77 protein-coding genes and 1 pseudogene (1 of these 78 running past the window's edge) are annotated in these 97,204 nt (G+C 68.2%); 37 read left to right on the top strand and 41 right to left on the bottom strand.

Features of this window, described 5'->3' with window-relative positions:
• Positions 1-252 precede the first annotated feature (252 nt).
• Entirely contained in the window at positions 253-1,842 is a 1,590-nt protein-coding gene (locus ACFUEJ_RS05335) for an amino acid permease (RefSeq protein WP_068970462.1), read from the bottom strand.
• 278 nt (positions 1,843-2,120) lie between these two features.
• On the opposite strand from ACFUEJ_RS05335, the gene ACFUEJ_RS05330 reads away from it, so the two are divergent.
• Complete coding sequence (locus tag ACFUEJ_RS05330; protein WP_137810304.1) at positions 2,121-2,750, top strand: TetR/AcrR family transcriptional regulator; 630 nt, start codon at positions 2,121-2,123, stop codon at positions 2,748-2,750.
• Positions 2,751-2,802: 52 nt separating this feature from the next.
• On the opposite strand, the gene ACFUEJ_RS05325 is transcribed toward ACFUEJ_RS05330, so the two are convergent.
• The 3 genes from ACFUEJ_RS05325 to ACFUEJ_RS05315 form a co-directional block, all read right to left on the bottom strand.
• Entirely contained in the window at positions 2,803-3,837 is a 1,035-nt protein-coding gene (locus ACFUEJ_RS05325; protein WP_137810305.1) for a hypothetical protein, read from the bottom strand.
• An 8-nt stretch (positions 3,838-3,845) separates the two neighbouring features.
• Positions 3,846-22,199, bottom strand: a complete 18,354-nt coding sequence (locus ACFUEJ_RS05320; RefSeq protein WP_388027943.1) for an amino acid adenylation domain-containing protein — start codon at positions 22,197-22,199, stop codon at positions 3,846-3,848.
• A 641-nt stretch (positions 22,200-22,840) separates the two neighbouring features.
• Positions 22,841-23,332: a DUF4188 domain-containing protein gene (locus ACFUEJ_RS05315; RefSeq protein ID WP_137810307.1), complete on the bottom strand. Its 492-nt coding sequence runs from the start codon at positions 23,330-23,332 to the stop codon at positions 22,841-22,843.
• A 51-nt stretch (positions 23,333-23,383) separates the two neighbouring features.
• On the opposite strand from ACFUEJ_RS05315, the gene ACFUEJ_RS05310 reads away from it, so the two are divergent.
• The 3 genes from ACFUEJ_RS05310 (at position 23,384) to ACFUEJ_RS05300 (ending at position 25,503) form a co-directional block, all read left to right on the top strand.
• Positions 23,384-23,980: a TetR/AcrR family transcriptional regulator gene (locus tag ACFUEJ_RS05310; protein WP_388027966.1), complete on the top strand. Its 597-nt coding sequence runs from the start codon at positions 23,384-23,386 to the stop codon at positions 23,978-23,980.
• 35 nt (positions 23,981-24,015) lie between these two features.
• A complete protein-coding gene (locus tag ACFUEJ_RS05305) occupies positions 24,016-24,519 on the top strand; it encodes a MarR family winged helix-turn-helix transcriptional regulator (RefSeq protein WP_165629681.1) in 504 nt (167 codons plus the stop codon).
• 114 nt (positions 24,520-24,633) lie between these two features.
• Positions 24,634-25,503: a DUF559 domain-containing protein gene (locus ACFUEJ_RS05300; RefSeq protein WP_388027938.1), complete on the top strand. Its 870-nt coding sequence runs from the start codon at positions 24,634-24,636 to the stop codon at positions 25,501-25,503.
• Positions 25,504-25,572: 69 nt separating this feature from the next.
• Here ACFUEJ_RS05300 and mmsB read toward each other — a convergent pair whose 3' ends face one another.
• From mmsB to ACFUEJ_RS05285, 3 genes are read right to left on the bottom strand one after another with little or no spacing between them, the layout of a single operon-like run.
• Positions 25,573-26,442, bottom strand: a complete 870-nt coding sequence (mmsB, locus tag ACFUEJ_RS05295) for a 3-hydroxyisobutyrate dehydrogenase (RefSeq protein WP_065629722.1) — start codon at positions 26,440-26,442, stop codon at positions 25,573-25,575.
• A 41-nt stretch (positions 26,443-26,483) separates the two neighbouring features.
• Complete coding sequence (locus ACFUEJ_RS05290; RefSeq protein WP_388027935.1) at positions 26,484-27,659, bottom strand: acyl-CoA dehydrogenase family protein; 1,176 nt, start codon at positions 27,657-27,659, stop codon at positions 26,484-26,486.
• 6 nt (positions 27,660-27,665) lie between these two features.
• The gene (locus ACFUEJ_RS05285; protein WP_171011659.1) at positions 27,666-29,243 is read right to left on the bottom strand and encodes a CoA-acylating methylmalonate-semialdehyde dehydrogenase; all 1,578 of its coding nucleotides are present in this window, start codon (positions 29,241-29,243) and stop codon (positions 27,666-27,668) included.
• A 113-nt stretch (positions 29,244-29,356) separates the two neighbouring features.
• Between ACFUEJ_RS05285 and ACFUEJ_RS05280 the strand changes: the two genes are divergently transcribed.
• Complete coding sequence (locus ACFUEJ_RS05280; protein ID WP_065629724.1) at positions 29,357-29,797, top strand: flavodoxin domain-containing protein; 441 nt, start codon at positions 29,357-29,359, stop codon at positions 29,795-29,797.
• Positions 29,798-29,822: 25 nt separating this feature from the next.
• Here ACFUEJ_RS05280 and ACFUEJ_RS05275 read toward each other — a convergent pair whose 3' ends face one another.
• Positions 29,823-30,716, bottom strand: coding sequence for a DMT family transporter (locus ACFUEJ_RS05275; RefSeq protein WP_065629725.1), 894 nt, complete (start codon positions 30,714-30,716; stop codon positions 29,823-29,825).
• 115 nt (positions 30,717-30,831) lie between these two features.
• Here ACFUEJ_RS05275 and ACFUEJ_RS05270 point away from each other — a divergent pair, with 115 nt between their 5' ends.
• From ACFUEJ_RS05270 to ACFUEJ_RS05255, 4 genes are all read left to right on the top strand, one after another.
• Positions 30,832-31,125 (top strand): hypothetical protein, encoded by a 294-nt coding sequence (locus ACFUEJ_RS05270; RefSeq protein ID WP_065629726.1) that lies wholly within the window; start codon positions 30,832-30,834, stop codon positions 31,123-31,125.
• Positions 31,122-31,616: a histidine phosphatase family protein gene (locus ACFUEJ_RS05265; protein ID WP_065629727.1), complete on the top strand. Its 495-nt coding sequence runs from the start codon at positions 31,122-31,124 to the stop codon at positions 31,614-31,616. Before ACFUEJ_RS05270 ends, ACFUEJ_RS05265 begins: the two co-directional genes overlap by 4 nt.
• 21 nt (positions 31,617-31,637) lie before the next feature.
• Entirely contained in the window at positions 31,638-32,462 is an 825-nt protein-coding gene (gene nadE / locus ACFUEJ_RS05260) for an ammonia-dependent NAD(+) synthetase (RefSeq protein ID WP_165630788.1), read from the top strand.
• 66 nt (positions 32,463-32,528) lie between these two features.
• Entirely contained in the window at positions 32,529-34,550 is a 2,022-nt protein-coding gene (locus ACFUEJ_RS05255; protein ID WP_205334264.1) for an NAD(+) synthase, read from the top strand.
• 320 nt (positions 34,551-34,870) lie between these two features.
• Here the strand turns inward: ACFUEJ_RS05255 and ACFUEJ_RS05250 are convergent, their stop codons facing one another.
• The 3 genes from ACFUEJ_RS05250 to ACFUEJ_RS05240 all read right to left on the bottom strand — a co-directional run bounded on the left by ACFUEJ_RS05250 (position 34,871) and on the right by ACFUEJ_RS05240 (position 39,144).
• The gene (locus tag ACFUEJ_RS05250; protein ID WP_065629730.1) at positions 34,871-36,271 is read right to left on the bottom strand and encodes a wax ester/triacylglycerol synthase family O-acyltransferase; all 1,401 of its coding nucleotides are present in this window, start codon (positions 36,269-36,271) and stop codon (positions 34,871-34,873) included.
• Between the two features lie 132 nt (positions 36,272-36,403).
• Positions 36,404-37,240, bottom strand: coding sequence for a fibronectin type III domain-containing protein (locus ACFUEJ_RS05245; RefSeq protein ID WP_205334265.1), 837 nt, complete (start codon positions 37,238-37,240; stop codon positions 36,404-36,406).
• Positions 37,240-39,144, bottom strand: a complete 1,905-nt coding sequence (locus ACFUEJ_RS05240) for a protein kinase (RefSeq protein ID WP_388027929.1) — start codon at positions 39,142-39,144, stop codon at positions 37,240-37,242. Before ACFUEJ_RS05240 ends, ACFUEJ_RS05245 begins: the two co-directional genes overlap by 1 nt.
• Positions 39,145-39,249: 105 nt before the next feature.
• Between ACFUEJ_RS05240 and ACFUEJ_RS05235 the strand changes: the two genes are divergently transcribed.
• The 7 genes from ACFUEJ_RS05235 (at position 39,250) to ACFUEJ_RS05205 (ending at position 45,880) form a co-directional block, all read left to right on the top strand.
• Positions 39,250-39,801, top strand: coding sequence for a nuclear transport factor 2 family protein (locus ACFUEJ_RS05235; RefSeq protein WP_205334164.1), 552 nt, complete (start codon positions 39,250-39,252; stop codon positions 39,799-39,801).
• Between the two features lie 151 nt (positions 39,802-39,952).
• Entirely contained in the window at positions 39,953-40,114 is a 162-nt protein-coding gene (locus ACFUEJ_RS05230) for a hypothetical protein (protein ID WP_388027926.1), read from the top strand.
• Positions 40,115-40,148: 34 nt separating this feature from the next.
• Positions 40,149-41,141 (top strand): acyl-ACP desaturase, encoded by a 993-nt coding sequence (locus ACFUEJ_RS05225; protein ID WP_058253529.1) that lies wholly within the window; start codon positions 40,149-40,151, stop codon positions 41,139-41,141.
• 59 nt (positions 41,142-41,200) lie between these two features.
• On the top strand, positions 41,201-42,367 hold the full coding sequence (dusB, locus tag ACFUEJ_RS05220) for a tRNA dihydrouridine synthase DusB (RefSeq protein WP_374100860.1): 1,167 nt from the start codon (positions 41,201-41,203) through the stop codon (positions 42,365-42,367).
• Between the two features lie 176 nt (positions 42,368-42,543).
• Positions 42,544-44,796 (top strand): LCP family protein, encoded by a 2,253-nt coding sequence (locus ACFUEJ_RS05215; protein WP_388027924.1) that lies wholly within the window; start codon positions 42,544-42,546, stop codon positions 44,794-44,796.
• A gap of 106 nt (positions 44,797-44,902) precedes the next feature.
• A complete protein-coding gene (phoU, locus tag ACFUEJ_RS05210; RefSeq protein ID WP_058253532.1) occupies positions 44,903-45,565 on the top strand; it encodes a phosphate signaling complex protein PhoU in 663 nt (220 codons plus the stop codon).
• Between the two features lie 165 nt (positions 45,566-45,730).
• Positions 45,731-45,880 (top strand): hypothetical protein, encoded by a 150-nt coding sequence (locus ACFUEJ_RS05205; RefSeq protein WP_165629676.1) that lies wholly within the window; start codon positions 45,731-45,733, stop codon positions 45,878-45,880.
• Between the two features lie 76 nt (positions 45,881-45,956).
• Here the strand turns inward: ACFUEJ_RS05205 and pstB are convergent, their stop codons facing one another.
• From pstB to pstS, 4 genes are all read right to left on the bottom strand, one after another.
• The gene (pstB, locus tag ACFUEJ_RS05200) at positions 45,957-46,733 is read right to left on the bottom strand and encodes a phosphate ABC transporter ATP-binding protein PstB (protein ID WP_004022008.1); all 777 of its coding nucleotides are present in this window, start codon (positions 46,731-46,733) and stop codon (positions 45,957-45,959) included.
• 45 nt (positions 46,734-46,778) lie between these two features.
• On the bottom strand, positions 46,779-47,678 hold the full coding sequence (gene pstA, locus ACFUEJ_RS05195; protein ID WP_058253533.1) for a phosphate ABC transporter permease PstA: 900 nt from the start codon (positions 47,676-47,678) through the stop codon (positions 46,779-46,781).
• A 2-nt stretch (positions 47,679-47,680) separates the two neighbouring features.
• The gene (gene pstC / locus ACFUEJ_RS05190) at positions 47,681-48,709 is read right to left on the bottom strand and encodes a phosphate ABC transporter permease subunit PstC (protein ID WP_137810317.1); all 1,029 of its coding nucleotides are present in this window, start codon (positions 48,707-48,709) and stop codon (positions 47,681-47,683) included.
• Between the two features lie 142 nt (positions 48,710-48,851).
• The gene (pstS, locus tag ACFUEJ_RS05185; RefSeq protein ID WP_311277125.1) at positions 48,852-49,931 is read right to left on the bottom strand and encodes a phosphate ABC transporter substrate-binding protein PstS; all 1,080 of its coding nucleotides are present in this window, start codon (positions 49,929-49,931) and stop codon (positions 48,852-48,854) included.
• A gap of 195 nt (positions 49,932-50,126) precedes the next feature.
• Here pstS and ACFUEJ_RS05180 point away from each other — a divergent pair, with 195 nt between their 5' ends.
• The gene (locus ACFUEJ_RS05180) at positions 50,127-50,708 is read left to right on the top strand and encodes a hypothetical protein (protein WP_388027920.1); all 582 of its coding nucleotides are present in this window, start codon (positions 50,127-50,129) and stop codon (positions 50,706-50,708) included.
• Here ACFUEJ_RS05180 and mshD read toward each other — a convergent pair.
• Positions 50,699-51,628, bottom strand: a complete 930-nt coding sequence (gene mshD / locus ACFUEJ_RS05175; RefSeq protein WP_242697049.1) for a mycothiol synthase — start codon at positions 51,626-51,628, stop codon at positions 50,699-50,701. The two genes, ACFUEJ_RS05180 and mshD, sit on opposite strands and share 10 nt — an antisense overlap.
• Positions 51,609-52,415, bottom strand: a complete 807-nt coding sequence (locus tag ACFUEJ_RS05170) for a response regulator transcription factor (RefSeq protein WP_065629742.1) — start codon at positions 52,413-52,415, stop codon at positions 51,609-51,611. Before ACFUEJ_RS05170 ends, mshD begins: the two co-directional genes overlap by 20 nt.
• A gap of 211 nt (positions 52,416-52,626) precedes the next feature.
• Between ACFUEJ_RS05170 and ACFUEJ_RS05165 the strand changes: the two genes are divergently transcribed.
• From ACFUEJ_RS05165 to ACFUEJ_RS05150, 4 genes are all read left to right on the top strand, one after another.
• Positions 52,627-53,484, top strand: coding sequence for a DUF2993 domain-containing protein (locus ACFUEJ_RS05165; protein WP_226513956.1), 858 nt, complete (start codon positions 52,627-52,629; stop codon positions 53,482-53,484).
• A 388-nt stretch (positions 53,485-53,872) separates the two neighbouring features.
• Entirely contained in the window at positions 53,873-54,712 is an 840-nt protein-coding gene (locus tag ACFUEJ_RS05160; protein ID WP_058253541.1) for a sulfurtransferase, read from the top strand.
• A gap of 5 nt (positions 54,713-54,717) precedes the next feature.
• Positions 54,718-55,023, top strand: a complete 306-nt coding sequence (locus ACFUEJ_RS05155; protein WP_010840619.1) for a DUF1416 domain-containing protein — start codon at positions 54,718-54,720, stop codon at positions 55,021-55,023.
• Positions 55,024-55,336: 313 nt separating this feature from the next.
• Entirely contained in the window at positions 55,337-56,038 is a 702-nt protein-coding gene (locus tag ACFUEJ_RS05150) for an FABP family protein (RefSeq protein WP_058253542.1), read from the top strand.
• Between the two features lie 6 nt (positions 56,039-56,044).
• On the opposite strand, the gene ACFUEJ_RS05145 is transcribed toward ACFUEJ_RS05150, so the two are convergent.
• The 14 genes from ACFUEJ_RS05145 to ACFUEJ_RS05080 form a co-directional block, all read right to left on the bottom strand.
• Complete coding sequence (locus ACFUEJ_RS05145; protein WP_388027917.1) at positions 56,045-57,163, bottom strand: hypothetical protein; 1,119 nt, start codon at positions 57,161-57,163, stop codon at positions 56,045-56,047.
• A 113-nt stretch (positions 57,164-57,276) separates the two neighbouring features.
• Positions 57,277-59,400 (bottom strand): heavy metal translocating P-type ATPase, encoded by a 2,124-nt coding sequence (locus ACFUEJ_RS05140; RefSeq protein WP_388027914.1) that lies wholly within the window; start codon positions 59,398-59,400, stop codon positions 57,277-57,279.
• Between the two features lie 341 nt (positions 59,401-59,741).
• Positions 59,742-60,437, bottom strand: a complete 696-nt coding sequence (locus tag ACFUEJ_RS05135) for a hypothetical protein (RefSeq protein ID WP_223259067.1) — start codon at positions 60,435-60,437, stop codon at positions 59,742-59,744.
• Positions 60,437-61,396: a hypothetical protein gene (locus tag ACFUEJ_RS05130; protein ID WP_388027911.1), complete on the bottom strand. Its 960-nt coding sequence runs from the start codon at positions 61,394-61,396 to the stop codon at positions 60,437-60,439. The genes ACFUEJ_RS05135 and ACFUEJ_RS05130 overlap by 1 nt, the downstream gene beginning before the upstream one ends.
• Positions 61,360-62,793 (bottom strand): MCE family protein, encoded by a 1,434-nt coding sequence (locus tag ACFUEJ_RS05125; RefSeq protein WP_058253545.1) that lies wholly within the window; start codon positions 62,791-62,793, stop codon positions 61,360-61,362. Before ACFUEJ_RS05125 ends, ACFUEJ_RS05130 begins: the two co-directional genes overlap by 37 nt.
• Positions 62,793-64,076 (bottom strand): MCE family protein, encoded by a 1,284-nt coding sequence (locus ACFUEJ_RS05120; RefSeq protein ID WP_058253546.1) that lies wholly within the window; start codon positions 64,074-64,076, stop codon positions 62,793-62,795. The genes ACFUEJ_RS05125 and ACFUEJ_RS05120 overlap by 1 nt, the downstream gene beginning before the upstream one ends.
• Positions 64,073-65,347: an MCE family protein gene (locus ACFUEJ_RS05115; RefSeq protein ID WP_078113626.1), complete on the bottom strand. Its 1,275-nt coding sequence runs from the start codon at positions 65,345-65,347 to the stop codon at positions 64,073-64,075. Before ACFUEJ_RS05115 ends, ACFUEJ_RS05120 begins: the two co-directional genes overlap by 4 nt.
• A 1-nt stretch (position 65,348) precedes the next feature.
• Positions 65,349-66,569: an MCE family protein gene (locus tag ACFUEJ_RS05110; RefSeq protein WP_078113625.1), complete on the bottom strand. Its 1,221-nt coding sequence runs from the start codon at positions 66,567-66,569 to the stop codon at positions 65,349-65,351.
• On the bottom strand, positions 66,566-67,624 hold the full coding sequence (locus ACFUEJ_RS05105) for an MCE family protein (protein WP_078113624.1): 1,059 nt from the start codon (positions 67,622-67,624) through the stop codon (positions 66,566-66,568). Before ACFUEJ_RS05105 ends, ACFUEJ_RS05110 begins: the two co-directional genes overlap by 4 nt.
• Positions 67,617-68,738 (bottom strand): MCE family protein, encoded by a 1,122-nt coding sequence (locus tag ACFUEJ_RS05100; protein WP_078113654.1) that lies wholly within the window; start codon positions 68,736-68,738, stop codon positions 67,617-67,619. Before ACFUEJ_RS05100 ends, ACFUEJ_RS05105 begins: the two co-directional genes overlap by 8 nt.
• Before the next feature lie 57 nt (positions 68,739-68,795).
• On the bottom strand, positions 68,796-69,647 hold the full coding sequence (locus ACFUEJ_RS05095; protein ID WP_004022039.1) for an ABC transporter permease: 852 nt from the start codon (positions 69,645-69,647) through the stop codon (positions 68,796-68,798).
• Positions 69,648-69,650: 3 nt separating this feature from the next.
• Positions 69,651-70,415, bottom strand: a complete 765-nt coding sequence (locus tag ACFUEJ_RS05090) for an ABC transporter permease (protein WP_065629749.1) — start codon at positions 70,413-70,415, stop codon at positions 69,651-69,653.
• 63 nt (positions 70,416-70,478) lie between these two features.
• Entirely contained in the window at positions 70,479-71,369 is an 891-nt protein-coding gene (locus ACFUEJ_RS05085; RefSeq protein WP_388027906.1) for a 3-oxoacyl-ACP reductase, read from the bottom strand.
• Between the two features lie 82 nt (positions 71,370-71,451).
• Complete coding sequence (locus tag ACFUEJ_RS05080) at positions 71,452-71,646, bottom strand: ferredoxin (RefSeq protein WP_065629750.1); 195 nt, start codon at positions 71,644-71,646, stop codon at positions 71,452-71,454.
• A 147-nt stretch (positions 71,647-71,793) separates the two neighbouring features.
• Here ACFUEJ_RS05080 and ACFUEJ_RS05075 point away from each other — a divergent pair, with 147 nt between their 5' ends.
• The 8 genes from ACFUEJ_RS05075 (at position 71,794) to ACFUEJ_RS05040 (ending at position 80,287) form a co-directional block, all read left to right on the top strand.
• On the top strand, positions 71,794-72,996 hold the full coding sequence (locus ACFUEJ_RS05075; RefSeq protein ID WP_058253575.1) for an acyl-CoA dehydrogenase family protein: 1,203 nt from the start codon (positions 71,794-71,796) through the stop codon (positions 72,994-72,996).
• A 168-nt stretch (positions 72,997-73,164) separates the two neighbouring features.
• Positions 73,165-74,289: an acyl-CoA dehydrogenase family protein gene (locus tag ACFUEJ_RS05070; protein WP_388027902.1), complete on the top strand. Its 1,125-nt coding sequence runs from the start codon at positions 73,165-73,167 to the stop codon at positions 74,287-74,289.
• Complete coding sequence (locus ACFUEJ_RS05065; protein ID WP_388027899.1) at positions 74,286-75,818, top strand: AMP-binding protein; 1,533 nt, start codon at positions 74,286-74,288, stop codon at positions 75,816-75,818. The genes ACFUEJ_RS05070 and ACFUEJ_RS05065 overlap by 4 nt, the downstream gene beginning before the upstream one ends.
• A gap of 179 nt (positions 75,819-75,997) precedes the next feature.
• The gene (locus ACFUEJ_RS05060; RefSeq protein WP_058253553.1) at positions 75,998-76,408 is read left to right on the top strand and encodes a hypothetical protein; all 411 of its coding nucleotides are present in this window, start codon (positions 75,998-76,000) and stop codon (positions 76,406-76,408) included.
• A gap of 1 nt (position 76,409) precedes the next feature.
• Positions 76,410-77,792: a hypothetical protein gene (locus ACFUEJ_RS05055; protein ID WP_137810438.1), complete on the top strand. Its 1,383-nt coding sequence runs from the start codon at positions 76,410-76,412 to the stop codon at positions 77,790-77,792.
• A gap of 343 nt (positions 77,793-78,135) precedes the next feature.
• On the top strand, positions 78,136-78,381 hold the full coding sequence (locus tag ACFUEJ_RS05050; RefSeq protein WP_137810439.1) for a hypothetical protein: 246 nt from the start codon (positions 78,136-78,138) through the stop codon (positions 78,379-78,381).
• 120 nt (positions 78,382-78,501) lie between these two features.
• A complete protein-coding gene (locus tag ACFUEJ_RS05045; RefSeq protein ID WP_137810440.1) occupies positions 78,502-79,098 on the top strand; it encodes a hypothetical protein in 597 nt (198 codons plus the stop codon).
• A 436-nt stretch (positions 79,099-79,534) separates the two neighbouring features.
• Positions 79,535-80,287 carry a DUF1275 family protein gene (locus ACFUEJ_RS05040; protein WP_137810441.1) on the top strand — a complete coding sequence of 251 codons (753 nt, stop codon included), beginning with the start codon at positions 79,535-79,537 and terminating at the stop codon, positions 80,285-80,287.
• Between the two features lie 50 nt (positions 80,288-80,337).
• Here the strand turns inward: ACFUEJ_RS05040 and ACFUEJ_RS05035 are convergent, their stop codons facing one another.
• Together ACFUEJ_RS05035 and ACFUEJ_RS05030 are read right to left on the bottom strand one after the other, a co-directional pair.
• Positions 80,338-81,477 (bottom strand): nitronate monooxygenase family protein, encoded by a 1,140-nt coding sequence (locus ACFUEJ_RS05035; RefSeq protein WP_058253558.1) that lies wholly within the window; start codon positions 81,475-81,477, stop codon positions 80,338-80,340.
• Between the two features lie 22 nt (positions 81,478-81,499).
• The gene (locus ACFUEJ_RS05030) at positions 81,500-83,125 is read right to left on the bottom strand and encodes an acyl-CoA synthetase (RefSeq protein ID WP_065629757.1); all 1,626 of its coding nucleotides are present in this window, start codon (positions 83,123-83,125) and stop codon (positions 81,500-81,502) included.
• 101 nt (positions 83,126-83,226) lie between these two features.
• On the opposite strand from ACFUEJ_RS05030, the gene ACFUEJ_RS05025 reads away from it, so the two are divergent.
• The gene (locus tag ACFUEJ_RS05025; RefSeq protein ID WP_388027894.1) at positions 83,227-84,048 is read left to right on the top strand and encodes a crotonase/enoyl-CoA hydratase family protein; all 822 of its coding nucleotides are present in this window, start codon (positions 83,227-83,229) and stop codon (positions 84,046-84,048) included.
• 47 nt (positions 84,049-84,095) lie between these two features.
• On the opposite strand, the gene ACFUEJ_RS05020 is transcribed toward ACFUEJ_RS05025, so the two are convergent.
• Together ACFUEJ_RS05020 and ACFUEJ_RS05015 are read right to left on the bottom strand one after the other, a co-directional pair.
• Positions 84,096-84,725 carry a PAS and ANTAR domain-containing protein gene (locus tag ACFUEJ_RS05020; protein WP_226513967.1) on the bottom strand — a complete coding sequence of 210 codons (630 nt, stop codon included), beginning with the start codon at positions 84,723-84,725 and terminating at the stop codon, positions 84,096-84,098.
• Between the two features lie 235 nt (positions 84,726-84,960).
• On the bottom strand, positions 84,961-85,998 hold the full coding sequence (locus ACFUEJ_RS05015) for an LLM class F420-dependent oxidoreductase (RefSeq protein ID WP_137810444.1): 1,038 nt from the start codon (positions 85,996-85,998) through the stop codon (positions 84,961-84,963).
• Between the two features lie 91 nt (positions 85,999-86,089).
• On the opposite strand from ACFUEJ_RS05015, the gene ACFUEJ_RS05010 reads away from it, so the two are divergent.
• From ACFUEJ_RS05010 to ACFUEJ_RS05000, 3 genes are read left to right on the top strand one after another with little or no spacing between them, the layout of a single operon-like run.
• Complete coding sequence (locus ACFUEJ_RS05010) at positions 86,090-87,121, top strand: OB-fold nucleic acid binding domain-containing protein (protein ID WP_058253577.1); 1,032 nt, start codon at positions 86,090-86,092, stop codon at positions 87,119-87,121.
• Positions 87,121-88,164, top strand: coding sequence for a thiolase domain-containing protein (locus ACFUEJ_RS05005; RefSeq protein ID WP_058253562.1), 1,044 nt, complete (start codon positions 87,121-87,123; stop codon positions 88,162-88,164). Before ACFUEJ_RS05010 ends, ACFUEJ_RS05005 begins: the two co-directional genes overlap by 1 nt.
• A 6-nt stretch (positions 88,165-88,170) precedes the next feature.
• Complete coding sequence (locus tag ACFUEJ_RS05000; RefSeq protein ID WP_058253563.1) at positions 88,171-89,349, top strand: thiolase domain-containing protein; 1,179 nt, start codon at positions 88,171-88,173, stop codon at positions 89,347-89,349.
• 43 nt (positions 89,350-89,392) lie between these two features.
• Here ACFUEJ_RS05000 and ACFUEJ_RS04995 read toward each other — a convergent pair whose 3' ends face one another.
• From ACFUEJ_RS04995 to ACFUEJ_RS04975, 5 genes and pseudogenes are all read right to left on the bottom strand, one after another.
• Positions 89,393-89,941, bottom strand: a complete 549-nt coding sequence (locus ACFUEJ_RS04995; RefSeq protein ID WP_137810446.1) for a carboxymuconolactone decarboxylase family protein — start codon at positions 89,939-89,941, stop codon at positions 89,393-89,395.
• On the bottom strand, positions 89,938-90,552 hold the full coding sequence (locus ACFUEJ_RS04990; protein ID WP_137810447.1) for a hypothetical protein: 615 nt from the start codon (positions 90,550-90,552) through the stop codon (positions 89,938-89,940). The genes ACFUEJ_RS04995 and ACFUEJ_RS04990 overlap by 4 nt, the downstream gene beginning before the upstream one ends.
• Positions 90,549-91,027, bottom strand: a pseudogene (locus tag ACFUEJ_RS04985) (RNA polymerase sigma factor). The gene ACFUEJ_RS04990 and the pseudogene ACFUEJ_RS04985 overlap by 4 nt, the downstream one beginning before the upstream one ends.
• Before the next feature lie 201 nt (positions 91,028-91,228).
• The gene (locus ACFUEJ_RS04980; protein ID WP_065629762.1) at positions 91,229-91,681 is read right to left on the bottom strand and encodes a nuclear transport factor 2 family protein; all 453 of its coding nucleotides are present in this window, start codon (positions 91,679-91,681) and stop codon (positions 91,229-91,231) included.
• On the bottom strand, positions 91,678-92,997 hold the full coding sequence (locus ACFUEJ_RS04975; protein WP_058253568.1) for a cytochrome P450: 1,320 nt from the start codon (positions 92,995-92,997) through the stop codon (positions 91,678-91,680). The genes ACFUEJ_RS04980 and ACFUEJ_RS04975 overlap by 4 nt, the downstream gene beginning before the upstream one ends.
• A 337-nt stretch (positions 92,998-93,334) precedes the next feature.
• Between ACFUEJ_RS04975 and ACFUEJ_RS04970 the strand changes: the two genes are divergently transcribed.
• Positions 93,335-94,498: a steroid 3-ketoacyl-CoA thiolase gene (locus tag ACFUEJ_RS04970; protein WP_078113652.1), complete on the top strand. Its 1,164-nt coding sequence runs from the start codon at positions 93,335-93,337 to the stop codon at positions 94,496-94,498.
• Complete coding sequence (locus ACFUEJ_RS04965) at positions 94,498-94,989, top strand: nitroreductase family deazaflavin-dependent oxidoreductase (RefSeq protein ID WP_058253570.1); 492 nt, start codon at positions 94,498-94,500, stop codon at positions 94,987-94,989. The genes ACFUEJ_RS04970 and ACFUEJ_RS04965 overlap by 1 nt, the downstream gene beginning before the upstream one ends.
• Positions 94,990-95,039: 50 nt before the next feature.
• Here the strand turns inward: ACFUEJ_RS04965 and ACFUEJ_RS04960 are convergent, their stop codons facing one another.
• Positions 95,040-95,705: a TIGR03086 family metal-binding protein gene (locus ACFUEJ_RS04960; RefSeq protein ID WP_068970422.1), complete on the bottom strand. Its 666-nt coding sequence runs from the start codon at positions 95,703-95,705 to the stop codon at positions 95,040-95,042.
• Between the two features lie 94 nt (positions 95,706-95,799).
• Here ACFUEJ_RS04960 and ACFUEJ_RS04955 point away from each other — a divergent pair, with 94 nt between their 5' ends.
• Positions 95,800-96,756, top strand: a complete 957-nt coding sequence (locus ACFUEJ_RS04955; RefSeq protein WP_065629764.1) for a YafY family protein — start codon at positions 95,800-95,802, stop codon at positions 96,754-96,756.
• Positions 96,757-96,833: 77 nt separating this feature from the next.
• Positions 96,834-97,204: the beginning of a DUF5685 family protein gene (locus tag ACFUEJ_RS04950; RefSeq protein ID WP_388027879.1), read on the top strand. The gene runs 748 nt beyond the window's last position; the window shows 371 of its 1,119 coding nt (coding positions 1-371); its start codon is at positions 96,834-96,836; its stop codon lies off the right edge, out of view.

Raw genomic sequence — 97,204 nt, 5'->3', positions numbered from 1 at the left:
CTGAGGAGCGAGCTTGCGAGCGTCTCCCCCTGCTCCCTGAGGAGCGAGCTTGCGAGCGTCTCCCCCTGCTCCCTGAGGAGCGAGCTTGCGAGCGTCTCCCCCTGCTCCCTGAGGAGCGAGCTTGCGAGCGTCACGAAGGGTCTTCGCAACTCGTCTCGCCAGGACCCTTCGTGACGCGCCCTCCGCAAGCTCCGGGCGCTCCTCAGGGAGCAGAGGTTGTGCGGTTCTTTCGGATTAGGGAGCAAGGGGGCATCAGGCGGACGGGGAGGTCGTCACCGGTCGCGGGTGTTCTTTTCCGCGGGGGTAGCAGGCGATGCCGACGAGGACGGTCGCCACGATGCAGATGGGGCCGGCCCAGCGGAGGATCGGCATCTCACCGGACGGGTCGAAGACCTCGGCCCGCGGCCACGCCAGATTGATCACCATCAGGACGCCGTAGAGCACCGCGAGGGCGTTCACCACGATCCCGAATCGGCCCAGGCTGAACAGCTTTCGGCCGCCGGCGTCGACGGCCGGCGTGTCCCGGCCGCCGCGATGCGGCCAGCCCTGGAACCGCCGGTAGAGCATCGGGCCGGTGACGGCCAGGTAGGCGAGGTAGATCAGGATGATGCACACGCTGGCGAGGGTCGCGAAGATCGCCGAGTTGCCGACGTTGACGAGCAGGATGCCGATGCAGAGCACACCGATCAGGATCGACGGCAGGATCGGGGTCCCGGTGCGGCTGTTGACATGTGCCAGTTGCGCCGAGAACGGGAGCCGGCCGTCGCGAGCCATGGAGAACATCAGACGCGAGCAGGCGGTCTGGATGGCGAGGGTGCAGATGAAGATGGCCACCGCCACGTCGGCGAGGAGGACCTTGCCCCAGAAGCTGCCGAGCACGGAATCGAGGACGTACGGCAGACCGCCGGTCGCGAGTTGCTCATCGAGGGTGGGTGCCGCCATCAGGGTGCCGAGCAGCATCAATCCGCCGCCGATGGCCGAGACGGTCAGCGCCATCCGGATAGTGCGCGGTGCGACGCGGCGCGGGTCCCTCGTCTCCTCGGCCAACTCACCCGCCGACCCGAAACCGACCATGACGTACGCGGCCATCAGACCGGAGACGATGAACGCCCAGATGTACCCGGGCTGCTGACCGGGAACGCCGGTGTCGAAGACGACATCGGGACCGCGCTGGGCGTGGGTGAACAGTGCCAGGATCACCGCGACGACACCGACGAGTTCGCAGACGACGCCGATGCTGTTGACCCGGCTCATCCACCGGACGCCGACACAGTTGATGGCGGTCACGACCACGAGCAGAACCGAGCCGAGCAGCACCGCGTTGGCCGCACCGCTCGTGGTGGTGAGGGTCGGGTCGTCGCCGATGATCTGAAAGCCGATCCAGATCGACGGCAGGACGACCTGCAGCGCGATCGCGGCCGCGGCGGCGGTGACGACCTGCGCGATCATCATGAACCAGCCGCCGAACCAGCCGACGACCTCGCCGCCCATCCGGCGGGACCACTGGTAGATCGCGCCCGAGATCGGGTATCGCGCCGCGATTTCGGCGAAGCACAGCGCCACCAGGAACTGGCCGGCGTAGACGATCGGCCAGGTCCAGAAGAAGGCCGGGCCGCCGAAACCGAAACCCAGGCCGAACAACTGAAAGATGGTGGTCAGGATCGAGACGAACGAGAACCCGGCGGCGAAGGACGCGAACTTGCCGAGCGAACGATGGAGTTGCTGGTCGTAGCCGAGTGCCGAGAGGTCGTGAGCGTCGGCATCTCCGGCGCCCGGGCCGGACGATGATCCAGCGGCCGAGGAGGGCGATGCCGCGGGAGCCACTTCGGGGGTGGAGGTCATGCGCGGTCTTCCTTTCCGAGAAGAAGCTCCACGTTGAGCACGGTTGAGGCAGGCACTGTTTCCTGTCACCTGATAGGTAAGCCCTCGCTGATTTCTATCGATTGACAGAATTGTTCCGGTCGTGAAAACTCCCGTTACGTCCGCGTAACGCGCCTGGGATTTCCCCGGTCGGCGGGTCCGCGAACGGCCGAAGCACGCGGCCTGTCGGCTAGGGTCGAGAAATCCGGGTCACAAGATGCCCGGGTTGCGAGATCTGTTGACGCAATTGAGGAGACGACATGCCGTCCGGCTCGAGTACGGCCCCGACGCCGACCGGCCGCGGCCGCCCGCGCCTGGTACAGGCCCGACGCCGCGGGCAGACCGCGCGCGAGGAGATCCTCGACGCCGCTGCCGAATTGTTCACCCGCCACGGGTACACCGGGACGTCGACACGCATGATCGCCGAGGCGGTCGGCATCAGACAGGCGTCGATGTACCACTACTTCGGCACCAAAGACGACATTCTCGCGACCCTGCTGGAGACGACAGTCGTCGCCTCACTCGACCGCGCGCGGGTACTCCTCGACGGGGATGGACCCGCGCTGGCGCGGCTGCTGGAGCTCGCACGCTTCGACGTCGATCAGCTGGCGCAGTCGCGCTGGAACCTCGGTGCCCTGTACCTGCTGCCCGAGGTCGCTGACCAGCGGTTCGTCGAATTCCGTTCGGCGCGCCAGGAATTGGCCGACTCGTATGCCGCCCTGGCGGCCGCGGCACTCGGCGACGCCACCGACAAGCGGACGCTGCTCCCCTTCCGGCTGGTGGAGTCGGTCATCATGATGCGCGCCGACGAACAGCGCGGCGAGCTCGGCGAGCACACGGCTGCCGGTCTCGCCGCCACCGTCGTCGACGCGATCTCGCGAATCCTGTAGCAACAGAGCGCACATGGCCCACGTCGCTACGGGATTCCCGCGAGCGTGACGGCTAGCAGGTTCCGATCACGCCACCCTGCAGCGCCACCTCCATCTTGCGCACGATGGAGCAGTCCGCCGGACCACTCCCGACACTCCGCATGGGTTCGACCTGCTTCACCGCGGGGGTCGGGGCGAGCTGCCGGCCGACCGGCCCGGTGACCTGCGGTACGACCGGCTCCGGGGCGGCATGCCGCGGCTGATGCGGGACGACGACCCGCTCGGCCGACACCTCGGTGGCGTCCGCGCGCAGGTGTCGCGGCTTGTCGACCGGCACCTTCCAGCCCTTGTCATAGCCGTGCGCGGCGCCGATCGCGACACCGGCGGCGACCGCGGGCAGCGCGACGAGGGTGGCGACCACAGCCGTCCCGACCACGGGTCCGACGACGAGTCCCGTGGGCCACAACGGCAACGTGAGTATCAGACCCAAGGGGGCACCCACCACACCGCCGACCGCGAGGGCGAGGGGTGCTGCCACCCCGGCTCCGATGACGCCACCGACCGCGGCATCACCGACCATCTGCTCGGCCACCCGGTCGGCCCGCGCGACCGGTACCCCGTTGCTCTGCAACACATCCGAGATTCCTTGGACGATCTCACCGGCTCCCGCCGAGATCTGCGCGGCCAGTTGCGGAGACACCGCTCGCGGACGGGTCAGGTCCAGGTTTCCGACCCGAACCCGGTCCCCTGCATCGGCGACCGGCACCGCCACCGAACCGAGTGGCCGTAGGTGCCGCGACCCCGGTGTCGGGACGACCGACGTCACGTCCGGCCATGACCCGACCACCACCGGCGCCGCATCCGAGACCAGCGCGGCGTCGATCTGCGCGATGCGGAAAGCGTTGCCGGGCAGCGTTTGTGCTCCCGGCGTCGATGAGGAGGGAACCACCGGGACGGGCAGGGCCACCCCGGGTGAGGCCGCCTGGGCCACGGCCGGGGCCGTCACCGTGAGCGACGCGGCCAACGCGCAGCCGAGCAGGGCACCCGCCGGGCGGCGACCGCGCGGACGTGGGCAACGGTGTGCGCCGGATTTGCCGTTCTTGTCCATGGACGACCTCATCTCTTGTTGGTGAACCGATCATCGTGAGAAAACGCTAACCCCGAAGCGGCTTTCCGCGAGGCACTTTCGCGCGTCAGATGATCGTCGAGGACGGCCGCGATCTGTCTGATCGCCTCGTCCTCGGTCATCCCGAGGTGGTGGGTGTCGATGTCGACATTCGTGATGCTCCCCCGGACGTACCGCCCCCATCCGTTGGCGCCCAACGCATCCGGCCGTCGATCGCGCACGGCGGTGAAGTAGAGCACGTCGGTGTCGACGACCGGCGGGTCCCAGTCGCCGGTGGCCCGGATCAGCAGGTTGTAGGCGTCGGTCAGCCGCTCGATCGTCGCGGCGTCGATGCCGAACCCGGCGCCGAGGCGCTCGGCGATCTGCTCGGCGGCTTGTTCGGCGGTCGCGTCCGCACTGACGTAGTCGATGCCGAGGACCGGACCGAGGTTGCTGATCAGCTCGCCGGGGGTGACGGTGGTGATCGCCGACGAGTCGACACCGTCGGCCTCGGTGTCGAGCATGGCGAGCAGCGCGACCTCGGAACCGGCGGCCCGCATCTCGGCGGCGATCGCGTGCGCGATCACCCCGCCCAGCGACCATCCGAGCAGGTGATACGGGCCCTCGGGCTGGACCGTCCGGATCTCGTCGGCGTACCTGCGTGCGATCTCGTCGATCGTGGTGGGGCCGGGTGTCTCGCCCCCGATCTGTGGCGCCTGCAGGCCGTACACCGGACGGCCGGGCGGCACCTGCCGGCTCAGGGTCTGGTAGCTCCAGGCCAGGCCGGAGGCCGGGTGGATGCAGAACAGCGGCGGCAGTTCGCCTTCCGGCCGGATCGGGAGCAGGACGTCGAAGCCCACCCCGCCCGGCGCCTCGTCTCCCGGTCCGCGCGCGGCGTCGAACCCGTTGCGCATCCCGTCCTCGATCCGCCTTGCCAGGTCGGCCGGGCTCGAATCGGACAGCATCCACCGGACCGGGATCTCGACGTGCAACTCGGTCTCGAGGTCGTTGACGACCTGTACCGACCGCAGCGAATTGCCGCCGAGCGCGTAGAAGTCGTCGTCGGCGCCGACGCGCGGGACACCGAGCACGTGCTCGAAGGTCCGCGCGATCTCGGTCTCCAGCCACGACGACGGTGCGCGGAACGCCGAGGCGTCACGTGTCGGCTGCGGCAGCCTCGCCCGGTCGAGTTTGCCTGACGCGGTGATCGGCAGCGAGTCGATCACCATCACCGCCGTCGGCATCATGTATCCCGGGAGCGCCGCCGACGCGAACGCGGTGACCTCGGCGGTGTTCACCGACCTGCCCCCGCCGTCCCCCACGCCGGCCCCCGCCGGCACCAGGTAGACGGTGAGATAGTCGACCGCGTCGGTCGAGGTGACCGCGGCCGCCGCGCGGGCGATGTCCGGGTGCGCGGCGAAGACCGCCTCGATCTCACCGAGTTCGATGCGCAGCCCGCGGAGCTTGACCTGGAAGTCGCTGCGTCCCAGATACTCGAGCGCACCGCTTCGGCGACGCCGCACCAGATCACCGGTGCGGTACATCCGGGCGCCGGCCGCGAAGGGATCGGCCACGAAGCGATCGGCGGTCAGACCCGGTCGTCCGTGATAGCCCCGCGCCACCTGAGTCCCGGACAGGTAGAGGTCGCCGGTCACCCCCGCGGGCACCGGACGCAGCCGCGAGTCCAGCACGTACGCACGGGCGTTCCACACCGGCACCCCCATCGGCACCGCGCCGTCGGCGGCCGTCCCCACCGTGGAGGAGGTCGCGTGCACCGTGAACTCCGTCGGCCCGTACAGGTTGTACAACTCCACGTCCGGCAACGCACGGCGGGCGGCGTCCACCACGTCGGGCCCGAAGGCCTCACCCGCGACGAGCAGGGCCCGCAACGACAGCGCCGCGCCGGTGGGCAAGGCGTCGGCGAACACCGCCAGCATCGACGGCACGAACGAGGTGATGGTGACCCGATGTGTGGACATGACCTCGGTCAGGTAGCGCGGATCGGTGTGGCCGTCCGGTCGCGCGATCACCAGTCGGGCACCGACGGCCAGTGTCGCGAACAGTTCCCACACCGACACGTCGAAGGTCGCGGGAGTCTTCTGCAGCACCACGTCCGATCGGCTCAGCCCGTACTCGGCGCTGATCCAGCGAAGCTGGTTGACCACCGAACGATGCGACACGGCAACGCCTTTGGGTCGACCCGTGGAGCCGGAGGTGAACAGCACGTACGCGAGGGCGTCCGGGTTCAGCGGCGTGATCCGGTCATCGTCGGTCAGCGGCGAGTCGTCGAACCCGGAGAGATCGACGGAGTCGAGCGCGGACAGCACCAGCACCGGCTCGGCGCACTCGACCATGTAGTCGATCCGCTCGGCCGGATGGTCCGGGTCGATCGGCACGTAACCACCGCCGGCGGCGTGCACCGCGTACATCGCCGTGAGCTGGTCGAGCGAGCGTCGTATACGGAGCGCGACCAGCGAGTCCGGCCCCACCCCCTGTGCGACCATCCAGCGGGCCAGCCGGTTCACCCGACCGGAGAACTCGGCGTAGGTCTGCGAGACCGCCCCGGAGATCACCGCGGTGTCCTCGGCGTACGCGACCGCGGCCGCGGCGAACATCGAGGCGAGGGTCTCGGCGGAGTCCACCTCGTGCGACGTCGCGTTCGGACCCTGGAGGGCGGCAGACCGTTCGGCGTCGTCGAGCAGGTCCACGTCGTGGACAGGGCGGTCGGCGTCGATCGTCATCGCCTCGAGCATCGCCACCAACCGTTCGACGAACCGCTCCACGGTCGACGCGTCGAAGAGGTCGGACGCGAACGTGACACCACCGGTGATGCCGGCCGGCGCCCCGTGCGCGTCGTAGGAGTCGGCGACCGTCACCTGCAGATCGAACAGGGCGAGTCCGGTGTCCGGTTCGACGGCCCGCACCGACAGATCAGGCAGTTCGATGTCGGTGCTCGAGATGTTCTGGAACGCCAGCATCACCTGGAACAGCGGGTTGTGGGCGTCGGAGCGGACCGGGTTGAGTTCGGAGACGAGCCGTTCGAACGGGACGTCGGCGTGACCGAACGCCGCGAGGTCGGTGGTGCGCACGTCATCGATCAACTCGGCGAACGACATCCCGCTCCGCACCCGGGTGCGCAGGACCAGCGTGTTGACGAACATCCCGACCAGATCGTCGAGAGCACGTTCCCCGCGTCCGGCGTACGGGGTCCCGACGGCGACGTCGTCGGTCGCGGCGAGCCGCGCGAGCAGGGCGGCCAGCGCGGCATGGAAGACCATGAACAGCGTCGTGTTGTGGGCACGGGCGACCCGTTGCAACCCGGCGTGCAGATCGGCGTCGATGGTCAGGCCGACGGACTCCCCGACGTAGGACTGGGTGGCCGGGCGCGGCCGATCGGTGGGCAGCTCGAGCAACGGCGGTGTGCCGGCCAACTGCTCGGCCCAGTAGTCGATCTGCGCACGCAGCAACGAGTTCGGGTCCGATTCGGAGCCCAGGACCGCCCGCTGCCAGATCGCGTAGTCGGCGTACTGCACCGGCAACGGCACCCATCCGGGCGCCTCGCCCTGCAGACGCGCGACGTAGGCCGTCATGATGTCCCGCGCGAGGGGCCCCAACGAGGAGCCGTCACCGCCGATGTGATGCAGGATCACGGCGAGCACCCACGCGTCGCCGCCGAGCTCGAAGAGCACGATCCGGGTCGACGCCCCGGCGGTGAGGTCGAACGGTGCCGCGATCAGCTCCGTGATCGCCTGATCGACATCGGATTCCGCGACCTGGACGACCTCCATCGGGACGGAGTCCGCGGGCAGGATCACCTGAGCCGGTTCGCCTTCGACGAAGGGGTAGACGGTGCGCAGGATCTCGTGGCGGGCGACGACATCACCGATCGCCCGGTGGAGGGCGTCGACATCGAGACTTCCGGACAACCGCACCACGACCGGGATGCTGTACGCCGGCGACTCGGGTTCGATCCGGTTGAGGAACCACATGCGTTGCTGCGCATAGGACAGCGGGATCCGCTCCGGGCGTTCGTGTGCCACCAGGTCGACACGCCCGGTGTCCGTGTGCGACTCGGCGCGGGCGGCCAGCCGCGTCACCGTGGACGCCTCGAAGATCACCGACACCGGGATCGTGGTGTCAAGCGCCGCACCGATTCTCGCCACCACCCGCGTTGCGGCGAGACTGTTGCCGCCGAGGTCGAAGAAGTCGTCGTCGGCACCGACCGCGGCATCGACGGACAGGATGTCGGCGAACACCCCCGCGACGATCTCCTCGACCGGCGTGGCCGGGGCTCGGAAACTCCGGGTGGTGACGACCGGCGCGGGAAGGGCACGCCGGTCGAGCTTCCCACTGGGTGTCAGGGGGATGTCGTCGAGGACCACGACCGCCGCCGGGACCATGTACGTCGGCAACACCTCGCCGAGTTCGGCACGAAGTTTCTCACCGACGAGGGCGACGCCCGGCGCGGGCACGACGTAGGACACCAGGCGCATACCGATGCCGGAGTCGTGCCGCGGGACGGTGACGGCGTAGGCCACCCGAGCGAGTTCTGCCAGCGCGGCGTCGATCTCCCCGAGCTCGACCCGGAAGCCGTGGACCTTCACCTGGAAATCGTTGCGTCCGATGAACTCCAGGTCGCCCGAGTGGTTGCGGCGCACGATGTCCCCCGTGCGGTACGCGCGTTCTCCGGCATCGCCGAAGGGGTGGGCGACGAATCGGGCGGCGGACACCCCGGACCTGTTCAGGTAGCCGCGCGCGAGCGCGGGTCCGGACAGATACAGCTCCCCCGCGACCCCGTCCGGCACGGGCTGCAGACGGGAGTCGAGCACGAGCGTCTGCATCCCGGCGAGCGCCGTGCCGATCGTCGACCGTTCGCCCACCCGCAGCGGAGCGGTGGCGGTGGCGACGATGGTGGTCTCGGTGGGGCCGTATAGCACCCGGAATTCCCGAGCAGCGGCCGGATCGGCACCCACCCACCGGCTCACCAGGTCGGTCGGTACCTCGTCGCCCCCCGACATCACGACCCGCAGGTCGTCGAGCCCGTCCGGGTCCACCGAGGCCAGCGCGGCCGGGGTGACGAACGCATGGGAGACCCGGTGATCGCGAAGGAAGTCGGCCAGTTCGCGACCACCCCGCATCCCGGTGGGCGCCACGACGAGGGTGGCCGCGGCGCTCACGGCGAGCAGGATCTCCAGCAGCGACGCGTCGAACGAGGGAGAGGCGAAATGCAGTACCCGCGGGTAGGTTCCGAGCTCACGGTCGACGTGCAGCGTGGCGAGGTAATCGGCGACGCCGGCATGCGTGACGGCGACGCCCTTCGGCACGCCGGTGGAGCCGGAGGTGAAGACCACCCAGGCGGTGTTCGCGGGCCGGACCGGGCACACCCGATCGGTCTGTCGGATCGGCGACGACGACAGTTCGGCGACCTCGGCGGCGGTGGCGGGGTCGTCGAGCACGACCCAGTCGAGCGTCCCGGACAGCGTCGGCCGGGACCCACGTGTCGTGATCCCCAGTGGCGCAGCTGAATCGGACACCATCTGGTCGATCCGCGCGGCCGGGTAATGCGGGTCCACCGGGACATAGGGAGCACCCGATTTCACGACGGCCCACCACGCGACCAGCGATTCCGCCGACCGCTCCACGGCCACCGCCACCGGCCGCTCCGGTGCCGCACCATTGTCGATGAGATACCGCGCCAGCCGATTCGATCGGCGATCGAGCTCACCATAGGACAGCTCGACTTCGCCGCAGATCACCGCCGCACCGTCCGGGTCGGCCACGACGGCGGCCGCGAAGATCTCCGGCAGCAGCACGGGCTCCGCGACCGCACCCGGTCCCACCACCGACACCAGTTCCGCGCGCTCGGCTCCACCGAGCCAGTCGATGTCACCGACGGGTGTTGTCGCGTCGTCGACGATCGCGTCGAGCACACGGTGCAACCGACTGGCGATGCCGGTCACCGTCCCCGGATCGAACAGGTCGCGGGCGAACATCATGGTTCCCGAAAGACCCTGCGGCGTGCCGTCTTCGGTGTAGGACTCGGCGAGGACCACCTGGAGGTCGAACTGGCAGATGCCGGTGTCGGCCTGCGCGCGGGAGACGCGCAGGTCCGGCAGGTCGAGATGGACGTCGGACAGGTTCTGGAAGGCCAGCGCGACCTGGAACAGCGGATGATGCGCGGTGGACCGTTCCGGGTTGAGTTCGGAGACGATCCGCTCGAACGGGACGTCGGAGTGCTCGAAGGCGTCCAGGTCGACCTCGCGCACGCGGCCGAGCAATCCGGCGAACGACTCCGCGGCGTCGAGGTCGGTCCGGAGCGCGAGGGTGTTGACGAACATGCCGACGAGCGGTTCCAGTCCCGGTTCGCCGCGCCCGGCGACCGGGGTGCCGATCACGACGTCGTCGGCGCCGCTCAACCGGCCGAGCACCGCGGCGAGCGCGGCGTGCACGACCATGAACAACGACGCGCCATGTGCCCGCGCGAGGGCGAGGAGTTGCCCGTGCAGGCGGGCGTCGATCGCCACCGGCACCTGCCCGCCCGCGAGGGTCGCCACCGGCGGACGCGGGCGGTCGGTGGGCAGATCGAGGACGTCCGGGGCACCGGCCATGGTCGACCGCCAGAAATCCAGCTGGGCGTGCATCAACGAGGTCGGGTCGTCCGCGCTCCCCAGCATGTTTCGCTGCCACAGCGCGTAATCGGCGTACTGGACCGCGAGCGGTTCCCAGGCCGGTTCCGCGCCGGCGATGCGGGCGGCGTACGACGTCATCACATCGCGGGCGAGCGGCGCCATGGACTGGCCGTCACCGGCGATGTGATGGACCACGAGGACGAGCAGGAAACGTCCGTGGGTCCCCTCCCGGTCGTCGTGTGCGTCGCGGTTGTCCGGGCCATGGGGATCGTCCACGCCGTCCGGGTCGATCGCCACCACGGCCACACGCATCGGCACCGACGCGGTCACGTCGAAGCCGCGGCGTACGAACCCGGAGACGACGTCCTCGACCTCGCTGGCCGATGCTCGCGTCGACTCCAGGAGCACCGGGGCGTGGTCGAGGACGAGTTGCCACGGCTCGCCGTCGGTGTCGGGGTAGATCGTCCGCAGCACCTCGTGCCGTCCGACCACGTCGTCGAGGGCCTGCCCGAGCGCCGCGAGGTCCAGGTGCCCCGTGAGTTCGAGGACCACCGGGATGTTGTAGGCCGGCGACTCCGGCTCCATCCGATTGAGGAACCACATCCGCTGCTGCGCCAGCGACAACGGGATGCGCTCCGGGCGGACGGTTGCCGTCAACGCGGTGCGCCGGTCGTCGCCCAGCGACCCGACCAGCTCCGCCAGTGCCGCGACGCCGGGCGCGTCGAACACCGACCGCAGCGGAACCCGTACTCCCAGCTCCGCACCCAGCCGCGCCGTCACCACCGAGGCGGTCAGCGAGTCGCCACCCAGGGCGAAGAAGTCATCGTCGGCGCCCACGCGCGGCACGCCGAGGACATCCTGGAAGACGTGCGCCACGGCGGACTCGGCCGGGCCGGACGGTGCACGGAACCCACGCGGGGCAATCACCGGTTCGGGCAGGCGACTTCGATCCAGCTTGCCGGTCGGGGTGAGGGGTATCTCGTCCAGTACGACCACCGCGGCCGGGACCATGTATGCGGGCAGCGATCGCTCCAGCGACGCACGTAGTTCGTCACCGGAGAGCGACGCCCCCGCGGTGGCGGTCACGTAGGAGACCAGACAGTGCGGCGTTCCGTTCCCGCCACGCGGGACGGTCACGGCGTAGGCGACGTCGGCGCGCGATCCGAGGCGCGCGTCGATCTCGCCCACCTCTACCCGGGTGCCGCGCACCTTCACCTGGAAGTCGTTGCGTCCCACGTACTCCAGTGCACCGGACCGGGAGACCCGGACGAGGTCGCCCGTCCGGTACATCCGGGTTCCGGGCGCATCGGCGGGGCAGGCCACGAACCGCGCCGCCGTCGTCGCGGGCCGGCCGACATAACCGTCGGCCAGGCCGGGGCCGACGAGGTACAACTCGCCGACGACGCCCTGCGGAACCGGCCGCATCCACGTGTCGAGCACCATCGTGCCCACCGGTCCCACCGCCGTCCCGATCGTGATCGGATCACCCGCCCGCAGCGGCGTGCCGGCGGTGGCCCAGATGGTCGATTCGGTCGGCCCGTACAGGTTGATCATGTTCCGGCCGTCGGCCCACCGTGAGACCAACTCGGGCCCGACCGGTTCACCCGCGGTCGCCAGTACGCGCAGCGTGTCGAGACCGTCGGCCGGCACGGTGGCCAGTGCCGACGGCGTCAGGACGGCATGCGAGACCTGCTCGCGCCGAATCAGATTCGCGAGCGCGGGGCCGCCGTAGACATCGGGTGGCGCCACCACCAGACGTCCTCCGGTCCCGTGGGCCATCAGGAGTTCGAACACGAAGGCGTCGAAGCTCGGTGAGGCCACCTGCAACACATTCGACGACTGGTCGACGCCGAGGACCGCGCGCTGCGCCGCGACCACCTGCGCGAGTCCGCGATGTGAGACGACGACGCCCTTGGGCGTGCCGGTGGAACCGGACGTGTAGATCACGTAGGCGGTGTCCCCGAGCCGGATCGGGCCGCCGGCTTCGTTCGACTGGGGGCCGTCCGTCCGCGGTTCGTCGACGACGAGCCAATCGATGCTGTCGGGCAGTGCGGCCCGGCGCGCGCCGAAGGTGATGCCCAACCCGGCGCCGGCGTCGGCCAGCACGAACTCGATGCGCTCGGCGGGCAGGCTCGGATCCAGCGGCAGGAACGGCACTCCCGCCTTGGCCGCCGCCCAGATCGCGATCGCCGCCTCGACGGACCGCGGCAGTGCGCACGCCACGACGCCGGACTGCGCCCGCTGCGAGATCTGCCGCGCCAGGCGATCGGACTCGGCGTCCAGCTGCCGGTACGACAGCGACCGCTCGCCGCAGGTCACCGCGATCGCATCCGGCGCCTGACCGGCTGCGGCGGTGAGGATGTCGGGCAGGGTGGCCGGTTCCGGCATGTCGTCGATCCGACCGGCATCTGCCTCGAGCCCGATGTGACGAAGTGCGCCGAGGCGCGAACCCGGCTCGTCGGCGATGCGGGCGAGACATTCCACGAAGTGGTCGACGATCTCCCGTGCGCGACTCTCGTCGAACTCGTCCCGATGGAACCGCACGGTGATGCCGAGTCCCGGTTCCCCCTCACCGCCGTCGATCTTCGGCGCCACGACGACGCTCAACGGGTAGGGCGTGGCGTCGAGCCCGGTGACGCTGTCGACGTGCAAGCCCGCCGCGGTGACCAGTTGTTGCAGTGCGTCCTCGCGCAGCGGGAACGACTGGAAGGCCAGTGCGGTGTCGAACAGGTCCGACCGGCCCACCGCGCGGTGGATGGCCGGGAGTCCGACGTAGTGGTGGTCGAGGACCAGCGCGTTCGCGTCCTGCACATGGATCAACAGATCGCGCAACGACATCGACGGTTCGAGACGAACCCGGATCGGTACCGTGCTGAGGAACATCCCCAGCGCCCGGTCGGCGCCCGGCAGCTCCGGTGGCCGTCCGGCGACCGCGGAGCCCAGGACCACATCGGTGTCGCCGGTGAGGGTTCGCAGGACGAGGGCCCACGCCGCGGACAGGGCGGTCCCGACCGTCACGGCGGACTCCGCGGCGGCCGACCGCAGACGCGCATACTCCTGCCCGGGCAGCTCGACGATGACCTCACCGGCGTCGAACACGGTGGTCGCGGCGCCGAGTCGGGTCACGCGGGTGGGTCCGTCGACGTCGGCGTAGGCCTGCGCCCATGCGGCCGTCGAGGCGTCCTGATCCTGTTCGCCGAGCCACGCGAGGTAGTCCCGGTACGAGGCTGCCGGCCGGCATGCGCCGATCTGCCCCGGGTCGCCGTAATAGTGGAGCAGTTCGCCGAGCAGCAGGGGCATCGACCAGCCGTCGAGGATCACGTGATGGTTGGTGACGTGCAGGGCGAAGTGGTCGCTGTCGAGCCGCACGAGGGTGAATCGGATCAGCGAGGGTTCGGTCAGATCGAAACCGGCGGCGGCGTCGTCGGCGGCGACCCGCCGGGCGGCCCCGCGGTCCGCGGCAACGGTGAGATCGACTGTCCGGAAGCGCACCTCGACGCCGTCGACGACGACCTGCCGCGGGCCACGCGACGTCTCGACGAAGGCCGTCCGCAAGACGTCGTGGCGGTCCACGAGCGCCTGCGCGGCGCGGCGCAGCAGACCGGCGTCGACCGGACCGGAGAGGGCGATCGTCGACTGCACGGTGTAGGTGTCCACCGCATCGGGATCGAGGGTCGAGTGGAAGTGGATACCCGACTGCGTCGGCGACAACGGCCAGACGTCCGACAGCCTGGGGTAGTCGTTGCGCAGCCGGTCGAGATCGGCATCGGGAAGATCGACGAGTGGCGAATTCTGCTCGGTGACAGCCTGTTCGACGGCCGAACCGGTGGCAGGGTCGCCGGTCGCGGATGCGGTGGTGGCGATGGCGGCGAGCGCGGCGACGGTCTTCGCCTCGAAGATCGCCCGCGGAGTGAGGGACAGTCCGGCGGCCTTCGCCGCCGCGACCAGTTGCATCGAGACGATGCTGTCACCCCCGAGGGTGAAGAAGTTGTCGTCGGCGGTGACGTCGTCGAGTTCCAGCACCTCGGCGAACAGCGCGGCGATGATGCGCTCGGCCGGTGTCTCCGGCGGGCGGCCGCCCCCGCTCTCGGCACGGAACTCGCACTGCCGCAGCGCCTTCGTGTCGACCTTCCCCGACCGGGTGACCGGCATCGACTCCAGCTCGACGATCGCTGCGGGAACCATGTAATGCGGCAGGGTGTTCGCGAGGTCGTCGTGCAACGCATGCACGTCCATCGGCTCGTCCGGCGTCCCCACGACGTAGGACACGATGACCGGGCGACCCGCCGGTCCGCGCTGGAGCACGGTCGCCGCCTGCGCGACGCCGGCGATCCGCGCGAGATGGGCGTCGATGTCCCCGGTCTCGATGCGCAGGCCGTGGACCTTCACCTGCTGGTCGTTGCGCCCCAGATAGTCCAGCCGCAGGGCGCCGTCCGTGCGAATCCAGCGCACGGCATCGCCGGTGCGGTAGAGGCGTTCGCCGGCGGAGCGTATGGGATGGGCCACGAACCTCGTCGCGGTGACGCCTGCGCGGTCGAAGTAGCCACGCGCCAGGCCGGGACCACCGAGGTAGAGTTCGCCGACCACTCCGACCGGCACCGGCCGCAACCAGGTGTCGAGCACGAACGCCGAGACTCCCCGGATCGGTTCCCCGATCGTCACCGGCTCCCCGGGCCGGAGATCGTCGGCGCCGGTCGCCCAGATCGTGGTCTCGGTGGGTCCGTAGTGGTTCATCAGTCGACGACCCGGCGACCACCGGGTGACGATGTCCGCGCCCGTCGCCTCGCCGACCACCGCGACGATCCGCAGCTCCGGCAGACGCGACGGGTCCATCGTGTTGAGCACCGTCGGCGTGATGATGGCGTGGGACACCCGCTCGGTCCGCAGCAGGTCCTCGAGGTCGGACCCGCCGTAGATCTCCGGCGGCGCGACGGCCAGGCAGGCGCCGGCGCTGTGCGCGACCAACACCTCCGACACGCAGGCGTCGAAGCCGGGGGACGCGACCTGCAGGACCGTCGAATCCGGTTCGACCGCAAAGGATTCCGCGTACTCGACCACCAGGTCGGCGAGGCCGCGATGGGTGACGTGGACGGCCTTCGGCCGGCCGGTGGAGCCGGACGTGAAGATCAGGTAGGCCGCGTTGTCCGGCCGGAGCGGGAGCGGGTCCCCGGTACCGAGCGGGAGCGAGTCGTCGGTACCGAGCGGTGGCGAGTCGTCGGTACCGAGCGGGAGCGAGCCGGGTCCGGTGAGGGTCAGCCACTCGACGCTGTCCGGGAGATTCGGGACGACGGCGTCGACTGTCACCCCGATCGTGGACCGCGCGTCGGCGAGCAGTTCGGCGATGCGGTAGGCCGGATTGCCCGGGTCGACGGCGACAAAGGCCGCTCCGGTCCGGGCGACCGCCCAGATCGCCACGATGAGCGCGGCCGACCGCGGGATCGCCAGGGCCACCGAGGTCTCCGGTCCGGCGCCGCGGGCGGCGAGCTCGTCGGCGAGCCGGTTGCTGCGGCGCACGAGTTCGCGATATGTCATCGTGACGCCGTCGGCGCGCACCGCCGGTGCCTGGGGGTGTCGTCGCGCGGTGTCGGCGAGGATGTCCCGGAGTAGGCGGGGCGACACGGCGGGCGGACCCTCGATCGGACAGAGGGCGGATCGTTCGGTGTCCCAACAGGATGCCAGCGTGGCGACCTTGCGGCCCGGTTCGGCGGCGATCTGGCGCAGCAACAGCACGAACCGCTCGAGCAGTACCTCGGCGGACTCCCGGTCGAGGCGGTCGACGGCGTACTTCACCACCAGTTCGTAGGTGCCGGGCCGATCGGCGGCCGGTTGGTCGGCCCGTCCGGGCCGGGGCGGGGTGACCTGGAGGCTGACCGGGTACGGGGTCGCGTCGTGGGCGGCCAGGCCGTTCCACCGCAGTCCCGCGTCGCCGAGCATGCGGTTGATCTCGTCCGGGTCGACCGGGTACGACTCCAGCACCGTGGCGGTGTCGAACATGTCGGCCACCCCGGTCACCCGCTGGAGTTCGGCGAGGCCGATGTCGCGGTGGCCGAGCATCGCCGCCTGCTCGGACTGCGCTCTCGTGAGCAGGTCGATCACCCGCTCGTCCGGGTCGAGCCGGATCCGCACCGGGAGGGTGTTGATGAACAGCCCGATCATCTGCTCGATGCCCGGGATGGAGGCGGGACGGTCGGACACCGTGTTGCCGAAGACCACGTCGGATCGGCCCGTCATGATCGAGAGCAGCATCGCCCACGCCACCTGGATCGAGGTGTTCGCGGTCACCCCGTGGGCGCGCCCGAGACCCGCGATCGCCTCCGTCGTCGCGATGTCGAGATCGAGCGCGGTCTCGTCGACCTCGGCCGTCGCGTCGCGCTCCGCGGCGCCGGTGAGTCGCGTCGGACTCTCGATGCCGGCGAGGGTCTCCTGCCACGCGCGTGCCGTGGCGTCGTGGTCGCGGGTGTGCAGCCACTGCAGGTAGTCCCGGAACGTCCTGGGTGCGGGAAGCCCGGCAGCGCCGTCGGCGTCATCGTCGGCCAGGTACAACTGCAGCAGTTCGGAGATGACGACGGGCATCGACCACCCGTCGAGGACGATGTGGTGGTTGGTGATCGACAGCAGGAACTCGTCGCCACCCGGGTTCTCGGTGTCGTGCGTCAACCGGATCAGGTGGAAACGGAGCAGCGGCGGCCGAGCCAGGTCGAAGGGGGCCGCCGACCCGGCGATGAGACGACGCAGTGCACGGTCCCGGTCGTCGGCGTCGGCGATCCCGGTGAGGTCGGAGTCCGACCAGTCGACGGTCACGTCGTCGAGCAGGATCTGCCGCGGCCCGGCGCCGGTCTCGACGAATGCGACGCGGAGACTGTCGTGCCGGGCGATCAGCGCCTGCGCCGCCCGACGCATCCGGTCCGGTTCGAGCCGCCCGCCGAGTCGCAGTTCGGCCTGCACCGTGTACCCGTCGACGGCGGCGGCGTCGTAGGTCGCGTGGAACAGCAGTCCGGACTGCAGCGCGGTCAGCGGCCACACGTCGACCATCGACGGATGGGCGGCGGTCCAGTGATCGATGTCGGCCTGGGTGGTCGAGACCAGCGGGAAGTCCGACGGCGTGTGGCCGCCGGCCGTCCCGGACCGGACGTGCTGGGCGAGACCCTTCAGGGCCTGCACCCACAGGCCGGCCAGCTCCTCGACGTCGACCCGGTCGAGCACCAGCGCGGCGTACTCCCAGCCGACGTCGAGTTCGACACCGGCCGAACCCGGTTCGGCGATCGCATTGATGTCGATGACGGCGGGCAACGCCATCCACGGGTGCCCGGTCCCGACCAACGCGTCGAAATCGCGCGCCGGCATCCACGGACCGGTGTGCTCGCCGGTCCCCATCCGGCCCAGGTAGTTGAGGCTGATCTGGGGTTCGGGCCGGTCGCCCAGTTCGTCGCGGCCGGCCGGGTCGAGATATCGGATCATGCCGTAGCCGATCCCGTGGTCGGGGGCCGCCCGCAGCTGTTCCTTGATCTGCTTGATCGCCAGTCCGGCCGACGGACCACCGGTGAGGGCGTCCTCGACGTCGACGCCGTGCAATTCGAGCCGGACCGGGAAGCGAGAGGTGAACCACCCCACCGTCGAGGTGAGGTCCGCGCCGGGTACCGCGGCCTCCTCGCGACCGTGGCCTTCGAGGGCGATCAACTCGCTGCCGTCGACCTGCCCGCGCCGACGTCGCCAGTGTGCGAGCGCCAGGGCCAGCGCGGCCAGCAACGAATCGTTGGCACCGCCGTGGAACCGCGCGGGGATGGTGGTGAGCGCCGCCTCGGTCACATCCGCCGGAATCCGCATCCGGATGCGTCCGGCGGTGGCGACGATGTCTCGATCCGGGTCGAGCGCGCGGCGTCCGAGCAACCGGTCGCCGGGCTCGAGGATCTCCGTCCATCGGTCCAGTTCGGCCGCGGCGCGCACGGGGGCCTGCTCGACGAGGCCGTGGACCCAACGGCGGACCGACGTCGTCGGCAGGCCGAGGCCCGGCACCGCGCCCCTGCGGATCTGGTGCCAGGCGGTGACGAGGTCGGCGAGGAGGATGCGCCAGGAGACCCCGTCGACGGCCAGATGGTGGATGACCAGCCACATCAGGTCGGGCGCGGTGCGGTCGGGGTGCTGCATCCACACGAACCGCACCAGGACGCCGGCGCGTGGGTCGAGTCGATCGGCCGCGGCCTGGAGGTGGCGGTCGATCTCGTCGCCGTCCCGTCGGTCGAGCCACACGTGCTCGAGCGCCTCGTCGGCGTCGACCGCACCGGGTGGGCGGACCACCACGTGGGGTTGGTCGGCGAGATCGTCGACCAGCGTGGCCCGGAGGATGTCGTGCCGGTCGAGCACCGCGCGCAGTGTGCGCACCAGTTCGTCGCGCCCGGCGGCATCCGGGAGCTCGACCAGCGCGGCCTGTCCGAACCGGTCGACGGGACCGCGTTCGAGCATCGCGTGCATGATCGGCGACAGCGGGATGGAGCCGACGGCGCCGCCGGGCAACTCGCGCAGTCCGTCGTCGTCGGAGACATCGGAAGCCATCGCGGCCAGCGCGGCGACGGTCTTGTGCTCGAACACATCCTGGGTCGTGAACGCGAGCCCGCTCGCCTTCGCCCGCGCCACGAGCTGGATGGACAGGATGCTGTCGCCGCCGAGGACGAAGAAGCTGTCGTCGGCACCCACCTCGACCACCCCGAGTACCTCGGAGAAGAGTTGCGCCAGTCGGTATTCCCGGGGAGTCGACGGCGGCCGCCCCGATCGCGCGGATGCGAACACGGGCGCGGGCAGGGCTCGTCGGTCGACCTTGCCGAACGCATTCAGCGGCAGGGCGTCGAGGATCGTGATGACGGACGGGACCAGATGCGGCGGCAGGCACTCGCGTGCGAATCGCTCCAGCTCCGCCGGTTCGACCCGCTGTCCCGTCGCCGGCACCACGTACGACGCCAGGACGGTCGCGCCGGCGAGGTTGAGCGCGGGCACGGTGACGGACTGGTCCACCTGGGCGTGCCCGGTGAGAGCGGCGTCGATCTCACCGGGCTCGATCCGGTACCCACGGATCTTCAGCTGGAAGTCGGTGCGGCCCAACAGCTCCAGCGACGGCGCGGTCCCCGCCCCGACCCAGCGGGCGAGATCGCCGGTCCGGTACATCCGTTCGCCCGGCGCGCCGTGCGGGTGGGCCACGAAACGTGCCGCGGTCTGACCGGGCAGGCGCGCGTAGCCGCGAGCCAGCCCCGGGCCGGCGAGGTACAGCTCGCCTGCGGTTCCCATCGGCACCGGTTGCAGTGCGTGGTCGAGGACCATCACCGACGTACCGCGGATGGGGCCGCCCACGGTGACGTCTGCATCGGGCTCGACCACCGCACTCGCCGCCGTGATCGTCGACTCGGTCGGCCCGTACTCGTTGATCATCGTCGCCGACCGGGTCCACCGTTCGACCACGTGCGGTGCGCATCGGTCGCCGCCGACGACGACGGTCTGCATCCGGGTCAGCGATTCCGGCTCGATGGTCGCCAGCATCGCGGGCGTGAGGGTCAGGTGGGTGACCTCCTCCTCGGCGAGCAACTGGGTGAGCCGCTCGCCGCCGATCACCTCCGGAGGCACAATCACCAGGGCGGATCCGGTTGCGAAGCAGGTCAGCAGCTGTTCCATCGACGCATCGAAGCTCGGGGAGAGCGCGTAGGAGACCCGGGACGCCGGCGCGAGGCCATAGGCGCGGGTGCGATCGGCGATGAGACTCGCCAACCCGGAGTGGGTGACCTGCACGCCCTTCGGCACGCCGGTCGAACCGGACGTGTAGGTCATGTACGCGACGTTCTCGAGCCGGGCCCGCGACGGAGCCGGCGAGTCGTCGAAGCCGCCGCCCGAGGCGCCGTCGGTGTTCCCGTCGGGCGAGAGGTCGCCGAGGTCGATCCGGACAGCCGACGGGGGCACCCGCTCGGCGAACTCGTCGACGGTGATCGCCGCACGGGCACCGCTGTCGGCGAAGATGTGCTCGATGCGCTTTCGCGGGTATTCCGGATCCACCTGCACGATCGCGGCACCGGTCTTCGCCACCGCCCAGACGGCCACGACGGTGCCCAGGGACCGTCGCAGCAGGATGGCAACCGACTCCTCCGGCGCGCAGCCCGCGGCGAGCAGGCGCCGCGCGAGGCGCGACGAGGCGGCGTCGAGTTCGCGATACGTCATCGAACGCCCGGACGCGCACACCGCGGTAGATTCTCCGTGTCGCGCAACCGTTTCGGCGAGAATGTCGGCGAGTATCCGCGGCGGGGCGCAACGCGCGCCCCGCACGGGGAGCAATGTCGCCCGCTCATGCTCGTCGAGCAAGGAGATCTGTCCCACGCGATCGTCGGACGCCCCGCCGAGGAAGGCGTGCAGGAACATCAGGAAGCGACGGTGGTGCCCGGTGAGTTCGTCCGGGGTGTAGATGTTCGGGTTGCCCTGGAAGTCGATGTGCGTGCTGCTCTTTCCCGCGCCCGGGTAGATGTTGACGAACAGATCGGACGTCGGACCCGAGGTCAATACGTGCAGCCGCCCGGTGACCTCACCCAGCACGACCTCGCTGTCGACCATCATGAGGTTCACCGCCGGCCCGAAGGACGCCGACTCGTCTCGGGCCATTCCCATGTCGGCGAAGATGTCCTCCTGCCGGTACCGCTGCCGCCGCAGAGCACTCAGCAACTCCCCCTGCACGGAGGTCACCACGTCGCCGAGCGTGCGGCCGGCGACCGGCACACGGAGCGGCACGACGTTGGCCACCATGCCGCCCGACCGGCGCAGCACGGCGGAGTGGCGACCCGAGACCGGAAGGCTGAGAAGGACTTCGGCACTGCCGGTCATCCGCGCGAGGTACGCGGCGAACGCCGCGACGACCACCGGGGTCACGCCACCTCCCTCCTGCGCGGCCGCATCGAGGAGCGCGGCCGTCTCCGCGGGAATCGGCGCGCTCACGAGGATCGGGTGCAGCGTCGGCTTGCCGTGCCGGCCGGCCAGGGTGACGACCGGCGGGGCGCCGTCGAGATGGTCGCTCCAGTACCTGCGGTCGTTGTCGTGACGAGTCGACCCGGGGTAGGACGCGTCCTGGGCGATGATGTCGGCGATGTCGCTCGCCTTCGACGGCGGCGCGGGATCGCCGCGAACGGCCGCGTTGTACAGCTCGGTGATCCGCCGGACCATCGTCACCGCGGCGAATCCGTCGAGCGCGATGTGGTGCGCCCGCAGGTACCACATGTAGTGCGCGTCCCCGACGCGGTAGACGATGCTCGTCATCAGGTCGTCGGTGAGCAGGTCGAGCGGTCTCGTGTAGTCGAGCAGCATCAGCCGGTGCGCCGTCGCGGTCGGATCGGCCTCGCCGCGCAGATCCACGGTGCTCACCGGGGCGCTCTGGGAAGCGACGTATTGCCGCGGTTCGCCATCGACGACGACCAGGCGCAGGTGCCCCGAGCCGAACTCCCGCCCGGTGATCAGGCAGACCTCCGTCAGCAACTCGGTGTCCAGTTCGCCGTCGATGTCGACGTACTGTGCCACCGAGATCGGCAGGTCACCGGCCACATGCTGGGCGAACCAGATGCCGCGCTGCGCGGCGGACAACGGAAGTGAGTCCACACCGGGATCCGGTCTCGCCGACGTGGCGGCCCCGGTCGTCTCCGTGGGATGGTCATCGGCCGGCATCCGGGTCGACGAGGAGTGCGCGGACGGGGTGACGAGATCCTTGTCTGAGATGGTCACGTGGCCTCCATGCGTTCGTATCGATCGCACTCGTCCGGGTATCAGGACCACCCGGGCACCCCCGCAGACCACGGGATGGACAATTCACAACCCGCGCGAGATCAAGCCAGATAAGCCCCCCTGGAGAGCTGTCGCCCCGTCGACAAATCGGACCATACTCCCGATTAACATTCGCCGACATCCCTTTTCGGCAAAGGTAAAACTTCAGTAAAGGCGAAGTAAAGACCAGCGATAAAACGTCTCAGAATGGTCACGGAGAATTCGATAGTCCATTCGGATGAGTTTTCCGAAAGGCGTGGATTTTCGCCCGTGTCTCTGATTTTCAGATCAACTCATTCGAAAAGCGGATGTGGATTCATTACTCACATGGAGGCTGTCAAATTACAAGAACCAGTTGTTCATTCGGGCGACCGATCAATAGGTCCATCTCGCCCGTCTCACGCAAATCGCCCAGAACAGACGGAGCTTGTTTAGGTGTCATTGCTAACGAATCGTTTATCCATGTTCAGCGTTTGGCGCCGGACCGGACTCATCGGAAATGCGGCGCCGATGTCGACGACTCGGAACCAGATGATCGTCGACGTCATTCGCTGAGACGACACGACTGATGAACGACAAAAAGCGAACGCAGCTGCCCTGGGTCAGCCACGTTGCGGGGCCGGCCGGTTGCGCGTCAACCGAGCCGAGGCGGTTGCGGTCCCCGGCCCCACGGGGTGCCACCCGACCGCCCGGGCCAGGCCCTGCGGGGGCATCCCGCTCGAGATGGTCTCGTGTTCGCCGATGACGTAGGTCTCGTGCCAGATCCCGACCGAGTCGGTGTCGGCGAGCTCGCGATTGAACCACCGCCACATGGACAGATGCGGGGCGTCGGGGTCGGACGCGAACCGTCGGAGATCGTCGGCGCTGCGCCAGTACGACAACACCATCGGCGAACCGCCCAGATAGAGGCGCGCGTCGAGCATGCCCGCATCCGGTCGGCGACGGAGGTGGATCAGCATCCGGGACATCGACGTCAGCACCGGCAACCAGGCGCGTACCCGCCAGGGTCGCGTCAACCGCATCCCGATCAAGAACAGCGTCGTGCCCGGGGGCGGGGCGTCGTTGGTCATGCGGGCGGCTCGGCGAGCGGACATGAGACCTCCAGACCATTTTGTAACGTCGTTACGAAACGATGTTATGAAACGATTGCGGACATGGCAAGACCCCGATCCCACACCGAAGACGTCCGTGTCCGGCTCCTCGACGAGGCGGTTCGCATGGTGGCCGCCGACGGCATCGGTGCGCTGTCGGTGCGGGAGGTCGCTCGCGCTGCCGACACTTCCACCACCGCCGTCTACTCGCTGTTCGGCAACAAGGAGGGCCTGTCCCGCGCGATCCTGGTGCGGGCCTTCGATTCGTTCGCGCGGGCCCAGCGGTCCGCGAGCGTCGCCGCAACCGACCCGGCGACGCTCGCCGGACTGGGGGTCGCCTACGTCGGGTGGGCGCTCGAGAATCCGCGCCTCTACGAGCTGATGTTCATCGACGTGCTCGCCGGGGTCGAGCGCACCGAGGAGACCCGCTCGGCCGCGACCCGTGCGATCACGCCGTTGCGCGAGGGAGTCGAGCGAGCCATCTCCTCGGGCGCACTCCGCGCCGCGGACATCGACACCGTCGTCGCATCGTTGTGGGCCCAGGTGCACGGCATGGCCATGCTCCTGCTGTCGGGCAACTACCCGGACGGTGCCGACCCGGTGGCTGCGGCGACGGCGGTCATCGACGGATGGCGTCCTGCTCGCGCCTGACCGCGGCGGGGCCGGAGGACCACTAGGGTGTCGGTATGGCAGGGCGCAGCATGGATTTCGACCCCATCGCCGAAGCACGGGAGAACTGGACCCAGGCGGGGTGGGGCGAGGTCGCCGACGGCATGGTCGCGGTGACGTCGGTGATGCGCGCCCATCAGATCCTGCTCGCCCGTGTCGAGGCCGCCCTGCGTCCGTTCGATCTCAGCTTCTCCCGCTTCGAACTGCTCCGCCTGCTGGCGTTCTCGCGTCAGGGGTCCTTGCCGATCACCAAGGCCAGTGACCGGCTCCAGGTCCACGTGACCAGCGTGACCCACGCGATCCGTCGCCTCGAGGAGGGCGGGCTCGTCCGCCGCGTCCCGCACCCCACCGATGGACGTACCACGCTCGTCGAGATCACCGAACTCGGCCGCAAGACGGTGGGCGACGCCACGGAGACCCTCAACCGCGAGGTGTTCGGCAACGTCGGCATGTCCGACGACGAGATGACCGGCCTCGTCGGCGCCATCCAGTCACTTCGCAAGCACAACGGGGACTTCTGAAACGGCGCGCGGAATCCGTATGACGTCGTGCCCGGAATCCGGGTTCGACGTCATACGGATTCGCTCAGCTGCTCGGCGTTGGAACCGCGCGGTGATCGTCTGCGTCGAAACCCCATGGACCTCGCCGAACTGACCGCCCGCCGAGACGGCGTGTTCTCCACCCGCGAAGCGCGTGATTGCGGTGCGAGCTCGTCGACGATCCAACGCAAAGTCGCTGCCGGCGAGTGGAAAGCGGTAGCACGCGGGGTGTACCTCGTCGCCGGGCACCACCGCACAGCCCGGGCTCAAGCCCGCATCGAGGTCCTGTCGGTGCACAACATGGCGGTACTCGGCGGACCAGCGGCCGCCTGGTGGCTCGGACTGCACGACACCGAACCCCGAAAACACCTCGTCTACACCCCGACCCGCGGCAGCGCCCGACGCTCGTCCGCGACCGCGGTGGTCAGGTTCCGGCGACTACACGACGACGACATCACCGAGCATCAAGGTCTCCGAACAACGAGCGCCGCGCTGACCGTCCTCGACGCCTCCCTCGACCTCGGGATCAGCATCCTCGATTCAGCACTACTCAGCACCCGCGTCACCCTCGACGCTCTCCGCGCCGCCCACGACCGCTACCCCAACCGGCACGGAGCACCGCGCGTCGCTGCCTATCTGAAACTCCTCGGCGACGGAGCACGATCGGAAGCCGAACGACTCACCACCGAACTGCTGACCGCCGCTGGGATCTCCGGCTGGATGCCGAACATGCCCGCCTACGGCTACGTCATCGATTTCGCCTTTCCCGACAGGAAGGTCGCAGTCGAAATCGACGGCTTCTCCTTCCACCGTGACGCCGCGGCCTTCCAGCGCGACCGCACCAAGCGCAACCTGCTCACCGCCAACGGATGGACTGTCCTCAACTTCACGTGGACCGACCTCGTCGACCGGCCCGCCCAGGTCGCCGCGGACGTCAGGGCCGTGCTCCGACGAGCGGCCGCCTGAAACGCGTATGACGTTGTGCCCGGAAACCGGGCACAACGTCATACGGATCTCGTGAGGTCGGCGAACGACCTAGTGAAGCGACGTGATGATCGCGCTGAAGTCGAGGTCCGCGTGCTGTTCGGCGAAGCCGCGGTAGAGCTGTGCGGCGTGGGTGCCCAACGGCGCACGGGCGCCGGTGCTGGCGACGGCGTCCATCGCAAGACCGAGGTCCTTGTTCATCAGGGCGGTCGCGAAGCCCGGCTTGAAGTCGTTGTTCGCCGGCGAGGTCGGGACCGGCCCGGGAACGGGGCAGTTGGTCTCGACAGCCCAGCAGTTGCCGGTGGCGCCGGTGATCACGTCGTAGAGCGCCTGGTCGTCGAGGCCCAGCTTCTGGGCGAGCACGAAGGCCTCCCCCACCGCGATCTGCTGGACGGCGAGCACCATGTTGTTGCACACCTTGGCGGCCTGGCCGGCACCCGCGGCACCGCAGTGGATGATCTTGCCCGCCATCGGATCCAGGGTCGTGCGCGCTGCGGCGAAGGCCTCGTCCTCGCCGCCGACCATGAACGCCAGGGTGCCGGCGACGGCACCCTTCACCCCACCCGAGACCGGGGCGTCGACCTGTGCGAAGCCGTGCTCGGTGGCGCGCTGGTGGATGTCCCGCGCGTCGTCGACCGAGATCGTCGACGAGTCGATGAACAGGGCTCCGGTCGGAGTTGCCGGCAGGATCTCGTCATACAGCTTCTTCACGATGCCGCCGTTCGGCAGCATCGTCACCACGACCTCGGCGGCGGACACGGCCTCGATGGCGGCCGGGAAGGTCTCGATGCCGTTGTCCTGCGCGGTCTTCACCGCCTCGGGTACCGGATCGAAACCGCGGACGGTGTGACCGGCTTTCACCAGATTGGCGGCCATCGGGCCACCCATGTTGCCGAGGCCGAGGAAGGCGATCGTCGTCATTGTCTCTGCTTCCTACGAAAGTGGTTGTCTAAAGCGAAGTGTCAGCTGTCCCGGTAGCGGGTCGCGATCGAACGGCCGAGCACGACCCGCATGATCTCGTTGGTCCCCTCCAGGATGCGGTGCACACGGAGGTCGCGGACGATTTTCTCGATTCCGTACTCGGTGAGATACCCGTATCCGCCGTGCAGCTGTAGCGCCTGGTCGGCGACCTCGTAGCAGGTGTCGGTGACGAAACGCTTCGCCATCGCGCACTGTTCGACCTTGTCGGGCGCGCCGTCGTCGAGCGCCGTCGCCGCCTGCCACAACATCAGCCGGGACGCCTGCAGCGAGGTGGCCATGTCGGCGAGGGTGAACCGGATGGTCGGCTCGTCGATGAGCGCGTTGCCGAACGCGCGGCGACTCGCGACATAGGCCGCCGCCTTGTCGAAGGCGGCTTGCGCCCCACCGAGCGACGACGCCGCGATGTTGATGCGGCCGCCGTTCAGACCGTTCATCGCGATGCCGAACCCGATGCCCTCGGTGCCACCGAGGAGGTTGCCCGCGGGCACCCGCACCTCGTCGAGGATGACCTGGGCTGTGGGCTGCGCATGCCAGCCCATCTTGTGCTCCTGGGCCCCGAAACTCAGTCCGGGCGAGTCCTTCTCGACCAAGAACGTGGAGATGCCCTTGGGTCCGGCGTCACCGGTGCGCGCCATGATGACGTAGAGGTCCGACGACCCGGCCCCGGAGATGAACTGTTTGACCCCGGTGAGCACGTACTCGTCGCCGGACCGCTCGGCACGCGTGGCGAGCGCCGCCGCGTCGGAGCCGGCACCCGGCTCGGTCAGGCAGTAGCTCGCCACCGTCTCCATCGTGGCCAGGCGCGGCACCCAGGTCGAACGCTGTTCGTCGGTGCCGTACTCGTCGACCATCCACGTGCACATGTTGTGGATGGACAGGAACGACGCGACGGCCGGATCGGCGTACGCCAGTTGCTCGAAGATGCGCACCCCGTCGAGGCGCCGCAGGCCACTGCCGCCGGCGTCCTCCGAACAGTAGATGGCACCCATCCCGAGTTCCGACGCCTCACGCAACTCGTCGACCGGGAAGTGGTTCGTGGCATCCCATTCGAGCGCGAACGGCGCCAGTTTCTTGGCCGCGAAACCCGCCGCGGTCTCGACGATGACACGTTCGTCACCGTCGAGCCGGGCGAGTGCGGCGTCGGCGAAAGTCGTCAACGCCGATCAGTCCATCGTCGGGATGACGAATTCGGCGCCGTCCTTGATGCCCGACGGCCACCGCGTCGTGACCGTCTTGGTCTTGGTGTAGAACTGGATCGACGCCGGGCCGTGCTGGTTGAGGTCGCCGAAGCCCGAGCGCTTCCATCCGCCGAAGGTGTAGTACGCCACCGGAACCGGGATCGGCACGTTCACGCCGACCATGCCGACGTCGACGCGGGCCGTGAAGTCGCGGGCGGCGTCGCCGTCCTGGGTGAAGATCGCGACACCGTTGCCGTACTGGTGGTCCGACGCCAGCGCGAGGGCCTCCTCGTAGTCGCCGGCACGCACGATCGACAGGACCGGTCCGAAGATCTCCTCGGTGTAGATGGTCATGTCCTTGGTGACGTGGTCGAACAGGGTCGGGCCGATGAAGAAGCCCTTCGAGATGTCCTCGTCGCCGAAGGTCTGCTCGTTGTTGGCGCGCTCACGTCCGTCGATGACGACCTCGGCACCTTCCTCGGCACCCTTGTCGATGAACCCGCGGACCCGCTCGAGGGCGGCGGCGGTGACCAGGGGGCCGTAGTCGGCCTTGGGGTCCAGGCTGTGACCGACGCGCAGTGCGTTGACCCGGTCGATCAGCTTGGCGCGCAACCGGTCTGCGGTCTGCTCGCCGACCGGGACCGCGACGCTGATCGCCATGCAGCGCTCACCGGCGCTGCCGTAGCCCGCACCGATCAGCGCGTCGACGACCTGGTCGAGGTTGGCGTCGGGCATGATGATCGCGTGGTTCTTGGCGCCACCGAAGCACTGTGAGCGCTTCCCGTGGGCGGCCGCGGTCGAGTAGATGTACTGCGCGATGTCGGAGCTGCCGACGAAGCCGAGCGCCTTGACGTCCGGGTGGGTCAGCAGCGCGTCGACCGCTTCCTTGTCGCCGTGGACGACCTGGAACACGCCGTCGGGCAGGCCGGCTTCGGTGAACAGCTCGGCGAGACGCACCGGCACGGACGGATCGCGCTCGCTGGGCTTGAGGATGAAGGCGTTGCCGCACGCGAGCGCGGGCCCGGCCTTCCAGAGCGGGATCATCGCCGGGAAGTTGAACGGGGTGATGCCCGCGACGACCCCGAGCGGCTGACGGATGGAGTGCACGTCGATGCCGCCGCCGGCACCCGCGGTGAACTCACCCTTGATGAGGTGCGGGATGCCGATCGCGAACTCGATTACCTCGACGCCGCGCTGGATGTCGCCGAGCGCGTCGGCGTGGGTCTTGCCGTGCTCGAGCGACAGCGTGGTCGCGAGCTCGTCGGCGTTCTTGTTCACCAGGTCGACGAACCGCATGAGGACACGGGCGCGGCGCTGCGGGTTCCAGGCGGCCCACTCCTTCTGCGCGGCCGATGCGGTCGCGATCGCGGCGGCGACCTCGTCGGTGGACGCCAGCGGAACCTGGGACTGCACGGCGCCGGTGCTCGGATTGAAGACGTCGGCGAAGCGACCGCCCTCGGCGGTGACGCGCTTGCCGTTCAGGTAGTGCGGGATCGAGGAGACAGCAGGAGCGGACACGGAGATCACCTTCGACTTCGTTGGGGGTATGGCCGGTATCACCATATAGTAGGACATCCAAGTATTTCTTCCAACCCCTCGCCACCAGCGATTTCGCGCCGACGAGCCGGTTAGGCTACCCTCGCTTAGCGAAAACGCCGACGTCGAGAGGAGTTCACATGTCGGTCGTCATCCTCTACGGAACCGAAACCGGGAACGGTGAGCTCGTCGCCGACGCCATCGCCGACACGCTGGCCTCCGACCACGATCCGTCGATCTACGACATGAGCGAGTACGCGGTCGAGGACCTCGACCCCGAGGACTTCCTCGTCATCGTGTGCTCGACCTACGGCGAAGGCGAGCTGCCGACCGGTGCCGAGCCCTTCGCCGACGAACTCGAGAGCGTGAACCCGGACCTCACCGGTCTCCGCTTCGCGGTCTTCGGTCTCGGGGACTCGATCTACGACACGTTCAACCGCGGCGGCGAGATCGTCGCCGAGATGCTCACCAAGCGCGGCGCGGTCCAGGTCGGCGAGCACGCCCGCCACGACAACTCCTCGCCCATCAAGCCGGCGAAACAGGCCGCCGAGTGGGCCGAGGGAATCTCCCAGGAGATCTGAGCACGCCTGACGTCGACGCGGCCGGTCAACCCGCTGGTCGCGACGTCGCGCCCGCCGCCGGGCCCGCGTCGGCTGCGGCGGACTCCTCCGCCGCCACGGCCTGCTCGTATCCGCGCACGGCCGACAGCTTCGCGAGTTCGCATACGGCGCGCACCATGATCGCGAGCACGATCCCCAGGAACAGCGCGGTCGGTACCGATACCTTCAGGTTCTCACCGAGCAGCAGCACACCGAGCACCATCGCGACGGCCGGCTCGGCGACGGTCATCGACGGGAACGACGTCTGCAGATCACCGGCCCCGAACCCCATCTGCTGGGCGAGGATGGCGCAGACCACCACCAGCACGAAGAGATAGATCTCGGGGTGGACGAAGGTACGCCAGAAGTGGTGCGTGATCTGGTAGATCACGGTCTTCACCAGCAACGCCGACACGCCGAACAGGATGCCGGCGACGAGCCCGTAGAACAGTGCCTTGTAGTGCGGACTCGAGCGGTGGGCGAGGATCACCAGCGCGACCACGACGCCGATGACCGCTCCCACGGTGCCCCACAGCAGGAGAGCATCGGGGCGTCGCATCGACGGTTCGGGACGCGCCACGATCAGGAACGTCACCACGCACGCGACGAGAACCCCGCCCCAGGCCCACTCGATGCGGGCCGGATGTCGGTGATCGGCCCACGCCTCGAGCGGAAGGGCGAACAGCACGGCGAGGACGACGAGGGGTTGCACGAGGAGGATCGAGCCGAGTCCGAGTGCCGAGGCCTGCAAACCGAAGCCGCACAGCGCGATCGCCGCTCCGGCCCACCATCCCGGGGTGATCGCACCGTTGACCCGGGAGGCGCGCTGGCGCAACACGGTACCGGCGGCGATCAACAACGCGGCCAGCACCGCGAGGAGCGCGGGTACCCAGGTGTGCACGATCCCCAGGGTAACGGCGGTGAGCCGCGGTCGCGGTCCCGGCCGGGGTCGCCCCGGGCGACATCGACGGTGTCGTAACACCAACGGCCTGCCCGGACAACGTAGATTCGAACCCATGCGTTATCGGTCAGATCTGGAACGACTGGCCACCCTCGACGCCGCCGCGATCGAGGTGGCCTGCACCGACTGCACCTCGGTGGGTGAGCTCATCGACTGTGCCGTGGACGAGTACCTGGAGTTCGACGTCGCCGCCGACGAGGCCGAGGCCCGCGGTCACGACGAGCACGCGGCCTACCTCCGCCAGGAGGCCGCCGCCTGGCGCGCGACCGTGCGGGTCCTGCGGATGATCGGCGCCGAGTCGGGGTCCGAATCCCACGCCCGGGACCGTGGCCGGCACGGCGCCGCATGAGCCGGACCCGCACGCTGGTCCTGATGCGGCACGGCAAGTCGGGTTATCCGCCCGCGACGCCCGACCACGACCGTCCGCTGGCCGAGCGCGGCGATCGGCAGGCCGCCCTCGCCGGGCGCTGGATGGCCGATGAGGGCCTGCGGATCGACGCGGTGCTGTGCTCGACATCGACGCGAACGCGCCAGACGCTCGCCCGAACCGGCATCGATGCGCCCGTGACCTTCGTCGAGGACATCTACGGCGGCGCGCCCGAGGAGATCCTGGAGGCCCTCCGCGTCCACGCGCCCGCCGACGCGCGGACGGTCCTCGTCGTCGGCCATGAGCCCGGGATGCCGTCGACCGCACTGACGCTCGATCCGCACGGGTACATCGAACGCTTCCCCACCTCGGCTTATGCGGTCGTCGGCATCTCCCACGAGTGGGACCGGATCGGGATGGCCCCGGACCCCGAAGCCCACCTCGTCGGCGTGCGGATCCCACGCGAGGAGTGACCGATGGCGCACACTGGGACCATGCGTGAGATCCAGCGAACCATCATCGACGCCCTCGCCGTGAAGCCCTCGATCGACCCCGGCGAGGAGGTGGAGCGGCGGGTCGGATTCCTCGTCGACTACCTCCGCGCCACCGGCGCCAAGGGTTACGTACTCGGCATCTCCGGCGGCGTCGACTCCAGCCTGGCCGGGAAGCTCGCCCAGCTCGCCGCCGAACGCATCCGGTCCGACGGCGGTGACGCGACCTTCATGGGCGTGCGGCTGCCCTACCGCGTGCAGCACGACGAGGACGACGCGGCCGCGGCCCTCGAGTTCATCGGCGCCGACGAGGTCGTGACCGTCAACGTGGCACCCGGCGTGGATGCCCTCGACGACGAGATCGAACAGGCCACCGGCACCCGGCTCACCGACTTCACCAAGGGCAACGCCAAGGCGCGGCACCGCATGGTCGCGCAGTACGCCCTCGCCGGTGACCGCGGATTGCTGGTGATCGGCTCCGATCATGCGTCCGAGAACGTCACCGGCTTCTTCACCAAACACGGCGACGGTGCGGCCGACGTGCTGCCGCTTTCCGGCCTGAACAAGCGGCAGGGGCGTGCCCTCCTGCGCCACCTGGATGCGCCGCAGCAGCTGTGGGAGAAGGTCCCGACCGCCGACCTGCTGGACGAGAAGGCCGGACAGACCGACGAGGACGAACTCGGCCTGCGCTACGACGACATCGACGACTACCTCGAGGGGCGCGAGATCCCCGAGGACGCGGCGGAGAAGATCGAGGCGGCCTGGCACCGCAACCGGCACAAGCGCACCACCCCCGTCGAGGTCGACGACACGTGGTGGCGGTCCTAGCGCTGCACCCGGCCGGCGCGTTCGGCGGACCCCGCACGACGGCCTGTCCGCGATTAGGGTGTCGGAGTGTCTGTCTACGCAAACGGATTCGCCCGCGTCGCCGGAGCCGTACCTGTCCTGACGCTCGCCGAACCCGCGGTCAACGCCGCGCGCACCGTCGAACTGGCGACGCAGGCCGCTGACGACGGCGCCTGCCTGGTCGTCTTCCCCGAACTCGGGCTGTGCGGGTACAGCGTCGACGACCTCTTCCACCAGGACGCCCTCCTCGACGGTTGCCGCACCGCGCTCGACGACATCGTGACGGCCAGTGCCGGGCTCAAGCCGGTTCTCTGCGTCGGACTACCGATGCGCGTGGGTGACGGCCTGTACAACTGCGCCGCCGTGATCCACGACGGCGCGGTCCTGGGGGTGGTCCCGAAGTCGTACCTGCCGAACTACCGCGAGTTCTACGAGCAGCGCTTCTTCGCCGCGGCGCGCGACGCGGTCCCCACGACCGTGCGGTTCGGCGACGTCGAGGTCCCGTTCGGTGCCGATCTCGTCTTCGAGGCCCGCGATCTGCCGGGTTTCGCACTGTTCGTCGAGATCTGCGAAGACGGCTGGGTGGCGATCCCACCGAGTACGTGGGCGGCTCTCGGCGGCGCGACCGTGCTGGCCAACCTGTCGGGCAGCCCGGTCACCATCGGCAAGGAGAGCTACCGCACCAACCTGTGCACCGGGCATTCCGCGCGGACCATCTCGGCCCACGTGTACGTCGCTGCCGGTTACGGCGAGTCGACCACCGACCTCGCCTGGGACGGCGATGCCCTCATCACCGAGAACGGTTCGCTCCTCGCCCGCAGTGAACAGTTCGCGACGATCGACCAGATCATCACCGCCGACATCGATCTCGACCGCCTGCGGCAGGAACGCATGCGGATGATCAGCCTCCGGGACCAGGTCGGCGATCACTCCGAACGCTTGAAGTCTCTGCGTCGCATCGGTTTCGACTTCGGAGACCTGTCCGACGACGATGTCGTCCGGCGGGTGGTCCCCCGGTTCCCTTATGTCCCAGCGGATTCCGCCGACCGCGACGAACGCTGCGCAGAGGTCCGATCCATCCAGGTCCAGGGCCTGGCCCAACGACTGCGCTCGACGGGTCTGGAGAAGATCGTCATCGGGGTGTCCGGTGGCCTGGACTCGACGCTCGCACTCCTCGTCGCGGTCGACACCTTCGACCGGCTCGGCCTGCCGCGCACCAACATCCTCGGTTACACGATGCCCGGCTTCGCGACCGGCGGCCCGACGCTGCGACGCGCCCACGCGCTGATGAACTCACTCGGGGTGAGCGGCGCGGAGATCGACATTCGGCCGTCCTGCGAGCAGATGCTCGCCGACCTCGACCATCCGTACGCGCGCGGCGAGAAGGTCTACGACGTCACCTTCGAGAACGTGCAGGCCGGTGAGCGGACCTCACACCTGTTCCGGCTCGCGAACGCCAACGGTGCCATCGTGCTCGGGACCGGCGACCTCTCCGAACTCGCGCTCGGATGGTGCACCTACGGCGTCGGCGACCAGATGTCGCACTACAACGTGAACGGGTCGGTGCCGAAAACGCTGATCCAGCATCTGATCCGGTGGATGATCACCAGCGGACACCACACCGCCGAGACCACCGAGACGCTCGTCGAGATCCTCGACGACGTCATCTCCCCCGAACTCGTCCCCGCCGGCGACGACGGCCGGATCCAGAGCACCGAGGACACGGTCGGCCCCTACGAACTGCACGACTTCTTCCTCTATCACCTGACGCGCTTCGGTTATCGCCCGAGCAAGATCGCCTATCTCGCGCGCCAGGCGTGGGGTGACCGCAGCCGTGGCCCGTGGTCGGATCTGCTGACCGAGGACAAGCGCAACGAGTACGACACCGCGACCATCGAGCACTGGCTCGAGGTGTTCCTGAAGCGGTTCATGGGCAACCAGTTCAAGCGCTCGGCGATGCCCAACGGCCCCAAGATCGGATCGGGCGGGTCGCTGTCCCCGCGCGGCGACTGGCGTTCACCCTCGGATGCGTCGGCGCGGGTCTGGCTCGACGAACTCGCCGGGGGCTAGTGCGGCGGGTGGTCGCGCCCTGCGCAAGCTCCGGCCCGCTCCTCAGTACCTGCGGCCGGGCGGCCGTCGTGGACTACGAAGAACCCCCTTGAGGGTCCACATCTCAGCTCCCTGAGGTGCGAGCGAAGCGAGCCACGAAGGGCTCCGCAGCCTGTGTCACTGGGCCCTTCGTGGCTCGTCGCTGGCGCTCCTCGCACCTCAGGGAGCAATGGTTATGTCGTTCTCTCGGGTTAGCGAGCAGGGGGTGGTCGCACCCTCCGCAAGCTCCGGCCGCTCCTCGGAGAACAGAACGTGGCCAGGGGTCATGCGGTTCTCTCGGATCAGTCGCAGGCGGCCAGCAGCTGCTTGATCTCGTCGTCGAAGGCGTTCGCGATGGCCCACGGGTCCGGGGTCTGATCGGTACAGCCGACGATGCCGATGTTGAGGTTGCCGTCGGCGGAGAAGACCGTGATGTTGAGTCCCAGGCCATGCATGATCGGGCCCAGCGGGTAGACGCCGGTCACGCGCGCGCCGAGGAAGTACAGCGGGAAATCCGGGCCGGCGACGTTGGACACCAGGACGTTGAACACCGGCGGATGCGCCGACGCCCAGTTGCGGTCGCCGTAGATCTTCATCGCGGTGGACAGTGTCGTACCGGGAGCGAACTGCGCCCAGGACCGCAGGATGTTCGCGTCGATCTCGGCGTGGTGCTCCTTCGAGGTCCGGCTCAGCTCTGCCTGCTTCCGCAGCCGCGCGACCGGGTCGGGCTCGTCGGAGGATAGCAGGGTGAACATGCCGGTCACCTTGTTGGTGCCCTCGACGACGAGGTCCTTCTCGTCGGCGCCGTGCACCGAGACCGGGACCATCCCCACCAGCGGACGATCGGGGAGCTCGTCGTGGCCGAGCAGGTAGGTGCGCAGCGCCCCGCCGACCATCGCGAGCACGACGTCGTTGAGCTTCACCTCGAAGTGGTCTTTCACCCGCTTCACATCGTCGAGCGAGAGCTGGGTGACGGCGATGCTGCGGTGCGGCGTGATGGGTGCGTTGAACCGAGTCCGCGGGGCACGGAACGGTGCGGGCATCGCCGAATCCTGTTGTGCCCGACGGAACCAGCCGACAGGCACGCTCAACGTGCGGGGGAGCAGCTTGGCCATGGCGAGGGGCCGCTGCACGAAGTAGTTGACCGCGCCGCCGGCGGCCATCGCGACGCGCGACGACGGGCCGGCCGACTCCCCCACTTTCTCGGCGTCGAGATCCGGCGGTTCGGGCGTGAGCGTGCACATCTGGGCGAGCATCTCGGCGCCCGTCACACCGTCGGTCCCGGCGTGGTGCATGCGCAGCATCGCGCAGACCCGGCCGTCGGCGAGACCCTCGATGATCCACAGCTCCCACAACGGCTTGCCGCGGTCGAGCGTCTGCCCGGCCAGATGACCGCACAATTCGGCGACCTCGCCGGCGCCGCCGGGGGCCGGCACGCCGACCCGGTGCACGTGCCGCTCGATGTCGAAGTCGTCGTCCTCGATCCACACCGGGTGGTCGATGTTGAACAACGAGTTGTCGAGTTTCCGCCGGAACGCGGGTATGGCAGCGATGCGTCGTTCCATCTCGGCGCGGAGTTTGTCGAAGCGGTAGCCGCCCGGCATGGTGCTCGGATCGATCTCGAACAGACCGATGACATGCATCAGTTGCGAGCGTGTCTCGAGGTAGAGAAACGATGCGTCCAGTCCGCTCAAGCGCTGCATGGGATTCGCCTTCCCTCGACGTCGGGCACCCGACCCCGTGGGCACCCCACGCCATCATGCCGCACGTGACGACCCCGGCGGGGTCGGTTCCGGCACAGCCGTGACGGCGTCGAGATGCCAGATGATCCCGGCTCAGAGCGGCAGCGAGTCGATCATGTCCAGAATGTCCTGTCCATCCGTTTCGAGGACGACGATCATGGCCAGCTCGCGCGACGCGTCGTCGGTGATCTTGAAGACCCCGCGTCCGTTCTCGTCGATCAATCCCGTCCCGTGCCGCCACCGCACCGGCCGCGACGTCGCCGAGGAGCGCGAGTACTCCGCGTTCAGCGCATCTCGGGATGCGAACCAGAACACCCCGAAGGGGCGGTCGACCGAGCCCGCGGCACATCGGACGACGAACACGGTGCGCACCTGACCCGCTCCGGTCTCCGACGGCCCGACCTCGTCGCGACCGCCGGAGTATCGGCGGATGCACTCGGTGTTCATCCACTGCGCCGCGGTGTCGGGGGCCTGCGGGAGCAGCTCCGGGAACTGCGCCACCAGCGGCGCGAACTCCCCCCAGCTCGCGCCCGTCCGGACCTGCTGCACGGGCCCGGGCTCGGAGTACACACCCCCGCGGATCGCGACGACCCGGTAATCGTGTTCTCCGGCAGGCACACTCACGTCCTCAGCCGAGGTCTCGGGTCCCTGGTGGACGACGTAGCCGCCGCCGCGGAGCAGCTGATAGGCCGACGCCCCGGCGACCGGGTCCCACGACGCGACCACCCGTCCCGGTCGCGCCTGCAGGGTCAGGCCGCCGGGGGTGTCCGGCGCGTCGGGCGCGGTCACCGACCGGACCACGACGAAGCCGCCGACCGCGACCACGGCGGCGACGAGCACGATCAGCCCGATCAGCCACGGGCCCGACTCGAAACGGCGCCGCGAGCTCGGTGTCGTGGTGGGGGACGTCGAGGGTGTCGGTGAAGTCATCAGATCGGCAGCCTTCTCAGGACGTCGCCGGCTGCGGCGGCGGGCTCACCCGGGACGACCACCCACACCACCGACCGGGCGTGGTCGCCGTCGTCGAAGGTGAGGATCGCCTGCCCCTGATCCCGCTGCTTGTCCGACAGGTACAGCGTGCCGGTGTGCCCCTGCGCGGTGGTGTAGTCGACGCCGCGGAGGTCGTGGGCGGTCACCTTCGCCGCCGCGACCGCTTCCTCCGGGGTCTCGTAGGTGTCGACGATCACCTGATACGCCGCCACACCCGGGTCCGACGGCCGCCCGCTGTCGTCGCCGGTCGCGGCGTCGGCGTCGCGGGTACACGACACGGTGCGTTTGCTCGACGAGAACGCGAGATCGCCGTCCTCGCCCCAGCAGCGCATCGCGTCGAAGCCGTTGGTGCTCAACGGCGTGGCCGGGATCAGGTCGTGGTACAGGTCGGCGATGGGCTGCAACTCGCCCCATGTCAGGAAGACATCGACCTGTTCGGAGTTCCGGGAGAAGTCCGACACCCGGCCGCCGTCATGCGCGGCGACCTGATACGTGTACATGCCGGGCACCGGCCGGGGCGCAGTGAACTCGGTGGCGGGCCCGGAATAGATCACGTCCTCGTTCTGGGTGACCACGTAGTCGGTGGCCCCGGCCACGCCGTTCCAGGTCAGTTCGACAGCGGTGGTCGTGACCTCCACGTCCGGGGGATCGGGGGTGTCCAGGGAGGTGGCCGACATGCGTGCGAAACCGATTCCGGCGCCGAGGATCCCGGCGACGAGCACCGCCACGATGGCGATCGCGGCGAGGTGGCGAGGCCGGCGGACGGAAGTGGGTTGCGTCGCATCGTCATCGGATGGCCAAATCTGCGACGGACCCGGTTGCACAGGCGGTGGCGTGTATCCCGTGCTCCCCGCGATGCCGGCGCCGACGTGCCGGAACCCCGGGCTCGGTTCCGGACCGGCCGGCGCGGGCCGGGCGGGGGTCCCGGCCGGGGGCTCGGTCGGGGGCTCGGTCGGGGGCTCGGGCCGGATCGCCGGGCCGATGAGCGTTGCGCGGGAATCGAAGACGTCGGCGAGCGCGGCGGCGAACTCCCCCGCCGTCGGGTGACGACGACCCGGCTCCTTGGCGATCGCCCGCGCGAGCACGGCGTCGACCCCGGCGGGCAGCGCCCGGTTGCGGGCGCTCGCCGACGGGGGTTCGTGATGCATGTGCGCGGTCATCAGTCCGTGCAGCGACGGCGAATCGAACGGCGGTGCACCGGTGAGGAGTTCGTACGCAGTGGCAGCGAGCGAATAGATGTCGCTCCGGCCGTCGACGCGCAACCCCTCGATCTGCTCCGGCGAGGCGTAGCGCATGGTCCCGATGGTGATCCCGGTACCGGTCAGGTGGGTCACCTCGTCGAGGACCTGGGCGATGCCGAAGTCGGTGAGCTTGACGGCCTCCGGGGCGCTGTCGGTGTCGCCGTCCGCGCCCGGCGTGATGAGGATGTTGGCCGGTTTGATGTCCCGGTGCATGACGCCGCGCCGGTGCGCCGCGTCCAGACCCGCCGCCGCCCCGGCGATGATCGTGCACGCGAGACCGGGGTCGAGGGGCGACTCCCGGGCGAGCATCCGGGCCGCGTCGGTACCCGGCACGTACTCCATCGCGATCCACAGCAACTCGTCGAAGACGCCACGGTCGTAGACGGCCACGATGTTGGGATGGTGCAGCGGAGCGACGATGTCGGCTTCGCGTTCGAACCGCGCGCGGAAGACCGGGTCCGTGGCGTGGACCGAGCGGAGCACCTTCAGGGCGTCGGCGCGCGGCAGCCGGGGATGCGCGGCCTGATAGACCTCGCCCATGCCGCCGCGTCCGAGCACGTCGAGGACGCGGTAACCCGCGATCAGGTCCCCTACCTGGTACATGACGTCCTCACCGATCCGTGTGCGGTGGCTGTGCTGGGGACGAATGGTACCGATTGTCGCGAAACGCGGTGGACCACACCGGTGCGGACTCTACGATCGGCGGCGATGGAAACCACCGAGAACCCGACCCCGACGACCGCCGAATTCACCCCGGCAGAGCTCGACGAGGCCTTCGCACAGTTCCAGCGCACGGTCGCCGAGATCGCTGTGAGCCGGGACTGGGATCGCTATGCCGAACTGTTCACCGAAGACGCCGACTACATCGAGCACGCCCTGGGCACCATGCGCGGCCGCGAGGAGATCCGGACCTGGATCTGGCGGACGATGACGTCGTTCCCCGGCAGTCACATGACCGGGTTCCCTTCGCTGTGGCATGTGGTCGACGCGCCGACCGGCCGGGTCATCTGCGAAGTCGACAACCCGATGCGCGATCCGGGCGACTCGACGCACATCACCGCCACCAACATCACCATCCTCACCTACGCCGGCGACGGCCGGTGGAGTCGTGAAGAGGACGTCTACAACCCGATGGAGTTCGGGCGCGCGGCGATGCGCTGGTGTGAGAAGGCACGCGAACTGGGCAACATCGACGAACCGGCCACGGCGTGGATGGAGACGACGGGCGCGATGTTCGCCTCGCGTCCACGTTCCGGTTGAGGGCCCGCCGACCTGCGCGAACATCGGTTCCGGCGTCGCCCGTACCGACGTGACCGACACCACCGGCCGATTGCGTAACGCGGCGCGCGGGGGCGAACGACACCCAGGCGACGGACTTGGGACACCGGTGTGCGTGCCGTACGCTAGAACTTTGACCAGTGGCGACGGTGCGGCGCGGGGGACCCGGCCCGACACACCACGGTTCGGTGGGCGGGGTGCGCACCTCCCCACGACGACGTCGCGAACCACGGTCGTGGCCGCCGGCCACGCACGCGGATCGATCGACACGACGCACGACGACGACACGCAATGACGACACACGCGGACACCGTTCGGAGGACATCTATATGGCACGCGACCTGACGCAACTCGAGCTACTCAAGGAGCTGGCCCCGGTTGCCGAGGACAACGTCAACCGCCACCTCAAGATCGCCAAGGACTGGAACCCGCACGACTACGTGCCGTGGGACGAGGGCCGTAACTTCGCCGCCCTGGGTGGCGTCGACTACGACCCCGAGCAGTCGCAGCTCGACGAGGTCGCCAAGGCCGCGATGATCACGAACCTCCTCACCGAGGACAACCTGCCGTCGTACCACCGTGTCATCGCCGACAACTTCTCGATGGACTCCGCCTGGGGCCACTGGGTCGGTCGCTGGACCGCCGAGGAGAACCGCCACGGCATCGTCATGCGCGACTACCTCGTGGTCACCCGCGGCGTCGATCCCGTCGCCCTCGAAGAGGCGCGGATGATCCACATGACCAATGGTTACGACCCGATGCTGGCCGCCGCCGGACGCGTGGACGAGCTCGAGGAGCACGCCGACGAGCTCGGTCTGCTGCATTCCGTGGCGTACGTGACCTTCCAGGAACTCGCGACCCGCGTCAGCCACCGCAACACCGGCAAGGCGTGCAACGACCCGATCGCCGACAAGATGCTGCAGCGCATCGCGGCCGATGAGAACCTGCACATGATCTTCTACCGCAACATCTGCGGTGCGGGCTTCGACATCTCCCCCGACCAGACGCTGCGCGCCGTCACCGACATCGTGACCAACTTCCAGATGCCCGGCGCCGGTATGCCCAACTTCCGTCGCCACGGCGTGCTCATGGCCAAGCACGGCATCTACGACCTGCGTCAGCACCTCGAAGAGGTCGTCATGCCGGTCCTGCGTAAGTGGAACGTCTTCGAACGCGACGACTTCAGCAGCGAGGGCGAGAAGACCCGCGAGGAGCTCGCCGCCTTCCTCGAGCAGCTCGAGAAAGACACCATCCGCTTCGAGGAGATGCGCGACCGTTCGCTCGCCCGCGAGGCCAAGAAGCGGGAGCAGCAGGCATCCTGAGCACCCTCGTCGACAGCCACCCGGCGCCCTCGACCACCGAGGGCTCGCTTCCCAGCTCCCTGAGGAGCGAGCTTGCGAGCGTCTCGAAGGGACTGCGTATCGGGTCCATCGAACTGGCCAGCCCGGTCGTACTGGCCCCGATGGCGGGTGTCACCAACGTCGCGTTCCGGACGCTGTGCCGCGAACTCGAGCTCGCCCGTACCGGAACCGTCTCCGGGTTGTACGTCTGTGAGATGGTCACGGCCCGCGCGCTCGTGGAGCGGCACCCGGTCACGATGCACATGACGACCTTCGGACCCGACGAGAACCCGCGGTCGATGCAGCTCTACACCGTCGACCCGGAGTACACGTACCAAGCCGCAAAGATGATCGTCGACGAGAATCTCGCCGACCACATCGACATGAACTTCGGCTGCCCGGTCCCCAAGGTGACCCGCAAGGGCGGGGGGTCGGCGATCCCCTACAAGCGCACGCTGTTCCGCAAGATCGTCGCGGCGGCCGTCCGGGCCACCGAGGGCACCGACATCCCGGTGACGGTCAAGTTCCGGATCGGCATCGACGACGATCACCGCACCCATCTCGACGCCGGCCGGATCGCCGCCGAAGAAGGTGCCGCGGCCGTCGCCCTCCACGCGCGCACCGCATCGCAGCGATACTCCGGTGAGGCCGACTGGGACGAGATCGCCCGCCTGAAGGAGCACGTCACCACCGTTCCGGTGCTCGGCAACGGCGACATCTTCGAACCCGCCGATGCGGTCGCGATGATGCGCCGGACCGGCTGCGACGGCGTCGTCGTCGGCCGCGGTTGCCTCGGCCGGCCCTGGCTGTTCGCCGAACTGGCCGCCGAACTCGGCGGTTTCGACGCGCCGGCGCCGCCGAACCTGGGCGAGGTCGCCGAGATCATGGTCCGGCACTGCCAGCTCCTCGTCGATCACCACGGCGAGATGAAGGGTTGCCGCGAGATCCGCAAGCACGTCGCCTGGTACCTCCGCGGTTTCCCGGCCGGCTCGGAGATCCGGCGGCGGATGGCGCTCGTCGGCAGTGTCGACGAACTACGTGAACTGCTCGCCGAGCTGCCGGCCGACGCGCCGTTCCCCTCCGACGGTCACGGCCCGCGCGGCCGGCAGGGTTCGCCGGCGAAGGTCGCGCTGCCGGACGGCTGGCTCGACGACCCCGACGAGGACGTGATCCCCGCAGGCGCCGAGATCATGCACTCCGGCGGTTGAACCGGATTGCGAAAACCGTCACAACCGGTGCCCGGCTGAGACGCTTTCTCAGGTGGGATCAGTACTATTGCGCGGAGGTCCCGGCCGCCGGGGCCTCCATTCTGTGCGCACCGCGCTGGTCGAGCCCCGATCCGCGGTGACTCCGCGACACGACCACGGGGCATGAGGAACGTGCATTGAGTCGTAGGACACCGGGCCCGGACGACCCCGAGGTGGGCGACGCCGGTCGCTCTCGTCGTGGTCGACGCGCCGGACGCTCCCGCGACGACTTCGAGCCCGTCCCCGGTCCGGACGCGCCCGGTTCCACCGACCAGGGCTCCCCTCCCCCGGCGCACCCCAGCCTCCGCGAGCCACGCTCGGCAGATCGCTTCGTCCGGGGACGCACTCGCCTGACGGTCCGCCAGCTCATGGAGCAGATGAACGCGGAGGAGTCGTCGCCGTCGGAGCCCCCCGCCGGCTCCGGCCGGTCCGGCACCCGCCGCGCGACACCGCCGCGTCCGGAGTCGCGGACGTCCGAGCCCCCGTCGTCGACCCGCGGGCGGTCCCGCCGCACCGGACCGCCGTTCGGCGGAAGTGCCACGCCACCGGCGGCCCCGGGCGGGCGGGTCCCCGCAGCTCCGCAGCCGGCGCCCGACGACCGCCCGACGGCCGTCCATCGTTTCGACAACGAGGTCACCCAGAAGATCCCCACCGTCGGCGACGCCGCGCCCGACCTGTCCGATCGCGCCACCGAGCAGCGGGTGATCGAGGAATCCCGCGCCCAGGAGCCGGTCGCCGGCGGCCCGGCCGGACCGCCGGCCCAGCCCCCGCTGGAACGCACACCCGACCTCACCGAACCCCTCGCCCTGCGCTCGGCGCCTCGGCGCCATCCCGGACGCGACGAGGACCGGCAGGGCGCGATGCTGCGCAAGACCGCCGCGACCGGACGCATCCTGGTCGCCATCGCGTGCGTGCTCGCACTGGTGGGCACCGGCTTCGTCTGGGGTTACCTGCAGTCGTGGAACGGCAACTGGCGGAACGTCACCGCCGTCGACCCCGATGACCAGAACATCCGGAACAAGGACGCCCAGTACGGCGACGAGACGTACCTCATCGTCGGTACCGACACCCGCGGTGGCCAGAACTCCAGGGTCGGCGCCGGCACCACCGCCGACGCCGAGGGCGCCCGTTCGGACACCGTCATCCTGGTGAACATCCCGGCCAACCGCAGTCGCGTCGTCGCGGTGTCGTTCCCGCGAGACCTGCAGGTCGACCAGCCGGCCTGCCGCGCCTGGGACAACACGACCGGCGCCTACGGCGCCGAGATGCAACCGGCTTACGACGTGAAACTCAATGGCGTCTACGCCGCGGGCGGCCCGCAGTGTCTCGTGCGCGTGATCACCGCGATGAGCGGTTTGAACATCAACCACTTCATCGGGATGGACTTCGTCGGCTTCGAGAAGGTGGTCCGCGCGATCGGCGGCGTCGAGGTCTGCTCGACGGTGCCGCTCTACGACTACGAGATCGGCCAGATCCTGCGCAAGCCGGGCAAGCAGAAGCTGACCGGCCGCCGTGCGCTGAATTACGTGCGCGCCCGCAACATCAGCACGGAGGGCAACGGCGACTACGGCCGGATCAAACGCCAGCAGCTCTTCATGTCGTCGCTGTTGCGGTCGAGCCTGTCGGGCAATGTGCTGTCGAACCCCAATAAACTCAACGGGATCGTCAACACGTTCATCGAATACAGCTACGTCGACGGCGTCGACACCCAGTCGCTCATCAACCTGGCCGAGTCGATGCAGGGCATCGAGGCCGGCCGCGTCTCGTTCCTGACGATCCCGACGTCGGGTACCTCCACCGACGGCGCCAACAACGAGATCCCGCGCACCAGCGACATCGACGCGATCTTCGACGCCATCATCGACGACCTGCCACTCCCCGGCGAGCAGGCGCGTAAGAAGCCGCCGTCGTCGTCGAAGGCGCCGACGACTCCCGGCGCACCGAGTACCGACTCGAACGCCAGTGCTCCCGGACCCGTGACCGCGACCGCCCAGAACCCCGGCAATGTCGGCGTCCGGGTTCTCAACGGCACGGGCCAGACGGGCCTCGCCACCGAGGTGTCCGAGCAGCTCACGCCGTACGGTTTCGACGTTCGGGGTGTCGCCGATGCCTCGGAGAACCGCGACGACACCGTCGTGCGCTACGGGCCGGGACAGCGCGACGCCGCCGCGACGCTGGCCGAGATGTTCCCGAACGCGAGCATCCAGCTCGACCGCACGGTCAAGTCGGGTGTCGAGCTCATCGTCGGTGCGGATTTCACCGGCTCCCTGGAGTCGGTACCGGCCTCCGGGGCGACCCTGACGGCGAACCAGCTCGCACCTGCGGAGAACACCGGCAATCTGCCCAACGACCTGGCCATCACGAACGCGGGCGACACCACCTGTACGTGATCTCAGGTGTCGGTGCACTCGCAGGTGGACGGATCTGCACCCGACGTTCACTGGACGTTCATCGATCGGAGTCGGCCTGGAGTGATCACGCACGTATCCTTGAACCATGCGTACCGCCTATCAAGAGCAACTCGAGGCGCTTACCTCGGTATTGGGTGAGATGTGCGAGCTCGCCGGCACCGCGATGGCGCGCGCCACGCAGGCACTGCTGCAGGCCGATCTCGCCATCGCCGAAGAGGTCATCGGGGACACCGACCGGATGAGCCGGCTGACGGCTCGCGCGGAGGAACAGTCCTTCGCGCTCCTCGCCCTGCAGGCCCCGGTCGCCGGTGACCTGCGTGGAGTCGTGAGTGGATTCCAGATCGTCGCCGACGCCGATCGGATGGGTGCACTGGCGCTGCACGTCGCCAAGGTCGCCCGGCGCCGGCATCCCGCCAAGGCACTGCCGGAGGAGGTCAACGGCTACTTCGCCGAGATGGGCCGCCTGGCCGTCACCCTGGCCAAGAACGCACATGAGGTCCTCGTGACCAGCGACCCGCAGGCCGCCCTTCGTCTCCAGGAAGACGACGACGCCATGGACGACCTCCACCGCCACCTGTTCACCGTCCTGATGGACCGCGAATGGAAGCACGGCGTCGCCGCCGCGGTGGACGTGACCCTGCTCGGCCGCTACTACGAACGGTTCGCCGACCACGCCGTACTCATCGGGCGCCGCGTGGTGTTCACCGCGACGGGCAAGACCCCGGAGCAGTTCCAGAGCGTGGGGTGATTTCTCTCGCTCGGTGCTGAACATCGAGCGAGGGCCACACCGAAAGAGGCCGAGAATTCAGTTTCCGACACTGAATCTCGGCCTTTTTTCATGTCCGTGAATATTTTGGCCCCAGCGACGTCGAGGAGATTTCACACGCGCCGAGGTCGTCGTTAGGGTGGCGACATGGCCCAGCACTATCCGACCGAGCCCGATTTCAATGCGGTGACCGACGAGGACGCAGAGGCTGCCGCCCACCGCCGCAAGATCCTGGCGTACCTGGGTGTGACCGCGTCGCTGGTCGCCCTGCTGGTGATCCTGCTGCTCAACATGTGACACCCCGACACGACGACCCAGGAACGACGAGGCCCGCTCCCCGGACGGGTGAGCGGGCCTGTTCGCGCGCGGAGGCTCAGCCGAAGCGGCCCGAGATGTAGTCCTCGGTCTCCTTCTTCGTCGGGTTCGAGAACATCGTCTCGGTGTCGTTGATCTCGACGAGCTGTCCCGGCTGGCCGACCGCCTCGAGGTTGAAGAACGCGGTCTGGTCGCTGACGCGGGCGGCCTGCTGCATGTTGTGGGTCACGATGACGATGGTGTACTCCTTCTTGAGTTCACCCATCAGGTCCTCGATGGCCAGCGTAGAGATCGGGTCGAGCGCCGAACACGGCTCGTCCATGAGCAGGACGTCGGGAGAGACCGCGATGGCGCGGGCGATGCACAGACGCTGCTGCTGACCACCCGACAGTCCGCCGCCCGGCTTGTCCAGGCGATCCTTGACCTCTTCCCAGAGGTTGGCGCCGCGCAGGCTCTTCTCGGCGACGTCGTCGAGCTGTGATCGGTTCCGCACACCCTGCAGACGCAGGCCGGCGACGACGTTGTCGCGGATCGACATCGTCGGGAACGGGTTCGGCCGCTGGAACACCATGCCGATGGTCGCGCGCACGCTCACCGGGTCCACGGTCTTGCCGTAGATGTCCTCGCCGTCGAGCAGCACGCTGCCCTTGGCGTAGGCACCCGGGGTGACCTCGTGCATGCGGTTGAGGGTTCGGAGCACGGTCGACTTACCGCAGCCCGACGGGCCGATGAACGCGGTGATGCAGCGCGGCGGCACCTCGAGGGTGACGTCCTTGACCGCGTGGAAGTCGCCGTAATAGATGTTCAGGTCTTTGATGTCGAGGCGCTTTGCCATGTCATTGGTCCGTTCTGGAAAAGATGACCCGAGAAGGGTGGGAGGTCAGGAAGTCTTGGGGGCGAAGATCTTCGACACCGCCTTGGCGCCGAAGTAGACGATGGCAACGAGGATCACCAATGTCAGCGCCGCGCCCCATACCTGATCGAAGGCGCCCGGTCCGTTGTTGTACTGCTGCACCATCATCAGCGGCAGCGACTGCTGGTTGCCGTCGAAGGGATTCCAGTTCATCGCGCGGGTGGCACCGACGAGGATGAGGACCGGCGCCGATTCGCCCATGACCCGGGCGATGGCCAGCATCACGCCGGTGACGATGCCCGACAGGGCCGTCGGCAGGACGATCTTCACGATCGTCTTCCACTTCGGGATACCCAGGGCGTACGACGCCTCGCGAAGGTCCTGCGGGACGATCTTCAACATCTCTTCGGTGGCGCGCACCACGAGCGGGACCATCAGCAACACCAGCGCGATCGCGACCACGAATCCCGAGCGGGGCAATCCGAGGGTGGTGCGCCACACCGCGTAGACGAACAGCGCTGCGACGATCGAGGGCACACCCGAGAGGATGTCGACCATGAACGTGGTGACACGCGCGAGCAGCGATTTCTTCGTCGCGTACTCCACCAGATAGATGGCGACGAAGATGCCGAGCGGGATGGAGATGACCGCCGCGAGGGCGGTCTGCATCAGCGTGCCGACGATCGCGTTGGCGGCGCCGCCGCGTCGCTCGGCCTGGGTCCACCAGTCGATGTCGATGATCGTCTCGATACCCCGCGACACCAGCGTGAAGACCAACCAGAGCAGGGGAACCAGCGCCAGCAGCAGGGCGGCCATGACGGCGACACGGACGGTCCCGTCGGTGAAACGTCGACGCCCGGACATCGGGGTGAAGCCGGAGGGCTTCTTGACCGGATCGGCCGCGGAAGTAGTCGTGGTCACAGACATGGTCACTTCTTTCCGGCGACGACCGCGCGGGCGGCGGCGTTGACGATGAAGGTCAGGACGAACAGGGTCAGGCCGGCCGAGATGTAGGCACCGGTCTTGGCGGGCGAGTCGAATTCGGCCGCGTTGTTGGCGATCTTGGTCGCGAAGGTCTCGCCGCTCTCCATGAGGTTGAAGTTCATGGGACCGGCGGTCGAGATGATGAGCAGCAGCGCCATCGTCTCGCCGAGCGCGCGACCCAGACCGAGCATCGAACCGGAGATGTAGCCGGAGAACCCGAAGGGCAGCACGGCGACCTTGACGACCTCGAACTTGGTGGCGCCCAGGGCGAGCGCGGCTTCACGATGCCCCTTGGGGGTCTGCATGAAGACCTCGCGCGTGACCGCGGTGATGATCGGCAGGATCATGACCGCCAGCACGATGCCTGCGGTCAGCAGCGTGCCGCCGGTGCTCATGTTCGCGATCTGGGTGGGCTCCTGGAAGAACGGCAGGAAGCCGAGATTGCCGACCAGCCACTCGTTCACCGGCACCAGCGCCGGGCCGAGCACGAGAATGCCCCAGAGGCCGTAGACGATGGACGGCACCGCGGCGAGGAGGTCGACGGTGTAGGTGATCGGGCCGACGAAGCGCTTCGGCGCGTACTCGGTGAGGAAGATCGAGATACCCAGCGCCACCGGCATGGCGATCAGCAACGCGATGACCGACACCACGACCGTTGCATAGAACAGCTGGGGGATACCGAAGGCGAGCTGATCTCCGCTGGTGATCCACTGCCCGGTGTAGGTGAAGAAGTTCTCCTCGTTCTGCGCCAGCGACGGAATCGCCTGTGCGAGAAGGAAGAGTGCGATCAGCGCGATGACGATCGAGACCACGAATCCCGAGCCGACGGCCAGGGTGCGGAACACCCGGTCGGCGACGCGGTGATGCGCGGCCGCGTGGAGCGAGGATCCGGGTTGGTCGGGCGATGACCCGGGGGCCTGGAATTCGCCGGTGTCCGGCGGGATCGCGCCACCCTCTTTGCTCAGCGAGGTCATGCGTCCTTCTTGTGATTCGGCTCTGGTCATTGGGGCCACTTCCCGCCGTCTCGTGGACACGCGAAATGTCGTGTCAGTGTGTCAACCACACGCGCGGGGCCGCAACCGAGGCGGCCCCGCGCACGTGATCAGAGGGGATTGATCAGGCGTTTCCGGACCCACCGGACAGCGAGTCGATGGTCCCCTGCAGCTTGGTCTTGAAGGCGTCGGGTACCGGCACGTAGCCGATCTCCTCGAGGCCGGCCTGGCCGTCGTTCAGGACCGCGGTGAACGCGTCCTTCAGCGTCTGGCTGGTGGCCTCGTCCTCGTAGCCCGCCGAGCAGACGATCGAGTACGGGGTGAGCAGCAGCGGGTAGGCGCCCGGAGCCTTCGAAGCGAACAGGGCGTCGGTGTCGACGACGAGGTCCTTGCTGGCCGGATCGGCGAAGGCCAGCGACTCGAGGGCGTTGCCCGCGCTCTCCGCGTTCAGCGTGACCGGGCCGGCGCCGAAGTCGATCTGAGCGACACCGAGGTCGTTCTCGGTGGCGAAGCCCCACTCGACGTAGGTGATCGAACCCGGGGTCTTCTTGACGGTGTCGCCGACGCCGGTCGACTTCGAGGCACCGGAACCGACACCCTTGGGTGCGAATTCCTTGCTGTGCTCGTACGGCCAGTCAGCGGGGGCCGAGTTCTCCAGGAAGCGCTGGAAGTTGTCGGTGGTGCCCGAGCTGTCCGAGCGGTACACCGGGACGATGTCGGTGGTGGGCAGCGACACACCGGGGTTGAGCGCGGCGATCTTGGGATCGTTCCAGGTGGTGATCTTGCCGTTGAAGATCTGCGCGATGACGCTGGGGTTGAGCTTGAGGTCCTCGACACCGTCGAGGTTGTAGGCGACCGCGACGGGCCCGACGACCAGCGGGAGGTGCCAGGGGGCGTTGCCGTTGCAACGTGCGGTGGCGTCGGTGACCTCGTCGTCCTTGAGGGCCGAGTCCGAGCCGGCGAAGTCGACGTCGCCCGCGATGAACTTCTTGATGCCGTCGCCCGAGCCGCTGCCGGTGTAGTCGAGCACGATGTCGCTGTTGTCGGTGAGGACCTGGCTGAAGTGCTCCATGGCCTTCTGCTGCGCGGTCGAGCCCTCGCCGCTGACAGTCTGTTCGCTTCCCCCACCGCCGCACGCCGTGACGAGTGTCAGTGCCGCGATCGCCGACACCGACGCCAGGGCGCCGTTCCGATTGATTTTCACCGCTGGTGTTGCCTTTCCGTTCGCGTTCCCCGCACCGACTGGCGTCGGCTCCGGAGTGTCCGAGTGGAAAGCTATGGGGGCGTGGTGGACTGATCCCCTCCAAAAGATGAACGACAGGTGAACTGGCCAAGGCAGACGGGGTGCGACCTGCCCAGGCGTGATCGTACGTGATCTGCGTAACCCGACATTCGAGACTTGGGCACCTGGCTACAGGACGGATCGTCGGGCTCGCGCGAATCGGCCCGCACACCCGGGGCGGGCTCCTGCCCTCGCCCCACCGGCGAGACCGCCCGGTGGCCTGCCCGACGACCGGCGGCCGCGCGACGCCTCGAGGCCGACGGGCACCATGTCGATCTGGTCATCGTGGTGGACACGTTCGTCCCACCGCGGGTGCTGCATCGCGCCAAGCGCGCCGACCCGTCCCTCACGACGGCCACCACATATGAACCGCTCCCCCGGAAAGAATCGTGGCGCCGACGAATTCGGGTTCCGCTCGCCGGTGTGGTGAGAACCTCGCCGACCGCCGACGCGCAGGCGCTCGAGGAACTCGGTGTCCGGGTGGCGCGGCTGCACCGCCCCCGCCCGTACACCGGTCGCGCGCTCGTGGTGCAGGGCAGCGAGAATCGTGACGACCCGTCGGTGTGGCGGCGGCACATCGTGACCGGGGACGTCGACGTCCTCCGTCTCGAGTGCAATCACCTGTCCGTGGTCCGCGAGCCCCACATCGGCGACGTCGTCGACGCCATCGGCGCCGCACTCGGGCAGCCTCAGCCGTAGGCGACGTCGACGGCGTATCGGGTGAACCCGAGGCGCTCGTAGGTGTGCAGCGCGGCGACGTTGTCACCCTCCACGTAGAGGTTGATCTCCGAGACGCCCTCGCGCGCAAGATGATGCAGGCCGGCGAGCGTCAACAACCGACCCAGTCCGCGACCCTGCGCCGCAGGATCGACGCCGACGATGTACACCTCGCCGAGGTCCGCGTCGTGCCGCTTCGTCCAGTGGAACCCGAGGAGCTTGCCATCTCCCCCGCCCGATCCGTCGCCGGCACGGTCGAAGGCGAGGAACAAACCCGCCGGATCGAACCAGTCGGCGGCAACCCGTTCACGGATCTGCTCCGGCGACCAGCCACCCTGCTCGGGATGCCAGTCGAAGGCCGCGTTGTTCACCCGCAGGATCTCGGCGTCATCGGCCGGTCCGGCATAGGTCCGCAGGTCGACCGTCGGGTCGACGACGAGTTCGGGGAGTTCGTGGCCGGGCCCGACCGGCCGGCGCAGTTGCAGTAGTTCGCGACGTTTCGTCAGGCCCATCGCCGCAGCGAGCGCCACCGCGCCAGGCAGGTCACCGTGTGCCCACACCCGGACCCCGGACCCCGTTTCGGGCGCGGACGCCGCCGCGAACGACGCGTCGAGCAGCGCCCGGCCGTGTCCCTCCCGGCGGTGCGCCGGGTCGACGACCGCCTCGATCATCGCCGGCTCGCCGTCGCGACCGGGGACGATGACGGCGTACCCGGCCTTCGACCAGACGTGCACGATCGGCGAACCCTCGGGGGCGTCGATCGCGGCGACCGCCCCCTCCGAGAGCGGGGCGACACCATCGGAGTCGTTCGCCTCGCGCACCAGCCGGTGAGCGAAATCAGCGACGTCGTCGGGCAGTGCGCCTCGACGCACCTGCGGGTCCTCAGTTCCCGGCACTGGCACTGAACTCCTCGTCGAACGGATCGGGACCGTCGAGCGCGTCGTCGAAGTCATCGGTGTCGACCGCATCGGGACCGGAGGCGTCCTCGGACAGGTCGGCGTCGGCCGCGGGCGCCCGGCCGCGCGTCGGACGGACTGCCTTGTATCCGACGTTGCGGACGGTCCCGATCAGCGACTCGTGCTCGCTGCCGAGTTTGGCGCGGAGTCGACGGACGTGGACGTCGACGGTGCGGGTGCCGCCGAAGAAGTCGTACCCCCACACCTCCTGGAGCAGCTGGGCGCGCGTGAACACGCGACCCGCATTCTGCGCCAAGTACTTCAGGAGCTCGAACTCCTTGTAGGTCAGGTCGAGCGGACGTCCGCGCAGGCGTGCGGTGTAGGTCCCCTCGTCGATGACGAGTTCACCCAGCGTGACCTTGCCCGAGGACTCCTCCGCGGCAACCCCGCGGGTACGGACCACGAGCAGGCGCAACCGGGCGTCGAGCTCGGCCGGACCGGTACCCGGCAGCAGGAATTCGTCGATGCCCCAGTCCGCGTTGACCGCGACCAGCCCGCCCTCGGTCAGCACCGCCGCGACCGGCACCGAGGAGCCGGTGCTGCCCAACAGGCGGCACAGCCCGCGGGCCGCCGCCAGATCGGCGCGGGCATCGACCAGCGCCACATCGGCGTTCCCCGCCTCCATGAGTGACGACACCTCGGTCGGAGCGGTCCGCACCGTGTGCGCGAGCAGCGACAACGACGGCAAGACCGACTCCGGATTCGGGTCGGCCGTCAACAACAAGAGATCCACCCAGCACTCCGATCTCGTTCGTCCCCGTCCCGGACCATCCAGATCGCTCACCACGACGTGAACGCCACCCGCGCGTGGCTCGGCGATTGTTTACGCCGCCTTACCAACGTGTGCGAGATAGGTGACAGAATAGCGCCACCGGCGCGCTCACCTGTTAACAAGGCGACCACGACCGCCGGATGACCACGACGGGGAGGGTGATCGGCCGAGCATGCCGCGCATCCGGAAAGTGCTCGTCATCGGTGTGGTCGCCGCCCTGGCCGCCGCCGGGGTCGCGCTCGGCGTCGACGTCGGGGCCGCCGTTCGCGGGGAGCATCAGTTCTCCCGCGCCCTCGCCCAATCCCCCCGCGTGACATTCGATCCCGAGGTCACCATCGCGGGTTTCCCGTTCACCTCGCAGTCGTCCGCCGGTCACTTCGACGGGGCCACGATCGCCGCCCGCGGCGTCGAACTACCCGGATGTCCGCCCGCCCGCGGCGTCTGCCGCGGTGAGCTGGGTGCTTCTCTCGGCCCGTTCGACGTGGCCGACGGCAGCGGATTCTCGGCGAGTGATGTTCTCCACACCTCCTCGATCTCGGCGTACACCCGCCTCGATGCCGTCACCCTGGCCCGATATCTGCGCATCGTCGACCTGACCGTCAGCACCCCGGGACCGGACGACACGGCGGGCGCAGGCGGGCCCCAGGACGGCATCGTCAGTCGCGAGACCGGCGTCGTGCTCACCGGCACGGTCGCACTGCCGCCGGGCGACGGGCTCGATCCCGCCGACCCGCCGTCGGCGTCGTCCTACGACGGCCCCAAGGTGCGCGTGAGTGTCTCCGTCGACCTCTCCGTCGTCGACGGCGCACTGGACATCCGGGCGACCGGCTTCTACACCGGCCCCGAACGCCACGTCGACGCCGAGGTCCCGGCGGAAGTCCGCGCCGCCGTGCTCGATCGGTTCAGCCTGACGCTCCCGCGCCTGCCGATGGCCTGGGATGTCGAACCCGATCGCGCGGAGAGTTTCGGCGGGGACGTCCAACTGGTCGGCGACTCCGGTCCGGCATCGGTGCGCCTCGACCGCTTCTGAGCAGTTCAGACCGTGTTCTCCCGGCCTCGGCGGCAAAGCACCCCGGCCGTTGGGGGCTCGATCGGCTCTGTTGTACCCTCGTGGGCATGCAGCAGCGCCGTGAGTACTTGCTCACACGACGCCGGGCGATCGACTTCTGTCGTGTCGCCGACTGCTGTTGTCGCACTCGCCGTTGACGGTGTGACCAACCCGTGCTGCGTGAGCAGCCGGTCCGCCCACACCGTCGATGAGAACGGGGGCGTCTCCACCGAGGTCTGCGACCTCGTTCCCATGCGCCGTCACCCGTGCTCATCTCCCCGAGACGCGGGCATCCTTCTCGCGCCTCACCGTCTCCACCATCTCCATCTGTTCGACGACCATCACCGATCCACTCCGAAAGGACACCGCCATGGCACGTTCCGACGTCCTGGTCAGCACCGAATGGGCTGAGCAGAACCTCAATGCCGACAAGACCGTCTTCGTCGAGGTCGACGAGGACACCTCGGCCTACGACGGCGGGCACATCGCCGGCGCCGTCAAGCTCGACTGGAAGACCGACCTGCAGGATCCGGTCCGCCGCGACTTCGTCGATGCCGAACAGTTCGGCAAGCTGCTCTCTGAGCGCGGGATCGCGAACGACGACACCGTGATCCTCTACGGCGGCAACAACAACTGGTTCGCTGCATACGCCTACTGGTACTTCAAGCTGTACGGCCACAACGACGTCAAGCTCCTCGACGGCGGCCGCAAGAAGTGGGAGCTCGACGGTCGCCCGCTGTCCAGCGACGCCGTCAGCCGTCCCGCCACGACCTACAAGGCCGGCGAGCCGGATGTCAGCATCCGCGCGTTCCGCGATGAGGTCGTCGACGCCATCGGCACCAAGAACCTCGTCGACGTGCGCAGCCCGGACGAGTTCTCCGGCAAGATCCTCGCGCCGGCCCACCTCCCGCAGGAGCAGAGCCAGCGTCCCGGTCACATCCCGAGCGCGATCAACGTGCCGTGGAGCAAGGCCGCCAACGAGGACGGCACCTTCAAGTCCGACGAGGAGCTCAAGGAGCTCTACGGCGAGGCGGGACTCGACGGCTCGAAGGACACCATCGCGTACTGCCGCATCGGCGAGCGGTCGAGCCACACCTGGTTCGTGCTGAAGGAACTGCTCGGCCAGCAGAACGTCAAGAACTACGACGGCAGCTGGACCGAGTACGGCTCGCTGATCGGCGTCCCGATCGAACTCGGAGAAGGAAAGTAAGAGATATGTGTGCTGCACCCAAGCAGGGACAGAAGCTGCCCGCTGGCGTCGACGTGGAGAAGGAGACCGTCCTGACCGGACAGGTCACCGACGGCTCGGGTTCGCCCGTCGCCGGCGCCTTCGTGCGTCTGCTCGACTCGACCGGTGAGTTCACCGCCGAGGTCGTGGCATCGCCCACCGGCGACTTCCGTTTCTTCGCCGCCCCCGGCACCTGGACGCTGCGCGCCCTGTCCGCGGTGGGCAACGGCGACGTGACGATCAGCCCCGAGGGCCCCGGCATCCACGAGAAGGACATCACCGTCTCGAAGTGACGCCACGCTCGACCCGGCAGCCCGGTCACCGCACCCGCGGTGACCGGGCTGTCTCGTTCTCACCGCCCCTGCGGAGGGAGCCTGCGACCGCCACCGCCGCCCCCTGAGGAGGGAGCCTGCGACCGCCACCGCCGCCCCCTGAGGAGGGAGCCTGCGACCGTCACGAAGGGCCCACCCCTCGACGGCGCCCTGACCACGCCGGGGTTAGAATTTCCCTCGTGGTCCTCTTCTTCGAAATCCTGCTGATCCTGGCCGCCGTGCTGATCACCTGGTTCGGTGTCTACACCCTGTACCGTCTGGTGACCGACGAGTCGTGACGTCCTCACCCGGAGATCCGGCCGCGGACGGCCCCGCCGGCGCGGAGTCATCCGGTGACGGGTTCGCCGCCGAAGCCCGCCGGTCGGGCGACGAGGCGATCAGTCAGGCCGAGGCCCGGGCGGTGGAGTCCGGCAGCCGTGAACGCAACGTCCCCACATGGGACGACCTGCCGCTCCCGGCCGACACCGCCAACCTCCGCCTCGGCGCCGACCTCCATCCGGGCCTCCTCGCACTCCTCCCGCTCGTCGGCGTATGGCGCGGCGAGGGCGAAGGGCACGATCCCCAGACGGACACCGACTATCACTTCGCTCAGCAGATCGTCGTGTCCCACGATGGCCAGAACTTCCTCACCTGGGAGTCCCGCTCATGGGTGATCGACGACGATGCTGCCTACCAGCGGCCCGACCTCCGCGAGTCCGGGTTCTGGCGGATCGGTGAGGACGACACCATCGAATTGCTCCTCGCCCACGCCGAGGGCTCGATCGAACTATTCTACGGCACTCCCCTGAACCAGACCACCTGGGAACTCGCCACCGACGTCGTCATCAAGGCCGAATCAGGTCAACGCACCGGCGGCGCCAAACGCCTGTACGGACTCGTCGCCGACGGCGACCTCGCCTACGTCGAGGAGCGCGTCGACGCCGACGGGGACCTCACCCCACGGCTCTCCGCCAAGCTGCGCCGCCACGTCGGCTGATCCACCTCATCGACGGAACCCGCGGCAGGGACGCGCGCCCTGCTCCCGACGGCTCGCACATTCGCCCCGCTCGCTTCGCTCCCGGCGGCTCCCACATTCGCCCCGCTCGCTTCGCTCCCGACGGCTCGCACATTCGCCCCGCTCGCTTCGCTCCCGGCGGCTCCCACATTCGCCCCGCTCGCTTCGCTCCCGGCGGCTCGCACATTCGCCCCGCTCGCTTCGCTCCCGGCGGCTCGGCCGCCGATCCGAGAACGCAAGGTACAGATTGCGTTTCGGTAGCGCGCTGTACACCAGCGCGCCGAGCATGATGACGACCGAACCGTAGGCGGTGACCTCCCCCGGCCGTCCCGCCCAACCGGGATGCACGGTTCCCGACCTCGACATGTACGGGGCGTGCCCGGCCGTGCCGCCACCCCGGCGACCGACGACCGAGAACACCTCGGCGCGGGCGGACTGCGGGGAGAATTCGAAGACGGCACGCCCACCCGGTGGGCATTCGACGAAGGTGAACTCCGTGCCGGACCGGTGGACCACCCCGATCCAGTCGCTGCCCGAGTTGCGTACGACGAACGTCGAACCGCCCGTCCGGTACTGGTACGAGACACCGGCCGCCGCGGCATCGCGTATGTGCCGACCGGAGACACCGCCGTTCCACTCCGCGCTCCACGGGGTGAGATATCGCTGGTCGAGGAACTCGCGGCGGGTGGGGATCGGAACCGTCACCGGCATCACCCGCCCGTCGCGCACCCACACCGCGCCGTACAGAACCGGCCGGCCGTCCGCGGTGCGGGGGGCCTGAAGGTAGGTGAGCGAATCCATCTCCGGCAGAGCGATTTCCGAACCGGGAGTCAAGAGTTCGACATACGACCGGCCATCCGCGAGCAGGACCACGGCAGCCACGTCGTGCACACCGCGGTTGTGGACGGCGATGCGGTCACCGGCCTCCCGCGACAGGTCCTCGGCGTGGAACAAGCCGGCGGCGTGCGGGTCGGCGAACGCGAATCGGGGTGCCGACGCCGCCCCGAAGTCCGGGTCGCCCGGGGTCCAGTAGTTCTCGCCCACCACGGGTTCGATGCGATCGCGATCCTGCGTCCCGACCGCCGCGGCGACATGCATGGTCACCATCTCTTCTTCTCCCTCTCGACGCCCCGGCGGGCGCCGTGGACTCTGCTCCCAGTCCAGCGGTTTCGCGCCGCGGTTTCGCGAGTACTGCGCTACGCGAATCTCGTAGCGCTGCCCTACCTGCGCCCGGATCGGTTTCGGATGGAACCGGGACGCAGATCGAGTCGACGCAGCAGCTGTGCGTTCAGCGCCACGACCACCGTCGAGGCGGACATCAGGATCGCGCCGACACTCATGGGCAGGACGAACCCGATCGGCGCCAGGATCCCGGCCGCCAACGGCACCGAGATGAGGTTGTAACCCGCTGCCCACCAGAGGTTCTGCGCCATCTTCCGGTAGCCGGCACGCGACAGCTCGATGACCGACAGGACCGATCGCGGATCAGAGGAGGCGAGGATGACGCCGGCCGAGCCGATGGCCACGTCGGTGCCGGCACCGATCGCGATCCCGACGTCGGCCTGCGCGAGTGCGGGGGCGTCGTTGACGCCGTCGCCGACCATCGCGACGCGACGACCTTCGTGCTGCAGGTCCGCGACGATGGCGGCCTTGTCCTCGGGCCGGACCCCGGCGTACACCCGGTCGATGCCCAACCGGCCGGCGACATCGTCGGCCACCGCCTGCGCGTCGCCGGTGATCATCACGACCTGCACGTCGAGAGCGTGGAGTTCGTCCACGGCCACACGCGACTCCGGACGGACCTCGTCGGCGAGCCGGAACGCCCCCACGACACGATCGTCGACGAGCACGTGCAGGATGATCGCCCCCTGCTCCCGCCACGACGACGCGACGGGCAGTTCGTCGAAGCCGTGCTCGGCGAGCAGGTTGGGTCCACCCACCCGGACCCCGTGGCCGTCGACGGACGCGGACACCCCCACCGCGGGCGACGATGAGAAGTCCTGTGCGACGGGCAGATCGATTCCCTCATCTCGAGCGGCCCGCACGATCGCCGAGGCCAGCGGATGCTCACTGCCCGTCTCCGCGGCGGCCGCGAGGGTCAGCACTCGACGCCGGTCCTGCCCGGGAGCCGGTTCGAGCTCGAGGACGGTCGGTTCTCCCTTCGTCAGGGTGCCGGTCTTGTCGAAGAGCACGGCGTCGACGTTGCGCATCGACTCGAGGGCGAGCCTGTCCTTGATCAGGACCCCGGCACGCGCGGCCCGCTCTGTCGCGATGGAGACGACGAGCGGGATCGCGAGCCCCAACGCGTGGGGGCATGCGATGACCAGCACCGTGATCACGCGAACGACGGCCTCGTCGGGCGATCCGACCGCGGTCCAGGCGATCGCGGTGAGCACCGCGGCGCCGAGTGCGAACCAGAACAGCCACCCGGCCGCGGTATCGGCGAGTCGTTGGGCCCGTGACGACGATGCCTGCGCATCGGCGACGAGGCGTCCGATCCCGGCCAGCGCGGTGTCGTCGCCGGTCGCGGTCACGCGGACCCGCAGTCCGGAATCGGTCGCGACGGTGCCCGCGACCACGACGTCACCGACCTCCCGCCGAACGGGTGCCGACTCCCCGGTGACCATCGACTCGTCCATGCTCGCCGAACCGTCGACGATGGCGCCGTCGGCGGGCACGGACCCGCCGGGCCGGACGACGACCACGTCGCCGACGACCAGTTCCTCGGGAGATACCGAGATGATGTCGCTGCCCACGACCTTCTCGGCCTCGTCCGGAAGGAGCGCGGCGAGTGAGTCGAGAGCCGATGTCGTCCGGGCCAGCGAGCGCATCTCGATCCAGTGGCCGAGCAGCATGATCACGACGAGCAGTGCCAGCTCCCACCAGAAGTTCAGGTGGTGGTCGAACAGGTGCAGCGTCGAACCCCAGGACGCAACGAAGGCGACGGTGAGCGCGAGGGAGATCAGAAGCATCATCCCCGGGCGACGAGCTCGGAGCTCGGCGGCCGCGCCGACGAGGAACGGGCGCCCGCCCCACAGGTAGAGAACTGTGCCGAGCAGCGGTGACACCCACCGGACCCACTCCGCGTCGGGCAGACCGTAGCCGAGTATGTCGGCGAACATGTCGTTGAAGGCCACGGTCGGGACCGCCAGCACGAGCATGATCCAGAACAGTCGCCGGAACTGCGCGACGTGGTCGCCGTGGCCCGCATGGCTGGCATGTCCGCCGTGGCCGGTGTGATCGGCGCGCCCCTCGTGGCCGTCGTGCCCGGGATCGACCTGGGGGCGGTGCGCGTGGTCGGCCGGTGCCGGCGTTGTCGGTGGATGGTCGTGGTGCGTGTCCATGAGGTCGAGGATATACCCCCCTAGGGTATCCACGCCAGTGGTACGTCTACCCGGTAGTGGTATTGCCGGGCCGTCTGTAGACATGGAACGGCCCCCGCACCGCCCTCGAAGGGCCTGCGCCGACCGGACCGGGTCGGGATGCGGGGGCCGGGTGACCACCTGGTATTCGCTTGCGCCGACCGGCGGGAATCCCGCCTCGGTGCGACACGAATGCCACACGGTCAACTGCTAACGGATGGTCACCTCACATGTCCGATGAAAAATCACTATCAGACCACCTCCTTCCTTGTGTACCCGCGAACGTACGCCCGATTCGGGCGGGCCGCAACGGATTAAGGCGGTCAGGGAGTCGGCACCGGCGCCACGGACGGACCGGGAGCCGGGGACGGCGCACCGGAGGGTGCCGAACTCGGGCCGGGCAGCGGCTTCGCATCGGGCGGCAATGACTCGACGACCTCGATCTTCGATCGGAACGTGTCGTCGGTGATCACCTCGATCGAGTTGATCATCCAGCGGTCGCCCTCACGTTTCATGTCGAACGTCAGCCGCGACGGGTTGATGCTCACGAGTTCCTTGTTGCCGCGGGTCACCGACTGATTCATGAAGATCAGGACCTGCGAGGTGTCCGCGGTGTTGGTCACCACACCCGCGTCCTGGATCGTCACCTCGGACACCACCGACTGCTTGCGCACCTCGGCGGCGAGATTGTTGTCGGTGATCAGCTTCGTGTACTCCGGCTTCGCCGGCCCGGTGAGCACACTCATCGACTGATCGATGTGCTCGGTGACGTTCTCGGCGTTGTACCCGAACATCGTCGTCGCATAGTCCCGGGCCGCCGCCAGCGACGATGCGCGAGCGTCCTCGACCGCGCGGCCCTGGGTGAAGCGAAAACCGAGAAATGCGGTCACGGCGATCGCGGCGACCAGCACCACGCCGAGTGCGATCAGACCCAGGCGCCCCTTGCGCAGGGCGAATCGAGATCCGGTCGACTTCCGTGCGGACTCGGATCGGGGCGCGGACTCGGAACGGGCCGACATCACGCCACCCACTCGAAGTCGGTCATCTTGAGGTCGCCGTTGATCCGCGTCATGTCCACCCGCCAGCGGAACACCTTCTCCTGTGACGGCACCTCGCCGTCGAGCGATCGCTGATGCCAGCCGAACACCATGATGACCGAGCCTTCGTCGGGTTCGGCCTTGGTCACCGCGGACGAGAGGATGAGCGAGCGGGTCTCGAGCTTGCCGTCCCGGACAAGGGCCGCCACCTGCTGGATGTTGTTCTCGACCTCCTGCTTGACCTTGCCGCTCGTGTCCTCTTGCACCGAGGTCAGCGTCTGGTCGACGGTGTCGGGATTCATGCTGGTGAGATTCACGAGAACCTGTGAGGCGAATGCCGAATACTCGGCGCGCAGGTCGTCGGTCCGGTCCTGGCGCGCGATCCCGAGCGCGAACACCACCGATGCGATGGCGCACACGACGATGACCACGAGCGCCACCACGACGCCCACGATCGCCTTCGCCGACCGACGACGATCGGACCCGCGATAACGGACGCGACGCTTGCCTTTCCGCGTCACCGCCGCCGACGACGCCGCGGCCGTCCGGGCGCGTCGACGCTCCCGGTAACCGACGGTCTTCTCGACCTCGGACGGGTCGGGCGCGATCTCCGCGGCGACGGACTCGGGCTCCGGCGCGGTGTCAGCCGCCGGGGAGGCCGTCGACGTCGCGTCCTGCGTCGGTTCCGCGGATGTCGGTGAGGCGCTGTCGACGTCTTCCGCCGCGGTGCCGGGCTCGTCGACCGGCGGCACCGGTGCGGCCGGCTTCGACGGCTTCTTGCCCGCCGGACGTCCACGCCGGATCGGCGCCGACCGCACGGGCCGCTTCGCATTCCGGCGATCGACCGAACCCGCACGATCCGCGCCGCTCCGACTCGGGGACGTCGTGCCGGGACCGTCCGGCGTCACGGGGTGACCGTCCCGCTGATCATCGTCTGCCATGTACTGCTCTGTTCCTGCTCATCACTGCCGGCCCCGGCGTTGTAGGTCTTCCCGTCGGGCCCGATGAAGTCACCCGAGTCCGGGTCGTAGGTCGTCGCATACACCGCGGGCTCCGCGTCGAAGTCCTTCGGTGTGCCGGGTGTCACGGTACCGGAGGACGCCGGCTGCCATTTCAGGCCGAACGGCAGCCCACTCTGGAACGGGTCGACCGAGCCCGGTTTCGGTACGTAGCCTGTGGCACACTCTGCGGGGGTGGGTGCGCGACGGCCCGGAAACTCCGCGCACGGATAGTTACGCGCACCGCGGACGGCGATGTTGGAGTTCTGCGGCACCCGGCACAGCATTCCCGGCGGGAGCTCCCGGGCGGTCTGCACCGACGGCCAACGCCAGTCCTCCTTGGGGAGGAAACCGATGTTGCACGGCGGCCGGTCCTGGAAACCGAGCGAGAAGTTCACGTTCGGACCGAACCGGTTGGTGCCGGTGTTCACGGCCGTGATCAACGAACTGACCAGTCGCGGATAGAGAACGAGCACCTGCTTCCAGTTCGGCAGGTACACCACCTGGGTCTTGGCGATCGTACCGAGGTTCGACACGAGCAACGGGTACGACGCACCGAGGGATTCGAAGAGTTCCTGACTCTTCGACGCGGTCGACGGCCCCTTGCGCAGGATGTCGCCGATCTCGGGCCGGTTCGCCCGCAACTGATCGGTGAACGCGGTGACGTTTCTTGTCCAGGAACGGATGTCGTCGGCCGTACGTGACTGGGTTGCCAGCAGTGGTGCGCCCTGTTCGACGAGTTGGATTGTCGTGTCGGTGTTCTTGTTCGCCTCGTCGACGAACAGCACCATCGAGTCCAGCAGGCGCTGCAACGCCTCCCCGGTGCCGTTGAACGCGATGAACGCCTCGTCCATCAGCGACCGCAAACGGGTGTCACCGATCTCGGCCAGCAGGCGGTCGGCCTGGTCGAGCATCGCCGAGATCTCCACCGGGACCTCGTCGGTCGACACCGTCGCGCCGTCCTGCAGGTATTCGCCGGACTCGCCCGCCTCGGGATCCGGCGTGAACTCGACGAACTGCTCACCGATCGCGGAGACGCTGCGCACCGACGCGGTCGACGAAGCCGGGATCTCCGCGCTGTTCTCGATCGTCAGCACCGCTTCGACGCCGGTGTCGGTCAGCTGCACGGAGTCGACCTTGCCGACGTACACGCCGCGGTAGCTGACGTTCGCGTTCTGGTACAGCCCACCGCTGGTGGGCAGCAGCAGCTGCACCTGGTAACTGCCGACCCCGAACATCGACGGGATGCGGATGTAGAACAGCGCCATCACCACCATCGCGACCACGGTCACGATGGCGAAGATCATCAGCTGCATCCGGACGAATCTCGTGATCTTCATCAGCGGCCACCTCCCGCGGCCGGGACTGCCGCCGGCGTGGTCGGCGAGACCCGCGGGACCATGTTCGCCGGAATCGGTTCGGCCGAGTCGGGCACGCGTTCGCCGCCCGGTTGCAGGGGCGCGATGAACGGGTTCAGTCCGCGCGCGGCGGCGCCTGCGGGCCGTCCGAAGACGCCCTCGGGGCCGGTGACGCCGAGGCTGGCGAACATGCTCTTGCTCAGTCGTTCGACGGTGAGGTCGAGCACCAGATCGGAGTTCACGTAGTCACCCTTGACGATCTGTCGGATCGTCGGCTCGTAGAACGGGAAGGTCAGCAGGATGTTCAGCGATTGAGTCATCGCGGGACCCGCGGCCTGGAGCTGATCGAGGGCCGGTTCGATCCCCTCCACGATCGTCACGATGTCCTCGGAGTTGGCGTCGAGGATGTCGTTGGCGGTCTTCGACAGCGTCGCGACCGAACCGAGAGTGTCGAGGAACTGCTGACGCTGGTCGACGAGCAACTGCAGGATCTGCGGGGCGTCGGCGAGCGCCCGCTCGATGGTGCCCTTCTGCTCGTTCATGGTGCGCGACAACCGGTCGAGTCCCTCGGTCGCGCGGATGATGTTGCCCTTCTGCGCATCCAGATCGGCGACGAGGGTGTTCAACCGCGGGATGAGCTCCTTGATCTGCTCCTCGCGTCCGCCGAAGACGTCGCTCATCTCGTGCACGATGTCGCCGATCTGCGACAACCCACCGCCGTTGAGGACCACCGACAGCGAACTCAGCACCTGCTCGGTACTGGGGTAGGTACACGCCGACACCTGTTGTGCCGCATTAATGTCGGGCACCGCGGGCACCGACGGGTCGGTCACGATGTTGGACTGCTCGGGACACTTGGTCAGGGGGATCTGGTCGCCGGGTTCGAGCCGGCCGCCCTCGGGCTCGGCCGGTTGCACGATCTCGAGGTGCGTCGAACCCAGCACACTGGTCAGCCCGACCATGACATGCGAACCGCGCGGGACGATCACCCCGTCGTTGAGCCGCATCGTGACGAGCGCGTTCCAGTCCTGGACCTCGATGTCGCCGATGCTGCCGACCGTCGCGTCGTCGATGAGCACCGGCGCGTTGTTGACCAGTCCGGCCGCCGACGGGATGACCGCGGTGATCTCGTAGGATTCACCGCCGGTACCTTCGGCTCCAGGGACCGGGAGCGAGTTGGGGCCGTCGAAGGAACATCCGGCGAGGACGAGCGCGAGGCTCGCCGCGCCCACGATGAGCGAACCACGGGGTCGTACCGACCTCATCGCTCACCCCCGAACGGCACCAGCAGATCCTCGAGCGGGCTGCCCCGGTTGTCACGACGGGTCTCGTTGTCGAGCCGGGTGACCCCGGCATTCGCACGAGCCCGGACGCTCGCGTTCTGGTACTCGAGCTGGCTCGGCGTGGCGTTGCGACCCTGCACCGGATTGGTCAGGAACGGTGGGTAGTTCATCGAGATCGACGACAGGACCGGAGCCAGGATCTCCACACACTTGTCGACATCCGCCATCGTCGATCCCGGCCGCTTGGTGGATTCCATGGTTCCGCACAACAGAGTGATGAGATTTGTTCCCATCCCCAAACCGAAGACACCCGACAGGGATCCCGAAAGCGGGTTGTAGATGTTGTAGAAGTTCGCGAGCTGGTTGGGCGCCGAATGCAACACGCCACGCACCTGTTCGTCCTTGTCCGCCACGATCTTCGTACTCGCGGCCAGACGCTCCACCGATGACGACAGCGCCGTCTGATTGGTGTCGATGAAGGTCTGCACATCGGTCATCGCCGCGTCGAGACCTTTGAGCGCCTCATCGAGCTCGGTCGTGTTGTCCGCGAGCACGGAACTGACCGAGGCGATCCGGCCGTTGAACTGCACGAGTTGCTCGTGGCTTCCCGACAATGCATCGGTGAGTTTCTGAAGACTCTGGATGGTGGCGAACAGGTCGCCGCTGCCGGCTGCGAGGGTGCCGATCACGTCGGACACCTCCCGGATCGACGCGTTGATCGCCTCGCCGTTGCCCTCGAGATTCTCGTCGAAGACGTTCACCGCCTTGGCCGCCGAGCCCGGATCGGCCCCTTGCGGACCGATGGCCTCGGTGAGTCGGGTGAGCTGGGCCTTGATGTCGTCCCACTCCATCGGCGCCGCGGTGCGGTCCATCGGGATGTCGGCGCCGTCGGACATCTCCGGCCCACCGGAGTAGACCGGCGTCAGCTGTACGAACCGACCGGAGACCAGGCTCTGCGCGACGATGACGGCCTTCGCGTCCTGCGGGATGTCGACGCTCTTGTCCACGCGCAGTTCGACTTTCACGTCGTTCTCGCGCGGGGTGATCGCGGAGACGCTACCCACGTTCACACCGAGCACCCGGACCGGGTCCCCCTTGTACAGACTGGCGACCCCGGCGAAGTAGGCGGTGAACGTATTCGTCGTCGACTTGGTGAACACCTTCCAGCCCACGAGGACCAGGGCGACCGCGAGAATCACGGCGAGTACCCCGAAGAGCACCTTGCGTCCGATGGACATACTTCCGACGGTCATGTCACCTCCCCCTCGTGGTCGGCGCGGGCGTGGGATAGGTCGGGCTGGGCAGTGGTCCGCGCGGCGTATCGCTACCCGCTGGAGGTCCCAGGCTCCAGCCCTGTGGAAGCAGCGGGTTGCCCGTGTACATCAGCGACTGCCACAGCTGCGGGTACCGACCGCGCAGGGCGTTGAGGAACACCGCGGTGTAGTCGCCGAAGGTGTTCACGCCGACGAGGGAATCGAAGTTCGGGCCCGACGCCACTGCTTCGCCGAGGGTGTTCGCGAACGGTCCGAGACGGTCGATCGTCTCCTTCAGCTCTTTCTCGTTGTCGGTGAGGATCGTCGCGACGCGGTCGAACTTCTGCAGCACGGGCGTCAGCTGCGCGTTGTTCTCGGCGATGAAGCCCCGCAGCTGAGCGGTGACGTCACCGATCCCCTTGATCAGCTGGTTGAGCGCGTAGCGCCGCATCTCGATCTCCCCGACGAGCGCGTTGGCGTCGATGAGCAACCGGTTGATCTGTTCGTTGCGGTCGCCGACGATCTTGCTCACCTGGTTGGCCTTGGCGAGCAGCGCCCGCAGTTCCTTGTCGCGGTCGGCGACCGCTTTCGACAGCCGGGCCACCCCGTCGACCGCGCCCTGGACCTGATCGGGGGTCTCGGAGAAGGTGATGGTCAGGGTGTTCAGTGCCTCGTTGAGTTGGTCGGTGTCGGTCTCGGCCACGGTGTCGGTCGCACCTTCGAGCGCATCCTGCAGCGAGTACGGCGAGATCGTGTTGCCGACCGGGATCGAGCCACCGGGCTTGATCCGGTCGCCACCGTGCGGGATGACGGTGAGGTTGCGCCGGCCCAGCACGGTCTCGGTCCGGATCGCGGCCTGGGAGTCCGCACCCATCTCGACGGTGTCGTCCATCCGGAATCCGACCTTGACCTTGGTCCCGTCGTCGGTGCCGGCCAGTTCGATCGACTCGACGGTGCCCACCTGGACGCCGGAGACGGACACGATGTCGCCCGTGGTCAGCCCGCCCGCGTCGTCGAAGTAGGCGCTGTAGGTGCTGATCGGCGAGATGTAGGGCAACTTGTCCATCTGCATGGCGGTGATGACCACCAGGCCGATGACCACGATGCCGATGACGCCGACCTGGGCACGGCTGCGTTGCCCGCGCTTCTCCTCACGGGCGACGTCGGCCTCGTCGGACTCGGATCTGCGGCTCGAGAACATGCCGCCGAAGGGAAGACTCATGAGCCGTCACACCTTCCGCCGGCCGTCGTGGAGTTGCCCATCACGTTGTTCGATGTGTACAGGATGGTCTGGCCACCGGGCGCCGGGAGCATCAACCGGATGCGGCAGAAGTAGATCTGCAGCCAGGCACCGTAGGAACCCAGGTTCGACAGCGTCTTGTAGTCCTCGGGGAGTCGGGAGATCAGGTTGCGGATGAAGGGTTCCGCGGCGAGCAACTCCTCCGAGACCCGGCCGGTGTTGGTCACCATCGACTGCAGGGTGGGCCGTGTGGTCCCCAGGAGGTCCGCGAGGCCGTTGGTCACCCGCGAGGTCTGCGTCAGTGCGTTGCCGACGGTGCTCTTCTGTTCCGCCAGTCCGGTGACCAACTGCTGCAGCAGGTCGACGCTGGTGTCGAGGCCTTCGCGATCGCCGTCGAGCGTGGCGAGGGTCGTGTTGAGGTTGTCGATGACGTCACCGATCAACTGGTCGCGGTCGGCGAGGGAGTCGGTGAACGACGCGGTGTTGCCCAGCAGGGTGTTCAACGCCCCGCCCTGGCCCTGGAACACGGCGATCAGCGAACTGGTGAGCGCGTTGGCGTCGTCGGCGTCCAGAGTTCGGAACAGCGGCTTGAAGCCGCCGACGAGCTTGTCGAGATCGAGTGCGGGCTCGGTCTGTCCGACCGGGATCTGCGCGCCGTCGGCGAGGAAGGTCGACGTGTTGCCGGTCCCCTGCTGCAGCTCGAGATACCGGTCGCCGGTGAGGTTCTCGTACCGGATGAGTGCGCGGACCGATTCGGGGAGCGGGTACTGCTGGTCGACGCTGAAGGTGATCACGGCCTCGTTGGCGCGGTTCAGTTCGACGCCGCCGACGGATCCGACCTCGACGCCGGCGATCTTGACCTTGCTGCCGGACTTCATCGCCGACGCGCTGGTGAAGACGGCGCTGTACTCGTTCGACGAGCCGGAACGATAGCGGCTGAAGACGACGACCAGCGCGACGAACACCAGGACCATCACCACGGTGAAGGCGCCCAGCTTGATCAGGGTCGCGCGGAACGCGCGAGCGCGGTTATCCACGGGGCGGTTCTCCGAACAATATCTGGAACAGCTTCTGCGAGTTCGCCTTCGCCTTGGTTCTGGGCTGGTAGGGCTGCGGCGCGTTGTCGCCGACGTAGAACGGGGCGGGCACCGTCGTGGCGGGATCGCTGAGCCCACCGTCGCACGTCGGGGGGCCTTCGACGCCGACCCGGGGGAGGTCGTACGGGTAGGCGTAGGGGTCCCTACCGGGCAGCAGACCGGCGTCGAGCATCAGCATACCGTTGCGGCCGCCCATGAACGGCGCGGCGACCTCGGAGGCGATGGCGCCCGCGGTGAGGAAGCACTTGATGCCCGGCGAGTTGTAACCGAGCAGCGCCGCAATGGGATTCAGATCCGACAGCGCACCGATGAGGGTCTTCTTCGTCGGTGCGATGACGCCGTCGATGGTGTTGGCCATCCCGGTGGCGTTGATCAGCAGCGCGTCGAGGTTGGAGGTGTTGTCCACCAACGTGTTCCCGACGGTGGTGAAGTTGTCGACGGTGCGCATCAGGTCGGGCATCGAGTCGGCGTAGACGTTGGTGACCGTCGCGCCCTTGCGGAACAGCCGGTTCAGCGCCGGCAGATGCGGATTGGTCTTGCCGAGCAGCGCCGTCAGCTGTTCGAGCGCGACACCGATCTCCTCGCCCTGCCCCTGCAGTGCGGTGTTGATCGCACCGAGCGTCGCGTTGAGCTTCTCCGGCTGCAGCTGGGCGAGCACCGAGACGAGTTGCTGGTACACGGTGTTCAGCTCGACGACCACCCGGTCGGCGGGGATCTCCGCACCCGCGGTCAGCGTGCCCTCCGGCTCGCCCGGCACCACGAAGTTCACCGCCTTCGCACCGAAGATGGTGTTCGACTTGATGTCGGCGGCCACGTTGGCGGGAATCTTCGCCATGTCGGCGTCGGCGATGTCGAGGGTCAGGATCGCATCGCCGCCGCGCTCGGTGATCTCGGCGACGCGGCCCACCTCGACACCGCGCAGTTTGACCTTGGCGTCGGGGTTCATCACCAGTCCCGCGCGGGGGGCCACGAGGGTCACCTGCTGGGTGCCCTTGAAGGCACCGAGGAACGACGCGCTCGCCCCGATGATCAGGGCCAGCAGCACCGCGACCATGACCACCGCCGCCGTCCGGCGGGTGGCCCGTGAACGTTCTTGTCTCCTGCTCATCTGTCAGCCCGCCAGGTTGAACTTGCCGTCGGCGCCATAGATGGCGAGGGAGGTCAGCAGTGTGATCACGACCACAACAACGAGGGACGCGCGGACCGCGTTCCCGACGGCGACGCCGACGCCGACCGGCCCGCCCGAGGCGTTGTAGCCGTAGTAGGTGTGGATGAGCATGACGGCCACCGCCATGCAGATCGCCTGCACGAACGACCACAAGATGTCCGACGGGATGAGGAACGTGTCGAAGTAGTGGTCGTACACACCGGGTGACTGCCCGTACAGGAAGACCGTCGCCGATCGGCTGGCGAGGAACGACGCGAGCGACGCCAGCGCGTACAGCGGGATGATGGCGATCAGGCCGGCGATGATGCGCGTGGACACCAGATACGGGATGGACGAGATCGCCATCGTCTCGAGCGCGTCGATCTCCTCCGACACCCGCATGGCGCCGAGCTGCGCGGTGGCACCGGCGCCGATGGTCGCGGCGAGCGCGATCCCGGAGATCACCGGCACGGCTATGCGCACGTTGATGAACGCCGAGAAGAAGCCGGTGAGCGCCTCGACGCCGATGTTGGCCAGCGAGCTGTACCCCTGGACCGCGATCGTCCCGCCGGTGAACAGGGTCAGGAACCCGACGACCACGACGGTGCCACCGATCATCGCCAATGCGCCGGTGCCCATGGAGATCTCGGCGATGAGCCGCAGGGTCTCCTTCTTGTAGTGCTTGATCGCGCGCGGGATCGACACGACGCTGTCCCAGTAGAACAGCGCCTGATCGCCGATCTGATCCCAATCCTCGCCGGCGCGCTTGACCGCGACCCGCGCGGTCCGGAACCGGGTGGTGAACGGAAGTACCATCACTCAGCCCGCCGTTGCCTTGAGACCGACCGCGGTGACCACGACGTTGACGACGAACAGCGCCATGAACGAGTACACGACGGTCTCGTTGACGGCATCGCCGACGCCCTTCGCGCCACCCTTGACGTTGAGGCCCTGATAACAGCCCACCATTCCGGCGAAGAGGCCGAACAGTGCTGCCTTGACCATCGAGATCATCAACTCGCCGAATCCGGTGAGGAGGGTCAGGTTGGCCACGAACGCACCGGGATTCACGTCCTGGAGATAGACGGAGAAGATGAACCCGCCGCCGATGCCGATCGTGCAGACGAGGCTGTTCAGCAGCAGCGCCACCCCGGTGGAGGCCACGATCCGCGGCACCACCAGACGATGGATCGGGTTGATGCCGAGCACCTTCATCGCGTCGATCTCTTCGCGGATGGTCCGGGCGCCGAGGTCGGCGCAGATCGCGGTGGCGCCGGCACCGGCGACGATCAGCACGGTGACGATCGGGCCGATCTGGGTGACGGTGCCGAGAGCGGCGCCAGCGCCGGACAGGTCCTGCGCGCCGATCTCGCGCAACAGGATGTTCAGGGTGAAGCTGACGAGAACCGTGAACGGGATGGCGACCAGGAGGGTGGGCACCATCGACACGCGGGCGATCGCCCAGGACTGTTCGACGGTCTCCCGCCACTGGAACGGACGGTGGAACAGCTCGCGCGCCGACTCGACGCCGAGCGCCACGAAATCACCGATTCCACTGAGGGGTGTGGCCAGTTTGCTCAGCATCGCCCAACCCGCTTCACCCTCGCACCATCGCGAAACCTATCACGCACAATCGAGCAGAATTGGTCAGTTGACCAGAGCGCTTGCCGAGAATGTGCGTCCCGGATCGCGGTCGGCGAAGTGTCCCGTCAGGGTCTTCGCGAGGTCCTCGGCGGACCACGCATCACCCTCGGCGACGAAGACCTCGTCGACGGTCGGCGCGGCCATCAGGGTGACCTTGGGACCGTAGACGACGAACACCTGGCCGGTGACGGCGTCGGAGTCGGGGCCGGCGAGGTAGGTGACCAGCCGCACGACATGCTCGGGATCGAGAGGGTCCACTCCGTCGGTGGGTGCGTCGCCGAAGACGGCGGCGGTCATCGCGGTCCGCGCCCGCGGGCAGATCGCGTTGGCGCGCACGCCGTATCGCTTGAGGGCACGCGAGGCCGACAGCGTGAGTGCGGTGATACCCGCTTTCGCGGCGCCGTAGTTGGCCTGCCCCTCGGGACCGAGGAGCCCGGCCTCCGACGCGGTGTTGATGATCCGGCCGTACACCGGACCGCCCGCCTCTTTCGAGGCAGCGCGCCAGTGCGACGCCGCGTTGCGCGTGAGCAGGAAGTGGCCGCGCAGGTGGACGCGGATCACCAGGTCCCACTCGTCGTCGGTCATGTTGAACAGCATCTTGTCGCGCACGACGCCCGCGTTGTTCAGGACGATGTCGAGCGAGCCGAGTCGGTCGGTCGCCGCGGCCATGATCGCGGTGGCGGTGGCCGAGTCACCGATGTCACCGGGCACCGCGACCGCGCGGCCGCCTGCTGTCGTGATCGCGTCGATCACGTCGCTCTGCTCGAGCGCCGCGGGGAGGTCGTTCACGACGACCGCGGCCCCCTCGGCAGCCAATCCGATGGCCTCCGCACGCCCGAGACCTGCACCTGCACCGGTGACGACCGCGACGCGACCGTCCAACGTGTAACCCACCCGATTTCCTCCTGAGCTAAAACTAGAACCTGTTCTAGCATGATTCGCGAATGGATGGAACAGATCGGAGTTTTCGCTCGGGTCAGTCCTCGACGACGGTCAGCGCCGACTTCGGACAGTTGGCGGCGACCTGACGCAGTTCCTCGACACGGTCCGCGGGGATGTCTTCTTGGAGAATCACCAGGTAGTCGTTGTCATCCAGATCGAAGAAGTCCGGAGCCATCCCCACGCAGATGGCGTTGGACTCGCAGAGGTCGAAATCTGCCTTGATACGCATCGGAACCGTCTCCTCGTCGATAAGTCACCTGTTGACTGGGCTGTGAGAACAGGTTAGAACGTGTTTCAGAAGTGCACGAGCACTTCGTCTGTCAACTTGACCATAAGCCGGGACCGGACGCTAGCCGATCCACCCCTTGGAGTGTCGATGCGCATCGCCTATACCGACCAACAAGCCGAGCTCCGAAGGGAACTCCGCGACTACTTCTCCGGCCTCATGACCGAGGAACGTCGTGCCGCCCTGTCGGGCGGCGACGGTGAACTCGGCGAGGGCGACGCGTACCGTGACGTCGTCGCGCAGATGGGCGCCGACGGCTGGCTCGCCCTGGGCTGGCCCACCGAGTTCGGTGGCCAGAACAGGTCGATGATGGACCAGCTGATCTTCACCGACGAGGCGGCGATCGCGGGTGCACCCGTCCCGTTCCTCACCATCAACTCCGTGGCGCCGACGATCATGAACTACGGGTCGGACGAGCAGAAGGCGTACTTCCTCCCCCGGATCGCGGCGGGCAAACTGCACTTCTCCATCGGGTACTCCGAGCCGGGCGCCGGCACCGACCTCGCCGCACTGCGGACCACCGCGGTCCGCGACGGCGACGACTACGTCATCAACGGCCAGAAGATGTGGACCAGTCTGGTCGCCTACGCCGACTACATCTGGTTGGCCTGTCGCACCGATCCGTCGACGCTGGAACCGGGCGGCAAGAAGCACAAGGGCATCTCGATGCTCATCGTGCCCACCACCGCCGAGGGCTTCAGTTACACGCCGGTGCACACCATGTCGGGGGTGGACACCAGCGCGACGTACTACCAGGACGTCCGGGTCCCCACGTCGTCGATCGTCGGCGAGGAGGGCGGCGGGTGGCCGCTGGTCACCAACCAGCTCAACCATGAGCGGGTCGCGCTCTGCAGCGCGGCGCCGATCCAGACCGCCCTGCGCGAGACGATCGCGTGGGCTCAGCAGACCAAGACCGGCGACGGGCATCGGGTGATCGACGCCCCATGGGTGCAGCAGAACCTGGCCCGCGTCCACGCCAAGGTCGAGTTCCTCAAGCTGATCAACTGGAAGATCGCCTCGGTCGCGAGTTCCGGCGGATCGCCGAGCCCGGCCGACGCCTCCGCGACGAAGGTCTACGGCACGGAGTTCGCCACCGAGGCCTACCGACTTCTCATGGAGGTCGTCGGACCGGCCGCGACGCTGCGAACCGGAAGCACCGGCGCGCACCTGAACGGTCGCCTGGAGCGGTTCCAGCGCACGTCGCTGATCCTCACGTTCGGCGGCGGCACCAACGAGATCCAGCGCGACATCATTGCGATGCTCGCCCTCGGCCTGCCGCACCAGCGCAGATAGCCCCGACCGCTGGTTGAGCAGCCAGCGAGCACGCCCCCGCTGGTTGAGTAGCCCCGAGCGAGCGCAGCGAGCACCCGCCCCACCCGCTGGTTGAGTAGCCCCGAGCGAGCGCAGCGAGCACGCGGCGTATCGAAACCACCAACCGCACCCCGAACCTGGAGACCCACCATGGACTTCTCGCTTCCCGAATCCGGCGCCGACGTCCGCGGGCTGGCCCGCGACATCGCGACGTCGATCAGCACCCCCGAGCGGGTCGCCGAACTGGAGACGGCTCGTGCCGCGCTCGACGCGGACCTGTGGCGCGAACTCGGCGGCGCCGGACTCCTGGGCCTCGAGTTGTCCTCCGAGACCGCCGGGGATGCCGGCGGCGACCTCGGGATCGTCGAGAATGCGCTCGTGGCAACCGAACTCGGACGCGTGCTGGCCCGCGTACCGTTCGGTCCGCACGCGATCGCCGCCCTTCCGGTGATCGCCACGCACGGCTCGTCGGCACTCCGGGAGCGGATCCTCGGGTCCGGGGCCACCGGCGACTCGGTGCTCACGGTCGCGGTCGAGGAGGACCTGGCCACCGACTTCACCTCGCCCGCAACCACCTTCTCGTCCGACGGTGGCCTGACCGGCGTGAAGGTCGACGTCCCCTACGCCGAGGCCGCGGACATGTTCGTGGTCACCGCGTCCGGACCCGACGGTGTCGTCGCGGTGGTCGTGGCCGCCGATGCCCCGGGCGTCGTCGTCACCCCGACCCCCGCCACCGGGCTGATCCCGTCGGCGCAGGTCGAATTCGACGGCACGCCGGTGTCCGACGACGCCGTTCTCGACGGCGGCGCCGACACGGCCGCGACGCTCATCGCGCGTGCGACCCTGGCCTGCTGCGCCGAACAGACCGGCATCGTCGAACGCGGCCTCGAGCTCACCGCCGAGTACGCCCGCGAGCGCGAACAATTCGGCCGCGCCATCGGGTCGTTCCAGGCGGTCGCCCAACGTCTCGCCGACGGGTACATCGATGCCCAGGGGCTAACACTCACGACGACGCAGGCGGCCTGGTTGCTCGACCATTCGACCGGCCACACCCCGGAGCTGCAGAATGCGGTCGCGACCGCCAAGTTCTGGGCCGCCGAGGCCGGGCACCGGGTGGCGCACACGGCCGTCCACGTGCACGGTGGTGTCGGCCTCGACACCAGTCACCCGGTCCATCGTTACTTCCTGCGCGCCAAGCACAACGAGTTCGCATTCGGTTCCGCGACCGCCTCGGTGCGGGCCATCGGAGCCGAACTGGCCGCCACGCCGGCGTGAACCGACCGGTCGCGGCGACGCACGCCTCGACGGTCGCCGATCTGCTCGCTCCGCTGATCGAGGTCGACGACCGCGGGGTCTGGTTCGAAGACGAATTTCGCTCCTGGACCGATCATCTCGCCGACGCGGCGCTGCTGGCCGGGGCGTTGCGCGGCCGGTTGTCGGATGACCGCCCGCGTCACGTGGGCGTGCTGCTGGCGAATACGCCGGTGTTCAGCGCGCTCTTCGCCGCGGCGGCACGACACGGATTCGTGCTGGTCGGCCTGAACACCACCCGCCGCGGCGACGCGCTCGCCGCCGACATCGCCCGTGCCGAATGTCAGATCGTGCTGTGCGGCGACGACACCCGGCATCTGCTGGACGGCCTCGGCCTGGGCGGAACCCGCGTCGTCGATGTCGATTCGCCCGAATGGGCGGCCGCGGTGGCCGCGGGTGAGCCGGCACCCCTTGCCGATGCGTCGCCGGACGACCTGCTGATGCTGATCTTCACGTCGGGGACGACCGGCGACCCTAAGGCCGTGCGGTGTACGCACCGGACGTTCGCGACCAGCGGTCCGATGCTGGCCGAGCGCTTCGGTATCGGGCCGGACGATGTCGCGTATCTCTCGATGCCGATGTTCCATTCCAACGCGATGATCGCCGGGTGGTGCGTCGCGGTGGCGGGCGGGGCGTCGATCGCGTTGCGGCGCAGCTTCTCCGCGCGTGGGTTCGTCGACGACGTCCACCGGTACGGCGTGACGTACGCCAACTACGTCGGCAAACCGATGCACTACATCCTCACGACCGATCCGCGCCCCGACGACGCGGCGAGTCCACTGCGGATCATGTACGGCAACGAGGCATCCGCCCGCGACCGGCTCCGGTTCTCCGAACGCTTCGGCTGCCGCGTGATCGACGGATTCGGATCCACTGAGGGCGGCGTGGCCATCACGCGCACCCCCGACACACCCGATGATGCCCTGGGCCCACTGCGTGAACCGACCGCGGTCGTCGACGTCGACACCGGCGAGCCTGTTCCGGCCGGCGTGATCGGTGAGATCGTGAACCTCTCGGGGCCCGGCCTTTTCGCCGGCTACCACAACGATCCCGACGCCACCGCGGACCGCATGCGCGGCGGGATCTACCACACCGGCGACCTCGCCTGGGTCGACGACGCCGGTTACCTGCACTTCGCCGGACGTCTCGGCGACTGGTTGCGCGTCGACGGCGAGAACATCGGCACCGGCCCCATCGAGCGAATCCTGCTGCGTCACCCGACGATACGGCAGGTCGCGGTGCACGGCGTGCCGGTCGAGATCGGTGACGAGATCGAGGCGGTCCTGGTCGCCGACGTGCTCACGGCCGACGACTTGAGCCAGTTCCTCTCCGCGCAAGAAGATCTCGGCCCGAAACAGTGGCCGCATCGGGTGCGGCTCGTCGACGAACTCCCCGAGACCGCGACCTTCAAGACCGTCAAACGCCTCCTGGCTTCCGATGCCACCCCGCCCACCTGGCGTCGGGACGGTCGGGTCTATCGCGCCGCGACGTAGGCTCCCTCCCACGATCCGTATGACGTTGTGACCGGTTTCCGGGCATCACGTCATACGGATCTTCTGCGCCCCTGTGGATGGCGCTCCGCGTTCGCGATCGTCACGCACTACGTTGACAGCGCACAGTTCTGGTATGCGCTGATCGTGCTAGCTTCTACGCACACTCTCGGGGGGAGACGATGGCAGATCTGACCGTAGATCCGGCAGCGCTGGTCACAGCCGCTATGGAGATCCAACAGTGCGCTTCGAACATCGGGGGGTTGCACCTCAGTGCAGGACTGGGGACCACCTACGCGACCCAGACGTTCGGCGGCCTCGCCGGCTCCTTCCGAGGCGCGACCGACGACATGAGCGATATCGCGAGCTCCGGTGATTCGCAGATCAAGACGTCGATGTCGAATGCTTCGAAGGCAATCTCTGCTTTTGCTGAGTTGGTGATCAACGCCCGCGACACCACCGTCGACACTGATCAATCCGGAGCAAACCGCATTTCGAGCGCGATCGCCTTCCCTTCGAGGACCGGCCCACTGACGGACCACCCAGTTCCGCTCGAAATTCTCCTGGGCGTCACGGAGAGGGGACCGCGGTAGCATGCCGCCGAGCTACAACGAGGTCACGGCATGGACGCCTGATCAACTCCGGTTCATCGCCAATGGACTCTTCGCTATGAAGGCTCGTCTCGACGCCGAGGCACCCAAGGCTGGAAACCCAGTCCTTAACCTGACGGGTGCGGAGTGGACGGGTAAGGCCAGAGGACCAGCCGATGACCGAGCGGAGGCCATCACACGCTGGCTCCGCGGCGTCGCGGACGAATACGGCGATCTCGCCGATGCGATGAACCGCGGCGCGTTTTCCATCGAAGGAGCAGTCACCGCCCTCGAGAACGGGACAACGTCATCAGAGTCCCAGGGTTATGTGCTGAATAGGGGAAGCCGCGAGTACGAGGTGACCTTCGAGAAAGCGAAGGCTCCGCCGGGCGCCGAGTACGACGCGAACGTCGCCTTTCAACATCAAACCGCCTTGCGCAATCTCGGTATAGCTGCGGACCAGGCGGTGAGCGACACGAGCGCAGCCGTCAACTCCGCTTTGGCTGCACTTGGCGGCATCACCCCGGTTTCGATCGCCACGTCCAGCGGGTCGATGACGCGCGCGGCGAATCAAGTGGACGCGTTCCGGGAAGTCTACGGACGCGTCCCGGTCAGCGAGAACGACTGGCGAATGGCGGCCGCGTTGGATCCGCACAGCTACAACCCGAAAAACAAGGGCGTTCCGCCGGTTGTCAGCATTATCAAGATCAATCCTGTACCTGGGCAGGGAGTAGTGGCCACGGGTTTGTTCATTCCGATCGACAAGGTCATCGCAGGCCCTGGGTGGATGAAGTTCAACAGGAATCTCGGAGACGACCGAGGCTTCGATCCGAACTTCTCCCCAGAAGACACCCGCGTGTCCTATTTCATCGATTACGAGAACGGCGTGATCGTGGCACGTCAGAACCCTTCCTGCGATGACAAAGGCAATGTCAAAACCGGAACTCCGTCGGTGCAGGCAAGCCAGCTACCCGATGGAACGGTTGCAATTGCATATGACGGTTGGGATCCGCTCGCACCTCCTGGGCCAGAAAAAGTTGGCTGGTCCGTCAATGGCCAGACCATTGTGACGCCCGGCCAGGGCGGCGCTCGAGTGTCGGGCGAAGCCACGGATTTCCCTTCCATGGAGACCTACCAATACCTTCCCGATGGCCGGACTCAAGTCTTACACCAAGACGACGCAGGCGACCACCACGAGACAGGTCCAATGGCGAATCTCCCCCTCCACCACGATTACGGCGACTACAAAGACGATTTGGATCGCTTTCCGACCGAAACGTATGTGTCACCCGGAAATCACTCGTATCCAATCGACCTTGGCGATATCACCGGAATGACTGATCTGGGTGACCCGGAGAATCCCCCTGTACTCAAAGGAGTTCGATGAGACATTTTGAATTTGCTATTCATCCTCTAGAGCAATACGAAGCGAGCTGAGTCTCGTGTCGTCTTCCACCGAGAAGCCAGCTGATCCAGACGCTCGCACAGGCCAAACCATTTTTGCGGCCCAGACAGCGATAGCAGTCCTCGTCATGATCGCCATGTTTGTGGCACCCGCTGTGCCTGGTCTGTGGTCAGCGACCATCTCTCGTGTACTCGTCGCAGTTGCTGCCCTCACGACGTCGTTCGTTCTCTACTTCTTCAGCAACTCGGCGCGGGGATGGGCGGCCGTGATCGCGGTAGCCACGTGTGTCAGTGGCACCGTGTTGATGCTGCTGGAGGCCTGACACGTGGATACTCGGTTCTTCGGTCCGGTAACACCCTTCGCCACGATTGCCGCGTCGGCGACATCACTTCTTGCATATGCGCTCTTGTGGGGACTAGGGCTCGTACTCGGCGTTCTACTGTTCTTGTTCAGCGCCGTCGGAACGTACGCCCACGGCATCACCAGGCAGGTGTGCACCGGCATCGCCATTGGCACGCTGGTGGTTTTGGGCGGTTTCGCGATCGCCGTGCTGTTTTTCGCCGACACGTGATGTGCGCGTCGCGACGGCCGCCTCGCGCCTGCCGGGCGGCGGGGAATGTGTCCATTGGAGGTGCATGTGCACTCCGGATGGGAGACTGACACCACCACGTCCGACGAGAGGCTCGAAACGATGACCGGTAGGTACCTGCTCCGCACCCTGGGCATCGCACTCGGATGCGCAACCGCGGCAATCCTCTCCCCCGCGATCGCGAACGCCGCACCGAACGACGTGACGATCACACCCTCGGTGTCGGGCAACTCGGTCACCGTGACCGTCACGAACCGGTCCACGGCGGTGATCGGGTGCAAGATGTTCGGACTCCCGGCCGGGTCTGTGGCCGACAGCGACTCGCGACCACCCTTCGGATACGTCAACCCGGTCGACCCGCGCGCACTGATCGCGCCGGGCGGCACGCGCACCGTGGCGCTCGAGGTGTTCACCGACGAGGGCCCGAGTGGGTCCACCGTCCTGCCCGACGGCGCCTACGACCTGTACTGGGGATGCACCACCGTGCCTGGATTTGACGGCGTCGAACAGTGGGGCACGCTGGGCCCGGCCGGAAAGCCGTCGACCGCGCGAACCACGCGGCTGACACTTCCCGCCGAAGTCGGCACCCTGATCGCACCGACCCCCATGCCGCCGGGGCCGTGCCCCGACGCGAGCTGCCTCCCGCCAGACGTCGCCGACATCGTCGACGACCTATGGGGCGAGTACACCTCGCCCTAGCCTGAGCCAAGCGGCGAGGCCGTTGCCGTCGGGGACACTCGCCCGGTCACCCAGTGGCTTCGACTCGGCTCCTCGCTCCGCTCGGTGCCGGCTCAACCAGCGGGGGGGTGGCCGACCGCGCGGGCACCAGCCAGCCGGCTCAACCAGCGCGGGGTGGCCGCTGCCGCGGGATCAAGACGACTGGCGGCCTCGACGCAACGGTCGTGCCGACGCGTTGGTTCCGAAGACAGGTCGATTGGTGACCGATTGCCCGGCTGGTCCCGCATGTGGTCGGACTCACGTGGCGCCGACGGCCGACTTCCGGTGCTCTGGGAGATAGGGAACCGCTCAATTCGGGCTTCCCCGACGGGACAGACCGCCGATGCCGCCGGGACGCACTCCCCCGTTCGAAAGCCGATCACGACCACAGCCCTATCGACAGGACTGGAGCCGACCGATGACCGTAGCCGAACGCACCGCACCCGAATCCGACTCCCGCAGACAGTCAACCCGAACGGAGCTGCTGGGCCCCTTCCACGACGGGCGAGAAATGATTCTCGCCGCCGTCCTCGCCGCGTTGGCCGGGGCCACCGGCGCGGCGGCGTGGCTGTACTCCTCCGGGTGGTACGTGACCTTCATGACGGGCAACAGCGAGCGACTGGTGCTCGAACACGTCAAGGGGGCCCACCAGCTCGGCTTCACCGCTCTGCTGACCGTGGTGGTGTTCGTTCTCGGCGTGTTCGTGGCCACCCTGGCCAGGATGTACGTTTGGCGCAAAGCCCGGCACGGGGCGACGATGCTGACCGCGGGCTCGACGATCGCCGCGTGGCTCATCGACATCAACCTCGACAACGGCAACCGAGAATTCGGCGCCGGCCCGGTGCTCTGCCTGGCCTTCGGTCTCGGCGCACTCAACACCTCGATCAGCCGCAAGGGCGAGGTCGTCATGCCTCTGTCCTACGTGACCGGCACCCTGGTGAAAATTGGCCAGGGCGCCGGGTTGCACGTGTCCGGCGCCAAGCGATGGGGATGGGTCGCTCACCTGAGCACCTACGCGGGATTCCTCGCCGGTGCAGGATTCGGCGGCCTGCTGTTCAACGCCTTCGACGAACGGAACTCGCTACTGACCCTGGCCGTGGTCGCGGTGGTCGCCGCGGCGATCACCTGGCGTCTGGATCATCCCAAGTTCTTGCGTGCCGACGTCCGCTGACATGAGTGGCCGCGTCGTCGGCCGGTCGCGTCGACTGCTGGGCAGGCCGGTCAGCCGCCCAGCGTCTTGTTCATCCGGCCGACGGCCTCCTCGTACTCGCTGACGAGGTCGGCGATGAGGTCGGCGACGGGCGTGATCGCGTTGCAGCGTCCGACGATCTGACCGGCCGGCATCGCGACGACATCGGGATTGTCGGCCTGTGAGATCCGTGCGTGCGCCTCGGCGACGAGCAGGTTCTGCAGCGGCATCGGCAACGGTTCGGGCGCGGACTCGGCGTCCCAGGCATCGGTCCAGGCCGTCTTCAGCAGTCGCGCAGGCTTTCCCGAGTAGATGCGGCGGCGCACGGTGTCCCGCGACGTCGCCTTCAGCAGTGCCTGCTGGACAGTCGACGGCTTGTCGGAACCCTCCGGCACGCCGAGCTTGTACTCCGCCGCCGTCAGCCAGTACGTGCCCATCCACACGCCCTGCGCACCGAGCGCGATCGCCGCGGCGATCTGGCGGCCACTGCCCACGCCACCGGCCGCGAGGACCGGCGCGGTGTCACCGACCGCGTCGACGAGATCCGGCCACAGGATCATCGAGGTGACCTCACCGGTGTGCCCGCCGCCCTCGTAGCCCTGGGCGATGACGATGTCGACGCCCGCCTCGACGTGATGCAGCGCATGCTCTTTCGCGCCCGCGAGCGCGGCGACCAGGACGCCGTTGTCGTGCGCGGTCTGGATGACGTCGGCCGGCGGCGAGCCGAGTGCGTTGGCGATCAGCTTGATCTGTCCGTACTTACGACGATGCTCCATCGCGACGTCGACATGCGAGCGCGCGACCGAGTGCAACCAGCCGAGCACCCCGGCGTCGACCCGGTCTCCACCCGGGAGCGGGGGCACACCCAGATCGTCGAGCGTGCGTTCGACGAACGCGCGGTGCTCCGGCGGGATCATCGAGTCGAGGTCCATCTTCGAGCCCTCGGTCGGGATCTTGGCGGGCATCACCACATCGACGCCGAACGGTTTGCCGTCGGTGTTCTCGTGCATCCACTCCAGGACTTCGTCGAGCTCCTCGGCCTCGTTGAAGCGGACACAACCCAGGACACCGAGGCCACCGGCCCGACTGATCGCCGCCGCCACGTCCTGGCTGGGGGTGAATCCGAAGATCGGATACTCGATGCCGAACTTCTCGACCAGTTCAGTACGCATGTTTCAGCTCCCTTTCGGCGCTCTACTGCGCCTCGTCGGCGGGACGTTCGGTGGTGACCGACGCTCCCCATCGATAGTCGGGTTTGCCTGCGGGAGAACGCTTGATCTCGTCCACGAACCACACGCTGCGCGGACACTTGTAGCCCGCCAACTCTTTTCGGACAACGTCGTTGAGACTCGTGAGCGACGGGCGCGCACCGTCCCGAGTCGCGATGACTGCCGCGACGCGCTGACCCCACCGGTCATCGGCCACACCCACCACGACGGTGTCGAACACGTCCGGGTGGGCCTTGAGCGCCCCCTCCACCTCCTCGGGGAAGACCTTCTCGCCGCCGGTGTTGATCGACACCGACCCACGGCCGAGCATGGTGATCGTGCCATCGGCCTCGAGGACGGCGTTGTCGCCGGGCAGCGAGTAGCGCACGCCGTCGAAGACCTTAAACGTCTTCGCCGACTTCTCCGGGTCGTTGTGGTAGCGCAGCGGTACGTGGCCGGATCGCGCCAGCACACCGACCTCGCCGCTGCCCGGCTCGACCGGCGTACCGTCCTCCCGCAAGACGTGGGTCTCCTTGTCCGCCTTCACCCGCGGACCGCCGGTGTGCGGCGTGTCCTTCGCGACGACGCCCATCCCGCCGAAGCCGGTCTCCGACGATCCGATCGCGTCGATGATGACCGAATTCGGGAACCGGTCGAGGAACTGTTCCTTGACGCTCGGTGAGAACAGGCAGGCCGACGACGCGATCGACAGCACGCTCGACAGGTCACGGTCCCCACCGCTCTCCAGCGCCTCGATCATGGGGCGCCCCATCGCATCTCCGGTGATGAACACGACGTTGACCTTGTGTCGTTCGACGATGTCCCACGCCGACGATCCGCTGAACTCGGGGTACACCACCGCTTTTCCGCCGGCGAAGAGGGACTGGAAGATCGCCCACTGCGAGCCGCCGTGAATGAACGGCGGAATCGGGTACCGGACGAGCTGTCCGCCCTCGGCACCGGTCTTGGCAAGATGCCACTCGTCGGGTACGGGTTCGCTGGTGTACCAGTCGATTCCACCACCGAGGACGCGCCACACGTCTTCCTGCCGCCACACCACGCCCTTCGGCTTCCCGGTGGTACCGCCGGTGTAGAGCATGTACAGGTCGTCGTCGCTGCGTTCCTCGAAGTCGCGTTCGGTCGACGACGCCGCGATCGCCTCCTCGAAACGGATCGCATCGCTGTGGCCCGCGCAGCACAGGTCCTCGTCCGACCCGTCCTCGATGACGACGCGGTACTCGAGATCGGGCGCTTTCGGCAACGTGTTGCACACGCGACCGGCGAAGCTCCGCTCGTGGATCAGCACCTTCATCCCGGAGTCGGTGAAGATGTGTTCCAACTCGGCTTCGACGTAGCGGTAGTTGACGTTGACCATCACCGCGCGAGCCTTGAAGATGGCGACCATCGCCTCGACCGACTCGATGGTGTTCCTGCTGTACAGACCCACTCGGTCGCCCGGTTGTACGCCCAGTTCCCGGAGTTTGTGGGCGAGGGCGTTGGCACGCGCCTCCAGGTCGGCGTAGGAGCGCAAGCGGTCGCCCGACTCGAGCGCGACGCGCTCGGGAACAAGGTCGACGGCATGCTCGATGAGGTCGGCGATTGTGTAGGCCATGGTTCAAAATTAGAACGTGTTATCGTTCTGGGCAAGCGGCAATACGCGCCCGCCACCATCACCTGATCACCACCCGAGCACAGCGACACCGGAGTGCAGCGATGACCACAGCAACCCCCGCCGAGTCCGTCACCGAAAAGGCACCCGAGTGCCTCGTCGAGAAGCGCGGGCACATCCTGATCGTGACGATGAACCGACCGGAGGCGCGCAATGCGCTGTCGACGGAGATGATGCGGATCATGACCGAGGCGTGGGACCAGGTCGATGCCGATCCCGACATCCGGGTGGCCATCCTCACCGGCGCCGGCGGGTACTTCTGCGCGGGCGCCGACCTGCAGAGCATGAACAAGAACGCTCCCGGCGACACCGTCGACTCCGGTGCGTGGAATCCGGCCTCGTTGCCGGCCCTGCTGAAGGGACGCCGTCTCACCAAGCCGCTCATCGCCGCAGTGGAGGGACCCGCCATCGCCGGCGGTACCGAGATCCTGCAGGGCACCGACATCCGGGTCGCCGGCGAGAGCGCGAAGTTCGGTGTCTCCGAGGCCCGTTGGGGCCTGTACCCGATGGGTGGCAGCGCGGTTCGCCTCGTCCGGCAGATCCCGTACACCGTGGCGTGCGACATCCTGCTGACCGGCCGCCACATCACCGCGCGCGAGGCGCTCGAATACGGACTGATCGGCCATGTCGTCGACGACGGGACCGCTCTCGACAAGGCACTCGAACTCGCCGGGAAAATCGCGGCCAACGGTCCGCTCGCGGTGCAGGGCATCCTCAAGACCATCCGCGACACCGAGGGCCTACACGAACTCGACGCCTTCGAGATCGATGCGAAGATCGGCATCTCGGTCTTCAAGTCGAAGGATGCGAAGGTCGGACCCCGCGCGTTCGCGGAGAAGCGCACGCCGGAGTTCACCGGGGAGTAGCGGCACCGGGCGGTCGCGCCGCGCAGCGACTTCCGCGACGCCCCCGGTCAGCGGACGGCGTCCGACGTATCCTCCGACGACCTACGTGGGCGCAGCACGATCTCGTCGAGACGCCGACGATGATGCTCTTCGATGGTCATGCCCGCCTGGATCTCGTCGACGAGGGCTGCGGCGACGTCGCGGATCTTCACGTTCTCCTGCTGTGAGCGCCACCGGAGCACGTCGAACGCCCGGTCGGCGTTGACTCCGTAGACCAGCATGAGCATGCCCTTGGCCTGCTCGATCACGCCGCTGCTGTCGCGGAAGGCTCGTACCTGGTCGTCGACCCGCCGTTGCCACACGGCCATCTCGGCGTCGGTCAGGTCGAGGTAGAAGCCCTCGGTGCCGATGGCGCGCCGCGTGGCGTCGGTGATGGAATGCGCGATGACCGCGACCGGTCGGACCCGCCCGGACGTGTCGACGATGCGGTGCCGACTCGAGAACGGCGCGTGATTGGTGAGCATCTCGGCCAGCACGGCGTCGAAGTGGGCTCGATCGTCGGGGTGCTTGTGGCGGCGCATGAGTTCGGTGGTCGGTTCGACCTCCCCCGGCGCATAACCGTGCAGGGCGGCGACCTCATCGGACCATTCCCACTTCTCGCCCTCGTAGAAGAAGCGGAAGTCGCCGATACGTTGCATGCCCGACGGCATCCGGCCGGACCGGTCGGTCTGCCGACCCGCCGGGAGGCCATCCCGTCCGTGGTCGGCGTCTCCGCAACGGGGCCGTGATCACTTGGCTGCACGCGAGAAATTCTATGTTCGATCGGCATGCACGGCCGCAGGTTCTGCAGTTAGGAAGTCGTCGACGACTGTCGCACGCGGCGGATCACCGATACCGTGTCCCGTCGGGCACACGCCGACACCGGGTGCGTCGTCACACCAACGTCGCGAGTTCCCGGATCGTCTCGGTGTCGCGGGCGGTGACCATGAGCATGGTGACGCCGGCCGCCTCCCACTCCTTGATCTGAGAGCGCACCTCGTCGGCCGTGCCGACGAGCATCGTCTCGCGGACCATCTCGTCGGGCACTGCGGCGATCGCCTCGGCCTTCTTGCCGCTGAGGAACAGGCTCACGATCTCGTCGACGGCGTCGGCGTAACCCATCCGCTTGTACAGCTCGGCATGGAAGTTCTTCTCCTTGGCGCCCATTCCGCCGACGTAGAGCGCCGTCGACGGCCGGTAGCGATCGATGGCCGCGGGCACGTCGTCGGTGATCACCACCTGTACCGTCGCGGCCACCTCGAAGTCCTCCCGGGAACGACGCGCACCCGGCCGCGCGAAACCCTCATCGAGCCACGCGTTGTACTGGTCGGCGAGACCGAGACTGAAGAAGATGGCCAGCCAGCCGTCGGCGATCTCTGCGGTCTGCGCGACGTTCTTCGGGCCCTCGGCACCCAGCCAGATCGGGACGTCGGCGCGAAGCGGATGAGTGATCGGCTTGAGTGGTTTTCCGAGTCCGGTCGCCCCGGGTGCGTCGCCCGGGTACGGCAGCGGATAGTGCGGACCCGCGCTGGTCACCTTGTCCTCTCGGGCCAGCACGTCCCGCACGACGCGCACGTATTCGCGGGTGCGTGCCAACGGTTTTGCGAACGGTTCGCCGTACCAGCCCTCCACCACCTGCGGACCCGACACCCCGAGTCCGACGATGTGCCGGCCGCCGGAGAGATGGTCGAGGGTCAGCGCGTGCATGGCGAGGGAGGTCGGCGGCCGCGCCGACAGCTGGGCCACCGCCGTGCCCAGACGGATGCGCGAGGTCGCCGCGCCCCACCAGGCGAGCGGCGTGTACGCGTCGGAGCCCCACGACTCGGCGGTGAAGACCGCGTCGAACCCGCATTCCTCCGCGGTGGCGATCAACTCCGGCGCTTCGCGAATCGGATCGGTACCCCAGTACCCCAGTTGCAGACCGAGCTTCACAACCACTCCCCTTCTCGCCGGGCCGCGCTTCCCACGGCCTGACATGCATCTTGTGCCCAATACTAGAACGTGTTCTACTCAAGATGTGAGCATGAGCGTAACGTCTCCGGCCGCCCCGAATCCCGTCGCCGAGGTGCCCGAGCCGAAGTCCCCCATCCTGACCGCTCCCCTGACCAACTCCTTCGACTACACACGGTCGCTGGGCCCGGTCCTGAGCCAGTTCGCGCTCGCGTTGCGCGATGGCCGGATCATCGGGTCCAAGGGCAGCGACGGCAAGGTGTCGGTTCCCCCGGTCGAGTTCGACCCCGTCACCGGCACCCAGTCCGCCGAGTTCGTCGAGGTGTCGACCGTCGGCACGGTGACCACGTGGACGTGGAACCCCGAGCCGGTGCCGGGCCAACCGTTGGACACGCCGTTCGCGTGGGCGCTGATCCGTCTCGACGGCGCGGACACCACACTGCTGCACGCGGTTTCGACCGACTCGCCCGACGACCTGTCGACCGGCCTGCGGGTCCACGCCGTCTTCGGCGCCGCGCGCATCGGCCGGATCGACGACATCGCGTACTTCGCCCCCGGCGAGAAACCCGCCACCGCTCCGGCCAACACCGCCGACGCCCCCCAGGGCGCGGAGGCGGGGCTGCTCGTCATCCCCACCCCGGTCAGCACCGCGATCACGCACTCGGCCAACGAGGAAGAGTCCGTGTACCTCGAAGGACTGAAGGCGGGCAAGCTGATCGGCACCCGCATCGGTTCGGGAGTCGATGCCGGGCGCGTGTACTTCCCGCCCCGCGGCGTCAGCCCCGCCGACGGTTCACCCGCATCCGAGCGCGTCGAGCTGGCCCACACCGGCATCGTCACCACGTTCTGCATCGTCAACGTGCCCTTCCAGGGACAGCGGATCAAGCCGCCCTACGTGGCGGCCTACGTGCTCCTCGACGGGGCGAACATCCCGTTCCTGCACCTGATCCTGGACTGCGAGGCCTCTGAGGTCCGGATGGGCATGCGCGTCAAGGCCGTCTGGCTCCCCGAGGACGAATGGGAGTACTCGATCGGCAACATCAGCCACTTCGCGCCCACCGGAGAGCCCGACGCCGAGTACGAGACCTATAAGGACCACCTCTGATGACACTGCCACCGATCGCGATCATCGGCTTCGCGCACAGCCCGAACATCGCCGGCTCCCACGGCACCACCAACGGCGTCGAGATGCTGATCCCCTGCTTCGACAAGCTCTACGCCGAACTCGGCATCGCCCGCACCGACATCGAGTTCTGGTGCAGCGGTTCCTCCGATTACCTTGCTGGACGGGCATTCTCGTTCATCTCCGCGATCGACTCGATCGGTGCGATGCCGCCGATCAACGAGTCCCACGTCGAGATGGACGGCGCCTGGGCGCTGTACGAGGCGTGGGTGAAGATCGCGACGGGCGAGGTCGATCTCGCCCTCGCCTACGGATTCGGCAAGGCCACCGCGGGCAACGCCGACCAGACGCTCACCCTGCAGACCGATCCGTACACCGTCGCCCCGCTGCATCCGGATGCCCGGTCGCTCGGCGCCCTGCAGGCTCGCGCCGGCCTCGACGCGGGCGTGTGGACCGAGGCCGACATGGCCGCGGTCGGTGCGCGGACCTTCGGCGGTTCCGTCGACGAGCTGCTCGGTCGTGAGTACGTCGCGAACCCGCTGCGACAGCACGACATCGCGCCGTACACCGATGCCGCCGCAGCGGTCGTCATCGCCAGCGAGCGCAAGGCCCGCGAGCTGGTGGCCAACCCTGCCTTCGTCACCGGGTGGGATCACCGCATCGACACACCCAACTTCGGGGCACGCGATCTCACCGTCTCACCGTCGACGAAGCTGGCCGGCGACACCGCCTTCGGCGACCGCAGCCGCGCGGTCGACGTCGCCGAGATCAACGCGTCGTACACGCACCAGGAGATCATCGTCCGCAACGCGCTCGGACTCCCCGACTCGGTGCGCATCAATCCGTCCGGCGGTTCGCTGGCCGGCAACTCGCTGTTCTCCGCAGGTCTCCAGCGGATCGGGTACGCGGCCAACGAGATCCTCGGCGGCAACGCCGGCACCGCGGTCGCCCACGCCTCGAGCGGCCCGCTGCTGCAACAGAACATGGTGGTCACCCTGAGTGCCCAGAACAACGAGGGGGCCTGAGAACTGATGGGACACAACAATCGTGCCGCGGTGCTGGGCACCGGGCAGACACGGTACGTCGCGAAGCGGTCCGACGTCACGATGGCGGGCATGGTCCGCGAGGCCATCGACGCCGCGCTGATCGACTCCAAGGTCTCGCTCGACGACATCGACGCGATCGTCATCGGCAAGGCCCCGGACCTCTTCGAGGGGTCGATGATGCCGGAGCTCGCGATGGCCGAGGCCATCGGCGCTGTCGGCAAACGCCTCATCCGCGTACACACCGCGGGTTCGGTCGGCGGTTCGACGGCCAATGTGGCCGCGTCGCTGGTCTTCGCGGGCGTGCACAAGCGGGTCCTGGCCGTCGCCTGGGAGAAGCAGTCCGAGTCCAACGCGATGTGGGCGCTGTCGATCCCGGTGCCGTTCACCAAGCCGGTGGGCGCCGGCGCGGGTGGCTTCTTCGCCCCGCACGTGCGCGCCTACATCCGGCAGTCCGGCGCGCCCGAGCACATCGGGGCGATGGTCGCCGCCAAGGATCGCCGTAACGGCGCGCTGAATCCGCTTGCGCACCTGCACCAACCGGATCAGACGGTCGAGAAGGTCATGAGCTCGCAGATGCTCTGGGACCCGATCCGTTACGACGAGACCTGCCCGTCGTCGGACGGGGCCTGCGCGGTCGTCATCGGCAGCGAGGATGTCGCCGATGCCGCGATCGCCGCAGGCGATCCGGTGGCGTGGATCCATGCCACCGCGATGCGCACCGAGCCGCTGTCCTACGCGCACCGCAACGTCGTCAGCCCGCAGGCCGGTCGCGATGCCGCGGCCGCGTTGTGGAAGGCCGGCGGCATCAGCAACCCGCTGGAGGAGATCGACGCCGCCGAGATCTACGTGCCCTTCTCCTGGTTCGAGCCGATGTGGCTGGAGAACCTGGGATTCGTGGCCGAGGGCGAGGGGTGGAAGCTCACCGAATCCGGCGACACCGAGATCGGCGGGCGCATCCCGCTCAACGCGTCCGGCGGTGTGTTGTCGTCGAACCCGATCGGGGCGTCGGGCATGATCCGGTTCGCCGAGGCCGCCATCCAGGTCATGGGCAAAGCCGGAGACCACCAGGTCCCGGACGCCCGGAAGGCACTGGGCCACGCCTATGGCGGTGGCTCGCAGTACTTCTCGATGTGGCTCGTCGGCGCCGACAAGCCCCTGCACTGAGCGGAACTTCGTGGCATTCATGCGCCATATGTGCGCATGAATGCTACGAAGTGCGTTCGGGGACAGCGCAGGCGAGGCCGTCGGCCATTCCCGTGGGTCGCACACCCAGCGACTGGTTGAGACGTGCCCGCTGATTCTCCCAGGCCACGGTCATGGCGAGTTCGACGATCTGGGTCTCCGACAGGTGTTCGGCCAGCCGGCGGCGCAGGTCCGCGAGATCGTCGCCGACAGCCGGCGTACGGGTCATCGCCTCGGCGTAGCCGATGACGAGTTTCTCCAGATCGGTGTAGGCCGTCGACTCCTCATAGCGCGGCAGATCGCGGAGTTGCTGCTCGGTGATTCCGGCGCCCGACGCCAGCGCGGAGCCGATGTCGAGGCAGAACTCGCAACTGACCATGCCGGCGGCCTTGAGTTCGGCCAGTTCTTTGAGTTTCGGGTCCATCCGGTTGGACAGCAGCATCGCGCTCTCCATCCCGGCGATCCCGCCCGCCACCAGCGGCCGACGAGCGAGGTGGCCGACGAGTTCGGTGCGATGACGCCGGGCCCGCCGCATCGCGCGTACATAATTCCGGATTCGATGCAGTGCTCTCATACCCGTCCTTCCCGATCCGGCCGAAAACTGTAACGCCGCCCCAGCGCATATGTGACCAGCAGCACCAGGGCAGCCACACCGACCGCACCGTGGGCGACCGCACCCCAGGCGAAGACGCCGATCTCGTGGAGACCGCGTCCGCCCATCACCAGTCCGAGCGGCACGCCCGCGATGACGGCGACGGGTAGCCACCGGCGACGCGTCGAGGCGACCGCGATCGCCGCGCCGACGGCGATGAACGCCAATCCGCCGTCGACCATCGCGTGCTGGTTGAACGGCTCGCCGAGCGACGCCGAGATCCACTCGCCGGCAATCATGTTCCCGACGCCATGGATGATCAGGATCGCGCCGAGCGCGGCCGCGGCCACCTGCGCCGCCGACCACCGTCTTCTCCGACGACCGGCAGGCGCAGGATGCAGTATCCGGTCGACCGAAACGTAGGTCGACGCGGGCGGGTCGGGCCGCAAGCCACCGGCGAGCAACTCGAGTTCCGGGTCCGGAGCATTCGGGACGTCGCGCCCGTCGAGAACTGCCGATATCGCGTCATCGAGTCGTTCGGCCGCAGCGATGTCCACGGGGTCGAACTGTTCACTCGGATCGTGAGGCGTCACCTCGGCATCACCTCCCTCAACTTCGCCACCCCGCGATAGACGAGCATCCGCGCGGCCGTCGCCGAGATCCCCATCGCCGCGCCGATCTCGTCGGAGGTGAGTTCGGTGGCGAATCGCAGGGTCACGGCTTCCCGCTCGCGCGCCGTCAGAACCCACAACCGGCTGCGCACGTCGTCGGCCGCGGCGGCCCGCAGCATCGCGGTCTCGGGATCGCCGTCGTAAACGGACACCCCGGCGTCGCCGAGGTCGACCTCGGCGACCGGCACCTCGCGGGATCGCCGGGCCCACCAGTCCGCGACGACATGCCGCGCGATCCCGATCAGCCAGGCGCCGACGCTGTCGCGCCGGTCGTCGAACCGGTCCCACGAGCGCATCGCCTTCACGAAGACCTCCGCGGTCACGTGTCGGCGTCGGCGGCCCCGGGCACACGGGTCCGCACGTAGCGCCAGACCCCCGCAACGTGTTCGCGGTACACCGCGTCGAACTGATCAACCGCGCCGGACTCCGAGTCGCTCCCCCTCCGTCGACGACGCCGTGGGGGCGTCGGTGAACCTGTCACCCCATCTTCGGGCCCGGCCGACGCGCTGTAACGACGGATGGGAGAACCCGGCCCACAAACGACCGCGGGCGGGACAGGGTGAGCACCCTGTCCCGCCCGTGGCGGCTCGTGTTGCGACTATCCGGCCTTGCGCACCGAGTTGATCGTCTTCTCGACTTCCCAGAAGGCGCGCAGTGCCGACAGCTTGCCGTCGGCGTCGGCGCGATAGGTGAACACCCCGCGCGCCTCGGAGACATGGCCGGCGATGTGGGTGACGATGCTGCCGATGTAGGCTACCTCGTTCCCGCAGATGATCTCCTCGTCGAAGCGGAACTCGATGCTCTCGGTCGTCCCGATCGATTTGTCCCAGAACTCCGAGATCTGCTCGTGCCCGCGGAATCCGACGCCGTCCGGGTCGAACATCGACGGGCCGACCGGGTCCTCGACCGTGGCGTCTGCCGCGAAGTTGTCGATCCAGGCCTGTTTGTCCCTGGATTCCACGAACTCACGCGAACGACGCCCCGCCACGACTGCGGGATGGTTCTCCCGGTCGATGCCGAGGTAGGCCGGTGTCTGCTCTGCTGCGGTCACTTGGTGCCGTAGTCGACGCGGAGTTCCTTGACGCCGTTGATCCAGCCGTGGCGCAGACGGCGCGGTGCGTCGAGTTTGGTGATGTCGGGCACCATGTCGGCGAGCGCGTTGAACATCAGGTTGATCTCCATCCGCGCGAGGTTCGCACCGACGCAGAAGTGCGCACCGTTGCCGCCGAACCCGACGTGCGGGTTGGGATCGCGCATGATGTTGAACGAGAACGGATCGTCGAAAACGTCCTCGTCGTAGTTCGCCGAACCGTAGAACATGCCGACGCGCTCACCCTTGGCGATGTCGACGCCGCCGATCTGCGTGTCGCGCTTGGCCGTCCGCTGGAAGCAGTTGACCGGGGTCGCCCACCGCACGATCTCGTCGACCGCGGTCGCCGGGCGCTCCTTCTTGAACAGTTCCCACTGATCGGGGTTGTCCAGGAAGGCATTCATCCCGTGGCTGATGGCGTTGCGGGTGGTCTCGTTGCCGGCGACGGTCAGCAGGATGAAGAAGAACCCGAACTCGGTCTCGTCGAGCGACTGCCCGTCGATGTCGGCGTTCACCAGCGTGGTGACGATGTCCTCGCCGGGATTCTTACGCTTCTCCTCGGCCATCGTGTAGCCGTAGCCGAGGATCTCGGCGTTGGCCTGCTGCGGATCCGTCGTGTAATCCGGGTCGTCGGCGTTCATCATCGAGTTCGACCAGTCGAACAGCTTCTCCCGATCCACCTCCGGCACGCCGAGGAGGTCGGCGATGGCCAGCAGCGGCAGGTCGACGGCCACGTCTTTGACGAAGTCACCGCTGCCCTTCTCCGCGGCCTTGGCGACGATGTCGCGGGCGGCGTCGTCGAGCTTCTCCTCGAGTGAATGCACGGCGCGCGGCGTGAACAACTTGGAGACCAGCTTGCGCAGGCGGGTGTGCTCCGGCGGATCGTGGTTGATCAGCAACGCCTTGGTGATCTCGATCTGATCGGCGGTCATGTCGTCTTCGAAACGCATGATGACGCCGTTGGCGTTGGTTTCCCAGTCCTCGTTGTTCTTGGAGATCTCGCGGACATGGGCGTGCTTGGAGATCACCCAGTACCCGCCGTCGTGGAAACCACCGCCCTTGCCGGGCGCCTGGGCATTCCACCAGACCGGCGCGGTCTTGCGCAGTTGCGCGAACTCCTTCACGGGGATTCCCTGCTCGAGCAGATCGGGGTTGGTGAAGTCCCACCCCTCCTGCTCCATGAACGGGCACTTCGCGACTACGTCGGAAGGGCTCGTGCGCGCAGAATCCGCCGGGGTCGGCTCGCTGCCGATCGGGGCGCTCTGGGCCTGGGTCACGTCACACCACCTCGCTGTGAGATTTAGAACCTGTTTCAATCACATTGAAGCACACTGTGACGCATACGACACTCTCAGACGAGAACTTGTTCTAGTTTTGTTCCCGACCCGGTATCCCGACCTGCGATCTTCCCTCACAGATTCATTCGCGTTCGTCGCCGTGCAGCGTCGACGCATGGCGTCGAACACCCGTCGAGTGGGCTGCCCTGCCCGCATCATCCACCCCAGCGTAGACGCAAACATAGAACGTGTTCTAGCGTGATCACAGCGGCCTCGACGGACCGTCGGGCCTCATCCGTGGACATCCGGGTTCACCGGTACGAACGAAGGAGTGGCGATGGGCGTTCCCGTCATCGTAGAAGCGGCGCGCACGCCGATCGGCAAGCGCAACGGTTGGCTCTCGGGCCTGCACGCCGAGGAGTTGCTCGGCATCACCCAACGCGGCCTCCTCGAGAAAGCGGGCCTCGACCCCGCCCTCGTCGAGCAGGCGATCGGCGGCTGCGTGACCCAGGCAGGCGCCCAGGCCGGCAACATCACGCGCAAGGCCTGGCTGTCCGCGGGTCTGCCGGAGGCGACCGGAGCCACCACCATCGACGCGCAGTGCGGTTCGGCGCAGCAGGCCAACCATCTGATCGCCGGGCTCATCGCCTCCGACGCGATCGACATCGGCGTCGCCTGCGGAGTGGAGACGATGTCGGTCGTTCCGCTCGGCGCGAACGTCGGCACCAATGCCGGTCCGTATCACGCGGATTCGTGGGACGTCGACATGCCGAACCAGTTCGAGGCCGCCGAACGGATCGCCAAACGCCGCGGTATCACGCGCGCCGACATCGACGCGCTCGGCGAGCGCAGTCAACGCAACGCCCGTAAGGCATGGGACGAGGGTCGATTCGACCGCGAGGTCCTGAGCCTCAAGGCGCCCGAGCGCACCAAAGAAGGCGAACTGACCGGGAACATCCTCGACGTCAGCCGTGACCAGGGTCTGCGCGACACCACGCTCGAATCCCTGTCCGCGCTCAAACCCGTTCTCGAGGGCGGTATCCACACCGCTGGAACGTCGTCACAGATCTCCGACGGCGCGGCCGCCGTGCTCATCATGGACGAGTCCCGGGCACGCGAGCTGGGCCTGACACCGCGCGCACGCATCAAGGCGCAGGCGCTCGTCGGCGCGGAGCCGTCCTTCCACCTCGACGGTCCGGTCCAGGCGACCGAGCGCGTCCTGGCCAAGTCGGGAATGTCGTTGTCCGACATCGACATCGTCGAGATCAACGAGGCGTTCGCGTCCGTGGTACTCAGCTGGGCCCAGGTCCACGGCGCCGACCTGGACAAGGTCAACGTGAACGGCGGTGCCATCGCCCTGGGACACCCCGTGGGCAGCACCGGCTCTCGCCTGATCACCACCGCGCTGCACGAACTGGAGCGTCGGGACGGTCAGACCGCGCTGGTCACGATGTGCGCCGGCGGCGCCATGGCCACCGGCACCATCATCGAGCGCATCTGATGCCCGCACTCGACCCGAACAACAAGCCCGCGCAACTGGATTCGCCGATCGTCAGCAAGATCATCAAACTGGGGTCGAAGGCGAACACCGCGCTGTACAAGGCCACCGGTGGTCGCGTCGGGGGCACTTGGCGGGTCGGCGCGGGTCTACGCAAGCCCGCGCCGGTGTGCTTGCTGACCACCATCGGCCGCAAGTCGGGACAGCCGCGCACCGCGCCGCTGATCTACCTGCGGCGCGGGGACTCCTTCGTCGTGGTCGCCTCCCAGGGCGGCTCGGCGAAGAACCCCGCCTGGTACCTCAATCTCCGGGACAACCCGCAGGTCACCATCCAGATCGGCAAGGAGAAGCACGACCTCGTGGCGCGCACCGCCACCGATGCCGAGCGTGCCGAGCTCTGGCCTGATCTCGTCGACACCTACGCGGACTACGACACCTACGCCGCCTGGACGGAACGAACGATCCCGGTGGTCATCTGCGAGCCGGCCCGGTAGCGCCGATCGCGTTGCCGCGGTGCCGTTTCCGTCCCGCTTATCGGATCTGATCAGCGGGACGTAAACGGGCTCGCGGGAGTGCCGACCGGCCGGCCGGCTAGACCACCCAGTCGTGCGGAGTCCCGGCCGGTCCAGTTGGCCAGTCGCTCAGTGGGTCCGGCGCCGGGGCGGGGTTCGACGACGACGCCGAACGGCACGTTCGGGTCGGTGCGGATCTCGGCCGGGATGAACTGCTGCGCGACCGCGAGCGTCGCCTCGGCCGTCGCGGGATCTGCTTCCGCGGGTTGCCCGGTGGCAACGGCGAGGTCCCAGCCGTGCACGAGGGTCTCGCTGACATAGCCCCAGAGCGCTCCCGCGCCGGGTACCTCACCCCACGGCACCTGGACCATGCGGGTCAGCGACGCATCATCGGCCCATCCCTCCAGGGCGGCCTCGACCAGCGCGGAGTAGGTGGCAGCGTCGTGCTGCTCGGCGATCGTCCGCATCGTTCGGACGTCGAGTCCGTCGGCGAGTGCCCGGGCACGCTCGGCGGTCGCCACGACGTGCGCCGAGAGTGTCCGGACGTCTAAGTCCTCGCAGGGAGTGGGCGCTTCCAGTTGATCGTCGGTGATCCCGGTCAGCAGTGCCGTCATCCAAGCAGTTGCCACTCGGAATGCGGGACGGGGGTCGGCGGGTGCGGCCGGGGCGGGCACGGCCTCTGGTGTGGTTGCGGTCATGATGACGTCCTCTCCTTGTCGTTGGTCGGTCTGCCACCAGTGAATCCGCAATACACGACATCTCCTGTCATGTATTCGGGAGAGAATCGCATTCGTGCGCGCCGAACGTCTCATCGCCCTGCTGATGGTGCTGAAGAGGCACGAGCGGGTGACCGCCGCCGAGTTGGCCGCCGAGCTCGGGGTCTCCGAACGAACCGTGCTCCGCGACATCGACGCGCTGTCGCTGTCCGGCGTGCCGGTCTACGCCGAGCGCGGCCGGCACGGCGGCTTCGCGTTGTTACCGGGGTATCGCACCGATCTCACCGGACTGACCGTCGACGAGGCCACGTCGTTGCTCGCCGGTACCGGACGGGTCGACTCCCCCGCGTTCACCAGCGCCATGCGCAAGGTGACCGCCGCCCTGCCCGAGGCGCACCGGAGTCATGCCGTGCGCGCCGCGCAGCGGATCCTGGTCCGTCCGGAGGGTTTCGTCAGAACCCCGGAGATCCTCGACGGCCTCCAGGCCGTACAACTCGCCGTGTTCGAGGGCCGACGGATCCGTGTGAGCTACCGGAGCCGGGGTGCGCCCACCCCGCGCGAGCACGTCCTCGACCCGATCGGACTCATCGTGGCGGGCGAGACCTGGTACCTCGTCGCCACCTCACCGCGCAGCACGTCGCACGACGGCGCCGGCTCGGCGGAACGCATGTACCGCGTCTCCCGGATGAGCGACGTGGACGTCCTCGACGAACCCGCGCGCCGGTCCGATGACGTCGACCTCGGCGAGATCTGGGAGCGGCATCGTGACGCGTTCCGACGCTCCTTCGAACCCGTCGACGTGGTGATCGACTGCTCGGCCGACGATGCCGAGCAGATCGAGTCAATCGCCGCCGCAACATATCTCGACCGCTCACCAGAAGGACGATGTCGGCTCGGACTCCGGTTCGCCGACCGTCGCCACGCCACGCGCGCGTTGTGGGCGTCGATGTTCGACCACGACTTCGTGGTCTGCGAGCCGGAATGGCTCCGAACCACGCTCACGGCCCGCGCCCGCGTTGTCGGCGGCGACTGAGGCGAGCACATCGGGCCGCCTGCACCGAACGAATGAATCCTCTGGCGAGGCCCCCCTGCCTGTGGTCTGATTCTCGAATGTTCGGGGTTCTCACTCCATGTCGGCACGCACTCGACGACGACCTGATGGACCAGTGGCGCTCCCACCTGTGCGGGGTCTGTCTGTCGCTGCGCGACAACCACGGCCAGTCGAGCAGGTTGACGGTCAACACCGATGCGGTGATGGTGTCGATCCTCACCGCAGCCCAGTCGACGTCGGAGTGCGCCTCCACCGAGGCCGGTCGGTGTCCCCTACGCGGAATGCGCACGGCGACAGTCGTGTCCGCCGACGAACCGGGTGTCCGCCTCGCCGCGACCGCCTCCCTCACCCTCGCCGCCGCGAAGGCGGCCGACGTCGGCAACGAGCAGCGACACGCGCTGGCGCCCCGTCGGCCGGTACGCGCGAAGCT

The organism is Gordonia sp. NPDC057258 (genome assembly GCF_042668985.1).
Classification (GTDB): Bacteria; Actinomycetota; Actinomycetes; order Mycobacteriales; family Mycobacteriaceae; genus Gordonia; species Gordonia hongkongensis.
The sequence above is the reverse complement of the archived record's forward strand: the minus strand, read 5'-3'. Positions and strand labels throughout refer to the sequence as shown.

Bases quoted from the DNA above. Each gene is read 5' to 3' on its own strand.
- ACFUEJ_RS05335 (WP_068970462.1), bottom strand. From the start codon at position 1,842: ATGACCTCCACCCCCGAAGTGGCTCCCGCGGCATCGCCCTCCTCGGCC.
- ACFUEJ_RS05330 (WP_137810304.1), top strand. From the start codon at position 2,121: ATGCCGTCCGGCTCGAGTACGGCCCCGACGCCGACCGGCCGCGGCCGC.
- ACFUEJ_RS05325 (WP_137810305.1), bottom strand. From the start codon at position 3,837: ATGGACAAGAACGGCAAATCCGGCGCACACCGTTGCCCACGTCCGCGC.
- ACFUEJ_RS05315 (WP_137810307.1), bottom strand. From the start codon at position 23,332: ATGTCCGCTCGCCGAGCCGCCCGCATGACCAACGACGCCCCGCCCCCG.
- ACFUEJ_RS05305 (WP_165629681.1), top strand. From the start codon at position 24,016: ATGGCAGGGCGCAGCATGGATTTCGACCCCATCGCCGAAGCACGGGAG.
- ACFUEJ_RS05300 (WP_388027938.1), top strand. From the start codon at position 24,634: ATGGACCTCGCCGAACTGACCGCCCGCCGAGACGGCGTGTTCTCCACC.
- mmsB (WP_065629722.1), bottom strand. From the start codon at position 26,442: ATGACGACGATCGCCTTCCTCGGCCTCGGCAACATGGGTGGCCCGATG.
- ACFUEJ_RS05285 (WP_171011659.1), bottom strand. From the start codon at position 29,243: ATGGTGATACCGGCCATACCCCCAACGAAGTCGAAGGTGATCTCCGTG.
- ACFUEJ_RS05280 (WP_065629724.1), top strand. From the start codon at position 29,357: ATGTCGGTCGTCATCCTCTACGGAACCGAAACCGGGAACGGTGAGCTC.
- ACFUEJ_RS05270 (WP_065629726.1), top strand. From the start codon at position 30,832: ATGCGTTATCGGTCAGATCTGGAACGACTGGCCACCCTCGACGCCGCC.
- ACFUEJ_RS05265 (WP_065629727.1), top strand. From the start codon at position 31,122: ATGAGCCGGACCCGCACGCTGGTCCTGATGCGGCACGGCAAGTCGGGT.
- nadE (WP_165630788.1), top strand. From the start codon at position 31,638: ATGCGTGAGATCCAGCGAACCATCATCGACGCCCTCGCCGTGAAGCCC.
- ACFUEJ_RS05250 (WP_065629730.1), bottom strand. From the start codon at position 36,271: ATGCAGCGCTTGAGCGGACTGGACGCATCGTTTCTCTACCTCGAGACA.
- ACFUEJ_RS05245 (WP_205334265.1), bottom strand. From the start codon at position 37,240: ATGACTTCACCGACACCCTCGACGTCCCCCACCACGACACCGAGCTCG.
- ACFUEJ_RS05240 (WP_388027929.1), bottom strand. From the start codon at position 39,144: ATGTACCAGGTAGGGGACCTGATCGCGGGTTACCGCGTCCTCGACGTG.
- ACFUEJ_RS05235 (WP_205334164.1), top strand. From the start codon at position 39,250: ATGGAAACCACCGAGAACCCGACCCCGACGACCGCCGAATTCACCCCG.
- ACFUEJ_RS05225 (WP_058253529.1), top strand. From the start codon at position 40,149: ATGGCACGCGACCTGACGCAACTCGAGCTACTCAAGGAGCTGGCCCCG.
- phoU (WP_058253532.1), top strand. From the start codon at position 44,903: ATGCGTACCGCCTATCAAGAGCAACTCGAGGCGCTTACCTCGGTATTG.
- ACFUEJ_RS05205 (WP_165629676.1), top strand. From the start codon at position 45,731: ATGGCCCAGCACTATCCGACCGAGCCCGATTTCAATGCGGTGACCGAC.
- pstB (WP_004022008.1), bottom strand. From the start codon at position 46,733: ATGGCAAAGCGCCTCGACATCAAAGACCTGAACATCTATTACGGCGAC.
- pstA (WP_058253533.1), bottom strand. From the start codon at position 47,678: ATGTCTGTGACCACGACTACTTCCGCGGCCGATCCGGTCAAGAAGCCC.
- pstC (WP_137810317.1), bottom strand. From the start codon at position 48,709: ATGACCTCGCTGAGCAAAGAGGGTGGCGCGATCCCGCCGGACACCGGC.
- ACFUEJ_RS05165 (WP_226513956.1), top strand. From the start codon at position 52,627: ATGCCGCGCATCCGGAAAGTGCTCGTCATCGGTGTGGTCGCCGCCCTG.
- ACFUEJ_RS05160 (WP_058253541.1), top strand. From the start codon at position 53,873: ATGGCACGTTCCGACGTCCTGGTCAGCACCGAATGGGCTGAGCAGAAC.
- ACFUEJ_RS05155 (WP_010840619.1), top strand. From the start codon at position 54,718: ATGTGTGCTGCACCCAAGCAGGGACAGAAGCTGCCCGCTGGCGTCGAC.
- ACFUEJ_RS05145 (WP_388027917.1), bottom strand. From the start codon at position 57,163: ATGGTGACCATGCATGTCGCCGCGGCGGTCGGGACGCAGGATCGCGAT.
- ACFUEJ_RS05140 (WP_388027914.1), bottom strand. From the start codon at position 59,400: ATGGACACGCACCACGACCATCCACCGACAACGCCGGCACCGGCCGAC.
- ACFUEJ_RS05135 (WP_223259067.1), bottom strand. From the start codon at position 60,437: ATGTCGGCCCGTTCCGAGTCCGCGCCCCGATCCGAGTCCGCACGGAAG.
- ACFUEJ_RS05130 (WP_388027911.1), bottom strand. From the start codon at position 61,396: ATGGCAGACGATGATCAGCGGGACGGTCACCCCGTGACGCCGGACGGT.
- ACFUEJ_RS05125 (WP_058253545.1), bottom strand. From the start codon at position 62,793: ATGAAGATCACGAGATTCGTCCGGATGCAGCTGATGATCTTCGCCATC.
- ACFUEJ_RS05120 (WP_058253546.1), bottom strand. From the start codon at position 64,076: ATGAGGTCGGTACGACCCCGTGGTTCGCTCATCGTGGGCGCGGCGAGC.
- ACFUEJ_RS05115 (WP_078113626.1), bottom strand. From the start codon at position 65,347: ATGACCGTCGGAAGTATGTCCATCGGACGCAAGGTGCTCTTCGGGGTA.
- ACFUEJ_RS05110 (WP_078113625.1), bottom strand. From the start codon at position 66,569: ATGAGTCTTCCCTTCGGCGGCATGTTCTCGAGCCGCAGATCCGAGTCC.
- ACFUEJ_RS05100 (WP_078113654.1), bottom strand. From the start codon at position 68,738: ATGGTCGCGGTGCTGCTGGCCCTGATCATCGGGGCGAGCGCGTCGTTC.
- ACFUEJ_RS05095 (WP_004022039.1), bottom strand. From the start codon at position 69,647: ATGGTACTTCCGTTCACCACCCGGTTCCGGACCGCGCGGGTCGCGGTC.
- ACFUEJ_RS05090 (WP_065629749.1), bottom strand. From the start codon at position 70,415: ATGCTGAGCAAACTGGCCACACCCCTCAGTGGAATCGGTGATTTCGTG.
- ACFUEJ_RS05080 (WP_065629750.1), bottom strand. From the start codon at position 71,646: ATGCGTATCAAGGCAGATTTCGACCTCTGCGAGTCCAACGCCATCTGC.
- ACFUEJ_RS05075 (WP_058253575.1), top strand. From the start codon at position 71,794: ATGCGCATCGCCTATACCGACCAACAAGCCGAGCTCCGAAGGGAACTC.
- ACFUEJ_RS05070 (WP_388027902.1), top strand. From the start codon at position 73,165: ATGGACTTCTCGCTTCCCGAATCCGGCGCCGACGTCCGCGGGCTGGCC.
- ACFUEJ_RS05060 (WP_058253553.1), top strand. From the start codon at position 75,998: ATGGCAGATCTGACCGTAGATCCGGCAGCGCTGGTCACAGCCGCTATG.
- ACFUEJ_RS05055 (WP_137810438.1), top strand. From the start codon at position 76,410: ATGCCGCCGAGCTACAACGAGGTCACGGCATGGACGCCTGATCAACTC.
- ACFUEJ_RS05045 (WP_137810440.1), top strand. From the start codon at position 78,502: ATGACCGGTAGGTACCTGCTCCGCACCCTGGGCATCGCACTCGGATGC.
- ACFUEJ_RS05040 (WP_137810441.1), top strand. From the start codon at position 79,535: ATGACCGTAGCCGAACGCACCGCACCCGAATCCGACTCCCGCAGACAG.
- ACFUEJ_RS05035 (WP_058253558.1), bottom strand. From the start codon at position 81,477: ATGCGTACTGAACTGGTCGAGAAGTTCGGCATCGAGTATCCGATCTTC.
- ACFUEJ_RS05030 (WP_065629757.1), bottom strand. From the start codon at position 83,125: ATGGCCTACACAATCGCCGACCTCATCGAGCATGCCGTCGACCTTGTT.
- ACFUEJ_RS05025 (WP_388027894.1), top strand. From the start codon at position 83,227: ATGACCACAGCAACCCCCGCCGAGTCCGTCACCGAAAAGGCACCCGAG.
- ACFUEJ_RS05020 (WP_226513967.1), bottom strand. From the start codon at position 84,725: ATGCAACGTATCGGCGACTTCCGCTTCTTCTACGAGGGCGAGAAGTGG.
- ACFUEJ_RS05010 (WP_058253577.1), top strand. From the start codon at position 86,090: ATGAGCGTAACGTCTCCGGCCGCCCCGAATCCCGTCGCCGAGGTGCCC.
- ACFUEJ_RS05005 (WP_058253562.1), top strand. From the start codon at position 87,121: ATGACACTGCCACCGATCGCGATCATCGGCTTCGCGCACAGCCCGAAC.
- ACFUEJ_RS05000 (WP_058253563.1), top strand. From the start codon at position 88,171: ATGGGACACAACAATCGTGCCGCGGTGCTGGGCACCGGGCAGACACGG.
- ACFUEJ_RS04995 (WP_137810446.1), bottom strand. From the start codon at position 89,941: ATGAGAGCACTGCATCGAATCCGGAATTATGTACGCGCGATGCGGCGG.
- ACFUEJ_RS04970 (WP_078113652.1), top strand. From the start codon at position 93,335: ATGGGCGTTCCCGTCATCGTAGAAGCGGCGCGCACGCCGATCGGCAAG.
- ACFUEJ_RS04965 (WP_058253570.1), top strand. From the start codon at position 94,498: ATGCCCGCACTCGACCCGAACAACAAGCCCGCGCAACTGGATTCGCCG.
- ACFUEJ_RS04960 (WP_068970422.1), bottom strand. From the start codon at position 95,705: ATGACCGCAACCACACCAGAGGCCGTGCCCGCCCCGGCCGCACCCGCC.